Here is a 115,343-nt window from a genome sequence, read left to right on the forward strand (position 1 = left end):
TCCGGGTTCGATCACGCCGATAATAGGCAAAGAGAAATTTTCCTTTAGAACATCCATGGCTAAACTGGAAGACGTATTACAGGCCACCACGATCATTTTAACGTTGTGCCTTAACAAAACGGCAACATTTTCCTGAGAAAAACGAATGATGGATTCTTTGGATTTCGTTCCGTATGGAACACGAGCCGTATCACCAAAATAGACGATGTCTTCATGGGGGAGCTGACGCATAAGCTCTTTAACGACCGTCAAGCCTCCGAGCCCCGAATCAAAAACACCGATGGCACAATGATTTTTCTTAGTCGCTGGCATATTCTAAAATACTTTTCGCGATCCCTTCCGCGATCTTTTGACGGTGAGAACTTGTTTTTAAAAGCTGTTCTTCCTGGCGGTTAGACACAAATCCGACTTCCACTAAAACCGCCGGAATAATAGTATTCTTGAGGACAAAAAATCCGGCCGAATGGCTTCCCCGGTCTTTTGAATTGGCATTATCCGACGTATTCTTGGCGATATAATTCGCTAATTTTCTAGATTCCCCTTGTTTATGGGAATAGAGCATATCAATGAGAATTTCTTTAAGCGCCGGAATGCTGCGCTTCATCTCAAAATGTTTGAACAATTCTTCATAATTCTTAACGGCTTGAATATCCCGCTTGGCCTTATAATCCAACTCGCGCAAATAATATACTTCGAACCCATGGCTGCTGCGCGAACGGCTGGCATTGGCGTGAACGCTGACAAATAGATCCGCTTTTATTTCCTGAGCTATTTCAGCCCTTCGCGCAAGAGAAATAAACTCATCCTTGTCCCTGGTCATTACGGCCTTAATTCCGTGTTTTTCCAGAGTTCTCTTTAATTTACGGGCAATGTCTAAAACCACAACTTTCTCTTTTAAGCCGGTCGCCCCAATGGCTCCGGGGTCTTTTCCGCCGTGGCCGGGATCGATCAGGATCCTCCTGAATTTCTTTATCGGATATTCTGTTTCGGCGACAAGGCGGTCAATGATCTTTGATTTAAAATCGAACGGGACGATAACAGATCCATGCTGGCGGCGGACAGAACCGCCTAAAATGAATTTCTCGCCGTCCACCATCACAAGATTACTTCCCAAAAGCACTTTTGCCGTCATCCCGCCGCGATTAAGCGTTACCACTTGGCTTACGCTGTCTAAATTCCATTCAATATTATTTTGATCGCATAGGTCTTTGAGCGAAAATTCTTCCATGGCCGGACGGACGGGAGCCGTCGCGCATCCCGCTAAAATAAAGCCAAGGATAAAAAAACCCGCCAAACGCTGTATCTGTGAATTGATCATAAGGAAACGCTACTTTTTCTTCTTTTTAATTTCCTGAAGAAGATTATCCGGACTTTCTTTCGTGCGAACATCGCCTGAGATGATCGTTGGTGTTAAAAATATCGCTAATTCTGTTTTACGCAGCAACTGGTCTCGGTTACGAAACGCTAACCCAAATAAAGGCAAATCCCCTAACAAAGGAATTTTATTAACCGTTTCGACCTTTTCATCTTTCATAAGGCCGCCGATCACGATGGTAATTCCATTTTTTACCATCACGGTTGTTTCTGCCTCAGATGTTTCTACCACAGGGATACTGTTATTATTGCTGGTCGTTACAAACCGTACCACTGAACTTACTTCAGGCTTTATCTTCATTGTGATGTAGTCATCTTCGTGGATGGTAGGCGTAACATACAGCTTCACGCCTACGTCGATAAAATTAACACTTTCCGCCGTTGTCGTAGGCCCGGTAGCCGGTGTGGTGGTCGTGGTTGTGACGTAGGGCTGTGTTGACCCGACGAGGATCCTAGCTTCTTCGTTATTCAGCGCCGTGATCCGCGGGCTGGAGAGGATATTGGTCGTTCCCACCGTATCCAACGCTTCCAATAAAACCGTATAATCGTCGCTAGAAAGAGTTCCAATACTTAGCTGTCCGCTTTTATCCGTACTGGTTAAAATATCAAAATTGCTGATCAAGTTAAGCGTATGAAAATCAGAAACAATAGCTTCCCAGTCAACGCCCATCTTATACTGATCGCTTAAAACGATCTGCACGATCTTAGCCTCGATCATCACTTCTCTTTGTTTTTCGTCAAATGCCGCGATCACTTTCTCTATTTCCTGGATCTTTTGCGGCGTATCCGTAACAAAAATCCTATTTGACCTTTTGTCAAACTTGACCGTTCCCACATTTTTAGTCAAAGATTCGCTGATCTTTTTTGAAATGTCTTCTGCCTGCGCGTAACTTAGGATAAAGACCTTTGTCGCGATCGGTACATCAACACCTTTGACCAACATCTCCATTGCTTGAAGATTTTGAGGTGTATCCATCAAAACTAAAGTATTTGATTTCTCGTCGGTAATCACTTTCCCAATAACGCTTTTTACCTGATTAAGTAGTGTCGCCACTTCCATGGCGTTGGAATGATCAAGCTTAATGACCTTGATCTCTGTTTTCTCGGCGAACTTACGTCCGTAGGTCAACTCAAATTCTTTGGACGGCATCACTCTCACAATACCGCCGTCTTCAATGTAGGCCAAGTCATTAGACTCTAAGATAATACGCAAGGCATCCCGGACATCAACGTCTTTCAAGTAGATGGTGATTTTCCCTCGAACATTTTGTCCGGCAACAATATTAAGGCCGCTTTTCTTGGAAACAAGCTTTAAGACATCCGCAATATCCATATCTTTTAGTTCCAAGGCATCCAAGATAATAGGATTTGGGCCGGCTAAAGATAAAGCTGCTTGTTGAGGATCGGGATTTTGAGCTTGAGCTTGTTCGGTAACCGGGTCATTGACGCTTTCGATGTTTTCAATATTATCGGCAGACAATACCGAAGGTTCGGGCATGGCAATATCAGCAGACAAAGCGGCATCCTGAGCTGTTTCAAGAGGGACATCTTGCGGCATCAGCGAGCTGTCATCCAACCCCAGAACCTGACCTCCTTCGATCTGGTCTAGCGTATCTCGTACGGCGGAATACTGGTCAGCCGGCTGCGCGCAAGCGCAACAACTCATCACAAAAAGCGCCATCAACCAAATGATGATTGCCAATCCCTTATTTTTCATTTCCCCTCCTCGATTTCGTGCCGCATTAAATCATTAGAAAAAAATTTGATCATTGGACTAATTCGATTTTTTGGTCCCGATAGATCAGGATAACTTTGCCTTGTTTGATCTCATCGACAACCGCGTCTTTGACCGATTCGCCTTTATGCACGAACATTGTTTCTTTCAGCTCAACATCTTCAATAATAGCCTCCGGCTTTTCATCTAAAACAATGCCCACCAGGCGCAAATTCTTCGTCAACTCCGAACTACTGGCGACCGGCTTGGCATCTTGATTGCCGGATTTGTATACGGGAGATTCAAAAATATCGCGGCGTTTTAATTGCTGTTCATAATAAGAATACGGCTTAGGCTGCTGTGAAGTTATTTTGACCATATCCGCTTCGGGCAAAACAACGCTTTGATCTTTCGCGGGATCATTGATCTCTTTTTTAGCATATAAAAACTCATAGGCCGCGTAACAGATCAAGGCAAACGCCGCAAAAACCAATACTTTATTAAATATCTTTGCCCAATCACCGCTTTCCTGGTCTTCGACGGAAGCATCCGCCGCCGGCCCGCCCGCCTTAGCCAGCACACCGTCGGAAGAGGCCTTAAAATCTTTCTTGCGGATCAACTTCAATAATCTTTCTTCGGGAGAAAAGTCGTTTACCATACCATTAAGCCCAGCTAGCCTCCTCGATCAAAAACGATTCTATCAGATCTTCCGTCACAAACTGGCTTCCCTCCATCACTAAACGCTCCAAAGCGCTGTGGCACAAAAAAGATACCTTGCGAGGATAACCTTGGCTAAATTCATAGATCTTCTTGATCGCTTCATCGGAAAAAAGAGAGACATTAGAAAGAAATCCCGCCTGCTTTAAACGAAATTCGATCATCTCTTTCGTTTCCCGTTCGTCTAAAGGATTGATAATGTATTTAAGGCTAACACGGTCCATAAAATTACGGATTTTCTTTACTCTGGGAAGAAGCTCCATCTGCGACATAATGACCAGCTGCAATAATTTCTGGTCATTGGTCTCATAATTTAAAAACGTCCGCAGGATCTCTAAATACGGCTGACTTAGTTTTTGCCCTTCATCGATCACTAAAACGATGGTCTTTTTTTCTTCAACGGCTTTTTGAAAAAGATATTTCTCAATGGCATCCCGATGATCAATGGCCGAACGGAAGAAAGGATTAATATCGAACATCCTTGTCAGGCTGGATAAGAATTGATATTCCGACTTAAAATCAGGATCTAGGATCATATGAAAAATAAAATCGTCTTCCTGGCTAAAGGTCTGCATCAGCGCCCTAGAGAGAGTTGTTTTTCCTGTTCCCACATCGCCTAAGATCAGGCTTAAGCCCCGCTTCAAGCGGATCGCTATTTCTAAGCGGTGAAGCGCCGTAATATGCTCGGGCGAATGATAAAAAAATTCCGGGTCCGGACTTGTGGAAAAAGGTTCTCTGTGAAGATTTAAGGCTTGATAATAGCTCATGCCCTGGACTCCAATTGCCGCGCAATGCTTTTTAAGAAAATTCCCCGGGTGCGCAGTGTTTTGATCTCTTTGAGCCGGTCAACGCTGGTATCATCAAAATAACGGAAATTCGTCGACGGACTTCGCCCGATCTCTTTAAAAAGCCCTAATCGCAAATAATATTTCAACGTATGCGTTGAATATCCTGTGATCTGGCTTAAATCTTTCAGAAGATATATATTTTTCATAGGGTTAAGAACAACTCTCTACCCAGAGAGTGATACTTTATTTTTATACCCCGTCGAGCACAGTGTCAAGCACTTTAACGACAATTTTCCAAAAAAATATTTTTTTACGGTCTAAGGAATAAGAAAACGGCTGACAACAAGGCGGCATTTGATCTCGGATGTGCGCACGGAACTTTTTTCTAAATAAATTTCATCCGCGCTAAAGAAATGCGGAGCGTTTTGAAGGATATAAAGAAAATGGACAATGGTTTCCAATTGCCCGTCAATGGCCAGGCTCACCGAAAACTGATTATAAAAGTCAACACGCTTTACCTTCTTAGGCTTCATATCGGCAAGCCGCACATTGATGACACCAGCCACAGACTGGATCTCGGCCAAGATAGAGGCCATTTGCTTTTCATCAGATTCTTTTTGTTTTAAATTCGCAGAATAAACCTCGTATTGTTTTTCAACCTCTTTTGATTTTCCTTTTAAGGCCATGTCCTTCTTTAATTGCTGCTCAACAACGCGGATCTTATCTTCCAAGATCGAGATCCCTTGATTAAAAGGTTTAAATACAAAAGAATACGCCACGTAAGATGAAACCGCTAAAATACAGACAACTAAAATAGCCGTTTCTCGCTGCGTTAATCGCCGGAACATCATTGCGTTTTTATCCTCATTTGATGATTTGACACGTGATCTTAAAATCCGTTAACTCCCCTTTAAAAACCTTTCTTTTGGTCGCGTATTGCAACGTAACATTCGTAAATAAAGGAGAGCTGACTAAATTATTCTGAAGGCTGTTAACTCCCGCCCCAACTTCTGAAACGCCCTGCAAAACTAAGGCGCCGCTTTCATCGATGTGAATGACATTATACGAAACCCCCGGCGGGGTCACGTCGTATAATTTATAAACAATATCAACGGCCGTAGCCTTCGGATTAAGTTGTTCTTTGATAAAATTTAGCTGCTTGATCTTTTCATTAACCTTGTTAACAATAGGCTTGATCTCATTGTGTTGGCGCTCAAGAGTATTAAGATAAATTTGATTCTTATATAACTTGCCGGCAAAAATAAGAACAGCAAGGACGAAGAGAAGCCCCAACAAAACAAGGAATTTCAGGCTTTCTTGCTTTTGCCGCTTTACTTCGCGCTTGTCGCTGACTTCCGTTGGCAAAAGATTGATCAGCTTTCTTGATCCGGCCAGCGTCAGTCCTATTGTCGCCGCCATCGAAATACCGCTTTGAGCTAAAAGAGAAACAGCATTAAGATCTTTTTTCTGAAGGACATTAAGAAACGGGCTGATCGTTTCTATGTTCATCTTGTATTCGGTCTTTAATTGATCCTGCAAAAGGCTCGCCCGGTCCATGGCCGAAATAAGGATCATCTTCCCCACTTCATCACCGATACGTTCTTTAGCATACGTCGCCATCGTTAAGTTTATTTCTTCCATCAACGCCGGAATATGTTCTTCGGTTAAGTCTTTAGCGCCATAATTAATACTTCGAGAGAACAAAAGTTGCTGACGATGGCAAAAACAAATTTCAGTATTAACGGTATCAATATTAATAAGCGCGACCGGTTGGCTTGTCTTTTGCTTGCGTTTCGCGTCTTCAAAAAGATACCAATGCAATAACCCTTCAGAGCTTAAGGTAAGCTTATTGAGATTGAGGCGTGCCTCGGAGAAGATCTTTAAATACTTATGGGTAACTTCTTTGTGGGCAATGACCACCAGCACCTTAGAATACCCGGAAGGCTCTCTCTCTAAAATAATATGGTCAGAAACAATATCTTCTTTAGAATACGGAACTTGCTTGACCAGCTGCAAGCCGATCATTTTTTCGATCTCCGCCTCAGAATGAGACGGTAAAGAAAAATGACGCAGCATCACCAGCCGTCGGGGAATGATAACGGTTAACTGATCCGGGCTTATTTTGGCCTCGTTGACAAACGAAGATAAAAGCCTTGGGATCTCCGATTCCGGATATTGCGAGATCTCTTTTGAACCGCAATACATAATGACCGGCGACGCCCGGCGCACCATAGCCTGCAGAAGTTTGATGTGCGAATCCGTAATTTCGATGGCCGTAAGAATATTATTTTTCATATTTTAATTTCTCTTCCAAAAGACGACGGATAGGTCATCACGCAAAATAACGGCCTCTATCCAAGACTCCACTTCTGATGAACTGTCCACAGCCTTAATGCCAAGCCTGATACACCGCGCGCTATTGACAAGATTCGGCCTGATCGTCTGAAAGATCGCGCGTTCTTTGCCGTTTAAAAGGCCCGTAAACCCTGCTTCATTCATATCCACATTGCGATCATCGGCGCTAAATTCTTCTTTGTCTTCGCCGTGACGGTATTCGATGATCTTTTCCACCAAGCTATCCGCGTCAGACAATTGTGTATTGGTCACCGGACCGGCACTACTGCGAGCCAAAGCGCGCAAAACTGTTTTTGACGCCGTATTAATATTAACTGCCAGCGGCCCTTCTTTCGGAAAAATAGTTACATACGATCTGATCTTGGCAAATATCTGCGGCGTCATCCCTTTAACCAAGAGCAATTCTTCAACGCTGTCAAAGGGCAGATTTTTACAATGATACGGTTTAGTTAACCCCGCGTAATCACCGTCTTCTGCCCCCATAGAAACGCCGGCTAAGGTAGAATCGCCGTCGATCCAATCGGCAACTGCCGCCGCGATATTGCCGGCTTCATCCTCATTGAAATCTAAAAGAACGATCAGCTGTGCTAAAACAGCCATATTTTGCGCCGTGACACCGTTTAAGTTGATCTTGCTTTCTTCATCCCTAAAACCGAAACGGACCTGACGCACGCCGTTATCATCACGATCGGCATAACTAATATCAAAATGCCCCTGCCCTAATTCTACATCTTTAAAAATGCCTTCGGGAGCTTCGTTTGTATCAAATTTCACGGCACATTGATAACGCGTATCAAAACTATTCGCCTCTTTATCTTCGCTGTCTTTTTTAATAAGATCAAGCGCGTAAATAAACCCTGCCCATGCTGTTTGGTCGGACTTGAATTTTCCCACCGAATATCCGGCTAATTTTAGGTCAACGGATGTTCGCCGCCCCAAGCTTACCGCAAGAAGCGACAAAATAGCCAGAAACCAAAGTACAATTAAGAGTATTATACCAGAATCGTTTTTGTTTCTAGATTTTAATGGATGAAATTTCATAAGCCTTGCATGCCCCGCCGATCACTGATCAAATCCTTCTTGCCCTAAAAATCCCGTCGGAATATAAATTTCTTTTTCCATCGCAACTGTTTCTTGAGGATCTCTCGGATTGACAAATGTCAACCGAACACGAATCCCCGAAGGGATATAGGGTTTGTCCCAGCTATTATTCCAAAAGATCTTGGCCGATTCGCCTTCACCCTGAAGATACGCGAAAGAAAATGTTAATCCATTTTCTTGCAGGTTAGAACTTAAGACCTCTTTTGTGCTGTTTTTTTCTTGGCCAGATCGTAAGTCATCGATAAAGAATAGCTCTTCGCGCACAAAAGCATGCCGCGCTACTTCTTCTTCTTGATATTGGGAAACGATTTTCTGATTTTCCGTGGAATGCTTTCCAATAATAACCTGATGGACCGAACCAAAACCTAGAGGCTGTGCCGAATAACGGACTGTTTTAAGCCCTTTTGAAGTTGCGGCTAAAAATGAGATCTCATTGCTTCGCCCGTCAAAAGCCGTTTTGTCAGGATACGATCCGGAAAAATCATAAAAAACCACATTTTCTAAATCTTCCGCGATCCTACCCAGCGACCAACGCATTTCACGGTAGATCGCGTTAACATCATTCGACCTTTTATTAAGCCTGATCCCGCTTGAAAAAACACTATAAAGGCTTAAAGCAACGATCGCAAAAATGCTTAAAGCCAAAAGCATTTCAATGAGGGTAAAAGATCTTTTTTTGAAAAGCCGTTTATTATTCATCCAGCGTATTAAAAAAATAAGTTGAAACGGTTATGTTCTTTTGATTCTTTCCTGAGACCCAAAAAATATTAAAGATCACTTCGCTGACCGTTTTAAGCTTTTCTCCGTCCGCGGCTGACGTTGATTCAATGTGATAGGAATATTTTTCATAAGGCTCCGGAAAACGTCCGTCTTCATCCCAATTATTTTCCACGATACCTTTTTGTTTGAATTCTTGGATCTTATTATCTAAAAGGATTTGCGCGACCGAATAATCTTTACTATAAACGGTCGCGCGAAACGTCGACAGCAAAGATTGAATGACCAACGTTAGGCTCACCGAAAGGATAGAAACCGCCAGCAAGGCCTCCAGCAAAAAAGATCCGCGTCGCCTATATTTTTCCTTCAAAGGTCTGAACATGCCCGTATTGTTCCTGTGTTGAAACCGTTAAACAGTTCTCATTTTTCTCGCAGACATAAATGCGCGCCGGATCTATTTTCCCATCAGGATAAAAGCGGATATCCGGATCCTCGTACTCGACCGATATATTTTCCGCGACCAAAAACTCCCGGCCAAACCGTCCCGGGATCTCTTCAAATTCTTGAACTTCTTCATCATCTTGCCACGGAGATCTTTTTTCTTCCGAAAGCCGATATTTTTTATAGGACGGATCAAATTCTAATTTTAATGTGCGTTTCTTGGTGATCGCCCGGCCTTGCGCGTAACGCATAAGATCCGTGATCTGTCCGGCGGTTGTTTGAAGCTGAAAGTGCGCGTATGTTTTAGAAAATCGCGGCAAGCTTAATCCCGCAAGAATCGCTATAAGAGCGACAACCAAAAGGATCTCAACAAGAGTAAAACCTAAAGAGGTTTTTCTTTGCTTTACGCGCGAACAACAAAGAAAAAGTTGAGAAGAATGATCGTTATCCACTGCTTGAGTCATCCGGCCAATTGCTTACGTCATCACTGCTTTCCACGCCATCCTGGCCATAAGAAGAAAGGTCGTAATCTTGGGTATTATGGATTCCCGGACAGACATAAACGTATTCATTGCCCCAGGGATCTTTCGGAAGGCGTTTTTTCTTGAAATACGGCCCGTTCCAATTGACCGGAACAGGCGCCGTGCTCGGTTTTTCTAAAAGAGCGGCAAGCCCTTGTTCGCTGGTCGGATAACGACCATTATCCAATTCATACAGATCCAAGGATGTTGAAATGTTCGCTTCAATATCCGCCCTGGCGGCTGTTTTTCTGGCTTGTTCTCCGCGGCCGGCTAAGCTTGGAGCGACCATTGCCACCAAAACGCCGATGATGATAACAACGAGCATAATTTCAACTAAGGTAAATCCGTTATTTTTCTTCTTATTCATCGCGCAACCCCCATTCATGTTTAAAAATAAATTAGAATTCCATATGAGATATTTTCTATTATCTGATCATCAAATCCATTTTAAAGATCGGCAAAAGCATAGAAATAACGATAAAACCGACAACTGATCCGATCAAGACGATCAAAAGTGGTTCCAATAAAGAGGTGATGGTCTTAACCGACCTGTCACAGCTGCGCTCGTAGCTATCCGCTAATTTGTAAAGTGATTGCTCCAACCGTCCGGATTCTTCGCCAACGGCGATCATATGAATGGCCGCTTCCGGAAAATAAGCGCACCCTTTAAGCGCCGCGTTCAAGCTTGAACCTCCGGCAACCTCCAGAGAAACTTTCTTAATTTCGGCTTTAAGAACTTCATTTCCTAAAACTTCGCTGACCGCTTCAAGCGCCGGAACAATGGTAACGCCACAATCTAAAAGTGTCCCCAAAGTCCTTGAAAATCGGCCAATCTCCGCGTCCTTAATAAAACTTCCCAAGAGAGGAAGTTTTAATTTTAATTCATCAAACCATTTCTTTCCTTCCGCCGAACGAAGGTAGTTCTTAAAAGCAAGAAATATCATTCCGGAGGCAATCAAAACCAGCCACCAAAATTTACTTAAGAAATCACTGATACCCACCAAGATCATCGTCGGCAAAGGAAGCGATTGGGACAGATCGTCGAACATCACCGTTAAGCGCGGAATAACAAAGGAAAGCAAAATAAAAATAGTAACAACTCCCACCACTAAGATCAAAGCCGGATAAATGAGGCTGGCGCGCACTTTAGCGCGAGTTTCCTGGTCTTTGTCGATAAATTCCGCTAAACGGTTTAAAACCACATTCAGATTCCCGCCCAATTCTCCGGATCGGACCATATTGCTGTAAAGTTTAGAAAATATGGCTTCATGCTGGCTTAAGGCATGGGAAAAAGAACCGCCGTCTTGAATAGCAGACTGCATTTGAGCAATAATTTCCTTGAGAGAAGGATTTTGTGTCTGGCGCAAAACAACGGTGATCGCGCGTAGGATAGGGACACCCGAATCAATAAGATCGCTTAATTGCCGGGTAAAGATGGCGATATCTTCTTGTTTAATGCGCCGGGAAGAAAGAAAACTTAAACTGGCTTTTCTTTTTTCTTTGTCTTGCGGTTCTTCGGAAAAAGAAGGCAGAGGATTTGAAAGGGCTACTTTAAGCGCCACATCAATAGGCGTAAGCCCCATTTGGGTCACTTTATCAACGGCGCTGTCAAAATCTTCCGCATCGATAACACCGTCGACAACTTCCCCGGGGCCTTTTTTGGCTTTATAAATGAATTTTGGCATCTATGAACGAGAATTTTAACATAGCTAAAATTTCATTGCAACAGATAGGATGTATATTGCGGTTTTGGGACAGTTTGGAATTCTATTGGGTAATCTAATTTCCAATAACAAATATTTCGCCTGCAAATTAATTGATCATTGGCATTTGGAAATTATCTGGATATTGGAATTTGGTTATTGGTTATTTCGCAGATGAGATTTGAAGCGAGGCATCTTCTTTCGGATCCGAAATTCCTAAAAATAGCGGCAATCCGATAAAAGGCGTTGTTTGAATGATCACCGGAATAAACCCGTCAATGCGGATATTTTCTAGTGTTTGCAGATCAAGCGGAATAGCAATTCCCTGCCCTTCTTTTTGAACTTCCACATTTAATTTATCCTTGCCAAAATCAATTCCCCCTTTATCTGTCTCCGGTGACATTGGCAGTGCTTGTCCAGCGTTGTTTTCTGACAAAGCTACAGTTTCAGAGTAAGAATCTTCAACCACCTCAGGAACATCAAAATTATCATCGCTAAGCTCTTCTGTTGCGATCCTAGAATAAGAAGGTATTTCTTTCAGTGCTTGGTAAGTTTTCTGGGCCAAAGCCATCGCTACTCTTACATTCTCATCCGCAGCAGCTTTCTGCTCCCATCGTTTAGACAATCTTTCAATGGTGTGCCGCAAACCTAGAGGATGATGTTGCGTCAACCCGAATTGCTTGTAAATCTTTTGGTACGGCATCTGTATGCGTTTATCTGCGGGAATAAAAGAGGGATCAATACCCAAGACTTCTTCAAACCCATTTTGTTTAGCTAATTCAAAATAAGCAAAGAATAAGAATTTATCCGGAGAAATATGCATACTGTCCCAGAATTTATTAATGATTTCAGTTTTCCCTCTTACGGCACCGATTCTTACATTGCGGATCGTCTTTTCTCCATCAGAATCCCATCCTATTCTAAAAAATACACCTACCATAGGATTGGCAGAATCTGTTTCTTCACCAATTAAAATTTCTGTCCCAAAAGTACTTTCACCCAAACCAAACCTCATCCCCAGAAAATACGGTGTCCCCTCAATCGGCGCTTTCAGAACTGTCCGTCCATTTCTAAAATCTTCAGAAAATATTTGAGAAATACGTTTAATATTAGCAGAGGCTTGGCGAAGCCGCTGATTGACACCTTGTGCATTATCAAAGATGTAAGTAAATCTCGTTTTTAAATTCTTATTGGGATTAGCTAAATATGACTGAACTAATTCGAAAGCTTGAGAAGCAGAAACCTTATGAATATCTTCAGCATTTTTATCGATAAATTTTATTAAATATTCAATACTGCTTACCGAAATCTGCCACTTCTGAGCAATCAAATCTTTTATTGCATTGACTTTTTCGCGCGACGAGGACGCATATCCCCTCTGGTAGGATAGGCTCAAATGAGCTACCAGTTTTAACAAAACCTCTTCATCGGGTAATACTGCACCGTCATCTAATAACCATACCGCCACTTTTTGCAACTCAGCATCGTTGAAGCGATAATCCTGAATGGCATCCTTGGGGTATGGAAATCCTCGAACAACCTCTATTAGTTGTTCTAATCTGCGTCCTCGGTCTTCTTCACTGTTTCCCGTCAACAGCACTCCGCCCTCACCCAACATTGTCACGTGGCCCGCGTCTTTTGGAGCTACTGCTACATTTTGCTGACCCCCAAGAATTTTCCGACGAATATTAAACCCTTCTCCATAACCGGGCATACCTGTTTCATCATCTTCGATCATAGAAAACCACTTCATTTTTTTCGTATCGATCTTTGCCTGCTGGGTATTAGCTATCGGAAATTTATCGCCAAAATCTACAAATTTCTCATCCAAAGAAGTCTCGCCGTCTACGTAATCGGGATTTCGGCTCCAATCGTCCGTTACATAAAATCCGCCATCTTCCATGAATAGATCTATGGAATTTATAAAGCTCTGTCCATCCGCATAATGGCTGGGTATTTCATACCCGGCTCTTTGATAATAAGCGCCTACTTTAAGGCCTTTTTCAAGTTTTCTATCTAATTCCGCCGCATATTCCCCAAATTTTGTGATGTCAGCATTGATAAGAGTAACGGCGCGTTCTTTTTCTTCGCCATTTAAATAATTCCAGTAGAATTTTATCCTAATGTAGCCGCCATCTTGATCAATTTTAACTCTCGACAGATCAACCCCCATCGATAACATTTCAAGGGCAATTGCGGCAACCATTTTTTCTTTTGTTCTTAAAAAGAAATAGTCCGCCGAGCTTAAATCAAGCTTACTTTGCTGGTATCTGGGGTCTAGATTTTCTTTTATATATTTTGAAGGATCTTTAAGCATTGTTTCAAAATCTTCCACTGTGAGATTTTCATAATCTTGAGATATGAAATAACCGGTTGTGGCATTTAAAGCTAATAAAAATGTGGAAACATCCGCTCCGGCGCCGCCATAAAGAGCTGTCAGATCACCATTCTCAGGATTCACAATACTATTTCCTGTCATTAAATATTCTATATTTCCGTTATTCAGAAACTTAGCTTCCACCGGCCTAGGATCTAATACTTCCGGTATTCTTGCCACCATCACCCCGCCGCTTTCCAGCGTCGTCACACGGCCTTTGTCAAAAGGCTTCTGCAGTCCCATCTCGCTAAGGATGGTATTTATTTCTTTATCCAGCGGATCATTTTCTAAATATCTAAATAACAGAGGGTCAAGCGAGGCAATTTCTCTGATGGCAGACAATTTTTGGGCTTCGTCTAATCCTGATAATTGCTCGCTTAGAATTTCCAACAAAGAATTGGCATACCTGATATAGCCCTCTTGAGCTTTAGGATAAGGGTCTTCCTTTACCAATGATATAGATTCGTCGGCATCTATCAACAGCAAACGCCCTTGCTGGCTTACATTAGCCTGAAAATCTAATCCTATCAACATGCCAAACCGGCTTAATCTTTTTTGGATTTCAACTAGGTCTTTCAATGTTTGCACATTGACTTTGGCCTTTTCTCCGGAACCAAACATATCAAACATGTACGAGTAATCACCGGCAACAAGGTCGCCCGGGGCTATATCCATCACAAAATTGATTTTTCCATCAGGATCTTTAAAGATCCCATGAACTTTGGGCCCTATGCCAAACTGATCCGCTAATAAAAGATTGTTATATTGCCGCAACGTTGCCGGTGCCGCGATGTCATATCCGGATGTTGATGACAACGCAACAACAGGACGTCCGTTAGATAAAAATCCCAGTCGAGCGAACCCATGCATTCCGTTTCTGGCTTTGTCAGCAAGAAAGATGTTCTCGGAAAGCTGTACATTGACCTGCAAATCTTTCTTGATGCTCCCATTTTCATCAATTAATGATCCTGCAAAGTTTTCTTTAAGAGATCCTGCCGAAACATTCTTTAGCGCATAATCCTCTTCCAAACTAATACGATAGTCAGGATAACTTTTCTTAAGCAGCAGCGGATCGATCGTTGCTGTTGGCAAGAATGCAAAGCCTCGATCAAGATGTTCCTGCATATGAGATATCATGGCCGGCTTATAGCCAAAACGGCTAAGATCTGTGGTCAATCCTGTTGTTAAATGTTCATTTTGCGGCCAACGATTTAGAATATCTTGCCTGACAGCCAGGATATCCAGCTCCGTCACATGGCCTTTGTCGGGAAGGAAGTTTCCGGCAGCAAGATTGATGTCGTTTTCTAACGGATAAATGGCGGTGATGTCTTCTGAGGGAAGACGCCCAAGTTGAGCGGCTTGCTGATAAACATTTTCAACCGATGGGGCGGCGGTGTGCCATTGCAAAGCGAGGGCTTGCGCTTCTTCAAAGTGTTCCAGGATCCATTGGCGCATTTCATTAGGCGCAAGCCCGAGCTCCTTACGTTTTTTCTCCCACTGAGCAATTTCAAAAATTTCATGATTAAAAATATCGCGGTTATTCGCATAATCGTTATCGATATAAACAACAGGCTCACCATATGCTTGTCCAAGTCCGATATGAGCCAATTGCCCTGTTGATCTTAAAAGCCCGATGATAGGAATGATCCTGATCTGCTGACCAAAATTCATCGCCATTCGGTAATTGACAATATGTTTCTTATTTCGTTCCAAGTCGCGAGGAATATGCCGGCTTATGAATTCATTCACCGCGCTATGAGGAACAAGCCGAACAGTATCGGAGGAGACATTTCCGGAAAGTTTAACTTTCGATTGGTCGGGTTCTTTTTGCAAAGTATTATTCGCGGCAATTGTCCCTAAAAATCCTCCGGAAATATATTTTCGCTCTACCGTTTCTTTGGAATACGCGTCATAATCTTCCTTGATGTAGTTATAAACTCCCGCCTTAAAAGCTTGAATATATTGATCATAGATTTTCTGCTTTATATTTTTATCAGCAAGGTCTACGCCGCTCACCTTTTTTTGATCCACATAAATTTTTCCGAGCAAAGTTTCTTTGAGGGCTTGCTTATACCAAGCGGCGAGAATAAGAGAGTTGTAAATTTGTCGCAATGTCGCGAAATTCTCTCCGGTATTTACTTCCTTTTCTATCTCAGGAATGATGACTTCTTTTAAAATGGCCGAGGAAACATTATTTAGGCTTGAAACATCTTCACTTTTTATCTGGTCCGTTCCCTTAGGCGTGCTTTTAAGATTCCTGGAAAGAGCTAAATAATCTTCTTCCAGCATGACTTTTAGATGAGCTTCGGTCACAAAGGCCGCCGTTTCCTGCTCATAAACTGAGGCCTTATCCGGCATGATCCAAACTTTGTTAAATGTGTTGATAGGAATTTCCGTTGTGCCAAAACGCTCATAGGCTTTTTGATAAACTTTATCCCAAAATGATTTTCCCAGATCTTTTTCAGGATAAATAAGTGAAGCTGTTAACTGCTTTAAAAGATAATCTTGGGCTAAGAGGTCTTTACCCATTTCGGTAGTGCCTAATTCCTGCGGAATAATGCGGTTTTTTTCATAAGGCGAAAGATTGACCCATAATTCATCTTCCGGAGTTGTGAGCGCCGCCAGAAAATACTTGATAAGCTTCATGGATTCATTTTTCTGTGCGTCACCTTTTAACTTAGATTCACCCCAATCGATAACGAAATCAAAGCGTAAAGGATCTTCGGGGAAAACTTTTAAACCCTTTAAAACCGCAGGCGTGAAACTAGGGCTTAGCATGACCATATTTCCGGCCGGAGGAATAGGAACAAGATTTTGGGCGTAAGCTAAAGACGGAAGGATGTTAGAACAAGGAAAGATAATGGCTAGAAAAAGGCTGATCGTTTTAAAGATGGGGTTATTTCTGGATTTTAAGGTCAGCGGAGTTTTCATTGGTATTTATATTAATATTAGTTTTAACGTTAAAAGTATATGATATAAAAACGTAAAAACAAGGCGCAAAAAACCGCTTCAAGAAAGCGCTTTTTCCGTCTTCGCTATAGATCCCATAACGATACTCCAGAAGTTTATGATTTAAGCAAGGGCAGGATTTTGCTGATACGTCATGATCTTTTTGATACCCTGGGAGACCTCTAAAACATAAATTTTGTCTCCCAGGACAGCATATTGCAATCCGACCATGTTGCAGATATATTTCTCCGTGGCTTGTTTTTTATCTATGGTACGGATGATGTACGTCTGTGGCTGGTGGGCGTCTTTCTTTCTTTGATCTATAAATAGTTGCAAATCAGCAGGTTGCGTGAATTCTAGGATCTCTTTGATCTTATAAACGGTCCTTTTTTCGACATGCTGAGCAAGACCGTCTTTTTCTAAATGCTCCGAAAGAAAAAGTTCGGTTCTTTTGCGGTCTTTAGAAACAAGATTTTTGAATAATAATTCGCGCATCGCTTTTCTCCGTTTCATCCAACATCAGAAATATAACATGTGCTTTGAATGAAACAAGATACGTAAGGCCGTTTTGGGAAACCGTTATCTTATCGACGGAGAAATAAAAAATGAAGAAAATAAAAGGGTGCCCCGCCACATTTTGTGGCGGGGCACCCTTTAAAACTTTCCCTTTAAATTTCCTACACCGACTCTTCTTGTGTTACCCGAATAACTTCACTGGGCGTTGTCACGCCCTTTTTAACCTTTTCCCAACCATCTTGGCGCAAAGTCCTCATCCCCGCCGCAATCGCCTTGGCCTTGATCTGGCTGGCAGTCGCGCGGGCTACGATCATATTACGCATTTCCTCATTTAAAAGCAGGAATTCATAGATCCCTTCGCGCCCATAATAACCGGTCATCTTGCAAAATTCACATCCCTTACCTTCATAAATCGCTGTGTTAGCTTCTTCCCCTTTTAAACCGAATTCTTTGATCGCTTCCGGTGTTATCTTCCCGGGTTGTTTGCATTTAGGGCAGATCAAGCGAATAAGCCTTTGAGCGATAAAACATTCTACGGAACTAGACACCAAATACGGCTCAACGCCCATATCTAAAAGCCTGGTCACAGCCGAAGCCGCGTCATTAGTATGAATAGTGGAAAAAACCAAATGCCCTGTCAAGGCCACTTGAATGGCGATTTCCGCCGTTTCATAGTCTCTGACTTCCCCAACCATCATAATATCAGGATCGTGGCGCAGCATCGAACGCAGGCCCGCCGAGAAACTCAATCCTATTTTTGGATTTATTTGGATCTGAGTGATCCCATTCAGCTGATATTCAATGGGATCTTCAATAGTGATGATCTTTCTTTCTAAAGTATTAATGCGCGCTAAACAAGAATAAAGTGTCGTTGTTTTTCCGGAACCCGTCGGCCCGGTCACAAAAATGATCCCATGCGGTTTTTTGATCAAATGATCCAAAGCCGCCAAATCTTTTTGATATAAACCAAGCTCCTCGAAGCTATACAATTTTGCCGAACTTAAGATCCTGATGACAACACTTTCGCCGTAATGCGTCGGCAAAAATGAAACGCGTAAATCCAGATCAATTTGCCCCACCCGTGTTTTAAACCGTCCATCCTGCGGAAGACGTTTCTCAGCAATATTGAGATTGGACATGATCTTAATGCGCGAATTGATCGAATCCTTAAAATGCTTGATCGTTGACGGCGTTCGGGCGTCATACAAAACTCCGTCAATACGATAACGCACACGCAACTCATCCTCAAAAGGTTCGATATGAATATCCGTCGCCCGGCTCTGATAGGCCTCCGCTAAAATCTGATGAAGAAATTTAGCAATGGAGGCTTCCGAGCCTATATCTTCCGTCGATTCAAAATCCGCGGTGGTGCGTTCTTGCGGCTGAACGGTGTCCATCATCTGTTCAATAGTTTCCGCGCCGACACCGTAATACTTTCTAATGGCTTCTAAAATATCTTTTTCGCTGGCCAAAACAGAAACCAACCTCGCCTTCACCACCAACCCTATGTCATCCAAGATATGAATGTCCAAAGGTTTGGTTAAAGCCACGGTCAAGGTATCATCCTTAAATTCCACCGGAATGATCTTATAATGATAAGCGAATTTGGCGGGAATCTTGTTGATCGCTTCAGGAGAGATCTTGATCTCTTTAAGGTTGACGAACTCAACGCCCAGTTGATCCGCCAGAATAGGCAAATAAACGGTTTCTTCGGTGACGAACCCTAAGCGAAGAAGCGTCACGCCTAAAAGTTCCCCGGTTTTCTTCTGTTCCTTTAAAGCTGTTTCAAGCTGTTGGGCACTTATGAGCTTTTTATCGACGAGAAGCTGCCCTAAGAGAGATTTGGTTTTGATTTTCATGAATAATTTAGCGACCGTTCGAGATTAATCTTGGACGATCACAACCCGGTAATAGCTGTTGTTAAAATCATCCATCGTTTTGTCGGAAAGTTTTACGTAGGCGGTAATATCCATTGGAATATCCACAATGGCTTCCCCGATCTTTTTATCGGCTTCAAAGATATCAAGCTTACTTCCCGTATCAAGGCCGTTCACTCTTCCCAAGGTAATAACACATTGAGCGGCCTTTTTATCGAGCCACAAAACGCCTTCTTTGCGTTTTAACTCTGCGGTACCGTAAATGGTTTCGGCGCGGGATAGATATTCTTCTAAATTAACGGGAGCACGGTTAACACGCCGGGCATCGGAAATAGGAAGAGCTTCTTGGGATTGCTCGGCGATCAAATTAGCCATTTGGACTTCCAGCGTGCCAAGTTTTTCCTGATAAGATTTATTGGCATTGCCGATAAAATAAAGCGCTGTTGCCGCGCAAATAAATGAAACGGCAATAAGCGATAATCCGATAATGAGTTTTAATTTATTTTGATCAGCCATTTTGTATTTTGAAATTCTAACGCTCTTATTTTTACACGCTGACCTTATAATGTCAACACAGGATAGGAAATTATAAAACGAAGAGCTACGGGGATGGTGGCTTCCTGGGTGATTTCGGTGAGCATCCGCAATCGCCGCAAGAAGACGATTTCTTTGAGAAATTCCGATAGATCATAATAATGGCTGTCAAAGCCACAACCACGACAGCCGCAATAGATTGAAAATCATTCATGAATATGTTCCCCGAAAAGTTTACTGCCAACCGAGCAAACGCCCGCCTTGAAAAACCGCCAACGCTAATACATACGCCAAGCCCGTCATATAAAAAACTTGGAAACACGGCCAGAACCAGCTATTCGTTTCCCGGCGAACAACGGCAATGGTGCTCATACATTGCATGGCAAAAACATAGAAGACCATCAGCCCAATACATACCAGTGGTGTAAAAAGCACACTTCCGTCGGGCCATCTAGCTTTTACAAAAGCTTCCCTCACCGAATCTGTTTCATCAGCCGCTTCATCAATATTGAACACAATGCTCATGGTACTGACAAAAACTTCCCGCGCCGCAAAAGAACCAACCAATCCAATGCCGATACGCCAATCGTATCCTAGCGGTTTAATGATCGGTTCCAGCGCTTCTCCGGTCATTCCCGCAAAGCTTTTTCTTAAACCCTCGGATGCCGTTAAGCCATCATGTTTAGGATATGTCATCAAAGCCCATAAAAGAATAGAGAGCCCAAAAATAATTGTCCCAGCTCTCTTTAAGAAAACAAGCGAGCGTTCCCACATATTGATAAGAACGGTTTTCCATGATGGCAAACGATATGGCGGAAGCTCCATGATCAAAAGCGGTGTTTGACTTTTCAAAAGCGTTTTTTTAAAGATCCACGCCATCACAAAAGCCCCTAACATTCCCAATAAATACATAATAAGGATGATGCCGGCTTTTTGCGGCGCCGAAGCTGAAGGCATTAAAGTTGCGATCATCACGGTATAAACCGGCAAACGCGCCGAACAACTCATTAAAGGCGCCACCAGAATAGTGACAAGACGGTCTTTAGGATTTTCTATTGTCCGCGCCGACATAATTCCCGGAATAGCGCACGCAAAAGAACTAAGAAGAGGAATGAATGATTTTCCGTGCAAACCCACTTTGCTCATCACTCGGTCCATAATAAATGCCGCCCGTGCCATATAACCGGTGTCTTGAAGTAAGCCGATAAAGAAAAACAAGATCAGAATTTGCGGCAAAAAGATAACAACCGCCCCCACCCCGGCAATAACTCCGTCGGTGAGAAGGTCGCGCAAATCACCCGGTGGCATCATTGTCTTAACCGTATCGGTTAAGGCGGAAAAAACCTGATCGATCCAATCCATTGGATAGCTGGCAACCGAAAAGATGGTAAAAAACATTAATACCATCAACCCTAAAAAGATCACCCAGCCCCAGATCCGGTGAGTGAGGATATTGTCTAATTTATCGGTGACCGTTAAAACACTTTGATCAGATTCTTTCGTAACGGATCTGACAATATTCTGGATCCAGGCGTAGCGTGCCTCAACCGCGGCTGAGCGCCAATTGATATTTTGCGTTTGGAGTTTTTGTCGTAAATTTTTAATGTAATCGACAACCACTTTGTTTTCCGGTAAGGTGTGGTCTTCGGCAGAAATAAAAATGATCGCTTGAGAAAAAACTGTTTTAGCATCGGCAAATGTTTCGTGAAATAAGAATTCCGTGAATTCTTTAACCTCTGCTTCCATCACCGGCGGCATTTTCCATGGGCGGTCTTTTGGCATTTTCCCTCCGCCGCTAATGATGGCTTTCTTAAGTTCCTCAATGCCTTCATTGCGGCTGGCTACCGTCGGGATAACCGGAATTCCTAAAACGGCCGAAAGCTTCACAGCATCAATTTCCTGTCCGCGCCGTTTAGCGGTGTCAACCATGTTCAGCGCGATCACCATCGGAATTCCCAGATCCTGGATCTGGCTGACCAAATAAAGGTTACGCTCTAAATTGCTGGCATCCACGACACAGACAACGACATCAGGCTTGGGCGTATCAACGATCTTCCCAAGCAAAACATCTCGGGCTACTTTTTCATCCGGTGAACGCACCGCCAAACTGTAAGTTCCCGGAAGATCTAAGATATTGATCTCCCGCTGGTGGCCTGTCACCATGCGGCCAATTTTTTTCTCGACGGTCACACCGGGATAATTGCCTACTTTTTGACGTAAATTTGTTAAGGCATTAAAAACAGTCGTTTTTCCTGAGTTGGGATTACCGGCTAAAGCAACAATAAGGGGAATTTGTTTTGAAGAAGCCTTTACGCTGGAGAGGATAGGATCGGACATATCTTAAGAAATAACAACCTTGATCACTTCGGCTTCTTTTTGGCGCAAAGAAAGATGATAGCCGCGCACTTTAATATCAATGGGATCGCCTAATGGCGCGAAACGCACCACTTCTAACTGCGTTCCGGGTGTTATGCCCATTTCCAAAAGGCGGAAACAAACTGCTTCATCGCCGTCTAGCTTTTGGACTTGGGCTTTTTGTCCCGCGTTCATTTCTTTAAGTGAAGTCATTTGTGCCATAAAAATTTTATTTTACGAGATGGTCTTGAGGATTGGTATTTTCAGATTCTACTTTTTCAACGATGATATTTTTAGCGAGGCGTTTACTTAAAACGATCTTTGATCCTGATGTACGGCAAATAAGCGCGCTGCCGTGCGACAGCTTGCAAACTTCCGTGTATTCGCAAAAGCCAAGCTCGCGCAGCCGATGGCAAACGCCCGGATCTCCGCATAGCTCTTTGACGCGCATGGTTTGTCCGATCTTCGCGTCATAAAGACTAACGACCGGACAGTGGATCACAAGTGGATTTTTTGGCTTTTCCATTTTATTAATTGTTAACGTTTCAGGAGTTGTATTTCGTGTCTTTGTGCTGCTGGGCTCGGTGGGCCTCTGGATTGGAAACACCTTTAATAGCGACTAGAACAGTGTAAAGAATATCCAATTTTAAGGCCGATGTCAATGTTATTTTTTCCCCAACAACTCAAACATTTTCTTTTTGTAGGCTTCTACGCCCGGCTGATCAAAAGGATTAACGCCGAGAAGATACCCGGAAACAGCCACCGCTTTTTCAAAGAAATAATACAGTTGGCCTAAGGTATTGGCGTTAATTTTAGGGATAGATAATGTCATATTCGGCACTCCGCCTTCAAAATGCGCACAAGCAGTTGCCTCATAAGCTTTTTTATTCACAAAATCCAAACTCTTTCCTGCCACATAATTGAATTTATCCAGGTCATCTTTTTCTTTAGGAATAATGACTTTATGACGCGGTTGGTCGATCATCAGAAATGTTTCAAAAATATTTCTCTGGCCGTCCTGCATGAGTTGTCCCATAGAATGCAGATCAGCGGTAAGCGTTAAAGACGCCGGAAAAATTCCCTGACCATTTTTGCCTTCGCTTTCCCCGAAAAGTTGCTTGAACCATTCAGCCACATAAAACATATCCGGATAAAAAGAGGAAACCACTTCAATGATCTTCCCTTTTTTATAAAGTAAGTACCGCGCTGCCGCGTACTGATAGGCAATATTCCTGGAGAGATCTTTTTGCGAAAATTCTTCCTGTGCTTCCCGAGCGCCTTCCACCAGGTCTTTGATATTGATGCCGGCAATCGCCAAAGGCACAAGTCCGACGGGCGTTAGAACCGAAAACCGTCCGCCGATATCATCAGGGATCACAAAAGTTTTATATCCATTTTTTTCGGCAATAGCGCGTAACGCCCCTTTTTTGGCATCGGTAACGCAGACAATTCTTTTTTTAAGTTGAGCGCCGCTATATTTACTCTCCATGAATTTCTTGACAATGCGAAATGCCAGCGCCGGTTCGGTGGTCGTTCCGGATTTAGAAATAACCACAACGCTCACCCGTTTATTCTTGAGAGCCGCTAAAAGCGTAAAAAGTCCGTCACTGCTTAAATTTTGCCCGGCGTAATAAATAGGGAGCTTGACCTCTTCGCTTAAGAATTCAACCGTCGCGCGAATTCCCAAATACGAACCGCCGATCCCAATGCTGATCACACAATCCGATTGTTTTTGCAGATCTTTTGCGCATTTTTGAATTTCGCTTAAGACGCCACTGGTTATTTTGGAAGGTAAATCAACCCAGCCGGTAAATTCAGCTCCTTTGCCTTTTTTTTGCTCAATGGCATCATGAATACGTTCAATATCCGAAGTAAGATTAGAAAAATCCGCTTCGCTAATAAAACCTTTTAAATTATCTTTATTAAGCGTTATATCCATCGATTAACCTTTCGAGCTTTCCGACATTTGAATTGTTAGAAAATCTCCCTCCGGAGCTTCGGCTGTTTCAATGATCCCGCCGCCCAACACAATATCTTGATCATAAAAAACCACCGATTGGCCCGGTGTAACGGATTTTTGCGGCTCATCAAATTCAACTTTTGCGCGGTCATTATCTAATGTAGTGACCCGCGCCGGAATTTCTTTATGATTATAACGAATTTTAACCTGAACGCGAAGATTTTTTAAAGGAGGATTAATGCTTACAAAGTTTAATTTATGCGCCAACAAAGAACGAGAATAGAGCCGCGCGATGTCGCCGATATAGACGGTATTTTCCTTTTTGTCGATCTTGTAAACATAAACGGGCCGGCCGAAGGAAACGCCCAATTGATCTCTCTGGCCAATCGTATAATACGCAATGCCTTTGTGCTGGCCGACGATCTTTCCGCTTTCATCTTTCATCGGGCCCGGCATCATAACTTCTTTGCCAAGGCGATCTTCTAAGAATTTCTTATATCCTGTTTCCGGAATAAAACAAATATCTTGGCTTCCGGGTTTTTCGGCATTATTAAGCCCATATTTACGCGCCAGTTCCCGTACTTGCGTTTTTGTAATATCCCCCAACGGAAATAGGACAAAAGGTAAAGTTTCTTTCTTCATGCTGTAAAGAAAATAAGACTGCTCTTTGAATTGGTCTTCGCCTTTCTTAAGTTCAAAGCGATTCTTCTCTGTAGAAAAATGGATCTTGGCATAATGGCCGGTGGCCAGATAATCAGCGCCCATGGAGCGCACCTTTTCAAAAAGCGAACCGAATTTCAAATGTTGATTACACTGAACGCAAGGGTTTGGCGTGCGTCCGCTTAAATATTCATCGGTAAAATTCTGGATGATCTTTGTATCAATGTCTTCGGCAAAATTCCAAACATAATGAGGGATTCCTAAGATCTGCGCCGAACGCTTGGCATCTTCTATTCCGTCAATACCACAACAAGAAGGCTTTTTGTTGTTAGGATGCGTTATATTAAAACACATCGTTACCCCGACAACATCGTGCCCGGCTTCTTTCATCATCCCTGCCACAACGGAAGAATCCACTCCGCCTGACATGGCGACAAAAACTTTCTTTTTGTTAGCTTGATTGATCATATATTTCTGTGGCTTCTTTGATACATTGATACGTAACGCGCACTAATTCATCTAATTCTTTTATGGAAATGGACAAAGGCGGCATTAAAACAACAACATTGCCTAGGGGACGCAAAATAACACCGTATTTTCTCGCTCTTTGACAAACCTTGATGCCTATTTTTTCGTTCCAAAGATACGGCCGGCGTGTTGTTCGATCTTTGGAAAGCTCAATGCCAACCATAAAACCTTTTTGCCGAATCTCACCGACATGAGCTAAAGTATAGAACGATTTCAGTTTTTTTTCTAAAAATTTTATTTTAGGTTGAAGATTATATAATGTCTTTTCTGTTTTGAACACATCTAAATTAGCCAGCGCCGCCGCGCAGGAGAGCGGATTAGCCGTATAAGTATGCCCGTGAAAAAATGTTTTTTGGTCTTTGTAATCGAATAAAAACCCGTCAAAAATTTTCTGCGTCGTTAAGGTGGCCGCCAGCGGAAGATATCCACCCGTTAACCCCTTGGCCAGACACAAAATATCGGGAGAAACTTTTTCTTGTTCGCAAGCGAACATCGTTCCGGCGCGCCCAAACCCCGTTGCCACTTCATCGCAGATCAAAAAAACATTATATCTGCGGCATAATTGTTCCATTTTTTTAAGGATCCCGCGCGGCCAAACGAGCATTCCGGCGGCTCCTTGGATCAAGGGCTCAACGATAAGCGCGGCAACTTCGTTGCCGCGCTTCCTTAATAAACTTTCCAAATCCTTTAAGCATTTTTGCGCGTCGATCGCCGGTGACGGAATGGAAATTGTTTTAAAGATCATCTTCCGGTAAACCTTATGGAATAGATCAATCCCGCCGACACTGACCGACCCCAAGGTATCCCCGTGATAAGAATGTTCTAAATGTATTAATCCGGTTTTTTTCGTTTTCCCTGTATTTTGCCAATATTGATACGCCATTTTTATGGCCACTTCAACCGCGGTTGAGCCATTATCCGAATAGAAAACTTTTTTTAAACCCTTCGGCGCGATGTCAACAAGCCGTTTAGCCAATTGAACAGCCGCAACATTGGAAAGCCCTAAAAATGTCGAATGCGAAACTTTTTCTAATTGCTTTTTTACCGCCTTATTGATGTGGGGGTGATTATGGCCGTGGACATTGACCCACAGGCTAGAAACTCCGTCGATATACCAACGTCCGTTGATATCTTTTAAATAACTCCCCTTAGCCTCATCAATCACGAGCTGTTCTTCCGATAGCCAATCTCTCATTTGCGCAAAGGGATGCCAAACATATTCTTTATCAAGATCTTCGAAATTAATATTCTTAGGCTTTTCAAATTTCCCTAATATTTCTTTTAAGCTAATTTTATTTTTACAAGACTTTAAAATTTTAGCCTTGTTTAGATCTTTTAAATACGGCACAATGCCCATGATCGAAACTCCGCCAAGCTTTTTTATGGCTTCTGAATTTGTTTTTTCCGGAATTCCGGTTTTATCCTTACTTAATATATTGAAAATAACTCCCTTTATCCTGATCCCTTCGCCTTGAGCCTGCTTAATGGTTAAAAGCGTGTGATTAATTGTGCCTAATCCTAACCGCGAAACGATCACAGTATCTAAATTGAGATCTCTAATCAAATCCGCAACTAAATAATCGTCCACAAGCGGAACCAAAAGCCCGCCGGCGCCCTCGACGATAACAATGTCATGTTTTTCCTGAAGCTTTCGATATGTTGAAATTATTTTAGGAATATTTATTTGGATTTTAGCTCGTTTAAATGCTAAATGGGGCGACAAAGCTTCCGGCGCAAAAAAGGGATTGATTTCGCCAAGCGGATCTTTCAAGCGAAGAGATTTTTTGATCCACTTCGCGTCCCATCCGGCACACTGAACAGGCTTCATGTAGCCAACATTAAAGCCTCTTTTTTGCAAAAGAGCTCCTAAGACAAAACTAACCGCTGTTTTGCCAACGCCTGTATCGGTTGCTGTTATAAAGATCCCCTGGCTCATTTCTTTGCTTCCACAAAAATAGTTTCAAACGTTATCTGAGGTTTACCGCCATCGGAAAAATTCTTTTGATAAACCTGATCGGCTTTTTTAAGAAGATTTTTTCCGACGAAAACATCATTTCTTTGATTAGCCCCGATCGCTTTTAACCAACGGATCACGTCAAAAAGCCCGTTAAAAGGAACTTTTTCCATCACAGAAGAGACGTGAAAATCTTTAAATCCCGACTGGGAAAGAGCAAGATGAATTTCATTTTGATTAGGAAGTTTTTTAAAATCAAATTTTTTGTCTGCCTGGCTCAGAGAAAAGAATAATTCCCAAAGTGTGCGTTCCCCAAAAATAGCGGCGCAAAAACTTCCCCCTGTTTTTAAACTATCGTGTACCTCCTGAAAAGCTTTTTTGGGATCCGCAACCCATTGATAGACTAGATTAGAAATAACCAGATCGAACGACTCCCTCTTAAAAGGAAACCACATGCAATCAGCGCCAATGGCCTTAACGCCTTTTTTCTTGGCTTCCCTGATCATCCCATCGGCGACGTCAAAACCAAAAACTCTCGACTTTGAAAATGTTTTGGACAATTCCCGCGCCAGCCAACCCGTTCCCATGCCGGCATCTAAAATACACAAAGAGTTATTCTCGATCCTTATTTTATTAAGAAGTTTAATACCAATTCTTTTTTGTATATGCGCCGCTTCTTCGTAGCGGGACGCGGCATTAGAAAATGCCAGCCGCATTTTATTTTTCTGTCTAAGACTGATCATGTTTTAGAAATCCTTCTAAAATCTTATTAAATTCCTGCGGCCTTGTTAAAAACGGAAAATGGCCGCTTTTATTAATAAACGTTGTTTTTGCCGAAGGAAGTATTCTATTTAGGAACAAAACAGCATCCTTAGAGCAAATATAATCGTCAGTTCCATTCACGAGCAAAACCGGAACATTTATTTTCTTAAAAACATCCCTCAAATCTCCTTCAATTAAAATATCGAGGATCTTTTTTAGAGCTCCTTTTTGAGGGAGGTCGTCTTCTTTGCGAAATTTCATCAGCCACTGCAATTTTCCGTCTTGACGTTCTTCTCGCACAAAAAGTGAACGGAAAAAAATATCTACGATAGCCGGATAATCACTATCGACTTGCGCGCTTAGATTTTCGATCTGCTTACTATCTAAGCCGAACGGAAAATCTTCCGATTTTAAGAATTTGGGAAGAGAATCGACAAAACAAGAACGCTTAAATAGATTTGGATCAAGCTCAAACATCTTAACACCGATCAATCCTCCGACGGAATTCCCGACAAGATTAACTTTATTCAATCCAAGTTGGCCCACAAGGGCATTGATTCCCTGCGCAATACCTTGAAGCCCAACGTCTTGCCAATCGGTTTTTCCGTGGCCGGGAAGATCTATTGTGATAGTTTTGAATTCGCGGGAGAAATATTCTACTTGCTGATTCCAAATCCGCGAACTCCCGCCCCAGCCATGGAGAAAAATGACCGGCTCGCCTTCGCCGCAAATTTCGTAATGCCAATTTATGTTTTCAATTCTTAAGAATGGCATGTTTACTTTAGAGGTATTTTGGGAGTTTTTGAGCGAATTTGGGCCTACCCATGGGCAAAAAACTCACAAAATGCCCTTTTATAATAATTTTCTAAATGCCTTTAACACCAAATCCAAGTCTTCTCTGCTGTGCGTCGCCATAACTGTCACTCGAATCCGTGCGGTATTTTCCGGTACCGTTGGAGGACGGATAGCTTGCGCAAAAATTCCCTGCTCAAATAATTCTTTTGAAAATTTAACAGCCATTTTAGAATCTTTGACTAAGATCGGAATTATAGGCGTTTGCGAGCTTACCTCAAACCCTAAATTCTGCAACCCTGCTTTAAGATATTGGGCATTCGCCAAAAGTTTCGCTCGCCGCTGCGGTTCTTTTTTTATAATGTCAATTGCCGCGCTGGAAGCCGCCGCAACCGACGGCGGCATCGCTGTTGTATAAATAAACGAACGCGCCCGATTTGCTAAGAAATCGACAAGATCCTTTGAGCCGCAAACATAAGCGCCAAAACTTCCCGCGGCCTTACTTAAAGTTCCCATTTGTATATCAATTTCTTTTTCCAAGCCAAGATGCTCTGCCGCGCCTTTACCATTTTTTCCTAAAACTCCGAAGGCATGTGCTTCATCAATCATCACCAAACAATGATATTTCCTTGCTAAGGCGACAATTTTATCCAATGGCGCAATATCACCGTCCATGCTAAAAACACTATCAGTAACGATCAATTTCTTTTTGTAATTTTGAGAATTTTTTAGGAAACCTTCCAATGCTTCCATATCACAATGAGGATAACGCTTGAATTCTGCACCACTTAGAAGAATTCCGTCAATGATAGAGGCATGATTGAGTTTGTCGCCAAGAATAATGTCGCCACGCCCGCAAAGGCTGGAAATGATCCCGACATTAGCCATATAGCCGGAAGAAAAAACCAAGCACTTCTCTGTTCCCTTAAATTCCGCCAGCTTTTTCTCAAGCGCTACGTGCGCGTTCATGTTCCCACATACTAAGCGCGACGCGCCGCTTCCAAATCCTTCTTTTTTAAGAGATTCGATGGCGGCTTGAGCCAACCTTGGATCATCCGCTAATCCAAGATAATTGTTGGAGCAAAAGTTAAGGACCTCTTTGCCGTCAACGATAATCTTGCGATTCTGAGAGCTGTTCATTTCACGCATACTACGCTTTAGACCCTTTGACTCCAGATCCTTCAGAATAGTTTTTATAAAATCCACTTCCATCGGTCAATCGTACTTTCTTTATTTAGGCTAAGGTTCAACCGTCTAGAACCTTAGTCTAAATAAGCCTAAGCTAATTGTCAACTTAGATTGAATATTAGGTTTACGGTAGAAACTGCGGCAGGAACCTTAAATATCTACTTAACCACCACAACGTCTCCGGCCATTTTCTTAACAATAACGCCGGAATCTTTGCGGATCAACAGCCCTCCGTCATGGTCAATGTCAACAGCAATGCCTTCAATAACGCCCGCGGGATCAGCAATGCGCACGCGTTTATGAAGGGTGGCGGAGAGTTCTTTCCATTTCTTAGCAACAGGCTCAAATCCGCTGCTTTGAAACAACAAATACCACTTCTCTATCTCACGTAATATCTCTTTAGCTAGATCAACGCGAGAAACCGGATGTTTATTCTCAGCCAGAATTGATGTTGCCCCAGGGACCAGCTGATCTAATTTCGCGTTAACATTGATACCGATCCCGACAATAACAAATTTCACTCGATCTATTTCCGCACTGATCTCTGTTAAGATCCCGGCAAGCTTTTTATGATGAACCAAAATATCATTGGGCCATTTAATAAGAGCTGAAATATTTGAAGTATTCTTAACGGCCTGGCTTACCGCTACACCGGTTAAAAGCGTTAATTGTGCGGCTTGCGTAGGATTTAACTGCGGACGCAATATCACCGACATGTAAATACCTTTTCCTTTAGGAGAAAACCATGCCCTGCCCAATCGCCCGCGTCCTTTGCTTTGTCCATCGGAGAAAACGACCGTTCCTTCAGGAGCTCCGTCCACGCCTTTTTGAAACGCCAAATCCATCGTCGACGAACATGTTTCGTGATATTCGATCTTCTTCCCTAAGATCTTTGTATGAAGATTGTGCTGAATTTCGTAAGAAAATAATTTGTCCGGAGAAGAGGCTAATTTATACCCCAAATGAGGGACAGCAACGATGTCATAACCGATGTGGCGAAGCTCTTGGATGTATTTCCAGATCGCCGCACGGCTGATCTTTAGCTGCTCGCTGATTTCCTCTCCAGAAAAATAACCGTCGTGGTCTTTTAAGACCTGAATGATCTTTTCTTGCACTTAGCTTTTCCCTGATTTTAATTTTCTTAAGCTTGCGATTATTTTCGGAAGCTGTTCCAGCAAATAATCCACCTCTTCGCTTGTGGTCCATCGCCCCAAGCTAAGACGCAAAGACCCAAGGGCTAATTCATCTGATACCCCAATTGCCTTTAGAACATGGGAGGCTTCCATCGCACCGGACGTACAAGCCGAGCCCATCGAAGCATGAATGCCCGCCATATCTAAGCTCATTAAAAGCGCCTCGCCGTCTATGCCAGAAAAAGAAAAATTCACAATATTAGAAAGCCTTTGTGCCGGATGGCCGTTTAAACGGCAATGCTCAATGTGTTTAGGAATTTCGTAAATTAACCGGTCGTGTAGTGCGATTTGGATTTTGACATCGCTATCCATACGCTGTTTTAATAATTCCACTGCTTTCCCAAGCCCGACGATACCGGGCGTATTTTGGGTGGAAGCGCGACGCCCTCTTTCTTGCCCACCGCCAATAAGAAAACTGGGTAATTTAACACCTTTGCGGACAAATAAAAAACCGACACCTTTGGGCCCATAAAATTTATGCGCCGAAGCTGACAGTAAATCAACGTTTAGGTCTTTGACATTGACCGTCGTGCGCCCCAAGGCTTGAACCGCGTCACAGTGAAATAATATCTTTTGTTCACGCGCTATTTTTCCTATTTGCGCGATAGACTGGATAACGCCGATCTCATTATTGGCGTGCATAACCGATATCAGAATGGTTTTATCCGTTATGGCTGCTTTAATATCGTCCGGATTGATAAGGCCATAATGATCCACGCCCACAAAAGTTATTTTAAATCCATCTTTTTGTAGTTCTAGCAGCGCTTCACTGACAGAATGATGTTCAATAGCCGATGCAATGATGTGATTGCCTTTTGAGCGTAAGGCGCGCGCCGCGCCAAAGATCGCGTGATTGTTTGATTCCGTTGCTCCAGATGTAAAAATGATCTCATCCAGCCCGGCATTGATAAAAGATGCCGTTAGTTGGCGCGCATCTTCTATAGATTGCTTAGCTTCGCGGCCGATTTCGTGTGGACTAGAGGCATTGCCGAATTTTTCAAAAAAGAATGGCCGCATCGCCTCCAAAACTAGGGGATCGGTCGGTGTTGTCGCGGCATAATCAAAATAGGCTTTATTCATAGGAAGCTTTCGATGAGAAATTTAGTTCAAATATAACGATTTTTGAAATGGATGTCAATGGCCCAAGGTTACGATAAAATACAAGCGCCCCTGCGCCGAATATTACGGCGCAGGGGCGCTTTACTAAGTTTAAGCCAAAACCCTTACTTTGAAACTGATTCTAACTCTTTTTTAGCCACATCCACGCGCGGTAATTTTCCGTTACCTTTTTTGACCGTCACGGTATGATAATTCGTATCTGTCTTAAAATAATCCATCCCGCGCTCGATATATTGCTGATCGATTTTTTTCGGTTCGAAAAACTTCTTGCACAGATCTTTCGCGCGTTCAACATCGAACCATTTACAGCAATATACATCAACGGAAATATAATTTTTTGGTGTCAGCGTATGAATAACAATGGAACTTTCTATTAGGGGCGCCCATCCCGATAATCCCGCTTTATCAGGAAAACGCGTCGCATCGCTTCTAAAGATATTCGGCGGAGCCTGCTTTTCCATCCCCAAATCCGTTACAATGTCGTCTAGGAATTGATAGCACAACGTTAAGTCATCACAAGCGCCGGGTTTGCAGTTATAGAGATCCAAAAGAAGTTGATATCCAAACACTTCATTCTTAGCTGTTGCGGTCTTAATCGGAGTCCTCCTTTTTCGCCTTAGCGAAAGTTAAATAATGAATGACTATTTATAGTTTTATACTAAATATTGCGCAATGCAATAAAAACTTTACTTTTTTGGCTGTCTTAAAATCAAAATCTTAAGACAAATACCGTGATGATGATCAATGTGATAAGGGCAAGAAAGAACCAAACAACTTTTTTGTTTGAATACCGTATTTTCCCTAGAAACCCGTCACCCGAACGCCCTAAGCTTTCCCCGCAAAAATGACACAACAGAGCTTCTTCGTCATAGATCGGATTTTTACAATGAGGGCATCTGTATTCAGGCATAAAAATTTGATGGTGAAATTATGCCACGAAACATAAATTAGTCAATATTTTTCTAAGCCTAAGCCTCATCTTTTTATTTGCATTTTATTTTAAAGTGTTTTAAGATGACATCGGTTTTTGCCGCCGTTTTCCTAATTATTTACATTCAAGATCATTCTCACAATATCCACTCATCAGGAGAATCTTATGAAAATTATTTTAAATGGGCAAGCCAAAGAAATTGCGGCCGCGTCTAATTTAAAGCATATCATTGAACAGTTTTGCCAGGATGCTAACCACGTGATCGCTGAGCTTAACGGCGAGATTGTCCGCAAACAACATTGGGACGGTCAATCCATTAAAGACGGCGACCGCTTAGAACTTGTTAATTTCGTTGGGGGCGGATAAAGCGAATGGATATTAGAGAAGCAACGCAAGACACGCCCCTTACGATAGCCGGAAAAACTTTTACCAGCCGTTTTCTTCTGGGAACAGGAAAATTTAAAAGTAAAAACGATCTAAAGGAATCTATTCTTTCTTCCGGATCGCAGATCGTTACGGTAGCACTGCGTCGTATTGACCTGGAACGCCACGAAGAAAATATTTTAGAGTATATTCCCGATGGAGTTACGCTTTTAGTCAATACTTCCGGCGCGCGCAACGCCAAAGAAGCTCTTCGCATCGCGCAACTTGCCCGAGAATCCGGCTGTGGGAATTGGATCAAGATTGAAGTCATCAGTGATAGTAAATACCTTTTGCCGGACAATACCGAAACCGTTAAGGCAACGGAACTTTTAGTCAAAGACGGCTTTGTCGTTTTCCCTTATATGTATCCTGATCTATATATAGCGCGCGATTTGGCAAAAGCAGGTGCCGCTACCATTATGCCATTAGGTTCTCTGATCGGCAGTAATCAAGGTTTAAAAGCAAAAGAATTCATTCAGATCCTTATTGACGAAATTGACCTTCCTATTATTGTCGATGCCGGAATAGGACGCCCGTCGCAAGCCGCCGAGGCCATGGAAATGGGAGCTGCGGCTGTTTTAGTCAATACGGCCGTTGCAACCGCGCAATACCCCGCCGAATTAGCAAAAGCCTTTTCTTTGGCCGTTGAAGCCGGACGCCTTGCCTACCTTAGCAAAATGCCAAACCAAAGAAATATCGCCGACGCTTCGTCTCCTTTAACCGGATTTTTGTACGAATCATGATCACTTTAAAAGAATTAAAAGATATTCTGGATGATCAAGATCCGGAATTTCTAGAAGATTTAGCGCGCAGGGCCAAGGAAGTTAAAGAACATTATTTCGGCCGCGCCATCGCTTTATACGCCCCGCTTTATCTTTCTAATTATTGCAGCAGCCATTGCACCTATTGTGGATTTCACAGCCATAATAAAATTAAACGCATCAAATTAACTCCCCTGCAAATGCATACAGAAATGCGTTATGTGGCAAAGATAGGCATCGAAAATATTCTGCTTTTAACCGGAGAATCCTACAAGGCAACGCCTTTATCTTATTTGAAAGAAGCCGTTGATATCGCGAAGGGATATTTTTCCAGCATTTCTTTAGAAGTCCATCCTATGGACGAAGAAGAATATCGAGAGCTTTATGTAAACGGTGTCGACGGCATAGCGATCTATCAAGAAACCTACGACCGGCAGCGTTACGCGCAAGTCCATTTATCGGGAAAGAAAAAAGATTACGACTATCGTCACGGCGCGCCTCAAAGGATCGCCCGTGCGGGGATCCGCAGCATTTCACTTGGAATTCTTTTAGGGTTATCAGATACGACGCAAGACCTTTATGCCTTATATGAACATTTAAGTTCTATGGAAAAAGATTTTCCGGCTGTTGAATACAGCGTTTCTTTTCCAAGATTGCGCACTATTAAAGGAATGGGATTCGCGCCCTGCGACATTTCTGACGCGCTTTTAGTAAAGATCATTTGTTTGACACGGATCCTTTTCCCTCGTGTCGGTATTAATTTATCCACCCGTGAAAACTCACGGTTACGCGACCACGCGCTTGAAATTGGCGTCACCAAGATCTCCGCCGCATCCAAAACTTCCGTCGGAGGATACACAGCCACCGACCCCGAAGAGCTTGACCCGCAATTCGACATTCAAGACGACCGTTCGGTTGCGGAAGTTGTTTTAAGCCTAAAAAAAAGAGGGTTTGACCCTGTTTTTACCGATTGGCGAAGGATTGAAAATGAACGTTTTTGACGAAGGGCTTTTGCGCTACCTAAAACCCGAGCAGCTTTCCAAGATCCGCGCGCTTAAGATCGGCATCGGCGGTGCCGGCGGCTTAGGGTCAAATTTGGCTGTGATGTTGGCGCGCAGCGGTTTTTCTCATTTTGAGATCTTAGATTTTGATGTCATTGAGCCGTCAAATTTAAACCGGCAACAATATTTTTTAGATGAAGTCGGAAAACCTAAAGTAGACATTTTGACAGATCGTCTTTTACAGATCAATCCTGAGATCCGCGTTATAACGCATAAAATGCGATGGAATGAAGAAAACGGACAGAAATTTTTTACCGGTTGCACTTTTATTGCCGAGGCCTTTGATCAGGCTATCTGGAAAAGGGATTTTGTCGAATTTTACCAAAATAAAACAAAATATATTGTTAGCGGTATTGGCATGGCGGGAATTTCTGTTGGACGCCCGATGGAAGTAAAAAAGGTTGGAAATATTTATTTTGTCGGCGACCGCACAACAGATTCGACAAAAGGACACCCGCCTATGGCACCGAGGGTCACCATGTGCGCGGCCATGATGGCAGAAATTATTTTAGATTTAACGCTTCAGGAATAATTGTCAGAAAACTAAAGAAGGCGCCCCGACAAAATGTCGGGGCGCCTTTTCATTTTCTATTTTTATTTATCCGCGATATTCGGCAAATAGATCCGTACTTAAATACCGTTCGCCTGTGCTTGGCAAAATAACAACGACCAATTTCCCTTTATTTTCCGCACGCTTCGCAATTTGCAATGCCGCCACAACCGCCGCTCCCGACGAAATACCAGCTAAGAGCCCTTCTTCTTTGATAAGCCTTTTGGCCATGGCAAAAGCTTCATCATTATCTACTTGAATAATTTCATCGATGATCTTTGTATTTAAAATTCCCGGAACAAATCCCGCGCCAATTCCCTGGATTTTATGCGGACCCGGTTTGCCGCCAGAAAGAACCGGAGAACCCTTAGGTTCAATGGCGATCGCCTTAAAAGAGGGCTTGCGCTCTTTAATAACTTCCGCGATACCCGTAATTGTTCCGCCGGTACCGATACCGGAAACAAGAAAATCCACTTTTCCGTCGGTATCTTTCCATATCTCTTCGGCTGTTGTCTTGCGATGAATTTCCGGATTGGCAGGATTTTCAAATTGTTGGGGTACAAAATATTTTTTTTCAGATTGCGCTAATTCATTGGCTTTGGCAACCGCTCCTCGCATTCCTTCTGACCCAGGGGTTAAAATAATTTCCGCGCCCAAGGCTCGTAAAAGTGCGCGACGCTCTAAACTCATTGTTTCCGGCATGGTCAAGATCAATTTATAGCCGCGGACAGCGCACACAAAAGCCAAAGCAATACCGGTATTGCCCGATGTCGGCTCAACAATGATCGTATCTTTCTGGATCTTCCCCGCTTTTTCCGCCGCTTGGATCATGCTAAAACCAATGCGGTCTTTGACAGAGCCTAGCGGATTATAAAACTCTAATTTGGCCACAACTTCGGCAGCACAACCGCTTGCGACCTTGTTAAGTCTCACCAACGGTGTTTTTCCGATCAATTCTGTAACATCATTCGCGATATTCATCTGCCTGTCGCCTCCTTATTTCTTTCTAAACTTCTTTTCTTTAAGTAGATCATTAAGATCGATATCGCCGCCGGAGTCACTCCGGAAATACGATTCGCCTGCCCCAAAGACACCGGAGCAAATTTCTTTAATTTCTGACGGATCTCGATAGAGAGCCCTTGGATATGAGAATAATCCATATCCGGCGGAATTTTTATATTTTCAATATGGCGAAAGCGTTCAATATCTTTCTTTTGGCGTTCGATAAACCCTTCGTATTTAATTTCATATTCCACCTGCTCGATCACTTGCCTAGGAAATTTCTTTAAATTGCCGTCGAAAGGAGCGACCAGCCCATAATGAACACCCGGCCTCTTCAAAATATCTCTTAACGACGTTGGCCTTTTAAGAGGATTGCTATTGCACTTTTCCAATTCTTTATCCAGTGAAGTCCCCGGAGCAATAACGGTTTTGTGAAGATGCTGGATTTCTTTAGCAATGGACGTATATTTCTTTGTAATTTTTCCGAAATCACGCCGGCTCACCAGCCCAAAATCATATCCATATTTCGCTAAACGTTGATCGGCATTGTCTTCCCTGATCAGCAGTCTATATTCCACGCGTGACGTGAACATACGATACGGCTCTTCGGTTCCTTTGGTCACCAGATCATCGATCAAAACGCCGATGTAAGCTTCATGGCGCCCTAAAATAAATGGCGGTCTATTCTTCGCTTTTAACGCGGCATTGATTCCGGCAACAATTCCCTGTGCCGCGGCTTCTTCATAACCGGTTGTCCCATTGATCTGTCCGGCCAGAAATAACCCTTCGGCTCTTTTTGTTTCCAATGTGTGTTTAAGCTCCGTCGGCGGGACAACGCCATGTTCGATCGCGTATCCGGGCCGCATCAAGCGCGCGCGTTCCAAACCTTTAATGGAATGGACCATTTTTTCCTGAATATCATACGGAAGGCTGGTAGAAATCCCGTTAGGATAATATTCGTGCGTGTTATATCCTTCCGGCTCTAAAAATATTTGGTGGCTTTTTTTATCCGCGAATTTAACAAGCTTATCTTCAATGGAAGGGCAATAGCGCACGCCCGTCGACTTGATAACGCCGGAATACATCGGCGAAAGATGAAGCCCGCTACGGATGATCTCGTGCGTTTGTTCCGATGTATGCGTGATATAACACGGTAATGTTTTTTGCTTTAACTTCTTTGTGCTAAATGAAAAAGGGATGGGATCAATGTCGGAAGGCTGTATTTCCATCTTGGAAAAATCAATGGTACGCCCATCAATACGCGGCGGCGTTCCTGTTTTAAAACTAAGTAACGGAAATCCGATCGCCTCCAAGCTTTTGGCTAATTTATGCGATGCCGGTTCGCCAATGCGCCCGCCGGAAAAAGTGGTCGCTCCGATATGGATGCGCCCGTTGAGAAAAGTTCCGGGTGTTAAAACAACCGTTGTAGCATAAATTTCAATGCCGATGCTGGTTTTAATGCCAATAACGCAACCGTTACCAACTAAGATCTCACTCACTTTATCTTGGCGGACAGATAAATTTTCCTGATTTTCAATAACCCGGCGCATATAGGTTTTATAGCGCAACCGGTCTGATTGGCATCGCGAAGAGCGCACCGCAGCTCCTTTAGACGTATTGAGTTGGCGGAATTGTACCGCCGTTTCATCCGCCGCCTTGGCCATTTCGCCACCTAAGGCATCGATCTCTTTGACCAACTGGCCTTTGCCAACGCCACCGATCGCCGGATTACAGCTCATCTGCCCGATGGTTTCAATATTCATGCAAACCATAAGCGTTTTAGCGCCCATGCGGCTAGCCGCTAAAGCCGCTTCAACACCCGCGTGGCCGGCGCCGATGACAATGCAATCATAATGATGGTCATTCATAGACTTTTATTAGGAGTTGGTGAAACGAAAAGATTACTTCTGTTTTAGCGTAAAAAAGGTATTGGCCAGAGTGAAAACAAATAAAATGATAACGATGGCATTTAAGTCGGAATACTGAAAGTTTGTGAACGTGATCACTAAGATCCCGATCAAAGAAAGGATCCACAAGGCATACATGACGAACGAAAAGAATTTATTCATAACTTCCTCTTTAAAAAAGGTAAAACAATTGTATATAAAATACCGTCAAAAATGTGTTTTGTCAATCTTAAGGATGGGTGCTGACACTAGCGCAAGATTCGCGCGTAATAAGTTCAGGGGCAAGAATAATTTTGGCAGGAGCGGTCTTTTTCCCGGAGACAACGGCGCTTAAATAACGCACGGCATCTTCGGCCATTTTAAAAAGCGGCTGTTTGATGGTTGTAAGCCCGATCGGCCCATAAAGCCCGGCAGGATTGTCGTCGAATCCAATCACAGAAATATCTTGCGGAACGCGTTTACCTTTTTCCATGATCACGGTAATAGCTTCCAACGCCATGTCATCACTGGCCGCAAAAACAGCCGTCGGAGGATTTTTTAAAGAGAGAAACCCTTCCATCGCTGTGCGGGCACAACGCCTGGAATAATCACCCTGATAGATATATCCTTCCTCGATAGGAATATTTTTCTTTTTTAAAACCTGTTTAAACCCTTCAAGCCGCTGCGCGCCCGATTGTGTATGCAAAGCCCCGGTGATCGTCGCGATCCTTTTATGCCCCAGCCCAATAAGATAATCTGTGGCTAAGTAGCCGCCTTTTACATTATCAACCGCGATGTAATTGACCCCCAGGTCTTCCACAACATTATTAATGACCATGCATGGGATCCCTTCTTCCAGAGCAGCTTCTACTTGCTTTCGATTCTCAATAATATCCGCAAAGATAACCGCGCCGACGGCCGTCGTATTGATAGGGTTATCACCATTGGTAATATGAAATACCAGGTCTGATTTGATCACTTCACAGGCATGCCCCACACCGCGGATGATCTCCATCGCGTAAAAGGAGTGAAAAACACCGGGATATCCGGGAATAACAAGCCCCACCGCGCTATTAAGCCCGCGCGCCAAACTTTGAGCGACCGGATTGGGTTTAAATTTAAAATGGGCAATGGCTTCTTCAACTTTTACGCGATTTTCCTTATTGACGGTAGGGACATTATTCAAAACGCGGGAAACGGTGGTGATAGAAACTCCTGCTCGGCGGGCAACATCTTCAATGCTAAGTTTTTTCTTCGGCATGATAAAGCTTTTCTTACTTTACGGCATCCCCGACTTTGATCTTGGCCCCTTTTTGCTTAATATCGGCTGCCGAAATATCTTTGCGCACCTCAATAACTTCCAGGCCGGCAATATATTTCGAACCGCGATAAACACTTAAGCCATCGCCAACGCGAATACCGGAATTTTCTCCTAGATCCACCACAACAAAGTTGCTGGCGTCATTAACGCTGACCACACGCCCGTTAAATCCGGCATGTGCTTCCGATCCGGATTTTGACGAAGGATGCGGCGCGCTGACAATAATGGGAGGCAATTCAATTTGTTTTGACCCATCCGCGTCTGCGGGTTTGATCTTTTTATCGAGATTGCTTTTGATGTCGAGGATCTCATCAATACGATTTTGAATAATGCTCTCAGCCTCCGCGAGGCGGCGGCCGGTATTTTCTTTGTCTTCCGAAAGTTTCGCAATACTTTTTTCTAAACTGATCTTGGCAGAACTTAATTCTTTGACCTGGGAGCGAAGCGTGGTATTTTCTTCCTTCATTTTGGATAAACGCTCCGCCACATAGCGCTTATCATTCTTTTCCCGGGCAAGTTCGATCGATAGATTATTGGAGAGATCTTCCGAGTATTTAACCCTTCGTTCGATCTCTTCTTTTTCATTTTTTAATTGGCTTAATTCCAATTCCATATCAGAGTTCTTTTTCTTAAGCTCGCCGACTTCAACAGCGCCGGATGAAAGATTGCTATGCAGTTCCTTCAGCCGCAACTCTAACGATGCTTTTTCTTTTAAAACACTGGCCCAATATTTGTCCTGAGTTTCCGCCGCGGTAGGATCCGGCAATGATTGTCCTTCGGGGCCTTTGATGATCTGAACTTCCGCGGGAGCCTGGATCTTTGCTAAAAGGTCATCTCGTTCTTTGCGTAAAGACTCTACTCTGGTTTTCCAGTCTTCGCGCTCGCCGGTCAATGACTCAACTTGCCCGGTCAACTCACCGATACGGGCATTAAATTCCTCTAATTGCTTTTGTGCCGCTTGCCTGACAGCCTGGGCTTGCTTTAATTCACCGTCAAGCCTTTTAACGTCATCACTGAGCTTTTTTTCTTTTTCTTTGGATTGATTTAAATCAGCGTCAACTTTAGCTTTCGCGCTTTCCAGGGCAGTTTTTTCGTTCATCGTTGTGACAGCCACATAAGCACTGAAGCCAAATAGGGCGACCAGGATCAGAATAATGACAATGGCATTTCTTGACATGCGTTTCTCCTTTTAACTTCCCGCATTATAATAGGACTATTATAAAGAGGATGTGTACGTAACTGAAAACACTATATCAAAGGATTAATATAAGCACAAGAAAAATTAGGTTTTTTATATTCCTTTTTATGATAAATTCGCGCGATTTTATACCTGAACAAAAATTTTCCGCACCACCAGGCTGGCTGCCCCCACCGCCGCCGCATCAGCTCCTAGTCTGGACGCAACAACCTTGGCAACGCTTGCCATTTCGGGAAAAGCAAACTCGCAAACGGACTCTTTAACAGCATCAAAGAATATATTTCCCGCTTCTTCCATGCCCCCGCCGATGATAACTGTTTGAGGGTTCAATAAATTAATCAAGAATGCGGCGCGCACGCCTAAACAACGCCCTGCTTGGCGAACAATATGAACGGCTAAACTATCGTTATTATTGGCCGCTTCAAAAATATGACGCAAATTAATTTCTTCCTGGCCGCTATTGATCAATTCCCGGAGGATCTTCCCTTTTTCCGGAAACTGCTCCAAGGCCTTTTGAGCATGGCGAACCATCCCAAGGTCGTCTTCCCAGGGCTGGATAAAGTAAGCGCCGCCTAATGAACTTAAAAATTCATTGCGATGCGCGTTATTGAGCGCCACTTCTCCGGCGGCACCGCTAGCTCCTCGATAAACTTCTCCATTGAGAATAAATCCGCTGCCGACCCCGGAAAACATATAAACAACATTTTTGATATCTGTTTCGGACGACATCCACTGTTCTCCAAAACAAGAAGCGGTCGCATCATTTTCCAGAAGGCAAGAAAGGCCGAATTTCTGTTGAATGATCTCTTCTAGCGGGAAAGCGACCGAAGAATAACGGCATTCCCCATTCGATAATTTTTCCGGCCAACGGATCGTTTTATTTTGGCGGTCGATCATGCCTCCGATACCGATCCCAATTCCCTTGATCCTTTTTTGTTCAATAATGGCAACGCGGCTGATCAATTCATCAATAATAGAAACGGCGCATTGCATAATATCGTTCATCATCATGCCGGGATGTTTTCTAACAACGCGCGTCACAATGCGTCCGTCTAGATCAGCGATAACCCCAATCATATCTAAGAGATTTAAGCCTACACCAATGGCAAGATTAGCGTTGGAATTAAGCGAAAGAAGTGCCGGCCGGCGGCCGCCGGTTGAAACATCCAGCGCCTTAACCGAAACAAGATGAGAGCGGATATAGTGATCAACATAATTAGATGTGGTAACAACATTAAGTCCTGCAACGCGGGAAATTTCGGCTTTACTGACGGGCCCTAAACGGCGGATCGCTTCCAGAATGGCGAGATTTTTTCTGGAGCGCTCGGTCAACATCTCTTCTTTGAAAACAAGCGGACGCATAAAAAATGTTCCTCTCGCAAACAACGCAGTTTCTAATAGTTACAATCATATTATGAGAGAAACTCTACAGTGTCCACATATTTTGTATGTTTTTAATTAATTTAGAGAAAAATAAAGGCGCCCCCAATGTTTTGTTTCGTTTTGTAAAACAAAACGGAACAGTGGGGGCGCCTTTTTACAAATACCAAATAACTCTATTCGTATCTTAAATCATCCAAATAAAACACGCAAGATTCCGGATTAACATCAACGTTGGTAGACCAAGAAAAACCTCCGCTGACATACGAAAGATCTTTACCGCGAAGATCGATGGAATATTGTTTCCATTCGGACGATAAAATAACCGGCCCGATCATGGCCGTATCCGAGTCAGGATAATCACCCGTAACACCGCCCATCTTGAACTCTTCGATACGTTCTCCGCCTTTTTCTCCCTTAGCCCAGAACGTCAAGCTGGTCGCTCCGGTTAAGTCAAAGCCGCCTTTTCGATTGCCCCAATTATTCGCCGGATTTTGCCAATAAACCCCGGCCCATTTCTGCCCTGCTCTTGAGCAAACAACATCGTAAGCGATCTTAATGCAGCTTTTTCCATCATGGCAATTTTCAATCCACGTATCGTCGAATGAAAGGCACTTTCCATCAGGCATAAATCCCGATGGAATAAAGTGATTGTCCCGCGTCCCTTTATCGGCATAGATCCCGAAGGGAACAAAAACATCTCCGGTTTGCCCCGATGCGGATTTGGTTGTTGACGTATCAGCGGCTTGCGCGATGCCGTTACCTGAGTTGCTGTCCTGAGCTGTCTTTGTGCATCCGGCCACCATGAAAAGAATAACCGCCAAACCCGTTATTACGCGTTTCATTATTTTCCTTTTGTTGATTTAAAGAACGATTTTAGTTATGTTGAATAATTTCTTATTCTTGATCTTTCAAAGCATCTAATTCGCGCACCGCTGCTTCCGAAGGCTTCCAAAACCAACCTTGAGGATCCCAGCTCTGAGCGTAAGAAAATTCATCAACGAGTTTTTTGTAAGATTCTTTGGCTTCTTTAATTTTACCGGCTTTCTTGAATGCCTCTCCTCTAATAAAGAGGCTTGTTCCGACGTCATTCAAAGCCCAGAAAGAAAAGATCTTATCTTTGCTTTCCCATGGATACTCTTTTAAGGAAGCTTGCATTTCTTTGGCTTTCGCTTCATAAAGCTCTAATGTCTTTCCAACATACGCCAGAACTTCATCCAGCTTGTCTTCTTTTAAAGCAACCCATGCTTTTGTCGTCAACGATTCAGAGGTGTAATCACCGAAATCAAGCGTTGAACCACTTTCGATGGACGCTAACTTTTCCTTAGCGGCTTCCGCCGGTTTCCAAAACCAACCCTTGGTATCCCAGCATTGGCCGTAAGTATATTCGGTCATTAATTTCTTGAAGACTTCTTTGGCTTCATCCGTCATTTTAGCTTTACGATAAGCTTCACCCTGGATAAAAAGGCAGGTCGCCACATCATTAAGCGCCCAGAATCCAAAAATTTCTTCATTCGTTCCTTTAGGATAATCACTAAGGCTTGCTTGCATCTTTTTGGCTTGTTCGCCGTAAAGTTCCATGCACTTATTGGTATAAGCCAATACCGCTTCAATGTCGCCTTTTTCTAAGGCAGCCCATGCTTTTGATGCTAGTGTCGTCGACCGATAATCGCCAAAATCATACGCTTGGGCAATTGTCGGAGAAACCAGCGCCATAGCCGTCAAAACGATCGCAACTATTGACAACATCCTTCTCATCGCTTCTCCTCCTTATTGTGGTTAAAAATTGCAATTAAACGACGTACTTCTTTCCCCTGTTATGCTATTGTTCCCGCCACATCTTTTGATAACGATAATAACTTTCACGCAACTGCCTTAAAAACGGGCTGCTTTTACCGTCACCCTGGCCGATCAGGCCAAACCACTCTTCATACATATATCCATCGGGAAACGGCCCGATAGCCCCGGCACTTTCATCATGAAAAGACGGTTCATAATTCTTCCACCATTCATCCATCCATTCAAAAACAACTCCGCCTAAGGCATTGCCGGCACCTTGCTTGCGTCCGGCTGAATTCGCCATAATATCCGTCCAATTGCCGTCATGATAATCTGCTTGGGCTTTTTCAGCTTCTTTCGCGGACATATTATTAGCGTAAGCCGGACAACCATATTCCGTGATAAAAGCTGCTTTACCGCTGGCATCGGAAACTTGTTCCCAATAAGAACCAAATCCGTAATCACCGCGATAGGCATTGGCCGCGAAGGCGTCCACATTGGGGCAGAACTTGCCGAATATGTCTAAGTATAGCGTATCTCCATTGCAAATTGCAACTGGATGATTTTTATCAATGGATTTGATCATTTGGGCTACTTTATCAACAAATTGATAGTAGGCTTCCGGTTTTTTATCGGCATTACACGCAACACCATAATTATTTTCATTACCTAAAAGCCACATCAGGACATAAGGCTCATCTTTGAAAGCTCTTACCATTTTCTCGACGGAAGCCATCATATTTTTTTGATGCTCGGGATTTTCATAATCGGTCCCTTCATACCAGGTAGCGCCGGAACCCAAAGCATATTTTCCTAAAAAGTCCGCCAAAATAACGCGAATGCCGTGTTCTTTATACATTTTGCGTAAAACTTCTTTGTTAGGCTCGAAGGGCTGATGATAGATACGAAGCGTATTTGCGCCAAGATCCTTAAGAAGTTTAAAATCGCCTACCACCGGCTCATTAAAATCCTGTTTATTGTTTCGATTCGCATCCACCCAAGAATCATAAGGCCCATCCGCTAAGCCATTGTGGTTGGTATCTTCCAACATCCAGTCAGCCAACGTTCCTTTGTCCGGGCTTTGGCCGATCTTTGTGGCAACATAAGTGATCCCTTTAATAATGAACGGCCGATTATCCACCAAAAGCTGCCAGTGGCCGTTATCATATTGCACCAAACGAACACTTCCCTCGCCGATCGTCTTTTTAATTTTTCCTAAATTCATCGCCATAGAATCAAGATTGAGTTTCTCCTTGATAAAATCAAAGAAATTCTTCTTCGCAACAATACCCGGATAAGTAATAACAACATCATTGGCTACGTCATTATCAAAACCATTGGTGATCTGAATTTTCGCCCAGCCAAATTTTAAATTTAACTCCGGATGAGCCCGTACCAAGTGTCGGATCTTCGCGATCGCCGCCTGCCCCGGATACCAAGGCGTATTCCAATATGTCCTTCCCGTGGCACTCGGAAAATGAATAACGATCGCGTGGTAAGCTTTGATCGCCTCAGAGTACATCTTGGCTTTTTCAAAAATAAGTCCTAAATAAAATAGCTTTACGCCCCACGGTTCAGGGGCTGTCGCCCATTTATAGAAAGCAGCTTCCAAGTCATTACTGTGAATGAAATCCCAGTGGCTTGCGTTCAGCCGGCCTTGTTTGCGCAGCTCATTGTACCGAGGATCTTTTAAAACAGAACCCGTATTAGGGTAAATTCCTTCTCCAACGGCTTCCGATAACCCTTTAGGGTCGGCGACCTCATAACGGTAATCTTTTGTTCCGGCGTTAATAAACTGTCCGTATTTGGTGTAGTCCACCACATCTTCTTTTCCTTTAAATTTCAACGTCGGAATTGTTTTCGGGGTAACTTTAACTTCGATCTTAGGCTTGGCGATGGGAAGTTTTCCGGAAAGCATATCGATACTGTTTTGGCTTTTTTCGGCGATCCGCCAGTACCAACCGCGCGGATCCCAGGCGTGAGACCATTTATATTCGTCGATGATCCGTTGAAAAACTTTTTTAGCCTCGTCGCTGCGCCCATTGTTCATTAAGGCTTCCGCCTGAATGAACATACATGTCCCCACATCATTTAAAACACCAAATTCTTCTTCTTGCTGAATAGTAGGAAATGTCGTTAGCCGAGCATGAAGTTCTGTGGCTTGAGCGCCATAGGTATTAATACACTGATTAGTAAGTTCGAGAACTTTATTGAGATCAGATTTTCCGGAGGCTTCCCAGGAAAGGCGTACCAATTCTTTAGAGGAAACGACTTCTTGAGCCAAAGCATAGGGGCTAGAAACTAGAGCATAGACAAATAAAAACATCGCCATGTTTGTGGAGAATTTCCTGCTGAACCTTCGGTTCTTTCCCCAAAATCCTAAATGGATCATTATACGATCGCTCCCAAGGAAAGGCTTTTGATGATATGTTTTTGCATGGTTAAGTATACTATGAGAACAGGAACAACGGCAATGGCTAGAGCTGCCGTCAAAACTGGGTGGTTAATGCTGTATGTTTCCAGGGATCCTATGAGAGCTTTTTTAAAAAACATCCGATACTTTTCAATGATGTAAAAATTACTTGATTAACTTCATTTCCATTTGATAAATATTATTGCGCACGCTGGATTTGTTTGTTATAGTATAAAATTCATAATTCTTCAAGGAAAATATTAGTTACTTCAGCCAGAAAATCAAACATTTTTTGCCGTAGAAAAACAGCTACGCCGGTTTTGATCTAGAATCCACATTATCAATTACAAACCTGAAACGGAGGCCATGAATGTCGCAAGCAACAAATCAACCCGCTCATCACGTGACAGCCGGCGCAGACCGCATTTCTTTTTTTCAAAAAGCCATATACGGCATGGGGTCATTCGTCAACCAATTTGCCGGAGCTGCCACGGGCCAGCTGATCCTTGTTTTAAACCTCGGATTGGGAGTGAATCCCGCTTTAGTCGGTTGGATCGGAGCCATTCCCCGGTTTCTGGATGCCTTTTCCGATCCTTTGATCGGCTACGGTTCAGACAATACCCGAACCCGGTGGGGACGCCGCAAACCCTGGATATTCTTTGGGGCTCTTTTTTCCGGGCTTTTACTAGCTTTGATGTTCCAGCTTCATAAGGGACACGGTGAATATTTCTATTTTTGGTGGGTCTTAGGGATCCAATGCCTTTTCGTTCTTACCTTTGCTTGTTATTCGATTCCCTGGCTCGCCTTGGGATATGAAATGACACCTGATTATCACGAGCGGACGCGATTGCAAGCATACGCCAGTTTTTTCGCTCAGCCTGTTTGGATGATAGCACCATGGATCCCCTTGATCATGACCGCAAAAGAGGCTCCGCTTAAGTTAGGAAGTTTTACAGTACTGACTTTTCATTCCCCGTTCACGGATATTACTCATGCCACACGAACCATTGCCATCATCGTCGGGATATTTATCACGGTATTCGGCATCCTTCCGGCCATTTTCAATAAAGAAATTTACGCAAATTTACCGCGGCCTAAAAAAGAAAAGGGGGCCTTAAATGTCATTAAAGACCTCTTAAGCAATTGCGCTACATCTTTTAAATGCGGGCCGTTCGTTAAGCTTGTTATTGTAACGTTCCTTATCTTTAATGGGTTCATGCTCGCTTCTGCCTTTACCGCCTATGTTGTTTTTTTCTATTGTTACGGCGGACAGCCGACGATGGACCTGATGTACCAGAACGGCGGAACCTTGCTGGGTGTCTTTGGAACGCTCAGTTCTATTTGTACGGCTTTCGTCGCCATTCCCTTAACCACGTGGATATCAACAAAACTCGGAAAACGAAAAACCTTTTTGATCACCATGTCGCTTGCGATCTTCGGCTATGCCCTGAAATGGGTCGGATATAACACCGAACATCCTTACTTGTTGTTGGTTGCAGCACCCTTTCTGGCATTCCATCTGGGATCACTTTTCACAATCGTCTGTTCCATGATCGCAGATGTTTGTGACCTTGACGAACTTCAGACCGGCACACGTCGGGAAGGAATGTTCAGCGGTATTTACTGGTGGATACAAAAACTAGGCATGGCCGGAGCATCTGTTCTTGCCGGATACCTTCTGAATTGGACCGGTTTCAAGCAAGAATTGGGCCTCAACCAAGCCCCCAGCACCTTGTTTTATATGAGGGTCTTCGACGTCGGAATTCCGATCGCAACCTCTTTGATTGCTATTTACATTATTATGACCTTTGACATTTCAGAAGCTAAAGCCTATGATATTCGTGGACAGGTCGAAAGACGTCGAGAAGAAAGACGAAACGAAGAAAGACGCGAAGAAGAAAGACGAAAAAAGACGTAATAAAGTTTGAGAAAAGATATGGCCAAACATCCTTCAAATAAAAGTACAAGCCCAAAACCAATTGTTATCTTTCCCTATTGGGGATATGAGAACAATAAGCAATGCGAATGGTATTTTTGGTGGACCATTGACCGATGTAAGGAAATTGATCCCAAGCCGATCGTTATGCTGCCCCGGGCTACGGTTATCAGGCAAAATGCCGCTTCTTTTCTAGCGGATAAAAGATACAAGACCCTTGAGGTTGTACAAACTTGGTCTGTTGATTCCTGCCAAACATGGCTTGCGGGCTGGGGCCACGTGCTTGACCACTATCCCGACGTAGAAAGAATTGTGCTTTTGCCGGGCGACCTTGATTATGTTCATGAGGATGTTGAATTTTATAACAATCTCAAAGGCTTTATTGAAACGACCAGCTCGGATATCGCCATCGGAGATTTTGGGACCGGAGATAAGTACAGCGCGAAAAGTCTCGTCGACACTTATGGTTCCTATACACTTTTGGCCAACTGGTTTCCCGAAGTCTCCAAAAGCATCAGGTCATTGCCTCTTCATCGACTGAGATCTGAATTTCTAAATATCAAAACATCTGTTTTGCGCGATCTTTTGATCAATAATAGAAATTTCGCTTATGAACAAACTCTCAATTTTCTCATCAAAAGCTGGAATCATAATGAGTCGAAATGGAAACATCAAATAACCACATATCCTTTGGGAAGCCTGTCTGACAATAAGTCTTTTAGGGACTATCGATCGTGCATTGACCAAATAGAAAGAATAGAAAGAATGCTTTCTGTGCTATGGCGAGAGATCAAGGAACCTAAAAGGAAGGATAGCGCGAGCGATAAAAAATTTGAGGAACAATACACTTTGTTTAGCAATGAATACGACAAGCTCTACACAAAATCGAACAATATCATAGAATCTGCCAGAACGACCCTTAGAGCCCTCTTAGGCGTATAACTATCCCCCCGTCGCCCCGTACGAAAATCCTTTAACAATATGTTTCTGCATAGCTAAGTAAACAAGAATGATAGGAAGAGCGGCAATAGTCAAGCCCGCCATCAAAACCGGATAATCAACGCTATGCGCGCCTTGGAACTTCATCAATCCCACCTGAAGAGGCATCAAGCTTTTTTCATTTAAAAGAAGCTGCGCCAAAATATATTCGTTCCAAACATTTAACGAATTGAAAATAACAACAACACCAATGGCCGGACGGACAAGCGGCAGCCCCACATGCCACCAGATCCCTATTTTACTGCATCCGTCAATACGCGCCGCATCTTCAAGGTCCGACGGTATTTTGTCAAAAAACGTCTTTAGGAACAAAATGCTCATGGAAAGCCCAACATTGATCATACAAAGAATATAGCCGATACGCGTATCAGCTAAGCCTAATTTATTGACCAAAACAACCAGCGGGACAAAACTTCCCGGTAAGGGGATCATCATCGCGGCTATAAACATATAAAAAAAGAAATTCTTGCCCGGAAATTTCAGCCGAGAAAACGCGAAAGCAGCCAAAGAAGCGACGATCACTATTCCTATCACGACCGTCACCGTATAGATAATGCTATTTAAAAGATATATTTCAAAGCCCCCGCCAATCCAGGCTTTTATATAATTATCAAAATTTAATACGGAAGGGATCAAAGACTTGTCCGTAAAAACCGTATCCAGGCTCATTAAAGACGAGCGAAACATCCAAAAAAGCGGGAATAAACAAGTAGCGGCCATCGTTAGTAAAAACATATGGATCGCCATGCCGTATAAAACTTTTAAAATTTGATGTTGGATCGCTTTCATAAGATCATTTCTTTAAAACTTAAACCTGTTTCATTCTGTCGGAAATAAATTTAGATCCGAGCGAAATGGCGATCAAAATAACGCCGAATGTCACACCTTGCGCGCAAGCATAACCAAGGTGATGGTCGAGCATTGAATCTAATATCTCGGTCACGGGAACGGACGTGTAATCAACAAGGCCGCTTCGCCCGATCATGGAAATGATCAAAATAAACGCCTGCATCGAACCTAAGATCGTTAAGACAACAACGACCAGAATAACGGGAACCATCATCGGAAGCGTAACATTTTTTAAAATGCTCCAATTCCCGGCTCCGTCAACTTTAGCGGCTTCATAAAGCTGTTTATCGATCGTCTGAAGCCCGGCTAAGAACATCAAAAATCCCCATCCAAAACCTTTCCAAGAGTGCACAATAGCGATGCACGGCAAAGCTGTCGACGGATTAGAGAGCCAATCGTTCACTAAATGCGGCAATCCTGTTTTGACGAGCAGATGATTTAGAAGCCCTATCTGTTCGCCGTTTTGTATGCCGGCATTTAAGATCCATGTCCAAACCAAACCTACCACCACTTCGGATAAAACCGGCGGGATAAAAAATACCACGCTATAAAAATTTTTCATTCTTAACTCGCGGTCACACGCGAAGGCAAGCGCGAAGGCTAGGATATTTTGCAGCGTTAACGCAATGAACGTAATAAATCCCGCGTTCCCCAAAGAATGCCACCATCCGCCGTCTTTAAGAAGATCCATAAAATTCTGAAGACCTACAAAATTTTCTTTGAAGTTAACGGCATCAATGCCATTCCACTCCAAAACAGAAAGCTTGAAGATGTCAATGAACGGATAAATATAAAAAATACAGAAAATAACAATCGCCGGCAAGATAAACAAGAAACTGGTGAAATAATTTCTTGTCATAATGGCTTTATTATTTTTATTGATAAGTTCCGGCATTTTATTTTGTCTGCTCTTTCCTATCTTTTCTTTCCATAATTTTTTCTTTTACCGCTTGAACCTCTCCCGCGACCTCTTGGGGAGTTTTGTCTCCGATAATAATGGATTGGATCCCTTTGATGAATTTCTCGCTTACTTGGTCATTTTCATTGATGTCCCAGACGGTGGGATGAGTCGCGTAGTCGGTGCCTTTGGCAAAACCCGACAAAATAGGATCAATAGAAGAAAGTGCTTTTTTATTAGCCGGAAGATTTCTGGTTTCTACCGCAAATTGCACTTGTTGTTGTGTGGCGGTCAGCCATTTTAAAAAGTCGATCGCTTTTTGTTTTTTAGCAGACTGGCCGTTGACCACAAAAGATGAACCCGTGCCCCAGATCCTCATGGCCAGCGCTTCATTAACCTTAGGCGGCAGCATCACGCCATATTCCAGCTTTGGGTTCATAGCATGATAAACATTAACGCACCAAGAACCGTTAAACGCGAACGCCGCGCGCTCAAGAGCAAAATCTTGTTCGGCATATTTATTGCCTTTGGTCACGACCCCCGGCACTAAAGCGCCGCTATCGGTTAATTGTTTAAAAACATTGAAAACCTTGATCCAATCCGGGTCGGTGTAAGGGATTTCTCCGCGATAAGTCGCCATGATCTTATCTTCGCCCATAATATTAAAAGCGTAATTGGACGCGAAACAATCGATCATCCAATCTTCACCCCAGCCGGCGACCAAACCGGAAACGCCCACTCTTTTGAGCGCGGCGATATCTTTAAAAAACTGCGCCATAGTTTTAGGCGGCTCAGAGATTCCGGCCTGCTTTAACAAATTTTTATTGTACAACATTTGCATATTAGTCACATCGATAGGAACGCCATAAATGCCGGGCTTGACTTTATAGATATTGCCTTCCAAAAAAACATTGGGGGCAAGCGCTTTAGGAAAGAGTTCGCTTTCCCAAGCGGAATCATTAAGTTTGTATTCGTCGGTTAAGTCGGCAACATGGCCGTTTTTAATGAAGGAGGCAAAAACTTCTTTTTCGCCTAAGACCCCAAAAATATCAGGAAGGGCGCGGGCTTGAGCGGTGGCGGTAATCTTTTGGGAATAAGCGTCGGAGGGAGCGTATAATTCGAAATTAACTTTGATGCCGGTTTGCTGTTCATATTGCCTGGCAAGCTGGATAAAAGCTGCGTTGCGGTCGGTCATCCAGTGCCAAACGGTGATCGAGTTTGGATCTTCTTTTTTAGCACAACCCGCGAACAATACGATCAGTAAACCAATAACCAGTATCTTTTTCACTAATCCTCCGGGCAGTCAAGTAATTAACGAAGTAAGGCCTTCGTTAAAAAAATAACGGTACCTTGCTGCCGAATGGTATTGTACGCAGACTTTGAAGCGGAATCAATATTTATTACGGGCAAATTGAATACTAAAGCCGTCTTGATGCTCTCTCGCCCGTTTATCTTCCTTGGCTGACCGCCTGATGAAGCGAACGATATCTTGTTATTGTCGGCCCGTCACTAGCGCTGATGCTGTCAGGAAGAATGTTTGTTCCACCAGCTGTTAAAAACGCATCATCAAAGATCGCTCTGCCGCCAATTGCGAACACATCGCCTTGCGGCGCATACAAAGAACAAATAAATCGTAATTTTACCGCACTCGGTGGCGCGATCGTTAAGATATCGATCCTTGTCCATCTGGAACGTCCGCCGATGGGATGGCCCGCAACTTCAGTGCCGACCTGATGGCCATTCGCGTCAAAGAACGCCAGCGAAAGGTTAGCCGAAGCGTTAGAAAGGAAATTGATATTTGTTTTCACCCAAACACGCGCCACAATCCCACTGTTGGGATTAATGCTAATATCCTGCGAAGCAGTTCCAAAATAATCCCCGCCTAGAGTGCCATCAACGGTAAAATAAGACGAGTAGGTTCCGCTATGCGCATCTCCCGGAGCGACATTCGACCAAATCGCGCTGACCTCGCCGGGTTTATTGAGCTCATCCCAATCATTCAACCCGTTCTCAAAACCGGGATTGATCAAGTTTCTTACTGGAAGAGGTAAAGCTAACGGTGTTCTGGAGAATTGGAAATCATCAAAATAAGCACTGCCGGCGCGAGAGGCATCTTGCTGACGAGCAAAAATCGTTCCACTGACTCGCACGCGCACTGTTCCCGCGGGAACTTGGCCCGTCACGTAAAGATAGCGCCAATTGGTTAACCCGCCAATAGAACTTTTCACAATAATAGGCTCGTTAGCATCTTCAATCACTTCACCGTCTTCATTAATGAATTCTAACTGCAAGCCGGCCTTTGATTTTGTTATAGGGCTTATTCTCGTCTTAGCGTAAGCCGTTGCGTAAACGTTTGTGTTAGCAGGATACTCACTACCTACATTATCGTAGTAAATATCTTGGTAAATTTGGCTGTAATAACTTTGGTTCGGAATAACGCCAATATTTTTTTGAGCTGAATTAACTCCCGTATGCGCATCTCCGCTAACCACTCCCGGAAATCCACCCGCCTCCGACCAATCGGTTAAACCATTTTCAAATCCTGCGTTGATAAGTTCTGTTCTAAAACCTTCCGGAGGAAATGGCGTATAGGAAAAAGTAACGCCGTCAAAATTAGCGACGGCTCCGTCGGCATTGACATCGTTGTCATTAGCGAGTGCAAAAGTAATAACACGTACTGTGGCTGTCCCGGCCGGAGGAACAACTCCGTCGACAACAAGCCTTCGCCAATCATTATTACCGGAAAGCTGTTGGCCGCTTTGGCCTAAGAAAGTTCCGGCCGCGTTAAAAAATTGAGTGATAAATCCTGCCCTGGCGGATGATGCCGGGTTCATCGCGGTTCTCACATAAACGGTAGCGTAAACCGGATGTCCCGTCGGATCCGCGTATGGATAATGCAGATCCTGCGAAGCAGAGGCATAAAAATTAATGTCTAGATCTGTGTCAATGGTAGCTTTGGCTGAATAAGATCCGTCATGATAGATAGCATTGTCCGTCCTAAGCCCGGGGCTATAAACTAGATCCCAGTCATTAAGTCCGTTTTCAAAATTCGCATTGATCAAGGTTTCTTGTACCGGAGGTAAAGGTAAGGCGCTTAAAGAAAAGGTGAAATCATCAAAATAAGCATCTCCGGCGAGTGATGCATCAGCAAGTGGTGCAAAAATAAAACCGCTCACTCTGACTTTGGCAGTTCCTGCCGGTGTTGTGGCGTGAACATAAAGATAACGCCAATCGGTATTTCCGCCGATGGAATCATTGACGACAATAGGATTATTTTGCGCATCTTCAATAACATTTCCGCTCGCGTCAATAAATTCAAATTGCAAACCGGCATTAGATTTTGCCATCGGGCTCATAATTGTTTTGACATAAGCCGTCGCGTAAACGTTTGTACCTGTTGCAAATGGCGTACCACTAGCATTCGCATAAATATCCTGGTAAATTTGGCTGTAATAATCTCGCGGCGGATCTAAAACTGATATTGTCTTTTGAGCCGAAGCAGTAGAGCTATTATGAGTTATTGTCGTGTTGACCGTAGAAGGAAATCCATACAATTCAAACCAGTCGGCAATTCCAGATTCAAAACCAGGGTTCAAAACAGTTGTTTGGAAATTTGACTGCGGCAAAGGAGTCGTTGAATAAACAAAATCATCAAAATAGGCTATGCCACCATTCACCGAATGTGCTTCTGAAGAGTAGACATATCCACTAACCCTAATTTTTACAGCATTGCTTGGTGGATTTAAATCTTGGGCATAAAGTCGTTGCCATCCATTTGTAACCCCAACTTCGTGAAAAACTCTTGGGTGAGCAATAACAGAACCGTTTATATCTAGAAATTCTAATTCTAGCCCAGCTTTATTCGAAGTTGATTGGATAGGAAAGTTTGTCCTGACATAAACCGTAGCATACACATCGCCATCTTGAGCATAATTAAAATTAACAAGCTGATAAATTCGGCTAAAGTAATCTTGATTATTAATATGCTGTATATCTTTCGCTACAGCCAAATTACCGCTATGGTAAATACTCTCACTTAAGGTACCCGGAAAACCAAATAGATTCGCCCAATCATTCAATCCATTCTCGAATCCAGCATTGTAAAGATTTGAATTCAATGGTGGAGTAATATAATCTGTCGAAACAACACAATCATCAAAATAAGCAATTCCATCAATAGCATCTTGATCGCCATTCGCCGCAAATTTATAGATTGTAAATCTAACACTTTCAGCTGTTGCTGGGGCTGTTGCCGCAACATAAAGAAGGCGCCAATCTGTTTGTCCACCAATTTCAGATTGCACAACAGGATTAGCTATTGGTTGGTTAGCACCATTATAGAACTGTATCTTAATCCCTGCTTTTGCTGTAGATAGCGGCGAAATGTTTGTCTTAACATAAGCTGTAGCATAAACATTTTGCCCTACTGTAACTGCAGGACTTTGCGATAATTCGCTATAATCGTTATCATTTAAATCTGAAATCAAGCTACTGGCTGAATAGGGGCCAGAATGATAAATACTGTCAGATACGCTAAAACCAGTACCGAAATTCGGATTATTCCAAAGATTAATTCCATTATCAAAATTTGGATTTACGAGAAGCTGGTTCGCAAACGCATTGCTTCCGACGAACAAAACAAATCCTAAAGTTAGGGCTAACATTCTTACTTTACTCATCATATCTTTCTCCTCCGTGGCTTTTTTCATAAGAAAACGTTTTCTTAAGTGGTTTTTAAAAAAGTGCTTATCTTAAGCACTTTAACAAATACTTTTTAAATGTTTTTAATCAACTCGCCTTAGGTCAGAAGTATACCGCATTGCGAAAAACTGTCAATTAGACCCAAGTACACTACCCTAATATATACGGCAGAATACGTAGCAGGTAACCAGAGTATAGCCGATGACTTATGTTTTGTCAATTTTTGAGGTGAAAATAGAAGTGGGCGTCCCCCCGCCACACTTCTTGGCGGGGGGACGCCCAACTTTGCTAAACATCCATGATCTTAAAACCTATCCTAAAGTCACCTGCACCTTATGGACTTTTCCATCATTAAAAGGCGTTATTAAGTTCCCTTCAATTTCATTTCCATCCACTACGACTTTCGTAACACCTTTTTCTTTTCCTTTAGGATTTAAGATCTCAATGTCATAAATATCACCTCGAAAGGGGCGACGAATAGAACATTTTTTCCATTTTTTAGGAATGCAAGGATCAACCCTTAAACCGTCAAAATCCCTGCGCGCGCCCAAAACCCATTCGGTTCCGGCCATAAACGTCCAGCCAGAGGTTCCGGTGATCCAAGTAAATGCCCCTTCCCCGTAACGATAGGGATTTTCCGGCCCTACCAAATATTCGGAATAAATATACGGTTCTGTTTTATACAGATCCATATCTTTTTGCGCGTTGGGCATAATTTTGCGCATCGCTTCATAAGCCTTGTCGCCGTATCCGGCCATCGCTAATCCAACCAGCATAAACGTTGCCGCGTGACAGAACACGGCTGCGTTTTCTTTTGTCCCTTCCGAAAACATACTGATGCGCCCTAAGCGTTTGACCCAAGACGAATACGCCGGATAAAATAGCGCGAAACCATGCGCGCCGTTCAAATATTTATCGGCTGATTCAACGATCGTCTTTAATCTCTCCTCACGCGCCACACCGGAAAGAATAGCCCAGGCTTGCGTATTGATATAAATTCTTTTTCCTTCTTTATCTTTAGCGCTTCCGTAAACAACGCCGTCATCATCAAACCCGCGCACATACCAAGCTCCGTCCCAGGCGAGCGTATTAACGCGCTCATCCATGGTTTTAGCCATTTGCAGATATTTATTCTTTTTGTCTTGATCGCCCATGCGCTCGCAAAGATCCGCCAATATTTTTAACGAACGCACCAAGGCTTGCGCTAACCAAACGCTTTCACCCTTATGGCGAATTCCGGCCGCGTCAATAGCATCGTTCCAATCGGCATGGCCGATACGCGGGAAACCTTTTTCGCCGACATCGTTAAAACAAAATTCCAGATTTTTTTCCAAATGTTCAAAAAGCGTTCCTTCGCCGTCTGTTTGCGCGCCGCCTTTCCAATTGCGGTCAATTTCCCATCCTGCCACCCACTGATCTTTTAAATACGGAACGTATTCCGATAAAATGCCCTGATCACCGGTTTCCTTAATATAGGCACTCACGGTCGCCGTCAACCAAACCTGATGGTCTTTATTAGGACGGTGTTTATTAGGCCCCGTTGTATCCGACCAGCCCGGAGCGGACGTGCCGTCACGGCGAATGAGTGAAGCTATTTTGAGGATCTTTTTTCTGGTCAACTCCGGATTAATGGAACAAATGCCTTCCGAATCTTGACAGCTATCACGATAACCGCGCCCACCGGACCCTTCATGATAAAACGACGGTGAACGCGACCAAAGATTACAAATATAAACCTGGTATTTCACCCAGACATTCATCATGGTGTTGAAATCTTGATCGGGAGTTTCGATAACGATATTATCCGCAATGCGTTTTTTCCAAATATTTTTAGTAGCCTGCAATTCTTTTTTGGCGTGAGAAACATCGCGGTATTTTTCCAACACTTTGGTGATGGTGGGGATCTTTTCGGTCTGCCCTAAACAAATCGTAAATTCTTTGGTTTGTCCGGGTGCTAATTTTATCGAATGACGGAATGTGCCGATGCCGTCTTCGCCGGAACACAAAGGAAAATTCTGGAATTTTCCTTCTAAAATACCTTCCGGATTTTCTTCCGTATTGCAACGTCCGAGAAAAACATCTTTTTGCGTACAGCAACCTTTGACCGGCAGAGAAGAAGCGAAAAAGATCAAACTGTCAAAGGGTTGGATATTCATTCCCTGCCATTGAGCCGTCTTTTTGGCGTAAATGGCTTGATGAGATTTATCGAACCAAATACGGCTGTAGAGATTCATGATATTGCGATAACGCAATTCTTCGTGATAATCACCGATCAAAAATTCTACGTAGGGAAAAACTTCTAAATTTTTTGTCTTTTTTGTTTTATTGGTCAAAGAAACGATCCAAACTTCGCAATCATCATGTTCGGGGACAAAATAAGTGACTTCGGAGGCCAGGCCATTGTTAACGGCGGAGATCGTCGTATAGCCTAAACCGTGACGGCATTCAAATTGACTCGGTTTGGTACGAATGGGCTGATAGGTCAGCGAAAATGTTTTACCGCCGTCACGGACATAAATATATTTTCCGGGGCGGTCAAAATGCCAATTTTCCGGCGCCCAGCGCGTAATGCGGTTGGTGCGGCAATCTTTATAAAAACTATAGCCGCCGGCGCACTGCGAAATAATAGAACAATAGGTTTCATTAGTTAAATAATTGATCCAGGGGCGAGGGGTGGTGGGTGTTGTGATAACGTACTCTAAACTATCTTTGGAAAAATGGCCGTATTTCATAGAACGTGTTCCTTATCCGAATATAAGAAATGGTTAATAGAAATTTGTAGGAGAAAATTTTATTTCCGAGAAATTTGATCCCAAAAGAAATATTCGAGAGTTTAACACAAGGGCAATGCGAAGGTCAAGATTTTTTAGGAAATAGAGAAAGGCGCCTGTCTTGCCATTTTTGCGGCAAGACAGGCGCCTTTCGTTTTCAACATCTTCCCGTGCTTTTGAAAAACCCTATTGACAGTACTTAAAGATCCTCTGGGTATCCATAAAGTCAACCTTATCAAATCTTAATCCGGCATCAAAAGCGCTTGGATTAATGGCCCTGCTCCAAACGATTTTCCCGCTTAAAATAAGCGGGTCGTGGCCATCAGGAAGCTCCACGACAAGGTCTACTTTATCCTCAAGATTTATTTGCTCTTTGGTGACAATCTTTGCGCCCTCGGCGGAGATATCACGCAAAAAAACATTACTGCCAAAATCATTCCGTGAATATTGAAACTTAACGGGGAACCTCGCGGTAAAACGATCGAAGACACGACGGTCATCTATTTTCACTGTCATGGCTTCCTTTCTCCGTGGCTTTTAAGCTGTCTATTCCCCTCTCCTTTAAAATAGACAATAGGTTAAACATTTGGGCGCCTGCCTTTTAAGGCAGGCGCCCATATATTCATTTTAAGCAAAATGCTTGCTTAAACTTGCGCGCGAACCATCCAGAATTTCGGTAAATGTCATGCCCACACGATAAAGGTCGGATTCCAAAATCTTCGTAACCCAGCGCACTTCCCCTACCGCCACCACCGGCTCTCCTTCAGGCGTTAAGTTAAGCTCTACCAACATCTTAGTATCTATCGGAATACGGTTTTTAGAAATAAACCCTACTCCGCCTTTACTGATATCGGTCGTTTGTGTGTCCGAAAATCTTGCCGCTTTTTGCGAAACAACCGGAACCTGGCAATCGTAACGGGCTGATTTTCTTTTTTCTGCTGCTGATGCCATTTTAATGAACCTCCATTTATATTGTGCACTATCATTTCACAAAATACAAATTATTTTTTTATTTTTTTCTCGTCGGAAAAATAAAATAAATTTCCTATTCAAAAATAATTTGTATTTATTCCGTTATAAACCTATTTTTGCTCACTCTGGGCGATACGTCATCCGTCGACGAAACACTTGAGCTCCAGTTGATCACTCCCGGCGTAATACCTAAGTTGTCAATAGATTGCTCTTCGTCAGGGCACACCATGAATAACTGCCCGGGAACGCAAACACGTTCGGTCTGTGACCAAAGAACATTTCGCGGCTGGGCATTATCAAAGCTTCCCAGCCTCGCGTAATAGAATCCTCCTCGAAGAAGCCGAAAGAAATGGGACGTTCTACCTAAGGAAATATCAACTGATTCCGTATCAGCAAAATCATCTCTGCGTGATACCTCTAGAACGTATCCGATAAGACCGTTAGCGGGGGGCGGCTCCTGCCATTGCGCAGAAATCCCAAAGTAACGCCCTTTATTTCCGCGATGAGCTTCAAAGTTGATCGGCGCGCTAAACCGCGGATAGTGCCCCGAACGGTCATAGCCCTGCCGCAATGTTGGCCATATTTTCTGGATAGAACTATCGGCAGGAATATTTAAATCCCACGCAAAAATTGAATGGTGTTCACTGGCTATTCTGCCAAAGTAATCTCCGTTCATGCGATAAAAGCCATCCGCAGTGGCGACAAACTCTAGTGTTCCATCTCCATCTAAATCCACAAGGCTTTTATCGGTAAACGCGACTGACTCAACATATTTAGCAAACCCGTCAATGATCTGTCCTTGGGCATTGCGAGCCATTATTTTGGTGAAAATGATCCCGTCAACCCATTCATAGGTTGCGTAAATAACATCCGGGTTTCCGTCGGAATCAATATCTCCCAGAATCGGCCCCAGGCGATCATCGCCGGACAGGTTCTCCCAGCTGGTTATTATTGTTCCATTTTGATTTAAAATATAGATCGTATACGGCGAAGAGAAGGAGCTGATAATAATATCTAAGACGCCGTCTCCGTTCATATCCGCGATCGCCGGGCTGGACACCCTAAAATCAACATCGGGAAACCAGCGCTCTAATTGTTGCGTATTCGGCCTATAGACATAAATGCCGCTTGAGGTATTGATAACGATCTCATCTTTGCCGTCATTATTAAAATCCGCTGTTGACGGTGACCCATGGACAGCAAAGGCATCAATGTAAAGCGGTTCTCTCACTTGCGTCCCGTCGCTATTAAACAACCACAGCATTTTGCTGTAGACCCCATGCTCACAAAAAGCTACAGAATCAGATACGTAAACAATTTCATCATCCGCGTCATCGTCAAAATTACCTACGCCGACACCAGCGTCAAGATTGGTCCCGGAACAGTCCGGCATTAATTGCGGCCAATTATGTTCGGGATTGGCTTCACCATTGATTTGCATCGCGAATAGGGCGCGATGCGGAACTGAAAGGACAGTAAAAATATGCTCTTTGATCCCATTGTGGTCAAGGTCCCAGAGGGCATTAAATGTGCCATTAGGGCGATACATAATGCCCGAAAAATAGTTTGAATACAAAACTTCCCCATCCCTGTCATGGGCCACAACTCTATTTTCAATCTCAGTATCATATTTATGATAGAGAAAATCAGAGCTATCGTCTGCATTTAAATCCTCAATAAAAAGCGAGAATTTATTAACGCCATTATACCCATCATCGAGCGAGATGATATCATCCAGGCCGCCATTAACCCCGATCACGTAAACAGAAGACAATCCTTGGTCGTTAGAACGCAAGAATGTGATCTCTTTTTCCGGATCATCATCAACATTTCCTATTGTGGGAATAATGTTGGCAGAGCTCGTCCCATTGGGCAAAGCCATTCTTGCCGGAAAACCTTCTCTGATCGTTGGGTCAAGATAAACCAAAGCCATTGGATCTCTTTTGAAAAGCTCTCCGCCATTATAAACACTTAGACGGAATTGATAAAATCCTCTTTGGGTATCCGCCGGGGCATTGAACTGCCCTAAGGTTCCGCTTTCAACAGGCTCTTGCCCGTCATTTTCAAGTACGATTCCTGCTGTCGTCCAACTTTCCGTTCCCTGTGGAGCATAATCAATAGAGTAATGATGCCCCGTCGACATTCGCATCGTTCCTAAAAAGTCAAAGCTTGTGCGCCAAACATCGCCATCATAAGGATCAGTGATTTGAGTATTATCCACGATGAACGAATGATAATCTGTGCTTTCTTGCCCGTTTCCGGTGATCTGTACGCGCACCAAATAAACACCTTCATTGACAAGTTCCAATTTGTTCACCGAAGACAATCCTAAAACCGTTGGCTGACCCGGCATTAAAGTGACAGTTCCTTCCGCGTGCAGATCCGGATCCCAGATTTGCGGATCCGGAAGATCCCACGGCTGAAACTGAGGGTCTTGTCCCATATATCCAACATCGTACGTATAATTGTAGATCTGCTGGTTCTGATCGTGATAACTAATAACAGAGGCTTCATACTGGGCCGAGCTGACACTGTCCGTCAATTTATTGATTTTCACAATGACCGGAACGATTTCTTGGCTGGCGGTTAAGGCGTCAACGCGTCCATGGCCCTGTTTAAACGCATTTTCCGTTCCCTCAACAGCACTGTTACGAATTGCATATTTAACCTGATCGGGATTCCAAGTGGGATGTTGCTCAAGTAAAAGCGCCGCCAAACCGGACACATGCGGCGCTGCCATCGATGTTCCGCGCAGATTAATATGTTCATTATCAATACAATCACTGGCATCCATGCCTTGACCCGGATATTTTGCCGCGCAGATCCATTGACCCGGAGCCGAAACATCCGGCTTAATACTCCCATCGATCAAAGGCCCTTTGGAAGAAAAATCTGCGATAGAATCGCCATAGTCAAAACTTGCCCCTACCGTAATTGCCTTACGCGATGTTCCGGGGCTATTGATTGTTTTGTATTGATAATCATTACCGGCTGAAACAACAACGACGACGCCGGAATTGACAAGATTATCCACAGCTAAAGACATCGGATCATCGGGGTCATTGCTTGACGCACCCAAACTCATAGAGACAACGTCAAGTTGATCTACTACCGCTTGATCTAAGGCCGCACTTAGGGCGCCTCCTGGGCAACCATGATTTTGGTGTTCCGGATCAAGATAGCCGCAGGCCCTATAGGCATACAACGTGGCATCAGGAGCAACGCCCCGAATAGGCTGCCAATTACCAGCTATGCCGTTTCCGGCGATGGTGGCCGCTACATGTGTTCCATGGCCATGATCATCCGCGGGATCATTATCGTTATCAAAGAAATCGTAGCCGCCTTCGATCTTACATCCTTCCCCTAAGCAACCGTTAGGAAATCCATCGACGGCAAAATCGGCATGCGTATAATAAATCCCGGTATCGATCACGCCGACTTTAACACCTTCCCCTGTATATCCCTCTTGCCAAACCTGCGGAGTATGAATATACGGTATTGACTGCTGCAAAAGTGTGCGATAAACCGGCCATGCAAAAACTTTCTTCACAAAGCTGAGGTTTTCAATTTGATCTTTTTCCGATGAATTTAAATCAACCGTAATTCCGTTAAGAACATAAAATACTTCTGTTTTCTGTCTTTGAGCAAATCCGGAAATAATGTTATTGATCTGCGCAATATACTGAGCATGCAAAACCGAAAGATTGCCGGCATATTGCTGAGCGCTTGTTCTTTGGTTCACGCTGATCGGATAAGAATTAAATTGTGACGCCGCCGGAAGCTCATGGAACTCGATGAAATATGATACGCTTTCTTCCTGCGGGACAATGACAACTTCTTGATTGTTATTATTAGGAATAACCGGAACTCCGATGGGAATTTCCAGATTTTGCATATCAACTTGCTGCTGCATCAAAGGCTGTGGTTCTTCAGCAATATACGCTAGTGAAGCAACCGGAACCGCAGAAATTATGAAGAAGCTGACAGCTAAACATCGCGTAAAATGAAAAATACTTTTCATCACGCCTCCTCTGTTGGATGATATTGTTTTTATTTCCACATTTCGACTGAACATTTATCTTCTCCTTTCGATCAAGATCAATGACACGTTGGACAAAATTCCACCGGGCCGCTTCCAGTCCAATCGTCTGGGTCTCCTCCGGCAAAATACCCCCAAAACTTTTCCATATTTCCTTCCGGGAAAATATGATCGACAGGCTTGTAGCGCGTCAAGGGATCGTCTTCTTGATCATTACAAACGACATGGCCTCCGGGAACACAAATTGTTTTAACCGATGACCACATCACGTGGCTTCTATCATCACGATTAATACTGCCCACGCGAGTAAAATACCAGCCCGCAGAAAGATCAGAAAAGCGGTAATTATAATTCCGTATTCCCACATCAATGGCGCTAGCACCATTGATCAGATGACGGAATTGTGGATCTGAGGCAACTTCAGCCGTATAGGCATACACGTACTTTGATGCCAACGCATCATTCCAGGACAAGGAAGCGCTGTTGGGCCCTTGTCGAGACGCTTGGAAATTCAACGGCGCGCCAATACCGGCGTAAAGGCCGCGGCGTTGTTGATCCTGACGCAGAGATGGCCATAAATGATTAAAAGAGGAATCAGGCACATTCAAATTCCACGCATAAAGTGATACTCGCGGGACGAGATCCGTATTTTCATCAAACCCCGCATCGTCATCATCGGAGGAACGCTGCAATCCCTTTGATGTTGCCACCAGTTCAAGTGTTCCGTCACCATCAAGATCTGTGAGGATCTTGCCGGGCGTTGTACCCGGCTCAATGTATTTAGGAAAACCTGTTATCTCCTGTCCGAGGTAATTCTTGGCGTGGATAGAGCTGAAATAATGATCACCAATATCTTCAAAATCGCTATAAAGAACATCTACCTGATTGTCTCCGTTAACATCGCCAAGTATTGCTCCATGAAAATCAGTAAATTTACCATGGACCGGCCAACCGCTTAGCACCGTTCCATTTTGATGCAGAACATAAATCGAGAACATAGTTGCCTCTCCTGCCTCGAAATTGGCGCTAACCACAACAATGTCGAGATAACCATCGCCATCAACATCACCTAAGGCAGGAGTAGAAAATGAACAGTCAATGCCAGATAAAAGATGCGCAGTAATTCCAGTTGCCGGATCATACCTATAAACCCCTTGATCAGTATTGACAAAAATTTCGTCAATGCCATCACCGTTAGAATCACCGCTGGAAGGAGTAGAATACGAGGCCCCGCTAAAATAAACAGGATCAGCGACAGAAAGACCGTCGTAATTAAAAATATATAGCTGCATTAATGGAACACCCGCGTCACAAAATGCCTCAGACTCTCCGACATAAGCAATTTCTTTATCTTCCCTATTGCTGTTAAAATTACCGACCAAAGGACTCGGCCCAAGTTCCGGCAGTCGACAAGCTGTTATGGTCTTTGGCCAGTTATCGGAGACAGGGTCTCCATTAAAATCAATCAGGTGAAGCGACTTGCTAAAAGGAGATATAGAATTTACTTGAGCAAAAATGATCTCTCTCGCCCTGTCATTATTAAGGTCCGTATTAACAAAAAAAGTGTCCTGAATGAATCCACCGTTAAGTAGCCCACCTGCAAATATTCGAGACCATATGTGTCCTCCATCTTGACGTTTAGTACGCAATTCATTAGGATTTTGAAAACTATCGTGGCTTTGGCTTTGAAAAAGAAAATCATCGACACTATCTCCGTCAAAATCATCAAGGATAAGAGAGTGATGATTAAAATAGTTATATGTATTTCCATAATTTATTGTATTTTCATGTTCCCCATTGCTACCAAAAATATGAATACTTCTTCTGTAGCCTGAAGTTAGGCCATAAGAAACAAAGGACATTTCTTGCCTGCCATCATTGTCAATATCCTTAATGACCAGAACTGGATCTGCCTCAGAGGACTCGGAAGCATATCGTATGGTCCGTGCCGGAAAACCGCTGCGCAATTCTTGATCAACGCGAACAACGGCAATTGGCTTACTCCACCTCAGTTGATTACCATCATATATCCTTATCCAGAATTTATAAAAACCCGTTGGAAGAGATTCCGGTGTCTGAAAATTCCCTAATGCTCCTTCCTCTACAGGTTCAAGTCCCTCTTGGGTAAGTGTAATTCCATCACTCGTGAAATATGGCAACGATGAAAGATACGGCTCATATTCGATCATATATCGGTATCCCGGGTTTATACGGATCGATCCGGAAAATGATATCGTCTCCCGCCCGATCACATCACCGCTACGCGGACTGACCACTCGCGCATTTTCTACCAAAAACGTATGGTAGTCTGTCGAATCATACCCACCTGCACTGATCGTCCTAAATCGCGCCAAATAAATACCATCAGCCGGCAATAAAGATTTATCGATCGGATTTTGTAGTAATTCTTGAGGAATTCCCGCTTGAAGTACGATCGCGCCTTCTTGATGAAAATTAGTCATCCACTGACCGGGATCCTGCAGGTCATCCGGCTGAAAATAAGGGTCACTTCCCATATAGCCAACATCAAAGGCATATTGATATTCACCCGGCAATTCATCATGATAGCTTATCAACTGAGTTCTAAATGAGACTTCGTCTACCGTATCAACATCTTTCAGTATTTTGACAATGACCGGTGGCGGCTCTTGGCTTGCCGCAACCGCGCTAACACGGCCATGGCCCTGAGTAAGGACATTGTATCCAAGATCGATCGCGCTATTACGAATGGCATATTTAATTTGGTCCGGATTCCAACCGGGGTGCTGCTCTAAAAGAAGAGCCGCCATGCCCGCCACATGCGGTGCCGACATAGACGTTCCCCAGGCGCTGACATGCGTACCATCAATACACGGAGTCCATCCCACGGTATTGGCTGCTTTTGCGGCACAAATTATTGCCCCAGGAGCAACAACATCAGGTTTTACACTGCCATCCATCGTTGGCCCTTTTGACGAAAAATCGATCATCTGATCAGACCATATGTGGCTATCATCAAAAGTCGCCCCAACGGCAATAACCTTTCTGCCTGAAGCTGGATTACCAATAGTTTCATAGAGATAATCATTTGAAGCCGCAGCAACGGCGACAACACCAATCTCAGCCGCATTGTCAAATGCCTCAGAACAATAATTGTCTGGATCGCCAAAAAGGCCCACAGTAAAGCTTGCCGTCACAACATCAAGATGGTCTTCCATATTGTCATCATTGTTGGGATCCACGATTTCTTCAACAGAAAGAGAACAACCTCTAATATAGGCATACAATGTCGCTCCCGGCGCAACACCTCTTATAGGCTGTCCATCACCAGCGATACCATCACCGGCAACAATGGACGCCACATGAGTTCCATGCCCGTTTGTTAGATCAAGGGCTCCCGGATTTCCCCCGGCAACTTTTGCGCAATTTCCGCTTTGGTATTGCTCTATAGTGCAACTTCCAAAATCGGCATGAGTATAATCAATGCCAGTATCTATAACCGCAACCGTAATACCTGATCCGTCAAACCCGGGATCTTCCCACACGGCTGTTGCGCCGATCTGAGGAGCCGATTCACGCAAAAGAAACCTGGGATCTTCAAGGATATGGACTTTCTTAACAAAACCTTGTCCTTCAGCTTGTTCCTTCTCCAATCCGGTCAGGTCGATAATAATTCCGTTAGACGCTAAAACAAGATGTTCTATGTCCCGCTGGCTTAGTGCGGGAACAATAGCGCCTAATTGGGCAACGTACTGATCTTGCATATTCCGAAGATTCTGCGCGTAGATTTGTGCCCTTGAGTACTGTTCAGACGTACGAGGATACGGGCCTAATTCTAAGGCGGCAGGATGTTCATTAAACTCAATAAAACATTTTTTGATTTCGTCGGGACCCTGCTGGACATCTTGCTGAGGAACAATGATTGTCGATTGCGTATTCCAATCAAAGGTTTTTCGGCCTTCCAACGGCGTCAAGGGATAGCGTATCGTCCCCGGAACATCCGCCGCATGAACAACGGATGGCATGGATATTGAGCTCAATAAAATAACAACAGCCAAGAACCCCAAAAAAACGTTTCGTGTCTTAAAAAACATGGTTCTGCTCCTTTTGCTAAGATGTTGATAAAAACGATCTATAGAAACTTGACGCGCGGACGCGTCAGACTGATTTGATCTGCTACAAATGAAGCATTTTTCTGACAATTCTTATCTCCTTTCCAAAACTGTTCCCCTGAAGTTGATAAAAATAAACTCTCGGAGGTAAGTCCGAAAGATAAACGGTGATGGGGCGAATGATCACCGCCGGAAGTGACGGATCCGGAACGAACGGATAAATAGCGAAAACATCTACATAAGAACAACTATCTAAAAGATAACGGCGGATTTGGTTCGTCCGCCAGGATAAAAGCGGCGTGTCGTGGTCGGTTGAGTCGAAATCTTGTGAGAAAATATATGAGTCTAAGGAAGATGAATCTTTGAGGGTTTCTTGAGCAGGCGCGATTTTAAATAGACTTGGATTTTCCTCCGGCGGAGAACGCGCGTCGTGAATATTATCTTTTCCACCTGATACATTATTAAGATCAGCGTTACCATGCCCAAAAATTGTCCGCGGGAATAAAATAATAACCGCGGCAACGATCATCAAAAATGTGCCGAATCCACGTTTAAGAATTCTTTGGGGAACATTAGTCTTTATCGGAAGAGAGTTTGTTCGAGAACCTTGCTCCTTGGCTCCAACCCAGGCATTGTCATCCGTAATGCTTGAAAATGGGATCGTGCCGTTATCATCCACATGATAAAAAGTTATCTGAGCACCGTTTCGAACAATGCGTTTGGTTTCCACAAGTTTAATATCCCGGGCAACACCTTTTAATAATTCTTGAGCCGGCACAATACGAATAAGCGTCTTTCCGTTGCGTTCTGAAGATTTATGCACCATATAATCGCGCACGCCATTTTCTAATAGATAAAGTTGGGAAAGAAAATGCGCCAAGGCGATCCGATGATCTCTTTTTAACTTTTCAATAAGACAGTTATTGTAAAGACCGAGAAATTCAATAACCGATTTTATGGTGCATGGAGACTGTCGAAAGGAAGGATCTGATCGAGAAGGGTCATCATCGGGAAAAAGGCTGTTTGCGGAACCAAAATCATTTTCACTGCGGACAAGTCCGAAAAATACAAAACTTAATAAAGAAATGCTAACTGAAGAAAAATTTTCTATCGGCCAAAGGCCTATCGGCGGGGCGTGGGCCGTTAGAGACAGCCAATCGCCAAGCTGAACAATCATTGTCTCTAACGGCCCGATCAATACTCCTAAAACAGTTGCGGCGATCATCAAAGGTAAAGCGATAAAACCAGATGAGCGAGGTAAAGAATCCTCCAATAAACTTTTCTTGCCAAAAAACTTCTTTAATATGGGCCTGAGTTTCTCAAGGACATCAGAAAATTCATTTTCTACCGCGCTTTTTTCAATATCTAAAAGCTTGGCCTCAATTCCATCCTTAGACATCCTTTCCCCGGATTTCCTCAGCTTCTTTTTAGCTTCATCTAAATTTTTAGATCCTTTTAAGATATTCAGTATCCATTCTTCAATCAATGCCCTTTTAAAGCGCTGAAAAAGCTCTTTTGAATCATGGCCTGATTCAAGCGCAAGGATAATACCGGGAATACGGCTATCACGCAAAGCCTTATAGGACATGGAAAATACCTGGGCCGTTTTTCTTTGGTTTCCGCGTTTTTTCTGCAAAACTGTTATGATTTTCTCGATAAAATCGTGGCTAATAATTTTCTTCCGGCGGATCTTATCCTCTTCAGCGCTCTTCGAATTTTCCAATGCCTTGTTCAAACTTTCAAGGATCTCTTGATTATTCGCAGATACTGCCTTCTCGCGAATGGTAGAAATCCTGCGGTCTAAACTTTTTTTTGCTATATTTAAAGTTTTGGCTGCTTTTCCTCGATCTCCCCTCGCATCTTTTAAAGCTTTTATAGTTTCTTCTGTACGGGACGGCAACAAGACTTTCTTTTCTGTCTCTAATGCTTTAGCTAAACGATCAAGAACCTCTTTTTGGCCTGCTTTTACAACTTTTCTACGAAGCTTGGGGATTCTATCGCGCAAACGCTCAAGAGGAATGTTAAGTGTTTCAGCCGCTTGTTTTTTGTCTCCTTGAGCAGCTTCTAACGCTTTTAAAATATCTTCCGAATAAGACGGTAATGCTACTTCTCTGCTTCTTGCTTCGCCTATAGAAAAAGCAAACCGCCCAAATAACAACTCTAATTTTTGAGAAAGCATGCTATCGGAAGATTCTTTGGCAAAATCATCCAATCGTAATAAAAGCCTCCCTAAGCATTGCAGTGGAACCTGAAGGTTTGAGGCCGCCTCTTGCGCGCTTTCTGATATTTCTAAGACACTGACAATGCGCTCAGTATAAGTTCCTATAGAACAAATCTCTTGTAGACGCCGCTCATAGAAAAACATATGATACTGAGAAACTGCCGCTTTAAATTCGTTTAGCTGTAAATAAAATATCTTTTTACTGATCTTATAGCCGCTTCGTTGTATGGCTTCTTCTTCATCACCATAGGATTCTTTTAATTTATCCAAGAATCTTTTGACCCGGTCCGGGCACAATATTTCACTTAGCTGCTCTTCAATACTTATAGCTGTTTTCTCCCATTCTCCACCTTTATCTTTTGCTTCCTGCTCAATATCTTCCAACCATTGAATAAATTTTGTCGTAGAAATACCGTTTTTCGCATTGAGCAAATTATAAAAACGCTCCCGGCGTGATGCTGATTTTGCGTTGATCCTCTTTGCAACAGACAAGATCCTTTGCGATTTCTCTTGAAAAGACATTGCCTCGGCAGAAACACTAGCTGTCTCATCGCTTAATGAAGATCTTAGATATCTTCGCAATTCATCTAATGAAAAGACTCTTGCGATAAGCTTTAAACTTTTTAATTCCCTCCAATGCTCTTGATCAACTTCTGCTTTGGCAGAATTAAACAGGATCACTCGCAACAATACATCGAAATGATTCTTAACAGCCTTACAAAACTGAGGAAATTCTTCCGTATGGAACTTCTCATATTCAAAGTCCTGGATGAATCTTCTCCACAAATAATGCATCGAAAACACGGTTCTTTGAGATTCCGCCTTCAAGGCCAGGTCACAAATCCAATAATAAATTTCTGTATACCGGGCAAAAACCCTGTCGTACTTAATAAGCGTCTGGCGCAAAACCTTCGCGCGGGCTTCATTATCTTCCTGGATTGAATTTATCAACTCTTGCGCTTTTTCTCCCGACAGAGGATTGTCGTTATGATCTTCCGCGATTTTCTCAAAGGGAGAATTTCTTAGGCTGCGCCAAATCACTTCATCTTCCAGACATAGTATTGATTTTGAAAATCCCGGATCTCCCTGACGTGCCGTGCGATTAAATAATTGTTGGTCTTGGCGCCCAAACTTATTAGGTTCTGCCTGAATCACGACAAGCCCGCCCATTTTGGAAACTCCTTCGCCTAATTTAATATCTTCTCCACGGCCCATCATGTTTGTCCCGACGGTAACCATCTTCTTTTGCCCGGCAGTAGCCACAATATCAGCTTCTTGCCAAGCGTTAATGCCGTTTAGGACTTGGCAAGAGATCCCGTTCGCATTTAACAGCGCTCCTATTTCATTGGCTGTTTCAATATAACAAACACCAATAAGCACAGGATTTCCCTTAGCGTGCCATTTTTTTATTTCCTTAAGAACTTCCTCATATTTCTTTTTCTTTGTTCCATAAATCACCACGCCTAAGTCAGTCCGGCGGCAAGGCTTATTACGCGGGATAAAAGATGTCTTTAAGCCATAGTATTTCTGCAATTCATCCTGCTGGCGGCCAATACTTCCGCTCATTGTTGACGCTCTCTCGGCAACAGATAAGAAAAAGTGATGCTGCGTCATAATAAGCGCCGGGTCATATACTTGCGAAACGGGCAAATGCTCTTTTGTTTCAATAAATTGATGAAGTTGTAAAGCCCAAATATGTTCCGGATGAAGCCGGCCCGTATATTCGTCCACGATCACGATCCTGCCATTTTGCACAACATACTCTTTTTCTCTGCGATAAAAATAATGGGCTTCTAGCGCCACAAAAATAAGCCGTTCAAAATATTCCTGCAAAGCTTTTTTTCCCTTGGGTGTGAGCAAAGCTATTTGCCGATAATCTAAGCGATAATGAACTCCCTTTGCTAATAAGGATTTATAAATATTGTTACGCGCCATTTCGACGGGATCTTCCTCTTCCTTTTGCTGATGGTCATTTTTGCTGATCCAGGAAATGACCTTGACAGTGTCGCGAAACCACGCATGATCGATATATTTCACGATAAAATTTTCTACCAGCTTTGCGCGCGCGTTTTTTCCTTTCTCGGTAAATCGGACATGCTTTGTAGCCGGATTTAAAATGTAATCTTCCCCCGGTAAAAGCCTATTTAAGGATTCCTGATAAAGGATCTTGTAAAAAGCACCCATATCCCATCCGTCTTTGACCGTCGTTATGATAGGCTCAAAAGCATTATCAATAAGTGTTTCATCGCCTTCATCAATAACGACAAAAGAAATTTTTCCGGGCCGGCGTACTTGTTGCTGCGCGTCCGTAACTAAATGATCTCGTTCTATATCGTACACAAACTCATCATTAACGCCGTAAGTGATATCTGCCGCGTAGGCTTGCTTTCGATAAAGCCGCAGATTCTCTTTTTTGTTGTGTCCATTGCCATTTCCATTCCCATTTTTAGGAACTTCTAAGGGGCGTAAATTTTTATAATGCGCGCTGCCGTTTTGATAGGAAGGATCGAAAAGGTACGACTGGCCCCTGACAACAACACCGACGCTTAATCCTAAGAAATGATATATGCCGCCCATATCATGAGCATCACGCAAGGCAAGATTTTCTTTAACCGTTGCCACATAGACGCCTTGCTCTTTTAAAGCATTTAAGTAAACAGCCGAAACGGCCGCTAATGTTTTCCCTTCGGAAGATTCCATCTGGATAGCGCGGCCTTGATAAAGTTGAAAGGCCGCCAAAAGCTGAACATCGTAAGGGCGCATTCCCGTTACCCTGAAAGCCGCCTCACTGACAACCGCAAATGCTTTCGGCAAGATCTCCTCCAAGCTTCCTCCGTTTTTAAGCCGCAGACGAAATTCTAATGTTTTGGCCCGCAATTCTTCGTCAGAAAGACCTCCAAGCTCTTTTTCAAGTTCTCTAATGCCGCTTAACAAGAGATTACTAAAAAGAACCTCATTTTCTGAGGGCAAATTATTAACATCCATAACCTTCGAGAGAGAAAGCCCAAAGTTTTTAGCCAAAACATTCACCACATTTCTAGCAATGCCTAATTCTTTGGCAGAAAGCGTTCGGTTATTCTTATTTCTCCAAAGTGCGCGTATGCCTGCCCACTCTTTAAGCTCTTCCAGCGCCAAATACAGCGTTGGCTCATCTAAAATAGCGATGAAATTCTCTTGTGCTTGCCGCATATCACCCTCGGAATAATTTTTCATCAAAATCCTTATACCTCTTGTGCTTATCTTTAACATTTTTGCGGCTTCGGTTTTATTGCGGCCGGCCGCTAAAAACGCGTGAAGAACGGCTCTTTTCTTGATTTCATCCCATGTTAAGGCATCGTTTTTAGCAATGTTCAAATACGGCAATATAAAAATAAAATCATGAAAGGTGTTTTGGTTTATTTGATATTCGGCTATTTTTTGATCTAAATCTTCCTTTGACAGTCCTAAGTTTCTTGCCGCATTTTCTATATCACCGCCGCATTTCGCCAATGCAAAAAGAATTTGTTTTTTCTCTTTTAATGTCAATTCTGCGACGGGGTCTGATTCTTCTCGGTCTTTTTTTGATCTTTTGCTAACCGCCAAAACCGCGGCGGCAAAAACCATCTCCGTTGGGGCGTGAGGAAAATAGCCAAACACCGTGATCAAGATAAGAACCGCGCCAAGAGGATAAACAAGGTTGTAAATCCTCTTTTTCTTTAAAATAGAATAGATCCTCCCCCGAAGATATCTCTGCAGCATAATGGGGTAAAGATTGCCGAAAATATTAAAGATCCCTAAAACAGAAAGTAAAATCATTCCCGCTATTTGAATAATTCCTGTTGTCAGCAAACTTACGGCCAATAATCCGCCCATGACAGAAAGCACGATCAAAGAGTATATGTAGTGGATCGTTTCCATTTCCCTGGTTGTTGTCTCTTTTCTTTTTAATGCCTCAGCGGAGAAGTGATCGACAAATACACTCGGCGGTAATTTCTTAATATCTCTCAGCAGCCATTTTCTAAACATCTTGATCCCGAGAAGCTCATATAGTTTGCCGCTTCGTTCGAAGAATTTCGGCTTAAAAACAAACTCAGCCCGACGAGGATCTTTTAAAAATACATTCACTAAAGATGTGGAGAAGTAGGAAATCACAAGAACACCCGCAATCAAGATGAGAGAAGCTATCCCAATAAGAACGGCCGATAAAGAAATAATAGCGAAGGATTTAGAGGAAAGAATGGTGGTGGCAAGAAATATCGTGGAATTCATCGACCCAGGGGCGAAATTTCCAAACAGATATTCCAGCATTCCCCAAAGTACCACAAACCCTGTAAGCCCAAATCCGATCCAGCCGTGAAGCTTTTCTCCATCAAGCTCTTTTAAAGAATCGTCTTCTTGCCGAGAATGAATATCCTCAAGGATGTTCTTTAAAGGTTGATGAACTCTTTGGACAGAAATAATTTTTGGGCGCAAGTATGGTATTTCTCTCAATACTGCGACACTCAGCCGAGGAGAAAAATTGCCCACTTCAAAAAAAAGATTAGTTCGGATATTGCGAAGTGCTAAGCCCCCGATATACGCACTCTTGCTCTTACCTAATTTTATGCCTGGCCTCATCACTTCAAAAGTACTACCATTCGCCCCATTAAGCACATCACCCATTTGCAAATCTTTAAGTAAAAATTGATCAGCAGGAATAGTGAGGGTTGCCATTTTTTCTTCTTGTGAAGGAGAGGAAGGAGCCTGAGCCAAAGAATTTACCGGAGAAACACTTACTACCGCTGTTAAAACTGCGGCAGAGAAAATAAAGCGTGGGTTGAGATATTTTATCGGTGGCGCCTGGGCGAAATGGCCGAAGAGATATCCCAAAACTCCCAACAATCCTACAAATCCAAACAACACCCAGCTGCAAAGTGCGGTTTCTTGGGAATCTAATACAAAACCTTTTGTTTGTTCTTTAGCTGACTGAGATCTATCAAGGGAACTCTTCCGAGCAAGGGCATGACCGGCTAAGACAATAAATTCGCCATTTCCCACCGGGAAGAGCAGTTTATTAGCTATGAAAATGTAAACTGCTTTTTTCATGTGCTCTGTAGATTTAATGATTTCCAACGAGGCTTTATCCAAGATTCTTTCCAAAGTTAACCGCGCCCCAATACCTGCCGCAAGGCAACATCGTTCTATTTCTTGAAGATCAACCAATACAAATTCGCCCAACGTCCCTAGTGCTTCTTTTGAGTTAATTTGAAATCTTTTTTGGAATCTGGAAATATATACCGCAATCTCTTCTGGAGTAAGAAGTTTCTCCCATGCCCTATCGGGTAGCGTGATAGACGAAACATGTTTTAGACGCTTAAATTCCCCGTTCATTCCGGGAAGAGCTAAAATTAAAATTCCATTGCGTTCATATCGAAATATAAAGCCGCGCTTATAGCTTAACGCCCCTAATATTTTTTTGATGGTTACGACAGAATTGATCATCGACAACGGCACTTGATCATAAACGATAAAAGTATTTTCCGTAAGGCCGTTAAAATAGATCGATAGCATGTCGACCCAAAATGATTCAAAATTGTCTAGGATTGGCTGGCTTTGTTCTCTGGAAAAACCCCAAACTTCAAGATTACGGATAAGTTTTTCATCTTCCCGCAAAAAAAGCGCAGGAACACTATTAGAAACACTTTGTGGACGACTTGCTGAGCGTTTACTTTTTCCGGAGGATCGTTTTGAAGATACTCTATTTTCTTTCTGACTACTCTTTCTTAGAACATCATCTTCGTAAATCTTATTCTTAATATCTTCCAGCAAGTGTTGTAACTCGCGGATACGAACCAAGAATCTTAAATCATCAATACCTTGGCTTAAAGGATCTAGTTGCGACAATGCCATCTCGGCATCTTTATGATCAAAGTATTCTTGATAAATTTCGATAAGCGCCTTGGTCTTTGAGCGTAATTTTTCTGCATTCGCATCAGGAAAATTTTTCTTAGGAGCCCGCAAAGCAATCCATTGACTTAAACGTACGTCTCTGGTTTTTGTCGGTTCCTTAAAAACCGGAATGATATTCTTCAAGTCCCTAGCAGGAGGCACCTGCCGACCGATATATGGATCAATTAGGTCTAGTAGCGCCTTAAACCGTGAGCGTGGCAAAGTTTTAAGGAAGAACTCGGGATTACTATCAATAAGCTGAGCAATTTGACGTGATGTAAATCCAAAAAGGCTTAAAACAAGATACAAGAAATGGAGGAAAACGACAGACTCTAAAAACCTTTGCTTGGTCCAATTTGAAACCCGGTACCAATACGTGCGGCTAAAAGAAACCCCGTAGTTTTCAGGAATACGCATCCGTTCTAAAATCTCTTCCGGTAACCGAAGCCTTTCCCAAACAACATCCGGAACAGGCCCAATATATTCCGCATCATCTCGTCCGGATAGAACAGATTCTTTTCCCGCCTTGTGCTGCGCCTGTATTTCTCGTAATTCTTTCCGAATCCTGTCTTCCTTATAATTAGATATTATAAGAGCAGAGATGGGCATTTTGAATTCATCCTGAAATATTCTTGCCTTCCTTAAATATTCCGACGGAGAAATCTTTCTTTGGATATATTTCGGAAGTCTATGATATTCAATACCGCGGGCACGTAATTCTCTTAAAGCCGCCGGACGCCCGCTATTGCTCATTTCTTTGGCTACGCGCATTTTTTTGTTCTCGATCAAAAGAAGCCTTTGGCTATGCGCTGGCTCTGCAGCCAAATCACACCGTAACGGTTTAAATTCAACGACTAAACTCCGCAAAGGCCTATTTTTTAGAGTTCCAAAATCAGCCTCGGTAGCCAATCGAAATACCGCCCAGGCATATTCACCCGGATTTCCTAAAGAAAAGCTTAATCCTTCAATGCCCTTACACCAAAGGCATGTTCCTAATTGCTCATGCTGGGCTTTACGCAATTTAACTAATTCCCTAGAGGGAATCGCCTTGGTAAATTCTTCAACGTATAAACGTAATTCGGATTCTATTTTCTCATGGGAAGGAGTTTTGCATAAACTTAACCCCAAACTCTGACAACGCGCGCGAACTTGATAAGGCCATTGTCTTTTTCTTAAACCATCAAATGCTTTGATCATTTCTGTTGCCGTCGGAAATCTTTCATGAGCAATCGTTAAGGATTGATGAGCCGTACGGTATTCTTGATCGGTTGTCACCGATCTTCTTGTGCTTGTTTCCTGTTTTACCGTCGCCCACGCCATACCCAAGGGCGCGAAAAGAGGCAAAAACGCAAATCCGTGAAGCTTTTCTTCCGTCATTCCCTCAACCGCTTTTTCCCAGTAATCAAAAGAGTCCCCGATAACATCAGAATAAGATTCATTCAGTTTCTTAAGTGCCAAAAATAAAGCTGTTGCCTGATCATTTAATCCAACTAAACGTAATGATTCAAGGATTCGCGTAAGGCGTAGAAAATTGTCATTCGGTGAAGATAGCCAAACACGGCTTCTATTCTTAAATCCCGGGCTATGGACGACGCGCAGGCCATTTTGACTGTTTCTTAAGGCAAGCCCATAGAAGGAAAGCATGACCTTAAGGGATCGGATCATATTTGATCTAAGGTTTTGACCGATTTTTGTATCGGCACGAAAAGTATCGGCAGTTTCCCGGGTTAAAACAGGAGGAACAACCTTTTCTCCTAGGTTACGGCCCATGATTTCCCACACAAAAGCACCAAGGCTTTTTGTAGGGAACAATAACTGTATAAAATTGTGGTCTTCTTCAAGCTGCTCATGGCTAAATCGCCAAATATCACGAATATATCTTCCTTCGTGGTCTGTTCTTCTTCCCAAATAAAAATCAATCAGTTTGTCATTGAATCCTGTAAGCGGCCATGAGTCATCCCCCACCGTTCCTAGGGCCGGCAAGCAGAATAAAAGCGAAATAAACGGTAGCCCGAAACAACAAAGAGCTTCCGATACAATTTTCCTGTTTTCCAACACCACAAATTCTATTTTCCGTGCCGTGATGACATAATATTCCGTCGGGAAACCTTTGCTGTCGTAAACCTGCTTAACGGTAATGCCGCTATACCTTTGAGATCGCTCAAAATAGTGTAAAACTAAATTTATCCTTTCTTGGGCAGAGTGATGATCATTCCACGTTTTAGTTCTTGCTGAAGGATCGGAACGGTCGTCAAAAACAACAGCAAAAGGCGCGCCAACTTTTAAAATTCGGTTAACCTCTCTAAAAAATCTCCTCGGCTGTTTAACATAGGCAATGCCGTTTTTCATCAATACGCCCGAAGCGTAATCATTCGCCAGTAATCCTAGCCCCCGATTGACATCAAAAACAATGCCTTGGGTGAGCCTTTGATTTGCGCGTAATTCAACTTGATTTAACCCGATGCCAATAAATTCTCCCTGAAGAGTGCGCGGAAAATATGTCTTAGCGCCGCTCATCAGGTCAACAAAAATAGGTTTTTTGATCCGATGATCATTTTTAAAAATACTCATTAAGGCATGTTCAATGGCGATCTCTTGTTCAGTATTGGTATAACCGATCAAATTAGGCTTCTGCCAAACGGAAGATAGGTTTTCTACCGTCCCCCACAGCCCAAACGGCAAGAAACAAGCAAGATTATTTTGTTTCTGGAAAATATAAGCTCCATTTCTTGCCCCACCGTAAGCAGGGCCGTTATAACCAAAAATAGCCCCCTGTCTTTCTAACCCCAAAAGAACACCATCTTGCACCAAGGTTAGTAACCCGCGTGCGCTACGCTCCATAGCCCTGTCGCTATCAAGAATGACAAATCCTCCGGGCCTTAAGAACTCTTCAATAAGCCGAGCTGATAAAAGGAATTTTCCGTCTCTAATATAAACATCACCGGCTTTGATAATGATAAGATCAACCCCTTGGGACGCTTCAAGATGACTTCGATAGGAATCAACGGCTAAACCATCCGTTTTTTCAACAAAGATCAAAGAACGCTCTTTTCCCTGCAGCATAAAATTCAAACTGAAAGTACCCGCGTGGTGGCCGGTCGAATTTAAATCAATATCAGTCACACCGCTTGCCCTTAGCTCTTTCTTTAAAAATGGCCATATCCCTTGGCACATCCACAACAATTCATTCGAGATAAAACCCATTCGGCTTTTTTCTATTAAATACAATTCGATGATCTTATCTTGGTGTATGGCGCAACGCGGATCAATATCATCCATCTTGCCGCCTGTTAGCATCATCATAAGCTTGATCATCAAAAAATATTGAAGAAGCTGCTGTTGTTGCTCTTGAGAAACTGCATTTAGATTTGTGTGAAACGGAAGTTTTTCGATAAAAATAAATTTGGCGGCATTGGTCGTAACCCAAGCTGTAGAAAAATCAGCGGCCGGCCCGATCAAAAGCGCCACTCTTTGTTCATTGTCTCTCATGGTTTCTGCGCTGTTAACAATTTCGCGGATACGGCTCATGTATCGGAAATTCAACTCTCCGCCAACCAACATTTCCACGGACCAGATTGCCGATGATCGATCACCGCTTCTATTGCCCACCGTCGCCCACACTAAACCTAGCGGCAGACAGGCCGACAGTATAAAGCAGGAAAGTTTTTCTTGCTGTGCCGGCGAAGCGGAACTATCAGCAAAAAATTCATCCCAACCGCTGTCCATCCAATCGGCCTTCTGAATTAAACCAAATTTAGCGACAATTTCTCCCTTTAACTCACGCGTGCACATGTTTAAGTTAACGCTCATGCTCCCGCTAGAATGAACCACGGTTGTTCCGACGCGTTGTGAGATTTTCTCGCGAGGATTAAATCCCGCGCTTGTTAGTTTCTTAAAATCGAAACTCAAAACTATCGGCTGACTGGCATAAATCATACGATAGCCTTCTCCGACAGCACCGGGAGAAAGAAACGCCGCTACATCTTCTGGTTCATAACCGCTACTGCCCTCTTCGACAAACGGATATATTATTGCGCGCGCATGCATATCGGCAGATGCCGCTTCAGTAATCAGTTCAACATTCCCTCGGCCAAAAACCCAGCCTTCAGTTTCTAATGCCCTGTCAACAATCGCCGTAATTGTGCCATGATAGAAAATAGGTTGGAGAGGGGAAAGCGTTTCGTCATTTTCCGCGTCCACCGTCCCCCACGCCAGCGGTAGTGAAAACACAAACAGCATCACAAAAGCAAACGTTCCCTGAAGTTTATCATCGTGTCCGGTATTTTGAATAATCAAATCCCAGCGAGGGTTTAATTCTCTCATCTGAAGGTCTATAGCCCACCAACGGGAAGCATATTCATCGTCGGCTTCTTGGATCCTGTAAGAATTAATTTGGTCTTTCGAAATGCCTTGGCGCTCAAAATATCGTCCATAGGACGCCAAGCGGGAGATGCCTTCCGAACGTTCGATCAAGATATGGATATCCGGATCTAAATCGTGATGGTCCAGCCATTTGGGCGCATGGTAACCTTCGACCACGATCACCTTGGCTTCTTCGCGATGTTCGTAAGGTAGTAAGAATTCCGGATTTTCTTCACTGTAAACACTGACATGGTGGCGGAGAATTCCATCCAGCTCTCCTTGAGCAATTAAACGGCTTAAAGTTGTTTTTCCGCGCGCAGGCAATCCGCAGATACTGATCACTACCGGTTCTTCGCCCCTTTCTAATCTCTCCTCGATCATAGCGCTTAATTCTTTTAATCCCTCCCAAAGATCATTAGCGCGCCGCGGAGCGGGTTTTCTGGCCCAGACAACCATATTGTGATTCACAACAACGGCAAGATCGGAAAGTTCAAAACCATAATCGTCGTCGGTTTCCTGATTAGCGGTGTAAGAGCCGGATCCCACTTCGAGATTTAATTCCTTTCCAACTGCCTTAAGCATCTCTTCGTATTCTTGTGCCGTCATCGGCTTGATGGATGGATCTCGATTAGTTGCTCCTAAAAAGTTACTGGGCCCTTCATCCATACTGCGATATAGAATAACGATGTATCCGCCCTCTTCCAAAAGCTCAAAAGCTTGCTTCAAGATTCTCGCCCTGTCTTCCGGAGAATAGAAAAATAGGACGTTAGCAATGGTGATGATATTAAATTTCTCTGCAATACCGTTTTGATTCAGCAGATCTTTTATATTGAGAATATCTCCTTCGATAAGCCGGATCTGTGTGTTGGCGCGAAACGGCTCTAATTTTTCTTTTGCCCATTTGAGCATTTCACCGGAAATATCCACGCCGACAATTTCGGCGGCGCCGTTTTGCGCAGCCAATTCAGCGACCATCCCGGTTCCCGTCGCCAAGTCCAGAACTCTACTTCCCTTAACATGATCGAGCGGAACAGCCGCACCAAAAATAGATGCCGCCGCTTTCCTCATTGCCACTTTTACGCCGATATCATAATTCCGCCGAACGGCAAAACCATCGTATTGTCTTTTGAGGTTTTGCGCGGTAGATAAAGATTCAAGATACGCATCAATGTCTGCTTGTGTTAACGCCGCGGAAAATATTTCCCGTTCCCAGCTCATCGTCGAACGCACGAGTCCATCTTGAATACGTTTTATTTTTCTTTCGTCAAAATTAAATCCTTCAAACCCCTGGCCTATTCCTCGTCGAATTCCGGAAATAAAAATATCTTCCTTATCGCTATTTTCCGGCTTTGCCAAGTTTTCCGCGACACCGCTAACCAAGACAATATGTTCCACAAACTCTTCATCAGGATAATGACGGACAAATGCCGCAAACGCTTGTCCTATTTGTTCTGCCATATCATTAACAAATAACATGGTAAATTCATCTTTCGAATTAACAGCGTTGCTCATTCCCCTTAAAATGCTATCAACGGCGCGAGCCTTCAATATCTGCTCATCTTCGTTGAGTGAATCTGTAGCGCTAATTAAACGCGATAAACTTTCATAGTCGGTAACACCTTCGGGAAGTTCTATATATTGCAAAGCCAAACGATTGTCCCCAACAGCTTCCATAAACGCCGCGGCAATCTTCGGCCCGCCGAACAGGTCTTCAAAATCAACTCTGCCTTCATGCTCAACGGGATGTTGCCCCTTAGCCGTAAAGCCAACAAATTCCCATTTAAGCGAAGGCAAAGCAAATGGCCCATTGTCATGAAAAGTAGCTTCGATAACATGGCCTAATTCTAAGATCTCATTTTCTTGCCCAAAATAGGGTTTTCTGTTTTTCCCGGCTGTTCCATTATTTCCGGTCCCTAAAATAAATGCCATACCATCTTGGACTTGCGCCAATCCTCCGCGAGGACTGAATTCTCCCAAGAGAGCCGCTTCGCAATCATTGTAAACAGCCACTGCAATACGATAACCGTATTGATCATTAAGTTTCTTCTCTAGCACGTCTTTAAGAGGATAATTTTCAAACGGTAAGTTAGCCGCTTTAAACGGTGTTCCGACGATGCCGCGATAAGAATCCACAGGACCGGCAAAGGCAATTCCAATTTTTATAACTTTTTTATCCGGCAAGCCGGTGATGATATTTTCAATTTGAAGCAGAATGCCCTCAATGATATTGTCACTGGTCGCAGATGCCGTGTATTTTTCTTTCCATTTGATAGCGTCCACAGTCGCAATGATATTCCCTTGTACATCTACCGCCCCGGCGCCGATCTTAGTTCCACCCAAACTGATCCCGACAGATACGACTGAATCTTTTATAGAGAAAAGTGCTCCCATCGGCAAAAAGGCCGAAAGTTTCTCTGTCTTTTGCCCACTACCATTGTCCTCATCCGAAATGATTTGCTCAGGCCGTCCATCAAAATAAACAGCTTTCCAGTGTAACCCGTCGTAAACAACAACGCCCGCGTTACGCCCAAATTCGAGATGTTTTTCAGCCAAAATAATATTGGTATTGATGACCTTGCCATTTTGAGTCCAGCGAATTTCTTTCGCCTCTTTGTGTCCGACGATCTGCGGCAGTAAAAGATTTTCCGGGGTTAGATTAAGTTCATCATCAAAGTCAGCCCAAATAATACCGCCTGGTTTATACCCGCTTTGCCCGCGTTTTTTGGGGCCAAAGTGGGCATTGCCGCGCTCAAAAACAATATCGCTAAAATTATTTGCCCTAATCGCCTCTACTAAACGACGATTCAACTCTTGGGCAATATCTTCCATCGGCAATAAATTCGGCCGATCATTTATTTTTATGGCAATATCTTCATCGGTTAGTTCTTGCGGATCTTTATCAAGTTCCTGGGCAATGAGAAGAATTGATTCCGGATGAAGTTTCTTAAGTAAATGCGCCGTAATATGCGGCAGCATTCCACCATGAACCATTAAGCGGTCGTGGATATGAAAGGCGGCCACCATTTCACCTGAAAGAATGGAATTTCGCATTTCCGGAATGATTTCAGTGGCTCGCTTATCTTCCGGTTTTCCCTGAAAATGCTGGAGCTCATGATTTCCGACAAGCGTTACCAAACTATTAGCCTTTGATAAAGCCTTTCGATGCAGCATGTGCAAATAACGATACAGCTCTTTTTGATATTTGCCGCGGTCTAAAATATCCCCGATCACCACAACCGTAACGCCGCACACTTTCCACTCATCATTCATGAAATCGCTTCCAAATTCAATGATGCCAAGCTTACTTAAGGCATTGCGCACGCCCCACAGCTCTCCGTGGGGGTCACCAATGATAACCGTTGTTACGGCGGCTAAGGTTTGCGCTTCAAGCAATTCCCCTTCAACTCGAATAATGCCGTCCCCAAAAGTAAGCGAAGCGTTTGTCCATGTTTCTCCTTTATCGGTGGAAAATACCGGCCGGATAGAATATGATCCCGGGCGGGTCATGAGCACTCTTGCCTTAAAAAGATAGTTATTACCCTCAAATCTTAGGAATTCCAGAGGAGTGAAGGAATATGGGGCTTCATCTTCGAATTTAATTTCGAGAGTTGCCGCTATGCTATGAGCAAAAATAGCGTCGTGAAGTTTCCGGGAAACATACGCCTGAGCATAGATCTCTATCATTTGACCGGATACGACTTTAACCGTTTTTCCGGAAAATGGGCCGGCATAACTTTGTGCCGCGATATCCAAATTGCCGGCCCAAACAATTGGGGCATGCCCTAAGTCGCGATTAAGAATTCGTGCAAAATCAGCAATGGAGAATTCTTCAAGCTGCATTAACTCCCCGGCCAGGTCCAACCGGACCTGGGCCCACTCTCTTAAATTCCATTTTTGGTGCGCGACCCATGCCCCCTGCAAAAGTTGAGTAACAAGATAAAAATAAACCCTTAATAGAAATAACTTTTCCGCATCCAAGGACAAATCAACTGGGGATAAATGAACCGTGCGTTTAGAATATGTTAATCCATATCGCTTTTGATAAGTCGTCAGAAATTCGTGCATCAATTCTTCGATGTGCCCTATCAATAAGGCGTTATTTTTTCTGGCATCAATAAGGCCCAACAGCGCGTTGGCTAATTCTTTTGTTGCCGCGTCAAATCCGCCTAATTCAGCATCGATCCAGGCCATCACGTGGCCGGAGTCGCTATCAACAAACCAATTCCAGGGGAAAGGATCGCCGTGAGTAAGAACTTTTTGCTCACCTAAAACAACGTTGTAAAATTTATTGAAGAAATCTATAACGGCGGGAGGATGAACCGAGGCAAGGTGCTCTTTGAACTCCGGGTTATCGATCATGCCCATTATTTTGTCTAACAATGTCGCATAATCGCTTCTTGAGACCGGCTGAGCCGTTGGATAGCTTTTGTGAAGGCGCGCTAAGCCGCCGGCGGCGGAACGTAACGTTGCCTTAACTTTTTCAATATCAGACCGGGGACGATGTAAAAAGCCAAATTGACTTATTAACCCTAATCGATTTAAATTCTCCAGAACAAGAGCCCTGGCATTGTCATTGAATAATAGAAGATGGGGGCGCTTATACGGATTAGCCTCAACAAAAAAACATTTCTCGGCTTCATAAGCCTTGGGGGCACTTGTTTTGTCCATATAGATCTTAATAATGTATTCCCCCTCTAAGGCTTCAAAAACAATGCGGCTTTTTACCGAGATCAAAACTCTCCCCTTTAAGTAATTAACTAACTCCGGCAAGCTCATATCACCGGCGGCAAAGAAATTAAGCAATTCTTCAATGTATTTTAATTCCTCATCTGGACTCTCTTGCTCTTTGACCATCGCCCAAAACCCAAGAGGGAAAAATATTCCGGCAAAACCGTTAAGAGATTGTCCGTCTTCTTCATCCGACAATAGTTTACCGATCTTGGCTCTTAGCAATCCTACAATCGCGCTATGAAGCTGGGAAATACGGCTTTCTGTTAAATTTAACAACCCCCCGATTTCTCTCATGCTCATGCCGTTAAAATAGTATTGTTGAATGATCGTACGGTCCCGGGCGGGAAGCTTTTCAATATATTCACGCAAAATAGAAACTTTTTCTAAGGCGACAACCCGTTCGTGAATGTCTTCATCCGACGGAAATAATGCTTTTAAAGAATGTAGATCGTTGCCTGTCGTTCTTGAAATGAAATTATCCAAAGAATCAAATCCGCTTTGACGGGCATAAATAATCGTACGCAGCTCTTCGATCCCGATATGAAGCTCCGCCGCTATGGCTTCTTCCGTCACATATCCTCCGGAAATAGCAGCCAATTTATCCACCGCTTCATTTAATTTATTGATTTTGGCATACATGCCACGCGGCAAATGATCTTGGGAACGTAGGAAATCGATGAGCTCTCTTTGAATACAGCCAAAAGCGTAAACTTCAAACGGAACATCTTGGCGGTTATTGAAATCCCTCGCGGCCGTAAACAGCCCAATAGAAGCTACCTGCTTTAATTCTTTGAGCATTTGGGAATCTTGTTGAATTTTTTGGGGTAGTTTTCGATAAATATATCTGGCAACGCGATCGGTAAGATACGAATACTTCTTTATCACCTGTCGATATTTGTTTTCTTCTTGGTTTTTCTCGTAAACAGCTTTTTCGCTTTCAAAATGAATGCCATAAGATTTAATTCGCCATTGAAGATTTCTTCTCGACAAACCAAGCTCCTGGGATGTTTGATCCTTATCGAATTTATTTTCCTGCAAAGCATTCAATATTTTCTGACGTTTAGCCTTGAATTTAAACTCCCGATGAATTTTTTTCACATCAATTCTTAGTTTCTTTAAGTACTTATATAAAACTACCTTACCAATATCCAGAAATTCGGCTAACTTAGGAACATCGCCCTGAAACTGGTTAAGCAAAGCTTTAAGAACTTTCTTTCTTTTCTCTCGGATAGTTCTTCTTACAGGAGCATCGGAACGCAATCCTGATTTTCTTATATGGCCATATAAAGTCCCTTTTCCGATTTTTAAGAATTCGGCTAACTTAGGAACATTATTCTGGAACTGATCAAGTTGGATCTTAAGGGTTTCCCTTCTTTTGTCTCGAACAATTTCTCTCACGCGAATGCCGGCGCGCAATAATTCACTATTTAATACGGCCCTGTCGCATTCGAGAAATTCGGCGGTTTTCGTAATATTCCAGTCATGCTTTTCTAAAAGCTCTAATAATTGTTGTTTTCGCGCTTTTTTATCTTTTCGTTCCAAGGAGAATAACTTATAGCGGCTAAATAATAATTCCCGGAGGTAGCCCTCACTCACACCGCGAGCTTCGGCTGTCTTGGCAATATCATCACCGTGCGCTTTAAAGTCTTCACGCAATTGTCTTTTACGATTGCGTTGTTTTTTCTCACCCGGACGAATACCATAACGGCTAATCCGAGAACGCAGCGTATGAATGTTAATATTTTCACCTTTGGCTAATTCTTCGGTATCCCAATGATATTTGTTGAGTAAACGTAAGAATTCGTTCTTGCGCCGATCTCTTTTTTCTCGTCGCTTAGACCTTGGATGGTTAGGAGATTCTTCTTTTGTATTTGCAACCATGCCAAACACAGCAAAAGGAAATATAAAGCTATTAAGGGCTTCTGTTTTCTTATTCGGCGAAACAGGTTTTAACCGAATTGCGAACGTGGTTCCCTCTCCCGGAGTAGATCGCGCGACAAAGATCTCGCCACCCATTCGCTCGATACTACGTCGCGCGCCGCTTAATCCAACACCAGTCCCATCCATGACAACTTTCTTGGCCTGATCAGTGCGATAGAAAACTTTAAATACCTTCGCCATATCCTCAGGGGCCATTCCCATACCATTATCGACAACATCAACCCGGACCCAAGTTGTTCCGTTATTGTTCTCCTCGGAAATACCGATTTTGACCAAATTACCGCCGTATTTTTTGGCATTTGTCAAAAGTTCGATCATCACCTGCTCTAATTTCTCCTGATCTATTAATACCGGCATGCGTTGCTGAAGAATATCAACAATAAATAATGGATCGTGTACAACAGCTTCTCCTGAGGTTTTGACATGGTTCTTAAGAAAAATCCTTGGCAGCCATGAAGCTAAATTAACATCCTTTATAACAACGGCCGGCTCAACGATCTTTCCGGAAACTAGATCATGCAGTCTTGTCGTTAAAAGCATGAAAGTTTCATAGGAAGATTTTTGTTGTTCTTCTGCTTCCACCTCCGGGATCCGTGATGAGTCCAGCAAATCCCGTGTTGCGTTAATAAAAGTAGTCAAGGAATAGTACGTCACTCTCAGGCGCTTAGTCTTTTGCCCAATATCAATACGCAAAATGATCTCTTCTCTTGTAACTCGAGCGAGGTCTTCCATAAGCTGATTGAGAGACCCGCTATGAACCGATAAAGCTTGCATTCGATATTGCTGTTCTTCGCCGGGAACTGCGTCTAGATCCAAACGGGAAAGAGCCCCTAACATGCTTTTTAAGAATTGAGACAGGATGTCGATCTCATTTTCTCTTAGCATGCTGAGATCTTGTTCGCCGTATTCCTGTAATAGGCTCCCCTTTCTTTCTACTAAACCTTGCCAATCTTGTGTTTGGTTCATGAATTCCCGGGAAACAAGCTGAAGTTTTGCCAATATATCGACAAATTCTGGAAAACGCTTGGCGGCTTCATAAAGCCCTGATAGATAATTACGAATATCATGAACGGTTTCCACGATATTGTGGGCGTTACGGCTCATATTCAATGTATTCTCAACACTCGCGTCTAAATTAAGCCGGTCCATCACCAGCGTAACTAATTGCGCTATCATCAAAATGTATTTCGTTTTAAGCTGTTGGTCTTCTTCGCTATAAAACAAAGGCTGGGAAACGGATAGATCGGCCGATGAGGCGGCTATTTGCCAATTATCCATCATCAGGATGTAAGAAATTTCTCCGCTAAACGCGTCAATAATACCGATATGAAACACCTCTTCTACGCGCCCCGCGTGCTTACCGCCGAAATGAACGCGGTCGGATTCAAACATAAGCCTATCAACAAAATGTTCATCATCCATTAGCCCATTGTCGCCGATAAAATGATCACTGCGTTTCTTGGTATGCAATAAAAGCGGCTTCCCCTGAGCGTTCATGCGCTCAAAAGTATTGAGCGCTCTTAATTTCTCATCGCTGGAATCAGAAAATACTTCTTTGTGACGGCTGGGGCGAAATCCACCGCGCGAGGCATCCAAAACATGGCTGACCTGCCAAACATTGTCAATTTTTCTAACCTTGTAAAGCCTAGCCCGGCCGATGTGCAGGACTTGAATGATCGCTTTACTAAAGATATCCTCCACTTTTTCTTTGTGTTTAACGGAGAAAAGGGCTACCGCCAATTGAATGAGATTTCCCACATGCCAACGCGACGGCGAATAATCGACCAAGTTGCGCACGGCTGCCCCTGAGAATAAAACATCGAAAGACGCGCCAGCCAAAGCTATTTGTTCATTATTGGACATACGCCGCAGAGCTTCGATATGTACCTTTGATGAGCGCAAGACCCGTAAGAATAACCCCATGATCTTTTGCGCTGATCTAAGCGGCCCGCTTTGATCGATCACCTCTTTGAGTATCTGGCGCGATAAATATCCCTTTGAATAACTTCCCGATAATTCTTTCAGGCGTACCTTAAGGGCAAGGACAGGTGTAATGAAAATATGGTTTACTCTTCCCGAAATATCGATAGGTGCCGAGGTTTTTAATTGGAAATTCTCCAGAAGAAGGCTCATGGTCTCATGTTCTTCCGAGGCTTTTTGAAGCGCGGTAGAAATATTTACTTTCTGCTGATAAGTAAGGTCTTGGACTTGGATCTCGTTTTGTTGCGGCAAAATTCCCTGCTCAGCACCAACAAGGCTGTCGCGAAGCGCATCTATTGCTTCGATCAAATCCTGATTAGCGATTTGCAAATTGGAAAAGACGGAATTGATATTTTCCCACTCTTTATTCTTCAAAACCCGACGGAAGAAAACCCTAAAGATCCCTAAAGCTAATATTTTATCGCCTACGCGCAACCGCCTTGATAGCATCGTCATGTCAAGATCAGAGAATCTTAAAGCCTTTATTTGCCTTTTACCAATGTCCATGGCAAGATCATTTAACTCATTTTCAAAATCATCGTCTAAGGAAAGTTTATAGTCACTAAGAGCTTTTAGATAGACCCTGAATTTCCATGGATTATCTCTAAAGTAAAGAATGCTTTTGTGGCGGGCTAGGGCTTCCTCATCGCCATCCAAATGCGAAAATTCATGGCGGAAAATATCTTCGCGGATAACCCAAGAAAGGTCAAAGTGTTCGGCAGGAATATGAGCCAAGTGAAAGAAATATGGATGTAAGAATATGGTTTTGATTTCCCCATCACTGAATGCGATGTGGCTACGGGTCAGATCAAGGTCGGTGGTGATAACTAAACGCCAAGTACCTACGGCCGGCGGTGCGCGTCCGTTTTCGCTAAGGCGTTTAAAAACATTTTGCATAATTTCAAAATGCCCATCGTAAAAACCTTCAGGATCCGTTAAATCAAACCCGGATATGAAGACATCGGTTAATGTCTTTTGAATACCGAATTGTTCATCCGCCTTCTGGGCGGCTTCAGCCGGAACGCGCAGAGGATAAGCGGCAGTAACAGGAAGATTCTCCGGACAGCTGTTATGAGGAGAAAAGTCATCATTTACATTACTCACCATTCCGAACAATGCCGGAATTAGTGAGTCGAATATATTTCCGACTGAAGGACAGAAGCATGCCAGAGAAACTTCTTCTAATCTTGTCAGCAGAAATATTTCCTTGGGATCATATCCGGTCAGCACAATAATGTTCTCTCTGGCGAGAATAAATCTTTCCACATGAAAAACGTTAGGAAAGATCTTAAAGGCCCGTTGAACACCTTCAAGAGACGTAATATAAAAAAGTTTCCTGTGACGGATAATTTCTTCTATGGAAACAGTTTTTCCAAAACCTTTGCTCAGTAAATACTTAACGATGATCTGTAGGTCATCTCGGATAAACTCATGTAAATTCTCCCTGGCTTCGCGCTGAGATTCAATCTTAAAATCCCGTTTGATCCTTTCAATGGAATGTTCGATTTCCTGCCCGCTTAATAAACCTTGAATAGCTTTATCGCTGACAGATATATTTTCAATTTGTCCCATTGTAGAATCTTTAGGCAGGCTTTCCGCTTTGGGAGATCTTAAAATTTCAACTCCGTCTTTAAAATACCGGAAAACAAAGCCGTAATCTTGGCTTAAAATGCCTAAAATCCGTCGGGTAATCTCAGTAGAAGCGGCAAACTGTGAATATTTAACAATGTCTTTCCCCTTTTGCCCGGCTGAATGAGACTTTACCATTTCCAGATATCTCGCAAAATGAGAAAAATAGGCAAACTCAATATTGCGTAATATTGTGCGGATTCTATCATTGGATAAGTTCCATTTTTTAGTTAACAACTTTATCAGATTCCGACGTTCTTGATGCGTTAATATAGAAATCTCTTGCTTACTGACTACAGTAGCACTTTCTTTCTTTTGGCTTGAAGCGGCCGCTAAGGATTTATTGCGGGGCTTAGAGGATTCCTTTTGCTTTTGAAGAGCCGCTTTTAAATTATCCAAGCTGAGATGAGTTATTTGCTCCAAAACCGGCTCGAAACCAAATTCTTCGTAAATGAGAAGCTTTTCAAAGAAAGAAGACGGCGTATTTCCGGCTCTTACCCATTTTGGAAGTTCTTTGTAAATATAGCCTTTTCGCTCTAATTCACGCAGTGCAAATTCCCTATCAACGCCAAATTCTCTTTTCACTTTGACAATCCCATTTTTGATGCTCAGGTAACGCTGTGCGTGGACAGGTTCTGTTTCTTGATCAGCCCCATAAGGCTTGAAAGACACAATAAGATCACGGCTTTTATTAATTCTTCTAAAACTAATCAAGATCCAATCTCCCGGTTTTCCTAAAGATTCAGGAAGGCCGTTGATGACAACCTCTGAGAAATTTGTCCCTAAATAATCTTTGCCGGCTTCTCTTAAAACACCAATTCTTTCCGCGGGAACTTTTTTTGATATTCCCGAAACATAAAGGCTGAAACTATCGCGCAGTCTGGTTTTTTCTAAATCCAAATTAAGTCTTTTAGCGCGCTTGATAACACCTGCCCTGGTTAAATTAAGCCGGTCGGATAATTCCACCACATGCGGCAGGCGCTTTTCTTTTGAGGCGGCTATCTCTCTTTTGATCTTTAAATAAGTATCGATAAGATCCACATCGTCTTCTTTAGTCAGCACAATATTTAATACCTTAGCGCGGTGCTGGGTCCACGTTATGGATTGATTTGTCCTTCTTGCTAATTCGATTTTTGTCGGAGCTCTTTGATAAATTTGAATGAGCTCTTGATAAACAGCCCTTAAAACATCATCAGTGATTTCGGTCGTGAAAAGGCCGCTGGTTACGTTTCTTGACTTATTCGCTGCGGCGTTTTCTGCGTTTACTGTTCCCCAGAAAAATGATCCAAACAATAAACCGCCCGCAAAAGCATTCAAATCAGTTTGATTGCTTTCTTTTTTTGGTTCAGATAAAAGCCCTTTTTTGCGCCCAGAGCTCGGACGTAATTCTGCCGCAACCCATGATCTCTTAGGCTGGAGCATTTGATATCTTTGATAAACAATTTCCGCCGCTCTTGTCGCGTACCTAAACCAGAAATGATTGGCAACAGAATTGGTGTGTGCTAAAGAAGCTCCGATGTCAGGATGAGTCAACATTGATACTTTTCGTTTAAGTCTTTTAATATAATCTTCTTCCATCTCATGTAGCTCATCCGGGTTAATACCAAAAACACGGCACGCGATTTTATAATTATTCGGCTGATCCCCCAGGTTCCCAGGGGCTTGGTTGTAAAGATCAGGTTTCTCTCTCCTTAGAGCAGCAAGGCTACCGGCTTTCTTTAAGGCATCATTGATCAAGCCACAGATAGATGTTTTGACAAGCCTTTGAGCATTTTCAGTATTTTGATGCCTTTGCGTCTTTTGTTCGTAATATTTAATTGATTTACTTAACTGCGAAAAGAGATACTGATTTTTCTGAATATGTTCACGGACTGCCCCCTGATGGCTAAGCTTAAGCATTTTACCGGCTTTTGCTTGATTACCGTTATTCAACCGTAAGGCCGCGTAAATAACCATAGATTTGAATATCTTTACGGGAGGATAGAATGGAAAATCGAAAATCGCAGCATCTCCGGCTATCGATTGTCTGTCAATTCCGTGCTTTCTTTTTAGAGCATCTCGATAGCTCTGATCTCCGCCCAGAATAATATCCGCTTCTTTATCTCTCCACGTTCGTTTCAGTACGGTAAGAATATACAAATACTCGATTTCTTCCCAAGAAGAACCCGCGCGCATAGCTTCTTGTAGTGTTGTAATCATAGTGGATATTTTAGCAGCAGGCTTTTTAAGAAGCATATATGTGGTCATGGTGCGGGCAAAAACGCTTTTTATCTCCTGCAATGATCTCTCTAATTTAGAAAATTCCATTTTTCCGTCATTTATAAATTCATAAACTGTTTCTTTGTTTATGCCGAGTATCTGAGTAGATTTTTCTTTATTGTTCTTTGACAAAAGCAAAGCCGTATAAACAGAGAATAGTTTTAAAGTATGGACTGTCGGGAAGAAAGGCAAGTCAAGGTTAATAAGGCCTGACGGAACAGATTGATGAGTAAGCTGATACTTCCTCATGCTTTTTGCTAACGTATCCTGTTCTTGCATCCCTAACACAGCTCTAGCGTTTCCTTCATGCCATTTGTAAAATTGCAGAACATGGTAAATATATGACCGTTCGATCTCTGCCCATTTATGCTGGGCCAACAGGTCTTCCAAACGCTTCACCAAAGCTCTTCTTTGCTGGATAGAAATATTATCAAAATCAGATATTGCTTGAGAAACTTCTGTTGGGCTGTTTTCCACACTTCCCCATAAAATCGGCAAGATGGACGGAATAATAAAGGCATTAAGCGTTTTTTGCTTAGATAGGGACGGAATATTTTCTCTTACCGGTAAAGGCCAGCCGTGCTTTTCAAATTCGGCAATAATTTCAGCGCGGCGATTGTAATAAACGACCTTAAACGTCGAATTGATCATGCGGGCAAGTTCTTCCCAGGAAATCGGTTGCCAATCTTTTCGCGGAGTAGATTCGTAATAAGCATCCACTTCTCTCACCAATTGCTCCATCGAGAAAAATTGAAAAACAATTTTTAATCCGTCATTGAGTTTTCCGCGCAGCGACGCGCTACCTGGGCTCATCGCTAATTGCTCAGCCAGGCGAATATTATTCCTATCCTTATCGATGATATCTACTTTAAGATTTTTTAACCTTTGTACTTGCGTTAAATGATCCTGCAATTGAGCGAGTAAGCGATTTTTTATTTCTCTTACCTTGCCCTCTCGAAGGCTTAACACAATACCAACTTCGTCATAGCTCCACTCTTTACCGTTTTTGGTCCCTATTCCGTAAAGCAAGAAAAGGATGAGCCGCGACCGAGGATCTTTTAAAGAAAAAATAACACGCAAGAAAAGATCATTTTGCTGATCAACAATAAGCCATCTCTTTTCCGCGGCCACAGCGGCAATTTCGTTGAAATGTCGTTGAAGATCAGAAGCTTTAAATCCGGAATATTTTGAGAGAACTTCTAATGTCAAAGGAACACGCTGATCAGCGGGGATTTCTAGCAAGGCCTGTTCAACCCTTTGCGCAAAGGCTTCCCTTTCAAATTGAGGAACCGGGATAACCTTAACTTTAGGTTTCGGCGGATTATCTTCTTTTTTAGGTTCCCGTTTTACATTTGTGTTTTCTTCCTTGGGCCTCTTTACGGTAACGATTGCCAAAGGTTGGCGATTTTCTTTTCTGGGATTTTTTCTACCACGAGCCGCGCGCGAAGGCTTTACGATCTCTGCCTCTTTTTTCGAGATTAAATTTTGTAAAGCAGCTTTAAACTCGCCTTGCAGCCTCTTCGTCTGGGCCGCTTCCATTTTAGGATCATAATCTAAGGCTTCTTTAAGCGCCTCAGCCGCGCGGATAGTTTTTTCCAAATTGGCCCAGGAATGTTCTTTGATCTTTCCATCAACAATAAATTTCTTAAATTTTACCCCGAGTTCTTTTGTCTTCTTTCCAACGATCTGCCGGACGCGTTCTTTGGTCAATTCAAAAATACCGGCGATATCCTCCAAATACCAATGTTCTTTGGGATTTTCGGCAATGATCCGATAAAAGAGAACTAAAATCAAAGCATCTCTTTGATTGTTCATATCTGCTAAAAGCCACAAGATTTCTTCTCTTTGAGATGAGACATCTAACTCCCATTCCACGTTAGGAACGGTATTCTGCTCAATTTGCAAGCCTTCGTGAGCTTCAACACTCTTCCGTCCTTCCACTGGATCCCCGAGGCGAACAAAGGTAATGCGCGGTCTGCTTTCTTTTTGACCTCCATTGTTCCTCTGCTCTTTACTTTGTTTAGGAATTCTTATCGTACGGCTATACTTGGCCTTAAGCAAGTCATGGACTCTGTGCCGTATCCAATTAATGGTATAGGTCATTAATTGTATCCCGCGCTCTTGATCAAATCGGCCGGGCCTTAAAGCAAAGAAGACGCCTTCCCTGGCAATAGCCAGAAGTTCTTTATCAAGAAAAGCATGATTTAAATATTTCCCAAATTCTTGAAAAATCAATCCCGTATTGGACTCCACAAAATAATTGATAATCTTTGACCTTAAATATTCAAATTGTTCCTGCAAAGACGCATCAAAACTGACCAGCCGATAAGCTTTCACTAATATAAGCTCTTCTTCCGGTGTAAGATTGTGGACGGGCTTACCTAAAATTGTCTTGGCCGCATTGATCGCCGTCATTTCCGCAGATTCCTGATCAGTATTATCGGTGGAAACTACTCCGAATAGGGACATCGGAATAAAACAATTTACTGAACTGCCCTGGGACGACTCACTTTCAGGTTCCAAAAACTGCTTATCATCTCTGACAACTTTGTCTTGCACAATGCGATAGTTCACTGTTCTTGCAGTCGCTCCGGTAAGATTTTCTCCTCTTTGCGGAAACGCCCTTCTTAAAGAAGGAGAAGAAAATTGAGCAAAGTTCCAGACGATGGCGCTGATGTTCAAATGATCTGTCTTTATAATGACTTTTTTGCCGCTTTTGTCCTTAAATCCGTCAACGGTAATCTCATAGGGGCCGACACGAATTAACTTAGTAACATATTGCCCCGTTTTCCCGTCAAAGAAAATAACTTCATCACGTTCCCATTCAGAGTCCCGCCGGGAAATACCTAAACGGCGCTCAATATAAAATGGAGTTTTATAATACCAGCTCACTCGGGTAGAGCCGACGGTGGTCCCGCCTCCCTTGTTAAATGTCACTTCTCTGGGGCGAAGGATATTCCGGTCAAAATTCTGAAATGCCTTGACGCTAAAGGGGCGTAAGTAACCGTTTGTGATTGGAATAACTACGTTTGAATTATCCTTCCCGTCGCCCAGAAGATAAAACACATTACCTTTTTTCTCAAAAACAACATAATTAACAGGATTATTCCGCTCAACAACAGCCAAGTAGCGCGACTGAGCCCTTTCTCTGTAAAAAATAACCGGAAATGGATCACGGGAATAAAATCTAATAAATCGAATTCTCAGATTTCCGAACAAAATTTCGTTATGGTCTTTTGGCAACGTAAAAGGTTTATTTTGGCTTAAATATTTCATCACGGCTTGTTTGCGCGGCAGCTGATAAACATTTTCTAAAACCCGGTCGGCAAATTCCGCTGCCGCGCCGTTATAATAAAGATCAACCGAAGTAGCTTTGTCTCTGAACTGGATTTCTTCCTTAATGGACGGATAATTTTTATAGGCCGGAACCCAAGCAAATATTCGGCCTTCTTTTCTCCTCAAAATAAGGACATTGTCTCGGTCGGTTAAGTCAACCAACTTCACCTCAACACCAACAATGCGTTCAACTCTCACCACGCCGGAGAGCTCCTGCGGAAGCAAAATAACAAGATCCCCTCCCATTTTTATTCTTGGTTTTGACAATACGTAAGTTAATTTCTTTTCTCCCGCGCTGACTAATCCGAACAGAACCGGAACGCCCAATATAAAACATCCTAAAGATTGCGTCTGATTTTCCGATCGGCTGATACCCGCTACTTGTTGCGGTATTTCATCTTCCCATGCAGGCGTAAAGGCAAAATAGATAAGTTCCGTCGAATGGCCCAAATGATATTTCTGAATAAAATCTTTAACACGGTTATACCGGTCTCGAGAATCTTCGGCGAGAAACTCTTGATTGGTCCTCGGGAAAATGTGGTGCAACTCTTTTCTTTGAGCTCTGTTAAGATCCTTTCGCAGCATAGCCTCAACGATCAAATGCGCCCACAAATACGGCTTATGCTCTAAAACAAGGTTGGTGTAAAACAGCTCTCTTAAGATCTGTTTACGGGCGTGTAAATTTTCTTCTGAGAAAGATTTTCGGCTCAGATGTGATTTAAAAGCGGTCCAGTGATATACAGCCCGCAAATAGACCATATCTAAACGATTCGTGACCCTCATCCATTGACGCTGTCCAAAAGGTGTGCGAGCCCACCGGTATAATTTTTGATAAAGGTATGTTTCTTCGATCTCTGTCACAAGATTATGGGGTCTTCCGGATAAGACATCAGAACCAAGCGGGATAACGATTTGCTCGATATTTTGATCCTGAAGAAAATAATCCAATCTAGAACGCGGCGCTACGGCATACCCTCTGGCCGCTTGGATAGATTTGAACAACTCCGCCTTGCGTTGTCCACGGTTTCCTCCGATGCGATTAAATAAATTCCAACGTTCGGCTAAAAACTTAACCGTTTGCCAACGGGATAATTCATGCAAAATGATGATGCGGTCAACTTCCACAAAATTTTGCTGCGGCAAGATATCTGTGGCCTGTTTTTGCCCGTTGTGATCGGTATAATAAAATGCTTGATACTCCTCAGGAACATATTCTAGCGGCATCATACCGGCAAAAATAGAATCGCCTAAGATCATGACCTGGATCTCCGAAGTTCCTACCAAAGACCAGCGTCCGGTTTGAAGCATCTGGTAAGTTACGCGCGATTCTAAAATCGGGTCACGGCTAATTAAGAGAACAACTTCTTTTTCTTTGGATACATTATTTTGGATAACATCACAATTCCACCGGGAACGTTCAATAAAGGGAAGTAAATTTTCGGCAATGAGGAATATATTTTTTCCTTGTTCTTCCTCGGCTAATTCCGATCCGGAGAAAACAATATTAAATTTCCTCAAGAATTTAACCACATCCGGCAAGGGATCGCTCAAGCTCACGGTAATTTTCTGCGCGTCGTCCGAAGAAAGCTTTCCGTAAGCCGCCAAATTCACCAAACGAACAATGAGATTCTTTAACTTTCTAGAGATCGGTGAACGCAAATAATAACCGATGGTTCTCCACGCTGTTAGACGCTTATGTATTTCTTCTTCAGCCTTTTGGGCGTCTTTCTCCAGGCTATGCGCGACAAGAACAAGCCAATTTCTTAAACGCTGTGACAAGGTATCCAGGTATTCATCTTCTTCGACGAGCTGCCTCGAAAAGATCGTTTGAGGATCATTTTTATCTTTCTGAAATAAACGCACGCCGTTTTCACCCGCCATCAAAAGACTTTCAGAAATCCCAAAATACCCTCTTTGCGGAATACTGTTTTGAACGGGGTGAGATGTAACGATCATATTGACTTCCCGCCCGGTCCTTCCAATAAAATGGATCTTGTCAATAAATCCCTCACGAGATTGAATGTCAGAGCGGATATCACCCATCAAAGGCGAATAAGCGTCAAACAAGGCTTTTAAAACAGGGGCTTTTAATGATTCGATGCGTCTTAGATCCCGTTCCATCATATCCAAAGCGGTCACGCCGGAAAATCCCGCGTAATTAGCTTCCAAGACCGGGCCGCCATGAATAACTAAAATGCCCTGACGCCCGTAATGATAGATATAATAATGTTCTTTCATCCAGGCAAACATTTCCTGCATCAAGGGATCTTGCCGGAAATTTTCCATAGTCAAAGGCTCTTGGCCTTCTTGAAGCAAGGTTTGATTATATTCTTCAAAAATAAATTTCCCACCGCCCATCGCAAACCAAACTTTCGTTAGCTGCTCGTGATCCATCATGGCCGCGATAAATTCAACTTCATTCGAACCATAAAGAAGAATAAGGGGAAGTCCGTCGACTTCTTTGTAATGGCGCAAAATTTGATAAATACGTAAATTTTCTTTTCCCTTGCCGAATATGTCCCCCGTTAAAACGATCTTGGTGGCGCCTTGCGCGAGCGCTTCCGCCATTAAAAGCTCTAAAAGTTCACCGTCGCCTTCAATATCGCCGATAAAAGCAGTACGGGGAACCTTGGAAGGTTTTCCACTTTTGTATTTCTCGATCTCACGGATAAGTTTTAATTTATTGCGGGCAAAGATCAGTTTCTTTATTTGAACCGCCAACTCCTCAATGCCGATGACCACCTGGGAACCGGAACGAGGGTCTTCATAAAAAAGCCCTTTAGCGGATTTAATGAGTTCCAACAGCGGCGGTAAAACAATAAGAAGCCCGTCTCTGGTATAAATTTCCCGGACACTTTTTGTAATATAATAATGATTTGCTTTTAGTTTTTTCTTCAACTCCCGAGCAATATCAATAAGTGTGCGCAAATGGTCGTGGGAAAATATTTTCTTATGCTTATCCATGTACACAGCCATTTGTTCCAATGTCTCATCCGAAAAGATAAGAAGCTTGGCCAATTTAGTCAAAAGGCCGAATATCTTAACCACATTTTTAGCCAACATGCGGTCTTGGCCGATGATTTCCCTGCTGTAGGCTAAAACCATTTCTTCAAAGATCAATTCCCAAACCTGTTCGGCGATCTCAACGGGCGGATGCGTTTTAGGGTCAGCTAAAGCCTCATGAAGAAGAACCACGCCGTCTTGCGGCGACTTATAAGCTAAGTGCTTAAGATCAGGGCTGAATTTGAAAATAGCTCCGTGAGCCATCTCATCTTTCAGCCGTTCTCTGATGACTGAAAATTCTTTTTCGTTTTGCCCTAAAATTTCCGTAAGAAATTCTATGTAAACTTCTCCGTCGGCAATGATGTTGTCTCCTTGAAGCGTCAGGCTTCCGGGATGGCGGGCAAAGAAGTATCCGTTGACCGTCCCAAAAATAAACGGAACGGAAAAGATCGGTAAGGCGGCAAATGAATTAAGCGTTTGATTTGATCTATGTTGCGGCTCTAAACGCACAACTCCGGGCTCATGAATAGATTGCACGCGCCGGCTGATGATCGTTTTATGTTTTAATCCGGCCTTTGTGAATAACGGTTCCCAAATAAATAATCGGTCCAAATAAATAGCAAAGATCCCATAGCCTTGAGATGAAAAATGTTTTGGCAATTGCTTTAAAATAGCCTGCATTTTTCTCTTAGAAATAAAATCGTTGTGGTTATTTGTCTTTCCATCGACCGGTTCCGGCGCATGCCAAATGATCACATCGTAAATACCCAGCCCACGCAAACTATTGTGTTTGAACACGCGAACGTTGTTTGTCAAGCCGTTATGCACAAGATTATGCCCCGTCAGCAAAATACTTTCTTCGGCAATATCGATCGCGTCTACCTGCTTGGCCCCGGCTAATATAGCGGCGATGACATCAATGCCGTTTCCGGGCCCGATCACAAGAACTTTGCTTTCAGGCTTTAAAGTGCCCGGGATCTCTAGCGCGCGCACCATGCGCAGAGACTCAAAATGACGAATATCATCGGCAAAAACGATCGTCTGATAGATTCCGGGATAATTAAATACGGTTAGCTCACGGCCGAACATAGGGACAACGGAAGGCGATAAAAGGCTTGGATTTAGATCTTGTGCGGATCCTGTCGAAGACTTGCGGAAAATCAAAACCGCCATGCCGGCTTTAGCTATCCCCCACCAGCCACGGAAAGGTAAGACAGCTAAATAAAGCGCCGACATGACGGAAATTTTGTCGTCTGAGACGTCGTTAATTTTATTGTAACTCGGTGCCCGTGATTGAAAAGATGTTTCTAAGATTTCTTGGCGGCCTATCTTCACTATGAAAATAACTAAAAGGGTTGCCAAAGACATTAAGACGCCATAGAGAACAAATCCATTAAGAGAATTTAAATTTTCTAATTTTTTATGCCGTCGGTAAAGATCGACCAAATGTTCGGTCGCTTTGGCCTGGCCGACAACGAACGGTAACGCCGTTTTTTCCGGAGAGAAATCGTTCCAAGAAAGCGGAAAAAGGAACGCTCCATCCATCCGATAAACGCGCAAACCCGCCGTCCGCAATAACACCGCGGATGGAACAACATCGTGAACGCCGCCGGTCATTGACGTAAACGCGGCATGCCGCCGTTCTCTGCTGAAAATAAGGCGCGTTGCCGTATAAATAAAAGACGACTGCTGTTTAGAGATCACAAAATATCTACTGCTCTCTAAAACACCACGCAGCGGATGCGGCTCGCCGCTCCAATCGGCAATAATAACTTTATGATCAGCGGAATCTTCCGGGGAAAATTTAATCGGACGGTTGTTGACAGAAACTTCCCGAGTTAACGCATTGGATTCGAATGTCTCATTTAGATCCGGAGCAATGATCATAGAAATCAGCGGCCAGCCTTTATAAAGGACGCTTAACGCGAAAACATATTCGTTTGTGTCCTTTTGGGCATAAGCCCGCGTTCCGTCAATGGGGTCGATCACCCAAATAAAATTCGTGTGGCCGAAGTTAGCACTATTTTGCCGGATCAAGGGCTCTGGGAGGCCGATCTCTTTTAGATCTTCCTCGGCATGAATATAATGCGTCGGGTATTTTGTAGATATGAACTCAAATGCCATTTTTTGCGCTAAATGATCTGACGATGTAACCAAAGATCCGTCCGGCTTTCTTTTGACAACCGCCTGATCACGATTCATTTTGATCGTATCAGCGATATGATTTGACATGTTTCTGGCAAAGCGCACTATATCACCGACAAAATCTTCGTCTAATTCTTGGGCCACCGCCGTCACGTTTAATTTCTCTAATTCCGGGCGATATAATCTGTTGACCCGATTATGGAAAATCGTCTGGATACGAAGCGGAATAAGCGAATTCGGATGAGACACAAACCATTCGGTCGATTGAACATAAGATTTGGCGGCCGCCATTGTGTATTTATAACGCGGTGTGGAGATATTATGCAGTCTGTCGGCGGCTTTAATGATCTGCAGATATTTCATTAGTAAATGGTTTGTAACATCAAAGGCAAGCAGGCGGCCTAAAAATGTTTCATCTTCTTCTAACGAATATTTCTTGCTCAACAGAAGAATACATTGAATGATCAGCTCAACCGCTGCTGCGTCATCAGTTAATTTTAGTAATTTTCCTCTTAACTCTTCGATCAACTCCGTCCGGGATAACGGACCCTTGTAATCTTCCAAAACATCGTGCAATAGCGCGACCGCCGAAATAATTTCAAACCAGAATTTCGGCATATGGTCAAATTCAATTTCTTCGTAAATTCTAAAACTAAAAACCAAAGTTTTAAGCGTGCTTAATAAATGCAAAATATACGGTTCCCCGTTAGAACGGATCTGACCGGCATGATATTCTCGCGCTATGCGAAATACGCCGTCTAAGAAGCGCTCATCAAACCATGGCCGGAAAGATTTGATCTTGCGCAAGATCCTTTTAAACTGATTTTCAATGAATTTCTCCGTATATTCGGCCGCGATTTTCTTATAAAGATAAACACGGCCAAAGATCGGCTTGCCAAGATACTGGCTTTCAGTGCTATCCTTGGAAACGAATGCACGGACGGAATAGGGGATCACCAGCCAATAAGAATCAAAGAATTTTTCCGCCGTCATCAAGATCAAACCGCCGTGGCGCGCATTATTAACGATATTGCCGGCCATGATATTGACCGCCCAGGGCTGGTCTTCTTGGGCATTTAGCTCTAATTTATATTCGACAAAGTTATAAGTAATAAGATCAAATTTTTCGTCTTCTGAGTTCACTCGGTAGTCGATAATATTGTCGAGGTAAACAATTTCGATTTTCTCCTCGATCTCCGGCTTTAACCTAAAGCGGCCTGTCGCAGTTTTATTAAAAGAAATGCTAATACGCCGCTCTAGATCTTCACTTAAAACTTCATTGGGCTTAAGAAACCAATGCAGGCCGTAATCTTGCTGCAGCAACACATTCTGTTGGCTCTTAGAAGCCGTCACAATGATCTTGAAATCCCGAAGCCCGGCTTCCCACATCAAAGCGGCAAAGCGCTGGGCTTTAAAATTGTGCCAGCCGTCTTCATATTGCGATATCCCTCCGACAACATTAGCGCGCATCGTTCTCCCGGAATCTTTCTTCTGTGTTTTAAAAAGCTCCGGAATGATGACGCGGGTCAAATGCTGATAGATCCCGCCTTTTTCATCAAAAAAGTAAGGATGATTAATGGATCTTTTTTGGGCAAGATAGGCTTGGAATTTCGTACTGCGCCAGATCATGGCTAAGATAAATCCCAAAGCGCTTAATCCTAAGAAGAATTCTGCAAAGATAAACAATTCTTCACGGTGATCAGAAGGAGTGGCATCATGAGCAGGAATCGCCCATCCTCTTTCCGAAAAAAGCGATTTGATCCTATCTCGATGATCGGAAGTAAGCCGCCTAACATGAAGAATTTCTCTAATTTCTTTCCATGTCAACTGATTACGACGCCCAATAGACATTGCGTCAACTCGCTGGGCTAAGAAATCCATTTCCCTTTTTAAGAACATTTCTTTTTCTTTTGCCAACTGCGCTAATCTTTCCGGGCTAAAGACCGGCGTTGGCCAGCCATAATCACGAAATAACCTCCAGTAAGCAAATTTATAATCACTGCGCGCCGAAAGCTCTTTAACACCTGTCATTTCGCCAAGTTCTTGATAGGTGATCGGCTTTCGGTTTTGACGATCAATGCCTTTGTAACGAGCAGACATGATGACCTTTAATCGTTTTATTTTTTCCTCATAGTTATTACGCGGCTTAAGAGGCCGTGGTAGATATTGCGCATCAAAGAAGGCGATGATTTCCAATGTAAAATCCTTTGATCCGATCCCTAAAAGATTGAAGATCTCTTCAAGTGTGAAATTATATTTTCCGATACGGATATTTTCCAAGCCGATCTCTTCAACTCTCTGGTTCAAAAGATCTTTATAATCCCTATCGAAATCAGGTTTTTCAACCACCGGACTTTCTGCAACCGTTTCTTCTGCAGCAGCCCCCAATATTAGAACTTTAGGATTTAGTCTTGCCGATGGGATAAGAACTTCCTCTGTTGCTTCAGGGGCTTCGCTGCGCACATGAGGAACTGGCCAATTTCGTTTTCTTAAAGTTTTAACAATATTTCCTTGCCGGTCAGGAAGAGCAGCTGCTACCGTCAGGATTTCTTGAACTCTACGTTTGCCCAAAGGCCTTCTCTGCACAATCGGAACACCTCGATACAGGTTCTGAGCTTGCGCCACGAAAGAGCTTTCAAAGTTATTAAAGTCTGCTATCGACCTAATAACAACAGTCCTTACGTCTTCAGGGCGTGTGCGGCTTAAGCGTGACGCTTGCCCTGAAAAATCATACAAAGAACCATTGCGTACAGTTTTTTCATAAGATGTTTCACTTGAACCGCTCATGCGCCAATCTTCAGCTTTTTGAACATCCGCATCGTCATCTTTCCCGGCATATCTTGGCAAAAGATCCCAGTTAATTTGATGATTTTTCATCGCCGCTTTTAAGGGTTTTTCAAAAATAGAAATTATTTGATTTATGCGCTGGGGTGACACATCTAAATATTTTGCAATTTGCTCTCTGCTCCACGGCTGCCCGTCAACAGCCCCTAATCCGGTTAATAATTTCAAGATAAGCCGGTCATCGGGATTACTGAACACGGTGACCAGATCGCGCAAATATTCTTCAAATGCTTGCGCTTGTCCCTCATGCCGGGTTTTCTTCCGGCCTATAGCACGCGGAGATACAAAAACTAATTTTCCTTGGCCTGACCTGGCTTCCCGGCGCGTTACAACATTTTGTGAAGTGATCGCCGTAATAGCTTGGTCTATTTCAGGATTAGATTCTTTATGTTTGAATAAAGTTAGAGGATTTATTCCGGCTTCGTGAGCGATCATTCTTTGAGTGATCGTGAGGTATCCTTGCCTTTGCAAAGATCCGATGGCCGCTAAGATGCGAGAATCCGTGGACTGCTTGCCGCCGCTGGACGCCACCGTGCCGAAAACCGCAAAGAGCATCGAAAAACCAAGCGGCCCAATAACGGCGTTAAGCTTTGTTTCTTTTTCCACTTGCCCATTTTCTAATGAGCGGATAAGTTTGAACAGCTCATAGCCAGGCTTCTTGGCCTCCACGGCCGCGATAATTTCACTGACAGCCGCTGTCGATAAATGATCATTGGCCTTGACCATAGCAGTGACGACTGCCTCGATCTCACGCCAATCTAAACTATCGTGATGGTCTAGCTCGATGGCAAGCTTTCGGTATTCTTTGATCACCAAACCGTGATGCTGCATAATAAAATAATCCGCAAACCATGACCACACGCCGCCTGAATAAAGCAGGCGGACATCATCAGTCATTTGTCGATCGCTTGCCTTCTGAGCGCGCCAGAACATGATCACCTGCCGCACGCGGCGATTATTGGTCCAGCTTTCAGGAAGGCCGCGCAGAACAATTTGCATCGTTCGCTCTTGGTTTTCATATTCTTTCATCAGGGCTGCATCAATTTTATTTTCTCTTAAAAGCTGTGCGGCTTTTCCGTATTCGCCTTCAAGAGCAAGAACATGAATTTCATTTTTGATGTCTATCAAATCAATATATTTTTGCAACTTTGTTTTGAATGTCGCAAAAAATGGGTGAGCAAAATGTTTAGAATCATCTGTTAGGTCAAACAATGCGCTAATCTCGTCTTCATCGCTGTTTCTAACAGCTGTTTCAAACCGTGTTTCTAATTCGTCCAATTCAGATTGCCAAATGGCTTTGATTTTCTCTTTTAAAGCGGAAACTTTTTCCTGCTCTTCGGTCCTATGCTCCGCGATAAGATCAAGAACTTCCACCGAAATACTCCCCGGAAAATCTTGCCCTAACAAGATCAATAAGGAACCGTAAAATCCAAATTTCTTGATCAGTTCTTCTTTTTCTTCCTTTAAAATACGTAAATTTCTCTTAGCGGTTTTAAACGATTCTTCTTCGGCCGCTGATCTCTTCTTTTTTCCTCCGTTGCCGTTTCTTTGTTCGTCAAAAACTTTTTGCGCGGCTTCGATGTCTTCATTTTTTCGCCGTAACATATCCGCATGCGTTTTAATGTAACCGGATAAAAGGTCGATCAGATTCACAATTTCATCGGTCACGCTGCCATCTTCCCCATAAAATCCTTTGGCAATATCGAAAAATTTATCCGCATTTACTTCATCGGAAAGTGAAGCAAAAAGCACATCGGCAGATCCAAGCTCAGGATTACGCAAATATAAGAAAATACGATAAACGGCCAATAAGCTTTTAAATGGTTCACGTAGATCACCTTCAGCCGCCGCATAATGGGCCTGAGCCTGAGCAAAATCATTTTCCTGGTGCCTGATAGTTCCTAGGAAGAAATGAAGTTCGCCGTCTTGCGGAGAAAATTCAAGAGCCTGCGTTAGATAAACTTTTGAATTTTCCTTATCTTCAACGGCGCCGTAACAAATCCCTAAACTCCTGATACTGTCCCGGCGAACGGTTTCCGTCGGATTTCCGTCAAGAACAGCCTTGAAAGTTAAAATAGCATTTTGAAATGATCTTTGGTTATGCAGGCTCACCGCCGCCGCATAAAGCGCCGATGTATCAAGCTTTAATTTTAAGGATTGCGCTTGCGTATAAGCATCTTGAGCTTTATCGTATTGCGCCATATCGCGGTAAAGGACAATAAGCTTGCCATAAATAAACGCAGCGTCTTCTCTTAAGCTTTCTGTCAGTTCCGGTTGACCTGGATCTTGCGTACGAACCATAGCTTTGACTATTTCAAATTTCTGCGCCGCAGTGCTTAAAGCTTTTCGCAACTTTTCGCCGTTGGCATCATTTTTATATTCGGCCACCAAAGCCTCTTGCCTGGCGTTTTCTGCCAAGCCGGCAAGGCTGCGTATTTCCCACTCTTTAAATCTCCATTGGCGGCTGATATCGACCGCGCGATTAAAGAAGGCCAAAGCTTCTTTGCGATGCCCCGTTTCCTGAAAACAAATTCCAACCGTATAGACAACGCCGACGTGGTTGGCGGCTTCTTCCGATTTATTAAAATCCTGTTTAAGGATCGGCATACGGTATGGCGCGTAAAGCTTGAGCGCTTCTTCATACCTAGTTAAACGCGAATAAAGGTACCCTAAGCGGAATGCTTCAGAGATCTCCTCTTCCGAACGGCTTCCTTTTTGAATGTTGTAATTCGCCTCCACATACTCAATAGCTTCCGCGATCAGAGCAGCTTCTTTTTCCTTTTCCAGTGTTTGGTCGATCTCGTAGATGATCATGGCGGAAAGTTCATTCCAAAGCCAAATTAAGAGCTTCCGATTGGAAGGATCACGGACAATGTGTTCTTGCGCAACTTTCTTGGCTTCAACGACATTTTGGTGCATCAGATCAAATTCTTTGGCTTCCTTATAAATACGCGCCTTGGAAACAAAGATCCGCGCTAAAAGCTTCCATTTTGTCTTATCGTCATTCTCCACAATGCTGTCAACCGCTTGAGCCATTAAATCCAAAGTCTTTAGGCGAAGTTCTTTACTTTCCGGTGTTTTGATCTCTTCATACAATTCATCAATTTCTTTTTCTAAAAATGCCGGCAATTGTAAGGCACTATCCGCCGATAAAATTCCGGATAAAAATTGCCGCAAGCCCTCTATCTGCGTCTCGCCTTCTTCGCCGTAATATAAAAGGATCTGGGTCATGATAACCGTTCGCAAATTATCCGAAAAGTCTTCTTGAGGGATCAAAAGATTATCTTGAGCCAAGCGATAATATTTTCTGACATTGTCTCGATCGCCCATTTCACGGTAAATATCCGTGTACTGCATGAGCAAAATGGGATGATTGGGCGCCACCATTAAAGCTGAGTCAACGTAAGTAAGAGCTGTTTCATAGTCTTTTAAGTATAGATAAGCCTGGCTTAAAGAAAGCCGCATGCGAAGCAGGCGGATCTTAAGCCATTCGAATTTTTCTTTCGGTAAACGTGCCAAGCTTTCCGGGCTGTCATCCAAAAGCCCAAACTGGCCTAAAAGCAATACTCTGGCTTTTAAATAAGTGTCTCGCGCTTCTTCATATTTTTCTTCATGAGAAAGTTCTATGGCTTTATTCCAAGCCGATTGCGCGTCTTCCCAGGATTGTCCCAGAATGAACGGATTTTCATTGGCCACCGTTGCCCATAATCCTAATGAGAAAATGTTTGGAATAAACGCCGCCAAAGATTGATTTTCTTTCTGCTCGCGGCTTACGGCTATTTTTCCGTTGGGATGAAGACGAACAGTAAGCAGGCCGCTTTGCATATCTACCTGAGCTGGATAAGAAAGTTGGAGAAGCTGTTGCGAAACATCCGAATAAATTTCCACTTCATCATAATTGCCCATAATTAAGTCATTTTCTAAATAAACAAAATCATCCAGCAGCGGCCTAAGCGATGCATCAATGCCGCAGTCAAAAATTGCCGTTGAGATATGGTCTATCTTTTTGCCAACCGGCATATCAACAAGTAAGATCCGACTTAATTCCATGCTATAAAGCTGATAATTAAATTCTATCGGAATAAGTTGATTATCTTGTTTCTGTAAAGTTATGAAAAACCCGCTTCTGCCCACTAAAATCAATCCGCCTTCCCGCAAAGCCCCGGATAAAAACCCTAAAGCACGTTTTGATTTCTCATGAGAGTAATGGATAAGCACATTAGCAACACGAATGATACTGGCTTGATTCGCATAAAGCGCAGCCGGAAGGTCAAACGTTCCGTAATAAAGAAACGTATTAAATATGGCCGGATCAGCATCGGTCAAATAGTCTTTTGTCAGAGTCACCGCTTCTACGTTATTGTCAAAACCGGCCAAACGGTAATGCGGATTTTCTCTTTGCAGGCGCCGGGCTAATTCCGTAAAGGTCGGCGCGGGCGATTGTTCTTTGCGTTTACGTTTTCCCGGTTCCACAAGCCCAATGCCAAAATCAATAACAAGAATTTCTTTTTGAGCCTGAGACTTAGAAGCCTCCACGCTTGCCGCTAACCGCCCTGCGATGTAATCGTCATAGATAAAAAGCCTGCCGGGATAAGTTATGGTTTTCGTTATCTTGCTTAATTCATGTAAATTTTCCGGATCAACAACCACACCGAATAAACCAAAAGCCCCAAATCCTAAAAATCCGTAAAGTTTAATTCCCCCGTTATCGGCGTGGCGGGCGTCGTAAGGCCAGCCGGCAAAATCCAAAAGGGCGACGCGCATACTTTCCCAAATCCTATCCGGCGCATACATAATGGCCCGAGAATCTATGGTTTGAGAATCATAAATAGAGAATTTGGTAATTTCATGGATTTCCGGGCCCGTGGCCAACGGCGTTGATTGGTAGCCTGTCGAGCGAAGGGTCACTCGAAGTTTTAATTTAGTATCGTTTTCGGCCTTTAATAATTTTCCCGGGGCTACCATGATCTCTCTATTTTTTCGATGAACATCGGCTGTCGGCGACGATAAAACCTGATAAATAAGCCGTTCGATCACTTCCGGCCTAAAGTTAAGTTTTCTGATAAAATCATCTTCCAGGATCGAACGTAAACCGCTATGGCCAAATTTATTCTCCCAATAAAGCCTTACGGCAATGCCGTGCTCTTTGAGAGCTTCTTCACTGACAGAGGTAGGAAGAAGATTGACATTGGTCGGATTAAGAAAGATTCTGGAACCGGTTTTCTCCATCACTTGCCGGCCAACTTTTGGATAAGCCGTTACAACGATCATTAAACGTCCGTATGGTTTAGCCACTAAGGCAACGCGCGCCATATCGGAATTGCCGGTATACCAGACATAAACATTTTCATAAACCGGCCATCCCCACCGCATCGCTTCCGTGACAATGCCTTTGATGTCTCGAGCAGTAAGCAAATACGGGAAATAGATCGAATTACCGTTAGCTTCTGCTCCGATAAAACGCGGTAATTGTGAATGCCGGGCGATAATATGATCAAAGGCATTCTCGGAGAGATAAAGCTTTTGGGCTGTTATACGGTTTACTTCGAACAGTCCCGCTATTCTTCTCCTGGGCTTTCCTATTTCTACTTTTGACGGCACGGGAACAATAGTAGCGGCAATAGCGGCATTCGAAGCCAAGCCTAAACGAAGCTCGATATTAGATACCAATTGATCAATATCGGAAATAACGGCTTCATCCCTCGAGGTTTCCCTGATCAATGAAAGAATCTCTTTAATGGCCTCATCAAATCTTTTTCTTTCATTAGATTCGGCCTTACGCTCTTTGTTCAACGTTTTTGTTTCTTTAAGATAAGCAACAAAGCGTATGCCCTGCTGGGTCAAACTTTCCTTAACAGCATTGATCTCGGTTTTTCGGTTGAGCCCGCCTCCTTTTTTAAGATCAACTCGAATTTTAACGATAAGAAACATAATCAACGCATCAAGAGCTCGATCGTCATTCATCATTCCTAAAAACTCGATAAGCTTAAGGTGTTTTTCTAAACCGCTGTTGTTCAGCACAAAATCAACCTCCGCAAAAAGTTGCGGGCGTAAATTTTCGGTTTTTTGTAAAACATCTTCGGCGGAAATATTCCCCTTCAAAAACTCTCCGAGAATATTTTTCGCCGTTTCTTCCAATATGGGTTCGGCTTTTTCCGTCGGATGGGCGGCACGCTCTAAACGCCTTCGAAGAACTTTGCGCTGCGTTTCTAAGCGGCGCCAAAATTTGGCTATATCTCTTCTGAGCTTTCCTAATTTCTTAATTCCCAAAGGAATAAGGTCAGCCGTCAATGAATAAATAAACGCCGCAACGATGCCGACAATAACTAACAGCGCCCGTGTTTTATGCCACGTCCATTCACCCAGCCAAGCCTTCGTTGAGTCATTTGCCGCCGCTTGCAATAAAGAGAACGCTCCGGATAATAAAACAGCCACCACCACCTTTACCGGCGTGGCCCACGACGGTAAAAACGCGTACAAACGGCTGACGGCTTGTTTCACATCGGGCTGGGTTTTAGCGCGATGCACGATCGCTGTGGCGGGGATATTAAGTTTTCTCGATAAGTTTCGGCTGACCGTATAAATATTCCTAGGCTTATGAGAACGTGTTTTAAACACGCTAGCTTCGTCAATGATCGCCTGGTTGATTTTTTGATTAAGTTTATCAATGGCCTGCCTGACCCTTAGACTTCGTTGACGGCTTTCTAAAACCGTCCTGACGGAAAATCCCGATCGTGCGGCGATCGCTTCATAAACAGTTCCTTCAAATCCCTTCTTGGTAACTGTTTTGCTGATCTCTCTGACCGCAGATAAAATAAGCGAATCAACCTGCGCTTTACGGTTTATTTTAAGGTTTATAAACCACTTTGATTCATAAGCTGTTCCGACAAGGATTCCGGCCTTCTTGGCAATATCTGCTTTATCAAATAATCCGCCTTGTTTCTTAAGCTCCCGGTAGGCTTTCTTTAAACGAAATTCGGAGGAAAGTTTCTTTCTAATTACGCGTAAAGCTTTGCCGATTTGAGAATTTAACTTTTCTCGATGGTAAACAGTCGCGACGGCGACAACCGCTCTAACGGCAATTTCCTCATAAGGATTAATGTTAAAATTTCCGTTATCGACCATTGCTTCAACTTGCGGAATAGCGGCAAGAATACGCAGATCAGACTCCAGGACAACATCGTTTGATGTCAGCATATTAAACCAGAATATCTTTTGCGCAGTTTCTCTAGCCACTCGCGCTTTTTGTAAAACCATCTTCCGGTTGAAAAGAATTCCTGGTTTTTTGAATTCTTTTCTCGCGTCCGCAACGCGATGGCCGGCAGAGGTTTTTCTTAAGACTAAGTCCTTAACATCGGAATTATCCTCCAATAAATCATAAAGTTCTCGCGTGCTTATCCCCATTTCCCGAGCGATATTTCCTCTGGTTAAACGCTCTTTACGTTCAAAAAGAATTTCAAGGGCAGATTCAACTCTTGCTTTTAGATCGTTCTCTTTTGAGGGATCAACCAATCCAAAGGCAAGCGGAATGAGCCCGCCAATAAATGCGTTAAGCTGCGCATCGGCCGGTTTTTTGAATCCATCAACATAATATTCTCGAAGAATTCCAAACGGAATGCGAACAGCGTCAGACAACCCGCCGTTGGTAAGTTTTTTCAGGAATATTTCGGGGACAGACAAAATAAAATCCTCATCTTCTTCGCTGATCGGCTGATTTTCTTTCATCGCATCGTTAAAGCGGTCATAGACATTTGCTAATTCACCGATAAGGGGGTTATCCTTCGTCCAAAAACTCAAAACCGCAATAAGATAAGATGAAAACTCTTTAAAAAATTCACTTTTACCAAGTAAGGCAACAATTTTCTGGCGCTGACCACGATTCATCAATCCCGAAGATATGGTAACCATGTGCATAATAGCAATGATCTTTTCTTGACGGGTCAACCGGTAATAGTCAGCGTGATAAATAACTTCCAAGTTGCTTATGGCCTCAAAATAATTATTGCGCTCTAAGGCCCCGACGATACCCTCATTCATAAGTTCGGTTCCCTTAAAGCGAGCGATCGCCTTGATCTTAAGCAATGAAACCAAAAGATTAATATAGTCCGCGTTCGCATCAAAATAAGGAACCGTAACAATGATAGACTGGAATTTTCCGTCTTTAATATTGATGCCCAGTGTAAATAAATTGCTTTTCCCGTCCTGATCCTGCTTGGTCTGATAAAAATCAATTTTGTAAGCATCAATGACCGCCAAAAGGTTTTCTAAAACTACCCCTTGCCCTAAGCGATGACGCAAAGCGCTTCTTATTTCTACCGTTATATCCGTCATGAAGACAACTTTGACCGGACGGATCTTCTTTAAAGCAAGCTCCCAATCAAGTCTTGGATTTATTTTGTAACGTTCCTGGCTGAACAACAGAACCTCGATCGTATCCCTGAGGATATCTTGATGATCTGATAAATATTTAATGTCTTCTTGAATGATCTCTTCTTCGCTTAAATGGGGTTGAAGGATACGCGTTTTTTCATGTTCGAGGAATCCTAAAACAGCGGCCGGGTGGTCTTTCATCAGCTCAAAAACTCTCCAGTGAATAAGCAAAGTCCCTTCGCTTTCGGAGACCATCATCGCCGGGCCGGGTAAAGCAACGATGACAATGCGAGTTAATTTCTTAGAAACAATAAGATTACCTAAGTATGGAACGATCTCTTCGACCTGCCCGTAGAGCTCTTCTTCTTCATCATGGGTGAGAAAGCCATTATGGATCTTAGAAATAAAAAACTTGCTCAGGACATTGGCAGATAAAAATACGGTGGGCCTTTCAATGGCGGCAAACTCGGCCGGATAAGCCTTAAATCCGCGTAAATCAGGGACAGTCCCCAGCTCAAGTTGGGGACTGTCCCTGTGTAAACGTCGAATTTCTTGTTCATATGCATCGCGCCGGTCACGGCCTTCATATGTCCAAGCTAAAGCTGTATTATCTTCAATAAAACGTTTTAAAATATCCGCCAGTGCTTTTAGGGTTTCTTCACTTTGAGGGCCCGTGAGCCTAACTAAAATTATTTCCTGAGGATCAATCGATAGGAGAATAAGCCCGATAAGGTTTTGGGCTATATTATCCACTTCTTTAATATCTATTAGATTACCGCTGCTAAAAGTAATTATATCGGCCTGGACATTGAAAAGCTTTTCTATGGTTTTAGCTTTCCAGCTGATCATCTCCGATGGAAAAACATGAAGCCCGCGCGGATTAGTCACCTGCGCGGAAAACGCCACTTTATTGACCACACCGAATATTGTTGGAATAAATATAAACGAAGGCGCAAAGCCGTGAACGGTCATTCCCTTCACGGGAAGCTTAGAGGACCCGGACATTGTTCGATGAACCGCAAACGCTCCCAAAATCAAGCGTTCGGTTTCCCTAACAACACTCATCCATTCTTTTTGATTAATGGCATAAGATAAATACCCGGATACGAGGGCTTTGAGCGCTTCGGCAGATTGCAAGGCTGATTCATAATTCTTATATTCTATGGCTGATTCGATATCGATCTCTAAGAGTTCAGCGATCCGGTGTGCTAAATCTTCAGCTTTTCGCACGGTATCGGTAAACGGATTATGCGTCAAGTGGAGGATCGCTTTTTTGCGATCACCGGATAAAAGATAGGCAACAATAAGAATTTCATATTGCATCTCTAGATCATCATCATTGGGATGAAGATTTCCAAGGTAAGATAAAACATCTATCGCTTCTTGATAATCTCTAACATAAATAAGAGCATTGCCGAAATGAACGCGAGTTGCATTGTCGATCAACTTCATATTAATGTGGCCTTTGATCAAATAATAAAACTGCGCTATATCTTCAATGATCTTTTGGCCCAACGATGAATAAGGATTGGCTTTTGAATCAAATAAAACGGCCGCCATTTGATGGATATGCTGATCAACGGTGCTCACCGAGATGAACCCGTGCGGGCTAATGCTCGGCCCATGATCATTGTCGCTGTCAACGACCACGCCCCAAATACCCGCCAAGGCGCCAAAAGCAAACATCGGCGCAAAGGCAGCCAAAGAAGCAAGCCGCGTAGAGTTGCTGCTGACTTTTCGTGAACGTAAAAAGTAAGCATGTTCGTGGCCATGATTGAGGTGTTCGCCTAAAATAATATCGCTAAGCCCAAGTCTTTTGAACAATTGCCCTATAACGGTCGACTCAAGGATCTTTTCTCCGTTTTTAATAAGCCGAACGGACTGATCTGCCGCTGTCGAATCACTATAGGGATCAATGTATGTAAACGAGGGTGAGACCTGGTTTAAATATTCTACGGTCGGTTCATTGCCGATCACACCATCTACCATGACACCCGCCGGAAGCTTATCCAACAGCGCTTTTAAGAATTGGGTGGCTAGTTTCTCTCCGGTCAAATGGCCCATGCTGATATATAAGAAAATTCTCTGCGTCGAACTATACATGTGACCTTTAAACGAGGACGCATCAAGAGGACGGATATTGCCAATATCAAAAATTCCTCCGGTGTTAAACTCATAGGTCCCAAGAATTTCCGGATTGTCATCCCCTGCTACGAGAGGAAGATTTTCTTGATGTTCAAAAACACCAGCCTTCCAGATAATTTCTGCCTTTTGAGATCCGGGATCACTAAAGGTAACAATGAACTGATACCGTTGTCCGTTTTTAGCGCCAACGGCTTCAAAACCACTTAGGCTGGTGATCACCGATATAAAGCTAACCATATCCAAATACATTCCCGGCGCAAAGGCGGAAAGAGAACTAGACCCTGAGGATGGGGATTCTCCTGTCTTAAACGGCG

At 43.2% G+C, this 115,343-nt stretch carries 58 protein-coding genes and 1 pseudogene (2 of these 59 running past the window's edge); 6 read left to right on the forward strand and 53 right to left on the reverse strand.

Annotation, left to right across the window (positions count from 1 at the left end; translation table 11 throughout):
* The 33 genes and pseudogenes from murI to WC676_01300 form a co-directional block, all read right to left on the reverse strand.
* Positions 1-312, reverse strand: partial view of a glutamate racemase gene (murI, locus tag WC676_01140; GenBank protein MFA5059218.1) — the 5' end (the start) only. The gene continues 504 nt to the left of window position 1, outside the view; only the first 312 of its 816 coding nucleotides appear in the window; its start codon is at positions 310-312; the stop codon falls past the left edge of the window.
* Positions 299-1,318, reverse strand: coding sequence for an N-acetylmuramoyl-L-alanine amidase (locus tag WC676_01145; protein MFA5059219.1), 1,020 nt, complete (start codon positions 1,316-1,318; stop codon positions 299-301). Before WC676_01145 ends, murI begins: the two co-directional genes overlap by 14 nt.
* Before the next feature lie 9 nt (positions 1,319-1,327).
* Positions 1,328-3,091 carry a secretin N-terminal domain-containing protein gene (locus tag WC676_01150; protein MFA5059220.1) on the reverse strand — a complete coding sequence of 588 codons (1,764 nt, stop codon included), beginning with the start codon at positions 3,089-3,091 and terminating at the stop codon, positions 1,328-1,330.
* A gap of 49 nt (positions 3,092-3,140) precedes the next feature.
* On the reverse strand, positions 3,141-3,746 hold the full coding sequence (locus WC676_01155) for a hypothetical protein (GenBank protein ID MFA5059221.1): 606 nt from the start codon (positions 3,744-3,746) through the stop codon (positions 3,141-3,143).
* Between the two features lie 4 nt (positions 3,747-3,750).
* Positions 3,751-4,572, reverse strand: a complete 822-nt coding sequence (locus WC676_01160) for an AAA family ATPase (GenBank protein MFA5059222.1) — start codon at positions 4,570-4,572, stop codon at positions 3,751-3,753.
* The gene (locus WC676_01165; protein MFA5059223.1) at positions 4,569-4,799 is read right to left on the reverse strand and encodes a MerR family transcriptional regulator; all 231 of its coding nucleotides are present in this window, start codon (positions 4,797-4,799) and stop codon (positions 4,569-4,571) included. Before WC676_01165 ends, WC676_01160 begins: the two co-directional genes overlap by 4 nt.
* Positions 4,800-4,910: 111 nt before the next feature.
* Positions 4,911-5,444, reverse strand: a complete 534-nt coding sequence (pilO, locus tag WC676_01170; GenBank protein MFA5059224.1) for a type 4a pilus biogenesis protein PilO — start codon at positions 5,442-5,444, stop codon at positions 4,911-4,913.
* Positions 5,445-5,457: 13 nt separating this feature from the next.
* Positions 5,458-6,888 (reverse strand): pilus assembly protein PilM, encoded by a 1,431-nt coding sequence (pilM, locus tag WC676_01175; GenBank protein ID MFA5059225.1) that lies wholly within the window; start codon positions 6,886-6,888, stop codon positions 5,458-5,460.
* Between the two features lie 3 nt (positions 6,889-6,891).
* Positions 6,892-7,989 (reverse strand): type II secretion system minor pseudopilin GspK, encoded by a 1,098-nt coding sequence (gspK, locus tag WC676_01180; protein MFA5059226.1) that lies wholly within the window; start codon positions 7,987-7,989, stop codon positions 6,892-6,894.
* 21 nt (positions 7,990-8,010) lie between these two features.
* Complete coding sequence (locus WC676_01185) at positions 8,011-8,748, reverse strand: prepilin-type N-terminal cleavage/methylation domain-containing protein (GenBank protein MFA5059227.1); 738 nt, start codon at positions 8,746-8,748, stop codon at positions 8,011-8,013.
* Positions 8,741-9,148: a hypothetical protein gene (locus tag WC676_01190; GenBank protein MFA5059228.1), complete on the reverse strand. Its 408-nt coding sequence runs from the start codon at positions 9,146-9,148 to the stop codon at positions 8,741-8,743. Before WC676_01190 ends, WC676_01185 begins: the two co-directional genes overlap by 8 nt.
* A complete protein-coding gene (locus tag WC676_01195; protein ID MFA5059229.1) occupies positions 9,120-9,671 on the reverse strand; it encodes a GspH/FimT family pseudopilin in 552 nt (183 codons plus the stop codon). Before WC676_01195 ends, WC676_01190 begins: the two co-directional genes overlap by 29 nt.
* Positions 9,652-10,095: a type II secretion system major pseudopilin GspG gene (gene gspG, locus WC676_01200; protein ID MFA5059230.1), complete on the reverse strand. Its 444-nt coding sequence runs from the start codon at positions 10,093-10,095 to the stop codon at positions 9,652-9,654. The genes WC676_01195 and gspG overlap by 20 nt, the downstream gene beginning before the upstream one ends.
* Positions 10,096-10,153: 58 nt before the next feature.
* A complete protein-coding gene (locus WC676_01205; protein ID MFA5059231.1) occupies positions 10,154-11,413 on the reverse strand; it encodes a type II secretion system F family protein in 1,260 nt (419 codons plus the stop codon).
* Between the two features lie 181 nt (positions 11,414-11,594).
* Positions 11,595-16,739, reverse strand: a complete 5,145-nt coding sequence (locus WC676_01210) for a hypothetical protein (protein ID MFA5059232.1) — start codon at positions 16,737-16,739, stop codon at positions 11,595-11,597.
* 141 nt (positions 16,740-16,880) lie between these two features.
* Complete coding sequence (locus WC676_01215; protein ID MFA5059233.1) at positions 16,881-17,252, reverse strand: hypothetical protein; 372 nt, start codon at positions 17,250-17,252, stop codon at positions 16,881-16,883.
* Between the two features lie 182 nt (positions 17,253-17,434).
* Positions 17,435-19,132 carry an ATPase, T2SS/T4P/T4SS family gene (locus tag WC676_01220; protein ID MFA5059234.1) on the reverse strand — a complete coding sequence of 566 codons (1,698 nt, stop codon included), beginning with the start codon at positions 19,130-19,132 and terminating at the stop codon, positions 17,435-17,437.
* Positions 19,133-19,156: 24 nt separating this feature from the next.
* Positions 19,157-19,666 carry a hypothetical protein gene (locus WC676_01225; protein ID MFA5059235.1) on the reverse strand — a complete coding sequence of 170 codons (510 nt, stop codon included), beginning with the start codon at positions 19,664-19,666 and terminating at the stop codon, positions 19,157-19,159.
* An 85-nt stretch (positions 19,667-19,751) separates the two neighbouring features.
* Positions 19,752-19,898: a hypothetical protein gene (locus WC676_01230; GenBank protein ID MFA5059236.1), complete on the reverse strand. Its 147-nt coding sequence runs from the start codon at positions 19,896-19,898 to the stop codon at positions 19,752-19,754.
* Between the two features lie 20 nt (positions 19,899-19,918).
* Positions 19,919-22,021, reverse strand: a complete 2,103-nt coding sequence (gene feoB, locus WC676_01235) for a ferrous iron transport protein B (GenBank protein ID MFA5059237.1) — start codon at positions 22,019-22,021, stop codon at positions 19,919-19,921.
* Positions 22,022-22,024: 3 nt separating this feature from the next.
* Positions 22,025-22,261, reverse strand: a complete 237-nt coding sequence (locus tag WC676_01240) for a ferrous iron transport protein A (protein ID MFA5059238.1) — start codon at positions 22,259-22,261, stop codon at positions 22,025-22,027.
* A gap of 7 nt (positions 22,262-22,268) precedes the next feature.
* A complete protein-coding gene (locus WC676_01245; GenBank protein MFA5059239.1) occupies positions 22,269-22,565 on the reverse strand; it encodes a FeoA family protein in 297 nt (98 codons plus the stop codon).
* A 138-nt stretch (positions 22,566-22,703) separates the two neighbouring features.
* Positions 22,704-23,978, reverse strand: a complete 1,275-nt coding sequence (locus WC676_01250) for a glucose-6-phosphate isomerase (GenBank protein ID MFA5059240.1) — start codon at positions 23,976-23,978, stop codon at positions 22,704-22,706.
* Positions 23,979-23,981: 3 nt separating this feature from the next.
* Positions 23,982-25,127, reverse strand: a complete 1,146-nt coding sequence (gene mnmA / locus WC676_01255) for a tRNA 2-thiouridine(34) synthase MnmA (protein MFA5059241.1) — start codon at positions 25,125-25,127, stop codon at positions 23,982-23,984.
* Positions 25,111-26,463, reverse strand: a complete 1,353-nt coding sequence (gene bioA, locus WC676_01260) for an adenosylmethionine--8-amino-7-oxononanoate transaminase (protein ID MFA5059242.1) — start codon at positions 26,461-26,463, stop codon at positions 25,111-25,113. The genes mnmA and bioA overlap by 17 nt, the downstream gene beginning before the upstream one ends.
* Positions 26,464-26,517: 54 nt before the next feature.
* Positions 26,518-27,123, reverse strand: a pseudogene (gene bioD, locus WC676_01265) (dethiobiotin synthase).
* Positions 27,120-27,884, reverse strand: coding sequence for a methyltransferase domain-containing protein (locus WC676_01270; protein ID MFA5059243.1), 765 nt, complete (start codon positions 27,882-27,884; stop codon positions 27,120-27,122). The pseudogene bioD and the gene WC676_01270 overlap by 4 nt, the downstream one beginning before the upstream one ends.
* On the reverse strand, positions 27,871-28,677 hold the full coding sequence (locus WC676_01275; GenBank protein MFA5059244.1) for an alpha/beta hydrolase: 807 nt from the start codon (positions 28,675-28,677) through the stop codon (positions 27,871-27,873). The genes WC676_01270 and WC676_01275 overlap by 14 nt, the downstream gene beginning before the upstream one ends.
* A gap of 78 nt (positions 28,678-28,755) precedes the next feature.
* Positions 28,756-29,907, reverse strand: a complete 1,152-nt coding sequence (gene bioF / locus WC676_01280; GenBank protein MFA5059245.1) for an 8-amino-7-oxononanoate synthase — start codon at positions 29,905-29,907, stop codon at positions 28,756-28,758.
* A gap of 134 nt (positions 29,908-30,041) precedes the next feature.
* Positions 30,042-30,998: a biotin--[acetyl-CoA-carboxylase] ligase gene (locus tag WC676_01285; protein MFA5059246.1), complete on the reverse strand. Its 957-nt coding sequence runs from the start codon at positions 30,996-30,998 to the stop codon at positions 30,042-30,044.
* Positions 30,999-32,156, reverse strand: a complete 1,158-nt coding sequence (locus tag WC676_01290) for an IscS subfamily cysteine desulfurase (GenBank protein MFA5059247.1) — start codon at positions 32,154-32,156, stop codon at positions 30,999-31,001.
* 143 nt (positions 32,157-32,299) lie between these two features.
* Positions 32,300-32,764, reverse strand: coding sequence for an S-adenosylmethionine decarboxylase (locus WC676_01295; protein MFA5059248.1), 465 nt, complete (start codon positions 32,762-32,764; stop codon positions 32,300-32,302).
* Between the two features lie 140 nt (positions 32,765-32,904).
* Positions 32,905-33,105: a hypothetical protein gene (locus WC676_01300; GenBank protein MFA5059249.1), complete on the reverse strand. Its 201-nt coding sequence runs from the start codon at positions 33,103-33,105 to the stop codon at positions 32,905-32,907.
* Positions 33,106-33,291: 186 nt separating this feature from the next.
* Between WC676_01300 and thiS the strand changes: the two genes are divergently transcribed.
* Genes thiS through thiF form a run of 4 tightly spaced genes read left to right on the forward strand, consistent with a single transcriptional unit; the run spans position 33,292 to position 35,903 of the window.
* Positions 33,292-33,492, forward strand: coding sequence for a sulfur carrier protein ThiS (gene thiS, locus WC676_01305; protein ID MFA5059250.1), 201 nt, complete (start codon positions 33,292-33,294; stop codon positions 33,490-33,492).
* Between the two features lie 5 nt (positions 33,493-33,497).
* Positions 33,498-34,292 (forward strand): thiazole synthase, encoded by a 795-nt coding sequence (locus WC676_01310; protein ID MFA5059251.1) that lies wholly within the window; start codon positions 33,498-33,500, stop codon positions 34,290-34,292.
* Positions 34,289-35,311 (forward strand): 2-iminoacetate synthase ThiH, encoded by a 1,023-nt coding sequence (gene thiH / locus WC676_01315; protein ID MFA5059252.1) that lies wholly within the window; start codon positions 34,289-34,291, stop codon positions 35,309-35,311. The genes WC676_01310 and thiH overlap by 4 nt, the downstream gene beginning before the upstream one ends.
* Positions 35,298-35,903 carry a sulfur carrier protein ThiS adenylyltransferase ThiF gene (thiF, locus tag WC676_01320; GenBank protein ID MFA5059253.1) on the forward strand — a complete coding sequence of 202 codons (606 nt, stop codon included), beginning with the start codon at positions 35,298-35,300 and terminating at the stop codon, positions 35,901-35,903. The genes thiH and thiF overlap by 14 nt, the downstream gene beginning before the upstream one ends.
* A gap of 66 nt (positions 35,904-35,969) precedes the next feature.
* Here the strand turns inward: thiF and cysK are convergent, their stop codons facing one another.
* From cysK to WC676_01370, 10 genes are all read right to left on the reverse strand, one after another.
* Positions 35,970-36,902, reverse strand: coding sequence for a cysteine synthase A (gene cysK / locus WC676_01325; GenBank protein ID MFA5059254.1), 933 nt, complete (start codon positions 36,900-36,902; stop codon positions 35,970-35,972).
* On the reverse strand, positions 36,899-38,791 hold the full coding sequence (gene mnmG, locus WC676_01330) for a tRNA uridine-5-carboxymethylaminomethyl(34) synthesis enzyme MnmG (GenBank protein ID MFA5059255.1): 1,893 nt from the start codon (positions 38,789-38,791) through the stop codon (positions 36,899-36,901). Before mnmG ends, cysK begins: the two co-directional genes overlap by 4 nt.
* Positions 38,792-38,824: 33 nt before the next feature.
* Positions 38,825-38,992, reverse strand: coding sequence for a hypothetical protein (locus WC676_01335; GenBank protein ID MFA5059256.1), 168 nt, complete (start codon positions 38,990-38,992; stop codon positions 38,825-38,827).
* Positions 38,993-39,059: 67 nt separating this feature from the next.
* Positions 39,060-40,070, reverse strand: coding sequence for a LacI family DNA-binding transcriptional regulator (locus tag WC676_01340; GenBank protein MFA5059257.1), 1,011 nt, complete (start codon positions 40,068-40,070; stop codon positions 39,060-39,062).
* Between the two features lie 13 nt (positions 40,071-40,083).
* Positions 40,084-41,307, reverse strand: a complete 1,224-nt coding sequence (locus WC676_01345; protein ID MFA5059258.1) for a hypothetical protein — start codon at positions 41,305-41,307, stop codon at positions 40,084-40,086.
* Positions 41,308-41,454: 147 nt separating this feature from the next.
* A complete protein-coding gene (locus tag WC676_01350; GenBank protein MFA5059259.1) occupies positions 41,455-42,690 on the reverse strand; it encodes an ROK family protein in 1,236 nt (411 codons plus the stop codon).
* A gap of 194 nt (positions 42,691-42,884) precedes the next feature.
* A complete protein-coding gene (locus tag WC676_01355) occupies positions 42,885-43,553 on the reverse strand; it encodes a hypothetical protein (protein MFA5059260.1) in 669 nt (222 codons plus the stop codon).
* Positions 43,554-43,605: 52 nt separating this feature from the next.
* Positions 43,606-44,457, reverse strand: a complete 852-nt coding sequence (locus tag WC676_01360; protein MFA5059261.1) for a tetratricopeptide repeat protein — start codon at positions 44,455-44,457, stop codon at positions 43,606-43,608.
* A gap of 73 nt (positions 44,458-44,530) precedes the next feature.
* Entirely contained in the window at positions 44,531-46,879 is a 2,349-nt protein-coding gene (locus WC676_01365; protein ID MFA5059262.1) for a glycoside hydrolase family 2 TIM barrel-domain containing protein, read from the reverse strand.
* Positions 46,879-47,040 carry a hypothetical protein gene (locus WC676_01370; protein MFA5059263.1) on the reverse strand — a complete coding sequence of 54 codons (162 nt, stop codon included), beginning with the start codon at positions 47,038-47,040 and terminating at the stop codon, positions 46,879-46,881. The genes WC676_01365 and WC676_01370 overlap by 1 nt, the downstream gene beginning before the upstream one ends.
* Before the next feature lie 230 nt (positions 47,041-47,270).
* On the opposite strand from WC676_01370, the gene WC676_01375 reads away from it, so the two are divergent.
* Both WC676_01375 and WC676_01380 read left to right on the forward strand, forming a co-directional pair.
* Complete coding sequence (locus tag WC676_01375) at positions 47,271-48,818, forward strand: MFS transporter (protein MFA5059264.1); 1,548 nt, start codon at positions 47,271-47,273, stop codon at positions 48,816-48,818.
* Between the two features lie 18 nt (positions 48,819-48,836).
* A complete protein-coding gene (locus WC676_01380; GenBank protein MFA5059265.1) occupies positions 48,837-49,778 on the forward strand; it encodes a hypothetical protein in 942 nt (313 codons plus the stop codon).
* On the opposite strand, the gene WC676_01385 is transcribed toward WC676_01380, so the two are convergent.
* The 10 genes from WC676_01385 to aceK all read right to left on the reverse strand — a co-directional run.
* On the reverse strand, positions 49,779-50,624 hold the full coding sequence (locus tag WC676_01385) for a carbohydrate ABC transporter permease (GenBank protein MFA5059266.1): 846 nt from the start codon (positions 50,622-50,624) through the stop codon (positions 49,779-49,781).
* Positions 50,625-50,643: 19 nt separating this feature from the next.
* A complete protein-coding gene (locus tag WC676_01390) occupies positions 50,644-51,579 on the reverse strand; it encodes a sugar ABC transporter permease (protein ID MFA5059267.1) in 936 nt (311 codons plus the stop codon).
* 1 nt (position 51,580) lies between these two features.
* Complete coding sequence (locus tag WC676_01395) at positions 51,581-52,870, reverse strand: extracellular solute-binding protein (protein ID MFA5059268.1); 1,290 nt, start codon at positions 52,868-52,870, stop codon at positions 51,581-51,583.
* 160 nt (positions 52,871-53,030) lie between these two features.
* Positions 53,031-56,291, reverse strand: a complete 3,261-nt coding sequence (locus WC676_01400) for a hypothetical protein (GenBank protein ID MFA5059269.1) — start codon at positions 56,289-56,291, stop codon at positions 53,031-53,033.
* 303 nt (positions 56,292-56,594) lie between these two features.
* On the reverse strand, positions 56,595-59,015 hold the full coding sequence (locus WC676_01405) for a hypothetical protein (GenBank protein ID MFA5059270.1): 2,421 nt from the start codon (positions 59,013-59,015) through the stop codon (positions 56,595-56,597).
* A 225-nt stretch (positions 59,016-59,240) separates the two neighbouring features.
* Positions 59,241-59,570: a PilZ domain-containing protein gene (locus WC676_01410; GenBank protein ID MFA5059271.1), complete on the reverse strand. Its 330-nt coding sequence runs from the start codon at positions 59,568-59,570 to the stop codon at positions 59,241-59,243.
* 111 nt (positions 59,571-59,681) lie between these two features.
* Positions 59,682-60,005: a PilZ domain-containing protein gene (locus WC676_01415; GenBank protein ID MFA5059272.1), complete on the reverse strand. Its 324-nt coding sequence runs from the start codon at positions 60,003-60,005 to the stop codon at positions 59,682-59,684.
* Between the two features lie 115 nt (positions 60,006-60,120).
* Positions 60,121-64,101 carry a S8 family serine peptidase gene (locus WC676_01420; protein ID MFA5059273.1) on the reverse strand — a complete coding sequence of 1,327 codons (3,981 nt, stop codon included), beginning with the start codon at positions 64,099-64,101 and terminating at the stop codon, positions 60,121-60,123.
* Between the two features lie 23 nt (positions 64,102-64,124).
* Positions 64,125-68,138, reverse strand: coding sequence for a S8 family serine peptidase (locus tag WC676_01425; GenBank protein MFA5059274.1), 4,014 nt, complete (start codon positions 68,136-68,138; stop codon positions 64,125-64,127).
* A gap of 82 nt (positions 68,139-68,220) precedes the next feature.
* Positions 68,221-115,343, reverse strand: partial view of a bifunctional isocitrate dehydrogenase kinase/phosphatase gene (gene aceK, locus WC676_01430; protein ID MFA5059275.1) — the 3' portion only. 85,267 nt of this gene lie beyond the right edge of the window; 47,123 of the gene's 132,390 nt are visible here — the last part of the coding sequence; the start codon falls outside the window, past its right edge; the stop codon is at positions 68,221-68,223.

This window comes from Candidatus Omnitrophota bacterium, assembly GCA_041649175.1.
GTDB lineage: Bacteria > Omnitrophota > Gorgyraeia > Zapsychrales > JBAZNR01 > JBAZNR01.

What these genes read in the sequence shown, in the direction of transcription:
- WC676_01185 (MFA5059227.1), bottom strand. Translation starts at nt 8,748, where the DNA reads ATGAATAATAAACGGCTTTTCAAAAAAAGATCTTTTACCCTCATTGAA.
- WC676_01335 (MFA5059256.1), bottom strand. Translation starts at nt 38,992, where the DNA reads ATGAATAAATTCTTTTCGTTCGTCATGTATGCCTTGTGGATCCTTTCT.
- WC676_01195 (MFA5059229.1), bottom strand. Translation starts at nt 9,671, where the DNA reads ATGACTCAAGCAGTGGATAACGATCATTCTTCTCAACTTTTTCTTTGT.
- WC676_01365 (MFA5059262.1), bottom strand. Translation starts at nt 46,879, where the DNA reads ATGATCCATTTAGGATTTTGGGGAAAGAACCGAAGGTTCAGCAGGAAA.
- WC676_01215 (MFA5059233.1), bottom strand. Translation starts at nt 17,252, where the DNA reads ATGCGCGAATTATTATTCAAAAATCTTGTTTCTAAAGACCGCAAAAGA.
- WC676_01370 (MFA5059263.1), bottom strand. Translation starts at nt 47,040, where the DNA reads ATGTTTTTTAAAAAAGCTCTCATAGGATCCCTGGAAACATACAGCATT.
- WC676_01405 (MFA5059270.1), bottom strand. Translation starts at nt 59,015, where the DNA reads ATGAAATACGGCCATTTTTCCAAAGATAGTTTAGAGTACGTTATCACA.
- WC676_01355 (MFA5059260.1), bottom strand. Translation starts at nt 43,553, where the DNA reads ATGAAACGCGTAATAACGGGTTTGGCGGTTATTCTTTTCATGGTGGCC.
- WC676_01250 (MFA5059240.1), bottom strand. Translation starts at nt 23,978, where the DNA reads ATGGATATAACGCTTAATAAAGATAATTTAAAAGGTTTTATTAGCGAA.
- WC676_01220 (MFA5059234.1), bottom strand. Translation starts at nt 19,132, where the DNA reads ATGAAAATCAAAACCAAATCTCTCTTAGGGCAGCTTCTCGTCGATAAA.
- gspK (MFA5059226.1), bottom strand. Translation starts at nt 7,989, where the DNA reads ATGAAATTTCATCCATTAAAATCTAGAAACAAAAACGATTCTGGTATA.
- pilO (MFA5059224.1), bottom strand. Translation starts at nt 5,444, where the DNA reads ATGATGTTCCGGCGATTAACGCAGCGAGAAACGGCTATTTTAGTTGTC.
- thiF (MFA5059253.1), top strand. Translation starts at nt 35,298, where the DNA reads ATGAACGTTTTTGACGAAGGGCTTTTGCGCTACCTAAAACCCGAGCAG.
- WC676_01345 (MFA5059258.1), bottom strand. Translation starts at nt 41,307, where the DNA reads ATGTCAAGAAATGCCATTGTCATTATTCTGATCCTGGTCGCCCTATTT.
- WC676_01245 (MFA5059239.1), bottom strand. Translation starts at nt 22,565, where the DNA reads ATGGAAAAGCCAAAAAATCCACTTGTGATCCACTGTCCGGTCGTTAGT.
- WC676_01230 (MFA5059236.1), bottom strand. Translation starts at nt 19,898, where the DNA reads ATGAATGATTTTCAATCTATTGCGGCTGTCGTGGTTGTGGCTTTGACA.
- WC676_01300 (MFA5059249.1), bottom strand. Translation starts at nt 33,105, where the DNA reads ATGCCTGAATACAGATGCCCTCATTGTAAAAATCCGATCTATGACGAA.
- WC676_01160 (MFA5059222.1), bottom strand. Translation starts at nt 4,572, where the DNA reads ATGAGCTATTATCAAGCCTTAAATCTTCACAGAGAACCTTTTTCCACA.
- bioF (MFA5059245.1), bottom strand. Translation starts at nt 29,907, where the DNA reads ATGGAAGTGGATTTTATAAAAACTATTCTGAAGGATCTGGAGTCAAAG.
- WC676_01165 (MFA5059223.1), bottom strand. Translation starts at nt 4,799, where the DNA reads ATGAAAAATATATATCTTCTGAAAGATTTAAGCCAGATCACAGGATAT.
- WC676_01385 (MFA5059266.1), bottom strand. Translation starts at nt 50,624, where the DNA reads ATGAAAGCGATCCAACATCAAATTTTAAAAGTTTTATACGGCATGGCG.
- WC676_01225 (MFA5059235.1), bottom strand. Translation starts at nt 19,666, where the DNA reads ATGGCTGATCAAAATAAATTAAAACTCATTATCGGATTATCGCTTATT.
- thiS (MFA5059250.1), top strand. Translation starts at nt 33,292, where the DNA reads ATGAAAATTATTTTAAATGGGCAAGCCAAAGAAATTGCGGCCGCGTCT.
- WC676_01340 (MFA5059257.1), bottom strand. Translation starts at nt 40,070, where the DNA reads ATGCCGAAGAAAAAACTTAGCATTGAAGATGTTGCCCGCCGAGCAGGA.
- mnmG (MFA5059255.1), bottom strand. Translation starts at nt 38,791, where the DNA reads ATGAATGACCATCATTATGATTGCATTGTCATCGGCGCCGGCCACGCG.
- pilM (MFA5059225.1), bottom strand. Translation starts at nt 6,888, where the DNA reads ATGAAAAATAATATTCTTACGGCCATCGAAATTACGGATTCGCACATC.
- WC676_01190 (MFA5059228.1), bottom strand. Translation starts at nt 9,148, where the DNA reads ATGTTCAGACCTTTGAAGGAAAAATATAGGCGACGCGGATCTTTTTTG.
- WC676_01290 (MFA5059247.1), bottom strand. Translation starts at nt 32,156, where the DNA reads ATGAATAAAGCCTATTTTGATTATGCCGCGACAACACCGACCGATCCC.
- WC676_01210 (MFA5059232.1), bottom strand. Translation starts at nt 16,739, where the DNA reads ATGAAAACTCCGCTGACCTTAAAATCCAGAAATAACCCCATCTTTAAA.
- WC676_01150 (MFA5059220.1), bottom strand. Translation starts at nt 3,091, where the DNA reads ATGAAAAATAAGGGATTGGCAATCATCATTTGGTTGATGGCGCTTTTT.
- cysK (MFA5059254.1), bottom strand. Translation starts at nt 36,902, where the DNA reads ATGAATATCGCGAATGATGTTACAGAATTGATCGGAAAAACACCGTTG.
- WC676_01350 (MFA5059259.1), bottom strand. Translation starts at nt 42,690, where the DNA reads ATGCGTCCGCTTGTTTTCAAAGAAGAGATGTTGACCGAGCGCTCCAGA.
- WC676_01310 (MFA5059251.1), top strand. Translation starts at nt 33,498, where the DNA reads ATGGATATTAGAGAAGCAACGCAAGACACGCCCCTTACGATAGCCGGA.
- WC676_01420 (MFA5059273.1), bottom strand. Translation starts at nt 64,101, where the DNA reads ATGTTCAGTCGAAATGTGGAAATAAAAACAATATCATCCAACAGAGGA.
- WC676_01205 (MFA5059231.1), bottom strand. Translation starts at nt 11,413, where the DNA reads ATGCCAAAATTCATTTATAAAGCCAAAAAAGGCCCCGGGGAAGTTGTC.
- WC676_01270 (MFA5059243.1), bottom strand. Translation starts at nt 27,884, where the DNA reads ATGATCAGTCTTAGACAGAAAAATAAAATGCGGCTGGCATTTTCTAAT.
- thiH (MFA5059252.1), top strand. Translation starts at nt 34,289, where the DNA reads ATGATCACTTTAAAAGAATTAAAAGATATTCTGGATGATCAAGATCCG.
- WC676_01390 (MFA5059267.1), bottom strand. Translation starts at nt 51,579, where the DNA reads ATGCCGGAACTTATCAATAAAAATAATAAAGCCATTATGACAAGAAAT.
- WC676_01410 (MFA5059271.1), bottom strand. Translation starts at nt 59,570, where the DNA reads ATGACAGTGAAAATAGATGACCGTCGTGTCTTCGATCGTTTTACCGCG.
- mnmA (MFA5059241.1), bottom strand. Translation starts at nt 25,127, where the DNA reads ATGATCAATCAAGCTAACAAAAAGAAAGTTTTTGTCGCCATGTCAGGC.
- WC676_01380 (MFA5059265.1), top strand. Translation starts at nt 48,837, where the DNA reads ATGGCCAAACATCCTTCAAATAAAAGTACAAGCCCAAAACCAATTGTT.
- WC676_01155 (MFA5059221.1), bottom strand. Translation starts at nt 3,746, where the DNA reads ATGGTAAACGACTTTTCTCCCGAAGAAAGATTATTGAAGTTGATCCGC.
- WC676_01425 (MFA5059274.1), bottom strand. Translation starts at nt 68,138, where the DNA reads ATGTTTTTTAAGACACGAAACGTTTTTTTGGGGTTCTTGGCTGTTGTT.
- feoB (MFA5059237.1), bottom strand. Translation starts at nt 22,021, where the DNA reads ATGTCCGATCCTATCCTCTCCAGCGTAAAGGCTTCTTCAAAACAAATT.
- WC676_01275 (MFA5059244.1), bottom strand. Translation starts at nt 28,677, where the DNA reads ATGCCATTCTTAAGAATTGAAAACATAAATTGGCATTACGAAATTTGC.
- gspG (MFA5059230.1), bottom strand. Translation starts at nt 10,095, where the DNA reads ATGAATAAGAAGAAAAATAACGGATTTACCTTAGTTGAAATTATGCTC.
- WC676_01375 (MFA5059264.1), top strand. Translation starts at nt 47,271, where the DNA reads ATGTCGCAAGCAACAAATCAACCCGCTCATCACGTGACAGCCGGCGCA.
- WC676_01145 (MFA5059219.1), bottom strand. Translation starts at nt 1,318, where the DNA reads ATGATCAATTCACAGATACAGCGTTTGGCGGGTTTTTTTATCCTTGGC.
- WC676_01360 (MFA5059261.1), bottom strand. Translation starts at nt 44,457, where the DNA reads ATGTTGTCAATAGTTGCGATCGTTTTGACGGCTATGGCGCTGGTTTCT.
- WC676_01240 (MFA5059238.1), bottom strand. Translation starts at nt 22,261, where the DNA reads ATGGCACAAATGACTTCACTTAAAGAAATGAACGCGGGACAAAAAGCC.
- WC676_01415 (MFA5059272.1), bottom strand. Translation starts at nt 60,005, where the DNA reads ATGGCATCAGCAGCAGAAAAAAGAAAATCAGCCCGTTACGATTGCCAG.
- WC676_01400 (MFA5059269.1), bottom strand. Translation starts at nt 56,291, where the DNA reads ATGAAAAAAGCCACGGAGGAGAAAGATATGATGAGTAAAGTAAGAATG.